Origin of the sequence: Micromonospora avicenniae (assembly GCF_900156065.1) — a bacterium.
GTDB classification, from domain to species: Bacteria; Actinomycetota; Actinomycetes; order Mycobacteriales; family Micromonosporaceae; genus Micromonospora; species Micromonospora avicenniae.
On sequence record NZ_FTNF01000012.1, the window covers coordinates 1 to 111,777 of the forward strand.

General features: G+C 71.7%; 114 protein-coding genes, 1 tRNA gene, 2 pseudogenes and 1 riboswitch (1 of these 118 only partly in view). Of the genes and pseudogenes, 74 read left to right on the forward strand and 43 right to left on the reverse strand.

All coding sequences use genetic code 11. The features are described 5' to 3' along the window. Positions 1-363: 363 nt before the first annotated feature. Positions 364-885, forward strand: coding sequence for a MazG-like family protein (locus tag BXA10_RS32730; protein ID WP_245828309.1), 522 nt, complete (start codon positions 364-366; stop codon positions 883-885). 84 nt (positions 886-969) lie between these two features. Here BXA10_RS32730 and BXA10_RS18670 read toward each other — a convergent pair whose 3' ends face one another. After that, positions 970-2,412 carry an MFS transporter gene (locus BXA10_RS18670; RefSeq protein ID WP_076471690.1) on the reverse strand — a complete coding sequence of 481 codons (1,443 nt, stop codon included), beginning with the start codon at positions 2,410-2,412 and terminating at the stop codon, positions 970-972. 83 nt (positions 2,413-2,495) lie between these two features. Beyond that, positions 2,496-2,732, reverse strand: a complete 237-nt coding sequence (locus BXA10_RS18675) for a hypothetical protein (RefSeq protein ID WP_076471691.1) — start codon at positions 2,730-2,732, stop codon at positions 2,496-2,498. A gap of 159 nt (positions 2,733-2,891) precedes the next feature. On the opposite strand from BXA10_RS18675, the gene BXA10_RS18680 reads away from it, so the two are divergent. Together BXA10_RS18680 and BXA10_RS18685 are read left to right on the forward strand one after the other, a co-directional pair. Continuing rightward, positions 2,892-4,043: a geranylgeranyl reductase family protein gene (locus BXA10_RS18680; RefSeq protein ID WP_076471692.1), complete on the forward strand. Its 1,152-nt coding sequence runs from the start codon at positions 2,892-2,894 to the stop codon at positions 4,041-4,043. Positions 4,044-4,280: 237 nt separating this feature from the next. After that, positions 4,281-4,466 (forward strand): hypothetical protein, encoded by a 186-nt coding sequence (locus BXA10_RS18685; RefSeq protein ID WP_076471693.1) that lies wholly within the window; start codon positions 4,281-4,283, stop codon positions 4,464-4,466. 76 nt (positions 4,467-4,542) lie between these two features. Here BXA10_RS18685 and BXA10_RS18690 read toward each other — a convergent pair whose 3' ends face one another. Beyond that, positions 4,543-6,333 carry a bifunctional metallophosphatase/5'-nucleotidase gene (locus tag BXA10_RS18690; protein WP_076471694.1) on the reverse strand — a complete coding sequence of 597 codons (1,791 nt, stop codon included), beginning with the start codon at positions 6,331-6,333 and terminating at the stop codon, positions 4,543-4,545. Positions 6,334-6,508: 175 nt separating this feature from the next. Here BXA10_RS18690 and BXA10_RS18695 point away from each other — a divergent pair, with 175 nt between their 5' ends. Continuing rightward, positions 6,509-7,411 carry a glucose 1-dehydrogenase gene (locus BXA10_RS18695; protein WP_076471695.1) on the forward strand — a complete coding sequence of 301 codons (903 nt, stop codon included), beginning with the start codon at positions 6,509-6,511 and terminating at the stop codon, positions 7,409-7,411. Positions 7,412-7,423: 12 nt separating this feature from the next. Here the strand turns inward: BXA10_RS18695 and BXA10_RS18700 are convergent, their stop codons facing one another. Continuing rightward, positions 7,424-8,083: a nucleotidyl transferase AbiEii/AbiGii toxin family protein gene (locus BXA10_RS18700; RefSeq protein WP_076471696.1), complete on the reverse strand. Its 660-nt coding sequence runs from the start codon at positions 8,081-8,083 to the stop codon at positions 7,424-7,426. Then, positions 8,080-8,421, reverse strand: coding sequence for a hypothetical protein (locus BXA10_RS18705; protein WP_076471697.1), 342 nt, complete (start codon positions 8,419-8,421; stop codon positions 8,080-8,082). Before BXA10_RS18705 ends, BXA10_RS18700 begins: the two co-directional genes overlap by 4 nt. A 189-nt stretch (positions 8,422-8,610) precedes the next feature. Between BXA10_RS18705 and fdh the strand changes: the two genes are divergently transcribed. The 8 genes from fdh to BXA10_RS18745 all read left to right on the forward strand — a co-directional run bounded on the left by fdh (position 8,611) and on the right by BXA10_RS18745 (position 17,812). Continuing rightward, on the forward strand, positions 8,611-11,880 hold the full coding sequence (gene fdh, locus BXA10_RS18715; protein ID WP_245828310.1) for a formate dehydrogenase: 3,270 nt from the start codon (positions 8,611-8,613) through the stop codon (positions 11,878-11,880). Further along, the gene (locus BXA10_RS18720) at positions 11,870-12,916 is read left to right on the forward strand and encodes a 4Fe-4S dicluster domain-containing protein (RefSeq protein WP_076471700.1); all 1,047 of its coding nucleotides are present in this window, start codon (positions 11,870-11,872) and stop codon (positions 12,914-12,916) included. Before fdh ends, BXA10_RS18720 begins: the two co-directional genes overlap by 11 nt. Then, positions 12,913-14,058: an NrfD/PsrC family molybdoenzyme membrane anchor subunit gene (gene nrfD / locus BXA10_RS18725; protein ID WP_076471701.1), complete on the forward strand. Its 1,146-nt coding sequence runs from the start codon at positions 12,913-12,915 to the stop codon at positions 14,056-14,058. The genes BXA10_RS18720 and nrfD overlap by 4 nt, the downstream gene beginning before the upstream one ends. Positions 14,059-14,114: 56 nt before the next feature. Further along, a tRNA-Sec gene (locus BXA10_RS31555) sits at positions 14,115-14,210 on the forward strand. 21 nt (positions 14,211-14,231) lie between these two features. Further along, positions 14,232-15,536, forward strand: a complete 1,305-nt coding sequence (gene selA, locus BXA10_RS18730) for an L-seryl-tRNA(Sec) selenium transferase (RefSeq protein WP_076471702.1) — start codon at positions 14,232-14,234, stop codon at positions 15,534-15,536. Position 15,537: 1 nt separating this feature from the next. Then, on the forward strand, positions 15,538-17,292 hold the full coding sequence (gene selB, locus BXA10_RS18735) for a selenocysteine-specific translation elongation factor (protein WP_076471703.1): 1,755 nt from the start codon (positions 15,538-15,540) through the stop codon (positions 17,290-17,292). Positions 17,293-17,341: 49 nt separating this feature from the next. Further along, the gene (locus BXA10_RS18740) at positions 17,342-17,539 is read left to right on the forward strand and encodes a hypothetical protein (protein WP_076471704.1); all 198 of its coding nucleotides are present in this window, start codon (positions 17,342-17,344) and stop codon (positions 17,537-17,539) included. Between the two features lie 90 nt (positions 17,540-17,629). Next, positions 17,630-17,812, forward strand: a complete 183-nt coding sequence (locus BXA10_RS18745; RefSeq protein ID WP_084753004.1) for a hypothetical protein — start codon at positions 17,630-17,632, stop codon at positions 17,810-17,812. Positions 17,813-17,818: 6 nt separating this feature from the next. On the opposite strand, the gene BXA10_RS18750 is transcribed toward BXA10_RS18745, so the two are convergent. Continuing rightward, positions 17,819-18,472 (reverse strand): hypothetical protein, encoded by a 654-nt coding sequence (locus BXA10_RS18750; RefSeq protein WP_139338047.1) that lies wholly within the window; start codon positions 18,470-18,472, stop codon positions 17,819-17,821. A 139-nt stretch (positions 18,473-18,611) separates the two neighbouring features. Between BXA10_RS18750 and BXA10_RS18755 the strand changes: the two genes are divergently transcribed. Beyond that, positions 18,612-18,815, forward strand: a complete 204-nt coding sequence (locus tag BXA10_RS18755) for a hypothetical protein (protein WP_076471707.1) — start codon at positions 18,612-18,614, stop codon at positions 18,813-18,815. A gap of 9 nt (positions 18,816-18,824) precedes the next feature. Here BXA10_RS18755 and BXA10_RS18760 read toward each other — a convergent pair whose 3' ends face one another. The 3 genes from BXA10_RS18760 to BXA10_RS18770 all read right to left on the reverse strand — a co-directional run bounded on the left by BXA10_RS18760 (position 18,825) and on the right by BXA10_RS18770 (position 20,445). After that, on the reverse strand, positions 18,825-19,289 hold the full coding sequence (locus tag BXA10_RS18760; RefSeq protein ID WP_076471708.1) for a hypothetical protein: 465 nt from the start codon (positions 19,287-19,289) through the stop codon (positions 18,825-18,827). Next, positions 19,286-19,498 carry a phosphatidylethanolamine-binding protein gene (locus BXA10_RS18765; RefSeq protein ID WP_076471709.1) on the reverse strand — a complete coding sequence of 71 codons (213 nt, stop codon included), beginning with the start codon at positions 19,496-19,498 and terminating at the stop codon, positions 19,286-19,288. The genes BXA10_RS18760 and BXA10_RS18765 overlap by 4 nt, the downstream gene beginning before the upstream one ends. A 71-nt stretch (positions 19,499-19,569) precedes the next feature. Continuing rightward, entirely contained in the window at positions 19,570-20,445 is an 876-nt protein-coding gene (locus tag BXA10_RS18770; RefSeq protein ID WP_076471874.1) for a universal stress protein, read from the reverse strand. A gap of 118 nt (positions 20,446-20,563) precedes the next feature. On the opposite strand from BXA10_RS18770, the gene BXA10_RS18775 reads away from it, so the two are divergent. The 15 genes from BXA10_RS18775 (at position 20,564) to BXA10_RS18845 (ending at position 32,518) form a co-directional block, all read left to right on the forward strand. Beyond that, the gene (locus tag BXA10_RS18775) at positions 20,564-21,310 is read left to right on the forward strand and encodes an SAM-dependent methyltransferase (protein WP_076471710.1); all 747 of its coding nucleotides are present in this window, start codon (positions 20,564-20,566) and stop codon (positions 21,308-21,310) included. 107 nt (positions 21,311-21,417) lie between these two features. Then, on the forward strand, positions 21,418-22,596 hold the full coding sequence (locus BXA10_RS18780; protein WP_076471711.1) for a PP2C family protein-serine/threonine phosphatase: 1,179 nt from the start codon (positions 21,418-21,420) through the stop codon (positions 22,594-22,596). Positions 22,597-22,641: 45 nt separating this feature from the next. Further along, entirely contained in the window at positions 22,642-23,112 is a 471-nt protein-coding gene (locus tag BXA10_RS18785; protein ID WP_076471712.1) for a MarR family winged helix-turn-helix transcriptional regulator, read from the forward strand. A gap of 333 nt (positions 23,113-23,445) precedes the next feature. After that, a complete protein-coding gene (gene clsA, locus BXA10_RS18790; protein ID WP_076471713.1) occupies positions 23,446-24,075 on the forward strand; it encodes a cardiolipin synthase ClsA in 630 nt (209 codons plus the stop codon). Then, positions 24,072-25,004, forward strand: a complete 933-nt coding sequence (locus tag BXA10_RS18795; RefSeq protein ID WP_076471714.1) for a DUF881 domain-containing protein — start codon at positions 24,072-24,074, stop codon at positions 25,002-25,004. Before clsA ends, BXA10_RS18795 begins: the two co-directional genes overlap by 4 nt. Then, positions 25,001-25,333 carry a small basic family protein gene (locus tag BXA10_RS18800; protein ID WP_076471715.1) on the forward strand — a complete coding sequence of 111 codons (333 nt, stop codon included), beginning with the start codon at positions 25,001-25,003 and terminating at the stop codon, positions 25,331-25,333. The genes BXA10_RS18795 and BXA10_RS18800 overlap by 4 nt, the downstream gene beginning before the upstream one ends. Before the next feature lie 10 nt (positions 25,334-25,343). Continuing rightward, positions 25,344-26,276, forward strand: a complete 933-nt coding sequence (locus BXA10_RS18805; RefSeq protein WP_076471716.1) for a DUF881 domain-containing protein — start codon at positions 25,344-25,346, stop codon at positions 26,274-26,276. A gap of 57 nt (positions 26,277-26,333) precedes the next feature. Then, positions 26,334-26,714, forward strand: coding sequence for a glycine cleavage system protein GcvH (gene gcvH, locus BXA10_RS18810; protein ID WP_076471717.1), 381 nt, complete (start codon positions 26,334-26,336; stop codon positions 26,712-26,714). Between the two features lie 214 nt (positions 26,715-26,928). Then, on the forward strand, positions 26,929-27,381 hold the full coding sequence (gene odhI / locus BXA10_RS18815; protein WP_007071101.1) for an oxoglutarate dehydrogenase inhibitor Odhl: 453 nt from the start codon (positions 26,929-26,931) through the stop codon (positions 27,379-27,381). A 50-nt stretch (positions 27,382-27,431) separates the two neighbouring features. Beyond that, positions 27,432-28,133 (forward strand): transcriptional regulator FtsR, encoded by a 702-nt coding sequence (gene ftsR / locus BXA10_RS18820; protein ID WP_175649247.1) that lies wholly within the window; start codon positions 27,432-27,434, stop codon positions 28,131-28,133. A gap of 182 nt (positions 28,134-28,315) precedes the next feature. Continuing rightward, positions 28,316-28,780, forward strand: a complete 465-nt coding sequence (locus BXA10_RS18825) for a bifunctional nuclease family protein (protein ID WP_076471719.1) — start codon at positions 28,316-28,318, stop codon at positions 28,778-28,780. A gap of 206 nt (positions 28,781-28,986) precedes the next feature. After that, on the forward strand, positions 28,987-29,580 hold the full coding sequence (locus tag BXA10_RS18830) for a MerR family transcriptional regulator (protein ID WP_076471720.1): 594 nt from the start codon (positions 28,987-28,989) through the stop codon (positions 29,578-29,580). Positions 29,581-30,205: 625 nt separating this feature from the next. Next, complete coding sequence (locus BXA10_RS18835; protein ID WP_076471721.1) at positions 30,206-30,604, forward strand: group I truncated hemoglobin; 399 nt, start codon at positions 30,206-30,208, stop codon at positions 30,602-30,604. A 2-nt stretch (positions 30,605-30,606) separates the two neighbouring features. Further along, positions 30,607-31,782 (forward strand): globin domain-containing protein, encoded by a 1,176-nt coding sequence (locus tag BXA10_RS18840; protein WP_076471722.1) that lies wholly within the window; start codon positions 30,607-30,609, stop codon positions 31,780-31,782. A 52-nt stretch (positions 31,783-31,834) separates the two neighbouring features. Next, a complete protein-coding gene (locus BXA10_RS18845; protein WP_076471723.1) occupies positions 31,835-32,518 on the forward strand; it encodes a DivIVA domain-containing protein in 684 nt (227 codons plus the stop codon). 115 nt (positions 32,519-32,633) lie between these two features. Here BXA10_RS18845 and BXA10_RS18850 read toward each other — a convergent pair whose 3' ends face one another. Then, positions 32,634-33,302, reverse strand: coding sequence for an NAD(P)H-binding protein (locus BXA10_RS18850; RefSeq protein ID WP_076471724.1), 669 nt, complete (start codon positions 33,300-33,302; stop codon positions 32,634-32,636). Between the two features lie 48 nt (positions 33,303-33,350). On the opposite strand from BXA10_RS18850, the gene BXA10_RS18855 reads away from it, so the two are divergent. Continuing rightward, positions 33,351-34,238, forward strand: coding sequence for an NAD-dependent protein deacetylase (locus BXA10_RS18855; RefSeq protein WP_076471725.1), 888 nt, complete (start codon positions 33,351-33,353; stop codon positions 34,236-34,238). A gap of 115 nt (positions 34,239-34,353) precedes the next feature. Then, positions 34,354-34,451, forward strand: a riboswitch (glycine riboswitch). A gap of 72 nt (positions 34,452-34,523) precedes the next feature. Next, complete coding sequence (gcvP, locus tag BXA10_RS18860; RefSeq protein ID WP_076471726.1) at positions 34,524-37,346, forward strand: aminomethyl-transferring glycine dehydrogenase; 2,823 nt, start codon at positions 34,524-34,526, stop codon at positions 37,344-37,346. Between the two features lie 115 nt (positions 37,347-37,461). Here the strand turns inward: gcvP and BXA10_RS18865 are convergent, their stop codons facing one another. Next, a complete protein-coding gene (locus BXA10_RS18865) occupies positions 37,462-37,662 on the reverse strand; it encodes a DUF5999 family protein (RefSeq protein ID WP_076471727.1) in 201 nt (66 codons plus the stop codon). A gap of 147 nt (positions 37,663-37,809) precedes the next feature. Between BXA10_RS18865 and BXA10_RS18870 the strand changes: the two genes are divergently transcribed. Continuing rightward, positions 37,810-38,976: a chorismate-binding protein gene (locus tag BXA10_RS18870; RefSeq protein WP_076471728.1), complete on the forward strand. Its 1,167-nt coding sequence runs from the start codon at positions 37,810-37,812 to the stop codon at positions 38,974-38,976. Positions 38,977-39,009: 33 nt separating this feature from the next. Here BXA10_RS18870 and BXA10_RS18875 read toward each other — a convergent pair whose 3' ends face one another. Further along, positions 39,010-39,855, reverse strand: a complete 846-nt coding sequence (locus tag BXA10_RS18875; RefSeq protein ID WP_076471729.1) for a helix-turn-helix transcriptional regulator — start codon at positions 39,853-39,855, stop codon at positions 39,010-39,012. A gap of 86 nt (positions 39,856-39,941) precedes the next feature. On the opposite strand from BXA10_RS18875, the gene BXA10_RS18880 reads away from it, so the two are divergent. Continuing rightward, positions 39,942-40,724, forward strand: a complete 783-nt coding sequence (locus BXA10_RS18880) for an SDR family NAD(P)-dependent oxidoreductase (RefSeq protein WP_076471730.1) — start codon at positions 39,942-39,944, stop codon at positions 40,722-40,724. Between the two features lie 77 nt (positions 40,725-40,801). On the opposite strand, the gene pip is transcribed toward BXA10_RS18880, so the two are convergent. Next, positions 40,802-41,749, reverse strand: coding sequence for a prolyl aminopeptidase (pip, locus tag BXA10_RS18885; RefSeq protein WP_076471731.1), 948 nt, complete (start codon positions 41,747-41,749; stop codon positions 40,802-40,804). Positions 41,750-41,790: 41 nt separating this feature from the next. On the opposite strand from pip, the gene BXA10_RS18890 reads away from it, so the two are divergent. Both BXA10_RS18890 and def read left to right on the forward strand, forming a co-directional pair. Further along, the gene (locus BXA10_RS18890) at positions 41,791-42,279 is read left to right on the forward strand and encodes a MarR family winged helix-turn-helix transcriptional regulator (protein ID WP_076471732.1); all 489 of its coding nucleotides are present in this window, start codon (positions 41,791-41,793) and stop codon (positions 42,277-42,279) included. 187 nt (positions 42,280-42,466) lie between these two features. Further along, entirely contained in the window at positions 42,467-42,976 is a 510-nt protein-coding gene (gene def / locus BXA10_RS18895) for a peptide deformylase (protein WP_076471733.1), read from the forward strand. A 128-nt stretch (positions 42,977-43,104) separates the two neighbouring features. Here the strand turns inward: def and BXA10_RS18900 are convergent, their stop codons facing one another. After that, on the reverse strand, positions 43,105-43,977 hold the full coding sequence (locus tag BXA10_RS18900) for a helix-turn-helix transcriptional regulator (RefSeq protein ID WP_076471734.1): 873 nt from the start codon (positions 43,975-43,977) through the stop codon (positions 43,105-43,107). Positions 43,978-44,153: 176 nt separating this feature from the next. Here BXA10_RS18900 and BXA10_RS18905 point away from each other — a divergent pair, with 176 nt between their 5' ends. The 3 genes from BXA10_RS18905 to BXA10_RS18915 all read left to right on the forward strand — a co-directional run bounded on the left by BXA10_RS18905 (position 44,154) and on the right by BXA10_RS18915 (position 46,963). After that, a complete protein-coding gene (locus BXA10_RS18905; protein WP_076471735.1) occupies positions 44,154-44,915 on the forward strand; it encodes an SDR family oxidoreductase in 762 nt (253 codons plus the stop codon). A 93-nt stretch (positions 44,916-45,008) separates the two neighbouring features. Next, positions 45,009-45,707, forward strand: coding sequence for a winged helix-turn-helix domain-containing protein (locus BXA10_RS18910; protein WP_076471736.1), 699 nt, complete (start codon positions 45,009-45,011; stop codon positions 45,705-45,707). Continuing rightward, on the forward strand, positions 45,704-46,963 hold the full coding sequence (locus tag BXA10_RS18915) for an MFS transporter (RefSeq protein WP_076471737.1): 1,260 nt from the start codon (positions 45,704-45,706) through the stop codon (positions 46,961-46,963). The genes BXA10_RS18910 and BXA10_RS18915 overlap by 4 nt, the downstream gene beginning before the upstream one ends. Before the next feature lie 175 nt (positions 46,964-47,138). On the opposite strand, the gene BXA10_RS18920 is transcribed toward BXA10_RS18915, so the two are convergent. After that, positions 47,139-47,936 carry a GNAT family N-acetyltransferase gene (locus tag BXA10_RS18920; protein WP_076471738.1) on the reverse strand — a complete coding sequence of 266 codons (798 nt, stop codon included), beginning with the start codon at positions 47,934-47,936 and terminating at the stop codon, positions 47,139-47,141. A 1-nt stretch (position 47,937) separates the two neighbouring features. Continuing rightward, entirely contained in the window at positions 47,938-48,711 is a 774-nt protein-coding gene (locus tag BXA10_RS18925; protein WP_076471739.1) for a sulfite exporter TauE/SafE family protein, read from the reverse strand. Positions 48,712-49,010: 299 nt separating this feature from the next. On the opposite strand from BXA10_RS18925, the gene BXA10_RS18930 reads away from it, so the two are divergent. The 3 genes from BXA10_RS18930 to BXA10_RS18940 all read left to right on the forward strand — a co-directional run bounded on the left by BXA10_RS18930 (position 49,011) and on the right by BXA10_RS18940 (position 52,738). Next, a complete protein-coding gene (locus BXA10_RS18930; RefSeq protein WP_076471740.1) occupies positions 49,011-49,790 on the forward strand; it encodes an endonuclease/exonuclease/phosphatase family protein in 780 nt (259 codons plus the stop codon). 141 nt (positions 49,791-49,931) lie between these two features. Then, positions 49,932-52,028, forward strand: a complete 2,097-nt coding sequence (locus tag BXA10_RS32455; RefSeq protein ID WP_076471741.1) for a M14 family zinc carboxypeptidase — start codon at positions 49,932-49,934, stop codon at positions 52,026-52,028. A 74-nt stretch (positions 52,029-52,102) separates the two neighbouring features. After that, positions 52,103-52,738 carry a fasciclin domain-containing protein gene (locus BXA10_RS18940; RefSeq protein WP_076471742.1) on the forward strand — a complete coding sequence of 212 codons (636 nt, stop codon included), beginning with the start codon at positions 52,103-52,105 and terminating at the stop codon, positions 52,736-52,738. 33 nt (positions 52,739-52,771) lie between these two features. Here the strand turns inward: BXA10_RS18940 and BXA10_RS18945 are convergent, their stop codons facing one another. Next, positions 52,772-53,815 (reverse strand): tyrosine-type recombinase/integrase, encoded by a 1,044-nt coding sequence (locus BXA10_RS18945; RefSeq protein WP_076471743.1) that lies wholly within the window; start codon positions 53,813-53,815, stop codon positions 52,772-52,774. Positions 53,816-53,869: 54 nt separating this feature from the next. Between BXA10_RS18945 and BXA10_RS18950 the strand changes: the two genes are divergently transcribed. After that, complete coding sequence (locus tag BXA10_RS18950; protein WP_076471744.1) at positions 53,870-54,406, forward strand: AAA family ATPase; 537 nt, start codon at positions 53,870-53,872, stop codon at positions 54,404-54,406. A gap of 38 nt (positions 54,407-54,444) precedes the next feature. Here the strand turns inward: BXA10_RS18950 and BXA10_RS18955 are convergent, their stop codons facing one another. Together BXA10_RS18955 and BXA10_RS18960 are read right to left on the reverse strand one after the other, a co-directional pair. Then, positions 54,445-54,717: a hypothetical protein gene (locus BXA10_RS18955; RefSeq protein ID WP_139338048.1), complete on the reverse strand. Its 273-nt coding sequence runs from the start codon at positions 54,715-54,717 to the stop codon at positions 54,445-54,447. A gap of 105 nt (positions 54,718-54,822) precedes the next feature. Continuing rightward, on the reverse strand, positions 54,823-55,032 hold the full coding sequence (locus BXA10_RS18960) for a COG4315 family predicted lipoprotein (RefSeq protein WP_076471746.1): 210 nt from the start codon (positions 55,030-55,032) through the stop codon (positions 54,823-54,825). A 322-nt stretch (positions 55,033-55,354) separates the two neighbouring features. On the opposite strand from BXA10_RS18960, the gene sigJ reads away from it, so the two are divergent. From sigJ to BXA10_RS18995, 6 genes and pseudogenes are all read left to right on the forward strand, one after another. Further along, on the forward strand, positions 55,355-56,245 hold the full coding sequence (gene sigJ, locus BXA10_RS18965) for an RNA polymerase sigma factor SigJ (RefSeq protein ID WP_076471875.1): 891 nt from the start codon (positions 55,355-55,357) through the stop codon (positions 56,243-56,245). 135 nt (positions 56,246-56,380) lie between these two features. Then, positions 56,381-56,872, forward strand: a complete 492-nt coding sequence (locus tag BXA10_RS18970) for a cupin domain-containing protein (protein ID WP_076471747.1) — start codon at positions 56,381-56,383, stop codon at positions 56,870-56,872. Positions 56,873-57,451: 579 nt separating this feature from the next. Continuing rightward, the gene (locus BXA10_RS18975) at positions 57,452-58,588 is read left to right on the forward strand and encodes an MFS transporter (RefSeq protein ID WP_175649242.1); all 1,137 of its coding nucleotides are present in this window, start codon (positions 57,452-57,454) and stop codon (positions 58,586-58,588) included. A 193-nt stretch (positions 58,589-58,781) separates the two neighbouring features. Further along, positions 58,782-59,261 (forward strand): annotated as a pseudogene (locus BXA10_RS18980) (transposase); the annotation flags it as partial. A gap of 1,332 nt (positions 59,262-60,593) precedes the next feature. Beyond that, positions 60,594-61,052, forward strand: coding sequence for a carboxymuconolactone decarboxylase family protein (locus BXA10_RS18990; protein ID WP_076471750.1), 459 nt, complete (start codon positions 60,594-60,596; stop codon positions 61,050-61,052). Between the two features lie 170 nt (positions 61,053-61,222). After that, positions 61,223-61,963, forward strand: coding sequence for an SDR family NAD(P)-dependent oxidoreductase (locus BXA10_RS18995; protein WP_076471751.1), 741 nt, complete (start codon positions 61,223-61,225; stop codon positions 61,961-61,963). A 118-nt stretch (positions 61,964-62,081) separates the two neighbouring features. Here BXA10_RS18995 and BXA10_RS19000 read toward each other — a convergent pair whose 3' ends face one another. Beyond that, the gene (locus tag BXA10_RS19000; RefSeq protein WP_084753010.1) at positions 62,082-62,741 is read right to left on the reverse strand and encodes a TetR/AcrR family transcriptional regulator; all 660 of its coding nucleotides are present in this window, start codon (positions 62,739-62,741) and stop codon (positions 62,082-62,084) included. Positions 62,742-62,799: 58 nt separating this feature from the next. Between BXA10_RS19000 and BXA10_RS19005 the strand changes: the two genes are divergently transcribed. After that, positions 62,800-63,672, forward strand: a complete 873-nt coding sequence (locus BXA10_RS19005; RefSeq protein WP_076471752.1) for an SDR family NAD(P)-dependent oxidoreductase — start codon at positions 62,800-62,802, stop codon at positions 63,670-63,672. Positions 63,673-63,820: 148 nt separating this feature from the next. Here BXA10_RS19005 and BXA10_RS19010 read toward each other — a convergent pair whose 3' ends face one another. After that, the gene (locus BXA10_RS19010; protein ID WP_076471753.1) at positions 63,821-64,843 is read right to left on the reverse strand and encodes an ArsR/SmtB family transcription factor; all 1,023 of its coding nucleotides are present in this window, start codon (positions 64,841-64,843) and stop codon (positions 63,821-63,823) included. A gap of 56 nt (positions 64,844-64,899) precedes the next feature. Between BXA10_RS19010 and BXA10_RS19015 the strand changes: the two genes are divergently transcribed. Beyond that, positions 64,900-65,676 (forward strand): SDR family NAD(P)-dependent oxidoreductase, encoded by a 777-nt coding sequence (locus BXA10_RS19015; protein ID WP_217696805.1) that lies wholly within the window; start codon positions 64,900-64,902, stop codon positions 65,674-65,676. Between the two features lie 33 nt (positions 65,677-65,709). Beyond that, a complete protein-coding gene (locus BXA10_RS19020) occupies positions 65,710-66,909 on the forward strand; it encodes an MFS transporter (protein WP_076471754.1) in 1,200 nt (399 codons plus the stop codon). 96 nt (positions 66,910-67,005) lie between these two features. Here the strand turns inward: BXA10_RS19020 and BXA10_RS19025 are convergent, their stop codons facing one another. The 5 genes from BXA10_RS19025 to BXA10_RS19045 form a co-directional block, all read right to left on the reverse strand. Further along, positions 67,006-68,604 (reverse strand): beta-N-acetylhexosaminidase, encoded by a 1,599-nt coding sequence (locus BXA10_RS19025; protein WP_084753025.1) that lies wholly within the window; start codon positions 68,602-68,604, stop codon positions 67,006-67,008. Between the two features lie 149 nt (positions 68,605-68,753). After that, on the reverse strand, positions 68,754-69,497 hold the full coding sequence (locus tag BXA10_RS19030; RefSeq protein WP_076471755.1) for a class I SAM-dependent methyltransferase: 744 nt from the start codon (positions 69,495-69,497) through the stop codon (positions 68,754-68,756). A gap of 149 nt (positions 69,498-69,646) precedes the next feature. Further along, on the reverse strand, positions 69,647-70,648 hold the full coding sequence (locus BXA10_RS19035; RefSeq protein ID WP_076471756.1) for an LLM class flavin-dependent oxidoreductase: 1,002 nt from the start codon (positions 70,646-70,648) through the stop codon (positions 69,647-69,649). Positions 70,649-70,666: 18 nt separating this feature from the next. Continuing rightward, positions 70,667-71,011: a TIGR04076 family protein gene (locus BXA10_RS19040; protein WP_076471757.1), complete on the reverse strand. Its 345-nt coding sequence runs from the start codon at positions 71,009-71,011 to the stop codon at positions 70,667-70,669. Between the two features lie 27 nt (positions 71,012-71,038). Next, positions 71,039-71,575: a helix-turn-helix domain-containing protein gene (locus BXA10_RS19045; protein WP_076471758.1), complete on the reverse strand. Its 537-nt coding sequence runs from the start codon at positions 71,573-71,575 to the stop codon at positions 71,039-71,041. 275 nt (positions 71,576-71,850) lie between these two features. Between BXA10_RS19045 and BXA10_RS19050 the strand changes: the two genes are divergently transcribed. The 4 genes from BXA10_RS19050 to BXA10_RS32460 all read left to right on the forward strand — a co-directional run bounded on the left by BXA10_RS19050 (position 71,851) and on the right by BXA10_RS32460 (position 75,323). After that, on the forward strand, positions 71,851-72,072 hold the full coding sequence (locus BXA10_RS19050) for a DUF3311 domain-containing protein (RefSeq protein ID WP_217696806.1): 222 nt from the start codon (positions 71,851-71,853) through the stop codon (positions 72,070-72,072). Beyond that, the gene (locus BXA10_RS19055) at positions 72,069-73,583 is read left to right on the forward strand and encodes a sodium:solute symporter family protein (protein WP_076471760.1); all 1,515 of its coding nucleotides are present in this window, start codon (positions 72,069-72,071) and stop codon (positions 73,581-73,583) included. Before BXA10_RS19050 ends, BXA10_RS19055 begins: the two co-directional genes overlap by 4 nt. Positions 73,584-73,785: 202 nt before the next feature. Then, complete coding sequence (locus BXA10_RS19060) at positions 73,786-75,201, forward strand: OFA family MFS transporter (RefSeq protein ID WP_076471761.1); 1,416 nt, start codon at positions 73,786-73,788, stop codon at positions 75,199-75,201. Further along, positions 75,198-75,323: an MFS transporter small subunit gene (locus tag BXA10_RS32460; RefSeq protein WP_281251438.1), complete on the forward strand. Its 126-nt coding sequence runs from the start codon at positions 75,198-75,200 to the stop codon at positions 75,321-75,323. Before BXA10_RS19060 ends, BXA10_RS32460 begins: the two co-directional genes overlap by 4 nt. 60 nt (positions 75,324-75,383) lie before the next feature. Here BXA10_RS32460 and BXA10_RS19065 read toward each other — a convergent pair whose 3' ends face one another. After that, the gene (locus BXA10_RS19065) at positions 75,384-76,112 is read right to left on the reverse strand and encodes an SDR family NAD(P)-dependent oxidoreductase (RefSeq protein WP_076471762.1); all 729 of its coding nucleotides are present in this window, start codon (positions 76,110-76,112) and stop codon (positions 75,384-75,386) included. A gap of 74 nt (positions 76,113-76,186) precedes the next feature. Between BXA10_RS19065 and BXA10_RS19070 the strand changes: the two genes are divergently transcribed. Then, on the forward strand, positions 76,187-77,020 hold the full coding sequence (locus BXA10_RS19070) for a patatin-like phospholipase family protein (protein WP_076471763.1): 834 nt from the start codon (positions 76,187-76,189) through the stop codon (positions 77,018-77,020). 196 nt (positions 77,021-77,216) lie between these two features. Continuing rightward, on the forward strand, positions 77,217-77,933 hold the full coding sequence (locus BXA10_RS19075; RefSeq protein ID WP_076471764.1) for a hypothetical protein: 717 nt from the start codon (positions 77,217-77,219) through the stop codon (positions 77,931-77,933). Between the two features lie 133 nt (positions 77,934-78,066). On the opposite strand, the gene BXA10_RS19080 is transcribed toward BXA10_RS19075, so the two are convergent. The 3 genes from BXA10_RS19080 to BXA10_RS19090 all read right to left on the reverse strand — a co-directional run bounded on the left by BXA10_RS19080 (position 78,067) and on the right by BXA10_RS19090 (position 81,595). Further along, complete coding sequence (locus BXA10_RS19080; RefSeq protein WP_245828311.1) at positions 78,067-79,104, reverse strand: NAD(P)H-dependent flavin oxidoreductase; 1,038 nt, start codon at positions 79,102-79,104, stop codon at positions 78,067-78,069. A gap of 61 nt (positions 79,105-79,165) precedes the next feature. Further along, positions 79,166-80,164, reverse strand: coding sequence for a cytochrome d ubiquinol oxidase subunit II (cydB, locus tag BXA10_RS19085; RefSeq protein WP_076471765.1), 999 nt, complete (start codon positions 80,162-80,164; stop codon positions 79,166-79,168). 15 nt (positions 80,165-80,179) lie between these two features. Continuing rightward, positions 80,180-81,595 carry a cytochrome ubiquinol oxidase subunit I gene (locus BXA10_RS19090; RefSeq protein ID WP_076471766.1) on the reverse strand — a complete coding sequence of 472 codons (1,416 nt, stop codon included), beginning with the start codon at positions 81,593-81,595 and terminating at the stop codon, positions 80,180-80,182. Between the two features lie 173 nt (positions 81,596-81,768). Here BXA10_RS19090 and BXA10_RS19095 point away from each other — a divergent pair, with 173 nt between their 5' ends. After that, entirely contained in the window at positions 81,769-82,545 is a 777-nt protein-coding gene (locus BXA10_RS19095) for a lysophospholipid acyltransferase family protein (RefSeq protein ID WP_076471767.1), read from the forward strand. 151 nt (positions 82,546-82,696) lie between these two features. Next, positions 82,697-83,350: pseudogene (locus tag BXA10_RS19100) on the forward strand (Tn3 family transposase); the annotation flags it as partial. A gap of 65 nt (positions 83,351-83,415) precedes the next feature. On the opposite strand, the gene BXA10_RS19105 reads toward BXA10_RS19100, so the two are convergent. Continuing rightward, positions 83,416-83,901 carry a carboxymuconolactone decarboxylase family protein gene (locus BXA10_RS19105; protein ID WP_076471769.1) on the reverse strand — a complete coding sequence of 162 codons (486 nt, stop codon included), beginning with the start codon at positions 83,899-83,901 and terminating at the stop codon, positions 83,416-83,418. Positions 83,902-84,082: 181 nt separating this feature from the next. Between BXA10_RS19105 and BXA10_RS19110 the strand changes: the two genes are divergently transcribed. Next, the gene (locus tag BXA10_RS19110; RefSeq protein WP_076471770.1) at positions 84,083-84,979 is read left to right on the forward strand and encodes an RNA polymerase sigma-70 factor; all 897 of its coding nucleotides are present in this window, start codon (positions 84,083-84,085) and stop codon (positions 84,977-84,979) included. Between the two features lie 473 nt (positions 84,980-85,452). On the opposite strand, the gene BXA10_RS19120 is transcribed toward BXA10_RS19110, so the two are convergent. Together BXA10_RS19120 and BXA10_RS19125 are read right to left on the reverse strand one after the other, a co-directional pair. Then, on the reverse strand, positions 85,453-85,824 hold the full coding sequence (locus tag BXA10_RS19120; RefSeq protein WP_076471771.1) for a DUF4180 domain-containing protein: 372 nt from the start codon (positions 85,822-85,824) through the stop codon (positions 85,453-85,455). Beyond that, entirely contained in the window at positions 85,817-86,272 is a 456-nt protein-coding gene (locus BXA10_RS19125; protein WP_245828312.1) for a helix-turn-helix domain-containing protein, read from the reverse strand. Before BXA10_RS19125 ends, BXA10_RS19120 begins: the two co-directional genes overlap by 8 nt. A 99-nt stretch (positions 86,273-86,371) precedes the next feature. On the opposite strand from BXA10_RS19125, the gene BXA10_RS19130 reads away from it, so the two are divergent. From BXA10_RS19130 to BXA10_RS19140, 3 genes are all read left to right on the forward strand, one after another. Further along, a complete protein-coding gene (locus BXA10_RS19130; RefSeq protein WP_076471773.1) occupies positions 86,372-87,142 on the forward strand; it encodes a glycerophosphodiester phosphodiesterase family protein in 771 nt (256 codons plus the stop codon). Positions 87,143-87,159: 17 nt separating this feature from the next. After that, complete coding sequence (locus tag BXA10_RS19135; protein ID WP_076471774.1) at positions 87,160-88,554, forward strand: MFS transporter; 1,395 nt, start codon at positions 87,160-87,162, stop codon at positions 88,552-88,554. A gap of 73 nt (positions 88,555-88,627) precedes the next feature. After that, entirely contained in the window at positions 88,628-89,347 is a 720-nt protein-coding gene (locus tag BXA10_RS19140) for a thymidine kinase (protein WP_076471775.1), read from the forward strand. Between the two features lie 33 nt (positions 89,348-89,380). On the opposite strand, the gene BXA10_RS19145 is transcribed toward BXA10_RS19140, so the two are convergent. Next, entirely contained in the window at positions 89,381-89,839 is a 459-nt protein-coding gene (locus BXA10_RS19145; RefSeq protein WP_076471776.1) for an Rv0361 family membrane protein, read from the reverse strand. 113 nt (positions 89,840-89,952) lie between these two features. On the opposite strand from BXA10_RS19145, the gene BXA10_RS19150 reads away from it, so the two are divergent. Beyond that, on the forward strand, positions 89,953-91,656 hold the full coding sequence (locus BXA10_RS19150) for an acyl-CoA dehydrogenase family protein (protein WP_076471777.1): 1,704 nt from the start codon (positions 89,953-89,955) through the stop codon (positions 91,654-91,656). A 96-nt stretch (positions 91,657-91,752) separates the two neighbouring features. On the opposite strand, the gene BXA10_RS19155 is transcribed toward BXA10_RS19150, so the two are convergent. Continuing rightward, positions 91,753-92,400, reverse strand: coding sequence for a response regulator (locus tag BXA10_RS19155; RefSeq protein ID WP_076471778.1), 648 nt, complete (start codon positions 92,398-92,400; stop codon positions 91,753-91,755). Continuing rightward, positions 92,397-93,353: a HAMP domain-containing sensor histidine kinase gene (locus BXA10_RS19160; protein WP_076471779.1), complete on the reverse strand. Its 957-nt coding sequence runs from the start codon at positions 93,351-93,353 to the stop codon at positions 92,397-92,399. The genes BXA10_RS19155 and BXA10_RS19160 overlap by 4 nt, the downstream gene beginning before the upstream one ends. 585 nt (positions 93,354-93,938) lie before the next feature. Here BXA10_RS19160 and BXA10_RS19165 point away from each other — a divergent pair. Genes BXA10_RS19165 through BXA10_RS19180 form a run of 4 tightly spaced genes read left to right on the forward strand, consistent with a single transcriptional unit; the run spans position 93,939 to position 97,698 of the window. Continuing rightward, entirely contained in the window at positions 93,939-95,231 is a 1,293-nt protein-coding gene (locus tag BXA10_RS19165; protein WP_076471780.1) for an ArsB/NhaD family transporter, read from the forward strand. 28 nt (positions 95,232-95,259) lie between these two features. Beyond that, positions 95,260-96,786, forward strand: a complete 1,527-nt coding sequence (locus BXA10_RS19170; protein WP_076471781.1) for a potassium/proton antiporter — start codon at positions 95,260-95,262, stop codon at positions 96,784-96,786. Next, on the forward strand, positions 96,786-97,271 hold the full coding sequence (locus BXA10_RS19175; RefSeq protein WP_076471782.1) for a cation:proton antiporter regulatory subunit: 486 nt from the start codon (positions 96,786-96,788) through the stop codon (positions 97,269-97,271). Before BXA10_RS19170 ends, BXA10_RS19175 begins: the two co-directional genes overlap by 1 nt. Positions 97,272-97,326: 55 nt before the next feature. Continuing rightward, entirely contained in the window at positions 97,327-97,698 is a 372-nt protein-coding gene (locus tag BXA10_RS19180) for a VOC family protein (protein ID WP_076471783.1), read from the forward strand. Between the two features lie 58 nt (positions 97,699-97,756). On the opposite strand, the gene BXA10_RS19185 is transcribed toward BXA10_RS19180, so the two are convergent. Then, entirely contained in the window at positions 97,757-98,755 is a 999-nt protein-coding gene (locus BXA10_RS19185) for a tyrosine-type recombinase/integrase (protein WP_076471784.1), read from the reverse strand. Between the two features lie 84 nt (positions 98,756-98,839). Between BXA10_RS19185 and BXA10_RS19190 the strand changes: the two genes are divergently transcribed. Then, the gene (locus BXA10_RS19190; RefSeq protein WP_076471785.1) at positions 98,840-99,823 is read left to right on the forward strand and encodes a helix-turn-helix transcriptional regulator; all 984 of its coding nucleotides are present in this window, start codon (positions 98,840-98,842) and stop codon (positions 99,821-99,823) included. Between the two features lie 78 nt (positions 99,824-99,901). Here BXA10_RS19190 and BXA10_RS19195 read toward each other — a convergent pair whose 3' ends face one another. Continuing rightward, entirely contained in the window at positions 99,902-100,792 is an 891-nt protein-coding gene (locus BXA10_RS19195) for a dihydrodipicolinate synthase family protein (protein ID WP_076471786.1), read from the reverse strand. Positions 100,793-100,862: 70 nt separating this feature from the next. On the opposite strand from BXA10_RS19195, the gene BXA10_RS19200 reads away from it, so the two are divergent. Next, positions 100,863-101,801: a LysR family transcriptional regulator gene (locus BXA10_RS19200; protein ID WP_076471787.1), complete on the forward strand. Its 939-nt coding sequence runs from the start codon at positions 100,863-100,865 to the stop codon at positions 101,799-101,801. Between the two features lie 124 nt (positions 101,802-101,925). Here the strand turns inward: BXA10_RS19200 and BXA10_RS19205 are convergent, their stop codons facing one another. Genes BXA10_RS19205 through BXA10_RS19220 form a run of 4 tightly spaced genes read right to left on the reverse strand, consistent with a single transcriptional unit; the run spans position 101,926 to position 104,074 of the window. Continuing rightward, complete coding sequence (locus BXA10_RS19205) at positions 101,926-102,351, reverse strand: Hsp20/alpha crystallin family protein (RefSeq protein ID WP_076471788.1); 426 nt, start codon at positions 102,349-102,351, stop codon at positions 101,926-101,928. Positions 102,352-102,401: 50 nt separating this feature from the next. Beyond that, on the reverse strand, positions 102,402-102,944 hold the full coding sequence (locus BXA10_RS19210) for a GNAT family N-acetyltransferase (protein WP_245828313.1): 543 nt from the start codon (positions 102,942-102,944) through the stop codon (positions 102,402-102,404). Between the two features lie 60 nt (positions 102,945-103,004). Continuing rightward, on the reverse strand, positions 103,005-103,520 hold the full coding sequence (locus BXA10_RS19215) for a DUF2087 domain-containing protein (protein WP_076471789.1): 516 nt from the start codon (positions 103,518-103,520) through the stop codon (positions 103,005-103,007). Between the two features lie 56 nt (positions 103,521-103,576). Continuing rightward, positions 103,577-104,074 carry a MarR family winged helix-turn-helix transcriptional regulator gene (locus BXA10_RS19220; RefSeq protein WP_076471790.1) on the reverse strand — a complete coding sequence of 166 codons (498 nt, stop codon included), beginning with the start codon at positions 104,072-104,074 and terminating at the stop codon, positions 103,577-103,579. 68 nt (positions 104,075-104,142) lie between these two features. On the opposite strand from BXA10_RS19220, the gene BXA10_RS19225 reads away from it, so the two are divergent. From BXA10_RS19225 to BXA10_RS19235, 3 genes are all read left to right on the forward strand, one after another. Continuing rightward, positions 104,143-105,375 (forward strand): MFS transporter, encoded by a 1,233-nt coding sequence (locus BXA10_RS19225; protein ID WP_076471881.1) that lies wholly within the window; start codon positions 104,143-104,145, stop codon positions 105,373-105,375. An 81-nt stretch (positions 105,376-105,456) separates the two neighbouring features. Then, positions 105,457-107,013, forward strand: a complete 1,557-nt coding sequence (locus tag BXA10_RS19230) for a glycosyltransferase family 39 protein (RefSeq protein WP_425436090.1) — start codon at positions 105,457-105,459, stop codon at positions 107,011-107,013. A 226-nt stretch (positions 107,014-107,239) separates the two neighbouring features. After that, a complete protein-coding gene (locus BXA10_RS19235) occupies positions 107,240-108,412 on the forward strand; it encodes a low temperature requirement protein A (protein WP_076471791.1) in 1,173 nt (390 codons plus the stop codon). Positions 108,413-108,442: 30 nt separating this feature from the next. On the opposite strand, the gene BXA10_RS19240 is transcribed toward BXA10_RS19235, so the two are convergent. Then, positions 108,443-109,471, reverse strand: coding sequence for an aldo/keto reductase (locus tag BXA10_RS19240; RefSeq protein WP_076471792.1), 1,029 nt, complete (start codon positions 109,469-109,471; stop codon positions 108,443-108,445). A gap of 249 nt (positions 109,472-109,720) precedes the next feature. On the opposite strand from BXA10_RS19240, the gene BXA10_RS19245 reads away from it, so the two are divergent. Then, complete coding sequence (locus tag BXA10_RS19245; RefSeq protein ID WP_139338049.1) at positions 109,721-111,184, forward strand: hypothetical protein; 1,464 nt, start codon at positions 109,721-109,723, stop codon at positions 111,182-111,184. Between the two features lie 346 nt (positions 111,185-111,530). Further along, positions 111,531-111,777: the 5' end (the start) of an LLM class F420-dependent oxidoreductase gene (locus BXA10_RS19250; RefSeq protein ID WP_245828314.1), read on the forward strand. The gene runs 752 nt beyond the window's last position; only the first 247 of its 999 coding nucleotides appear in the window; the start codon lies at positions 111,531-111,533; its stop codon lies beyond the right edge, outside the window.

The following is a 111,777-nucleotide window of genomic DNA, read 5'->3' on the forward strand; positions in this document are numbered from 1 at the left end:
CCGCAGTACGCCACCACCGCGTTCCTGAAGGGTTTGAAGCAGGTCGACGGCTGGCACGACATGCCGCTGACCCAGGCCGCCCAGACCGTGCAGGTGTCGGCCTACCCGGACGCCTACGCCCAGTGGGAACAGCAGGCCGCCGACCTCGTCGCCCACTACTGGAACAGCTGACAACCACACAAGCACACGAGCACGAGCGTGAACCGCTGGCCGGCACCCGAACCCGGGTGCCGGCCAACGGCATATCCGGGCCGGGCGCGCAACGCCGGGCGTAGCCGACCGCTCGACGTACCGGGCCGGTCCGCGCCCGGGGTTCGCCGCCCCCAGGCGTGACCGCCGCCGGCCGTCCGGTTCACTGAGCCCGTGAACGCATACCCGAACTCGCCCGCCGCCTCGGCCAGCGACCTTCCTCTGACGATGGGTGCCTCCGCGGCGGCGAGTAGCTCTTCGCCCGGCGTCCGCTCCGCGGCCGGCAAGCGCTCGGCGATGGTCGACGCGCCCCCGGCGGAGCACCTCGCCGCCTCCGAGTCGCCCGCACGGTCCGACCCGTTCGCGGGCGACGGTCAGGTCTGGGCCACGGCGCGTTCCTTCCGTGCCTGGTTGGACGCGGCCAACGGCACCGGGGACGCGGAGCTGACCTGCCGCGTCCTCAAACTCACCGAGGAGGCCGGGGAGGTGGCGGGGGCGTGGATCGGGCTGCTCGGGCAGAACCCCCGCAAGGGTGTCACGCACACCCGGGACGAGGTCGCCGCCGAACTCGCCGACGTCGCGTTCACCGCGCTGGTCGCCATCGAGAGTCTCGGCCTCGATGCCCGTACGGTGCTCGACCGCTGCGCGGCCAAGGTGCACGACCGGATCGCCTCCGCCGAGCGATCCGCGGGCTGACTCGGCCAGGCCACGCCTGCGGTCATCGAGCAGCACGATCTGCGGCCGCCCCGGCAGGAGAAAGCCGGATGGCGCCGGGACGGCTCATTGATCGTGGCGACGGCTGACGACGATGTCGATCAGCGCGGCGATCAGCGCCAGCGCGATGATCACGGTAGCGACCACGAGTGAGTGTTCGAACGCTGCGGTGAAGTCGCCGTTCGAGCTGGCCAGCGAGGCGAAGAAGGCCGAGCCGACAGCCGCGATACCGGCGGCCGATCCGATTCGCTGTCCGGTCTGGAGCATGCCCGCTCCGCTGCCGGCCTGGGGCACGGGCACCTGGGAGAGGGTGAGCGTCTGGTTGGGTGCGATCACCAGGCCGCTGCCGATCCCGGCGAGCAGCAGTGGGCCCGCGGTGACCCAGGGCGCCGGGGCGTGCGGGAACTCGCGCAGCGCCAGCCACGTCGCGGCGAGGCCGACCACGACGGCGAGCAGCCCGGCCGCGACCAGCGGGCGGCCGGTCCGGTTGACCAACCGGCCGCCGGCCGCCGAGGCCGCCGCCGAGCCGAGCGCGAACGGGGTGACGGCCAGGCCGGCGACGAGGGCGCTGTAGCCGTGCCCGTTCTGCAGGAAGAGCGTGAAGATGAAGAAGATCGCGGTGAACCCACCGAAGTAGATCAGGGCGATCAGCGATCCGAGGGTGTACGACCGGAGCTTGAACAGCCGCAGGTCGAACAGCGGCTGCCGGGTCCGGGCGTACCGGTGCTCCCAGACGGCGAAGGCGAGCAGGACCAGCAGGCCGGCGGGGATCAGCGCCCACTTCCACGGGGTACGCCACTGTTGTTCCTGTACGAGCGGCAGGAGCACCAGCAGTACGCCGACGCCGAGCAGGATCACCCCCACCGGGTCGAGGCGATGCCGGTCCGTGTGCCCCTTCTGCCGGCCGGGCAGGAGCCGCCAGCCGAGGATCACGGCGATGACGCCTACCGGCACGTTGACGAAGAAGACGTACCGCCAGCCGTGTTCCTGGCCGCCGAGCGCGATGAGCAGGCCGCCGAGCAGTGGCCCGACGGCGGTGGAAACACCGATGGTCGCGCCGAGCAGCCCGAACGGCCGGGCCCGTTCGGGACCGCGGAACAGTTCCTGGATCACGCCGGTGACCTGAGGGTTGACGATGCCCGCCGCGGCGCCCTGGAGAAGTCGGGCGATGACCAGCCAGGTGGGGGAAGGGGCCAGGCCGGCGAGGGCGCTGGTGATGGTGAACAACGCGATCCCGAAGACGAACGCGTTGCGCCGCCCGCGGGCGTCGCCGAACCGGCCCGCGGGCACGAGCGCCAGACCGAAGGTGAGCGCGTAGCCGGAGAGCACCCACTGCAAATCGCTGGGCGAGGCGTGCAGCGCCTGGTCCAGCGAGGGGATGGCCACGTTGACGATACTGACGTCGAGCAGTGTCATGAAGGCCGCTACGAGGCCGACGCCGAGAGCCTGCCAGCGTCGCCGGTTCTCCGCAGGGTCGACGTCGGCCGTTTGGCTGCCCGCCGTGCTCATCGTGCCCCCCGTTGGCGTCGATCACGCATTCATGACCGCTACCCCGGCCACCGTGGGACGAATCGTCGCGTGACGCCTCCCGGTCACGCCATCTGACGCGCGCAGAACCTGGGGCCGAAGTCCAGCCCGGCCATCGGCGAGTCCTCCCGGTGCAGCAGACCCTTCTCGGTCAACAGGTGCAGCGGCGCCTGCAACTGCTCCGCGGTCAGCCCGGACTCCTCGGCGATCATGTCGGGGTACGGTACCTGGCCACGGGCCTCCAGCGCGGTGACCGCCTGGTACACCCGTTCCTCGACGTCCGACAGTTGCACCCGCTGCATCGCTTCCTCCTCGTGCTCGCGTCCGCCTCCGTGCAGGCGGTTGCGCTGCGCGGTTACCCCTTGAGTGGGCGAAGATGCCCACCCGATCGAGGGGCGATCGCGGCTCGCCGCGGCCCTGCCTCCGGCTCCGACGGCCGGTCCGTGCCCTAGGCTGCTCCCGTGATCGTTTGGGATCTCGCCGTCGTCGGCGCCGGCCCCGCCGGGCTCTCCGCCGCGTACGCCGCGGCTCGCGCCGGCGTACGAACCCTGGTTCTCGAGCGGGCCGAACACCCGCGTTACAAGACTTGCGGTGGCGGCCTCATCGGCACGTCGCTGGCGGCGGTGCGGGATCGGATCGAGGTGCCCGCGCACGACCGGGTGGATCGGGTGACGTTCACCTGGGACGGGCGACGCGGTTTCACCCGCCGGCACCGCTCACCCCTGGTGACGATGGTGCGCCGGGAGGAGTTCGACGACCGGCTCCGCGCGGCCGCGGTGGCGGCCGGGGCGGAGGTGCGCGAACGCGCCGCGGTCCGTGCCGTCGAACAGGACCCGGATGGCGTACGCCTGCGGCTGGCCGACGGGACGACCGTGCGGGCCCGGACGGTGATCGGGGCGGACGGCTCCTCCGGTGTGACCGCCCGGCACGTCGGCGTGCGGTACCGGCAGGTGGACCTGGGGCTGGAGCTGGAGTTGGAGGTGTCGCCGGAGCAGCAGGAACGCTGGCGGGGGCGGGTCCTGCTCGACTGGGGCCCGTTGCCCGGGTCGTACGCCTGGGTGTTCCCGAAGGATGACCGGCTGACGGTCGGGGTGATCGCGGGGCGGGGCGAGGGGGAGCGGACCCGGGAGTACCTGCGGAGCTTCGTGGAGCGGCTCGGCCTGGCCGACGCGCCGGCGGCGCACGACTCCGGGCACCTGACCCGCTGCCGAGCGGACGATTCCCCGCTGCGCCAGGGCCGGGTACTGGTCGTCGGGGACGCCGCGGGCCTGCTCGAACCGTGGAGCCGGGAGGGGATCAGCTTCGCGCTGCGCTCGGGCGCGCTGGCCGGGACGGCGGTCGCCGAGGGGGACCTGGCCGGCTACGAACGAGCGGTCGGCGAGCAGTTGGTGCCGTCGATGCGGGCTGGTTACCGGCTGCTCGACCTCTTCGCGCGCCGGCCGGAGATCTTCCACGCGCTGGTGGCCACGCCTCCGGGCTGGCGGATGTTCGTGCGGTTCTGTCAGGGCCGGGCGAGCTTCGACAAGACGCTGGCCCGGCCCGAGGTGCGTGCGGTGCTGGCCGTGCTGGACCGGATTCCCGCGTCCCGGCGTCGCGCCGTCTCGACGTCCTGACCGCTCGCCCGGAGCGGGTGGCAGTGCCGCTCGCCGGGCAGCTCGCCGATGTAGATGATCCGTAACGCGGTAGGGCCCAACTGTCCGTCCATACCACCCAGGATCCTAGGAAGCCATACGCGGTGTGACGTGTCCGGCGGATATCGACCAGGCCATCGCCGACAGGCCTCGGACGAACGGCCGAAGCGCGCCGGCGCGAAACCGGGGTGAGAATGGATTCGCCGAAGGGGGTGGCCGATGAGCGACGCTCGAGAGGAACCACGGTTCACCGACGACGACTACGCCTTCCTGCGACACGTCCGGTTCGGCGAGCTGCCACCCGCGGTACGTCCGGAGGACCGGGTGGAGCTGACCGAGACCGATCCGGGCCGTGGCGCGCCAGGCACACCCTCGCAGAGCTGGGACCTGCGGCACGGCGCCTGAGCCGCCCGGACCGGAGCACCAGGAACGCGAACGGGCCGCGGGCAACTGCGCCCGCGGCCCGTCACTACGTGTGCGGTCAGAACACCGGCACGCCCTCGCGTACGAGGCGCCAGTTCGGCTGGAAGAAGTCAGCCGGGTCGATCGTGCCCTTCGCCTGTGCCCAGTCGATGAGCAGCTGGCGGATCTCCTGCTGCTCGTTGTAGACCTGCGTCTTGACGATGCCGGGGAAGTTGCCGCCGCCGCTGCGCCGGTAGTTGTTCACCGCCACGACGAACTGGGCGTCGTCCGCCACCGGGGTGTCCGTGCCGGCCAGCACGAGACGGGTGATCCGCTGGCCCACCGGCTTGGCGATGTCGATGTCGTACTCGACGCCGGAGAGGGCGTCGTAGTTGTAGTCCGGCACCGACGGGTCGCTGATCTGCTCGGGGTCGACCGGGGCGCCCGGCGCGAGGGTGTTGAAGTACTTCGCCGAGTACTCCAGGTACGCGCGCACCTCGGCGCCGCTGAGCACGACCGCCTCGAGGGTGTTGTCGAACACGTAGAGACCCGCCACGTCACGGATCTTCACGTCACCGGCCGGGAAGATCGCGGTGCGGCTGAACGGCGAGGCCTGGGACAGCACCGGCAGGTCGGCGTACTGGGTGCCGGCCAGCGCCTTGGTGACCGTCTCGGCCTGGACGTGGTTGATGAAGTCGAGGATCGGGGTGTCCTTGTACCGCGACTCGACGGCGGACATCTCCACGGTGGCCTGCGCCACGACCTGGTTGACGTACGCCACGGTCTTCTGGTGCTGGGCCCGCACCGCGGCGAGGATCTTCGGGTCCTCCACCACGGTGTTGGTGTTCAACATCGTGGCGGACTTGGTGGTGATGGTCCACCGCCCGCGCTCACGGGTCAGGGTGAAGTCCATGCGGGTCAGGCGCTGACCCCACTTGGAGGGCTCGGAGAGCAGGACCTGCTGGCCGGTCTGCTTGTTGGTCACGAACCGCTCGACGATCTCGTTGTGGGCGTGCCCGAACAGGATCGCGTCGATGCCCGGCACCTGCTCGGCGATCAGGGCTACCGGGTTCTCGTTCGGCAGTTCCGGGCCGTAGCTGGAGGTGCCGCTGTCACCGCCGTGCGCCGAGACCAGGATGATGTCGGCGCCGCGCTGGCGCATGATCGGGACGTACTTCGCCGCCGTGGCGATCATGTCGTCGAAGCGCAGCCTGCCCTCGACGTTGCCCCGGTCCCAGATGGCCACGCCGGGGTTGGTGAGGCCGAGGATGCCGACCCGCAGCGCCGGCGCGGCGAAGCCCAGGGAGACCTTCTTGATCACGTACGGCGTGAAGGCGGGCTTACCGGTCTTCGCGTTGACGGCGTTGGCGGCCAGGGCCGGGAAGCCGAGCTGGCGGATCCACAGATCCAGCAGGGGCAGGCCGTAGTTGAACTCGTGGTTGCCCAGCGTCACGGCGTCGTAGTCGATGATGTTCATCGCACGCGCCATCGGGTGCTTCTCGCCCGTGCTGGTGATCGGCTCCTGCTTGGCGTAGAACGTGGCGAGCGGGGTGCCCTGGATGGTGTCGCCGGCGTCGAGCACCAGGGTGGCCTTGCCGCGCCGCTCGGCCCGGATCTGGTTGATCAGGGTGGCGAGCTTCGCGACGCCGACGTCGTTCTGCTTGCTGTCGTCGTACTCCGCGTCGCGGTAGTAGTCCCAGTTGTAGACGTTTCCGTGGGTGTCCGAGGTGCCCAGCAGCGTGAGGTCCCAGGTGCGCGGGTGAGACGCCCCAGCGGCCCGGGCGGGCGTGGCGGCGATCAGCGGAGCGGCAGCCGCCGCGGCCGCGGCGGCGAGCACCTGCCGGCGCGAGGGGCCGGAGGGAGAGGTCATGACGTGCCTTTCCATCGGAGGGGGCGCGCATGATCGGCGCCGAGCGCACCATAACCAGAGCTCTTCACTCCTGTCACAACGACCCCTGACGGCAACGGCGAGCGTCGTTTCCGTATCGGCGCCGGGGGTAGGGACTTCGCGGACCGGTTCCGACCAGGTACGCGAGGAGACGTCCATGAGTGAGGACCAGTACACCCGGCAGGACCCGGCCAGCCAGTACGGGCAGCGGTCGGGGCAGCCGAAGCAGCAGCAGACGCCACCGGGGGCAACCGCCGGCATGGTCCCGCGCCCGGATCACGGTGAGCAGTCGTACCGGGGCAGCGACCGGCTCGCCGGCAAACGGGCCCTGATCACCGGCGGCGACTCGGGCATCGGCAAGGCGGTCGCGATCGCGTTCGCCCGGGAGGGCGCCGACGTGCTGATCTCGTACCTCGGCGCGGAGGAGGACGCCGACGCCCGGGACACCGTCCGCCTGGTCGAGGAGGCGGGGCGTCGCGGGGTGGCCGTACGGGGTGACATCACCGACGAGCGGCACTGCCGGGCGCTGGTGGAGCGGGCGGTGGCCGACCTCGGCGGCCTGGACCTCCTGGTGAACGTAGCGGGCTACCAGATGTCGCAGGACAAGGGGATTCTCGGCGTCAGCAGCGAACAGTTCGACCGGGTGATGAAGACCAACCTGTACGCGCTGTTCTGGCTCTGCAAGGCCGCGGTCCCGCACCTGTCCGAGGGCTCGGTGATCATAAACACCTCCTCGATCCAGGCGTACGAGCCGTCGCCGCAGCTGCTCGACTACGCGACGACCAAGGCGGGGATCGCGAACTTCACCAAGGCGCTCGCCGCTGACCTGGCCGATCGGGGCATCCGGGTGAACGCGGTCGCGCCGGGCGCGGTCTGGACGCCGCTGATCCCGGCGACCATGCCCGAGGGCGCGGTGGAGTCGTTCGGCCAGAACTCTCCGATCGGGCGGCCGGGGCAGCCGGCCGAGCTGGCACCCGCGTACGTCTTCTTCGCCGCCCAGGAGTCGAGTTTCGTGACGGGGGAGGTCCTCGGCGTGACCGGGGGGCGCCCGATCACGTGACGGGTGTCCCGTTCAGCGGGGCCACGCGGCGAGCCGGTCGCGGACCCGGGCGACCGCCGTGGCGTCGAGTCCGTAGCGGGCGAACCGCTGTTCGGGGATGCGGTCGAGGTAGCGGCCGGCGGCGCGGACGTCGTCCGGGTCCAGCGCCGGGTCGACCTGCCGGGCGAGTTCGAGCAGCTCCGGTACGTCGTAGTGCTTGAGGGCGGCCGAGACGTCGATGTAGTCGCGGACCTCCCGCCGGTTTACCAGCGCGGCGATCTTGTTGGCCATCAGGTCGCGTACGTCCATCACCGGGCCGAGATCCATGACCACCGGGCTGCGATGGCGGTCGAGGCGCGCCAGGCTCAGCCGGATCTGCCGGCCGTCGCGGCTCACCACGAAGTCCTTCATGTCCCGGCCGTAGCCCTCGAACAGGTCGCCGAGGTCGCTGTCGGGGTCGGCGTCGTCGACGGCGAAGCCGGCCTGCTCCAGGGCGGTACGCACGCCGGTGGCGGCCGCGGCGGCGGCGCCTTCGACGTCGGCGAAGAGGTCCACGTCCTCGGTGGGGCGGGCGACCAGCCCGTGGGCGGCCCAGGCCACCCCGCCACCGAGGACGAACCGGTGCGGGCCCGCGGCGGTGAGCGCCACCCGGGCCACCTCGCGGTAGAAGTCGTGCAGGTGTGGGGTGCTCACGCGGTGCGTAGGGCGTGGTGGCGGCTCTCCCACGCCTGCCGTACGGCGCGGGGGAGGTTGAGCAGGCGCCACACCCGGCGCAGGGTGCGGCCGTCGACGAGTCGACGGAGATCCTCGGTGCGGGTGGTCTCGCGCAGCACGTTCTCGTAGAGCCAGAGCAGTTGGTCGGGGTCGCCGAGGTCGAAGGTGCGCTCGGCGTTCCACATCAGGCGTACCGGTAGCTCGACGACGCCGCGGGTGGGGCCGGTCAGCTCGGTGAGGGTGCGTGCGACGACGGCAGGGCGGCCGGGGCGGGCCAGGTGGGCCACGCCGGTCGCGGTGGGGGAGGCGCCCTGCATGTTGTCAGGGTAACCCGACCGGCGGGCGTTGCCGCCCCGCTGTCGCGGATCTTGGTAGTAGCGTCCGCCTCCGCGGGCGTTTCGTGCCTCGACTCCGGATGAGGGTGAAACGCGGACTCGGGTCGCACCGAGGCGTCGGCTGGCTTATGTTCATGGGGTCGGCGTCGGCTTTCGGAAGGGGGTGTCGCAGTGGGTATCCGGACCTTCATCGAGGGTTGGCCGGTCTACCGGCAGCTCACCGGCACTGATCCGTTGGGCCGCGGCGCGGCGGCGCAGTCGGCCCGTTCGGCGGAGCTGACGGCCCGCACGGAGACGGCCGACAGTATGGCGCGTTCGGTCTGCCCCTACTGCGCCGTCGGCTGCGGTCAGCGGGTGTACGTCAAGGATGGGCAGGTCACCCAGATCGAGGGCGACTGGGACAGCCCGATCTCCCGGGGCCGGCTCTGCCCGAAGGGCGCTGCCAGCAAGAGCCTCGTGAACAGCCCGTTGCGGCAGACGAAGGTCCGTTACCGCCGGCCGTACGCGACGGAGTGGGAGGACCTGGATCTCGACGTCGCGCTCGACATGATCGCCGACCGGGTGCTCGCCGCACGTGACGAGACCTGGGAGGACGTGGACGCCGAGGGCCGGCCGCTCAACCGCACGCTGGGCATCTCCAGTCTCGGCGGGGCGACGCTGGACAATGAGGAGAACTACCTCATCAAGAAGCTGTTCACGGCGATGGGGGCGCTCCAGATCGAGAACCAGGCGCGCATTTGACACTCCGCCACCGTCCCCGGTCTGGGGACCAGCTTCGGTCGCGGCGGCGCGACGGACTTCCAGCAGAACCTCGCCAACGCTGACGTCATCGTCATCCAGGGCTCGAACATGGCCGAGGCGCACCCGGTGGGCTTCCAGTGGGTGATGGAGGCCAAGCTTCGCGGCACCAAGGTCTTCCACGTCGACCCGCGGTTCACCCGGACCAGCGCGCTCGCCGACACGTACCTGCCGATCCGGGCGGGGACGGACATCGCGCTGCTCGGTGGTGTGGTGCGCTACATCCTGGAGAACGAGCTCGACTTCCGGGAGTACGTGCTCGCGTACACCAACGCGGCGACGATCGTCAGCGAGGAGTTCGTCGACGCCGAGGACGGCGACGGCATCTTCTCCGGCTTCGATCCGGAGACCGGCGCGTACGACCAGACCAGCTGGCAGTACGCGGGGCAGGAGGGCCACTCCGGCTCCATGGACACCACCAGCGAGCGGGACACCGCGGCGGGGCTGCGGCACGAGTCGCACGGCGCGCCGATTCCGGGGCAGGTCCTGCGGGACGCGTCGTTGCAACATCCGCGCTGCGTCTACCAGATCCTGAAGCGGCACTACGCCCGCTACACGCCCGAGATGGTGGAGCGGGTCTGCGGTATTCCGCAGGAGAAGTTCCTCGAACTGGCCCGCGCCTGGACGGAGAACTCGGGACGGGAACGCACCGGGGCACTGGTGTACTCGGTGGGTTGGACGCAGCACAGTGTCGGCGTGCAGTACATCCGTACGGGCGCGATCATCCAGACGCTGCTGGGCAACATGGGTCGCCCCGGCGGTGGGATCATGGCGTTGCGGGGGCATGCCAGCATCCAGGGCTCCACCGACATCCCGACGTTGTTCAACCTGTTGCCGGGCTACCTGCCGATGCCGCAGCACGACAAGCACCGGACGTTCGACGAGTGGACGGCGAGCATCCACCACCCGGGGCAGAAGGGCTTCTGGGCCAACGCGCGGGCGTACTGCGCCAGCCTGTTGAAGGCGTACTGGGGGGACGCGGCGACCCCGGAGAACGACTTCTGCTACGGCTACATGCCGCGGATGACCGGCGATCACGGCACCTATCAGCAGGTGCTGAACATGATCGACGGCAAGGTGAAGGGGTACTTCCTGCTCGGGCAGAACCCGGCTGTCGGGTCGGCGCACGGACGGGCGCAGCGGCTGGGCATGGCCAACCTGGACTGGCTCGTGGTCCGTGACCTGTTCATGATCGAGAGCGCCACGTTCTGGCGTAACGGACCTGAGGTGGAGTCCGGCGAGATCGTGCCGGAGCAGTGCCGCACCGAGGTGTTCTTCCTGCCCGCCGCGTCGCACGTGGAGAAGGAGGGCACGTTCACCCAGACGCAGCGGCTGCTGCAGTGGCGCGAGAAGGCCCTGGATCCGCCGGGCGACGCCCGTTCCGAGCTGTGGTTCTTCTACCACCTGGGGCGCAAGCTGCGGGAGAAGCTGGCCGGTTCGGACAAGCCCCGCGACCGTGCGCTGCTCGACCTGGCCTGGGACTATCCGACGCACGGCCCGCTCGCCGAACCGAGCGGCGAGGCGGTGCTGCGTGAGATCAACGGGTTCGAGGTGGCCACCGGCCGCCCCCTGGGCGGGTTCACCGAGGCGAAGGACGACGGCTCCACCGCGATGGGCTGCTGGATCTACAGCGGCGTGTACGCCGACGGGGTGAACCAGGCCAACCGGCGTAAGCCGAGGCACGAGCAGAACTGGGTGGCCGGCGAGTGGGGCTGGGCGTGGCCGGCGAACCGGCGCACCCTCTACAACCGCGCCTCCGCCGACCCTGACGGGCGGCCGTGGAGCGAGCGGAAGAAGTACATCTGGTGGGACGAGCAGAAGGGCGAGTGGACCGGTTACGACGTGCCGGACTTCGAGAAGACGAAGCCGCCGTCGTACCGGCCGGAGCCCGGCACGTCCGGTCCCGCGGGGATAGCCGGTGACGACCCGTTCGTCATGCAGGCCGACGGCAAGGCCTGGCTGTACGCGCCCAGCGGGGTGGTCGACGGGCCGCTGCCGACGCACTACGAGCCGGTCGAGTCACCGATGCGTAACCCGCTCTACCAGCAGCAGGCCAACCCGGCCCGCAAGATGTACCCGCATCCGATCAACTCGGTGAACCCGAGTCCGCCGGAGGGGCAGTGGCGCGTCTTCCCGTACGTGTTCACGGTCAGCCGGCTCACCGAGCACCACACCGCGGGCGGGATGAGCCGGATGGTGCGCCCGTTGGCGGAGCTGCAGCCGGAGATGTTCGTGGAGGTGTCGCCGGAGCTGGCCGCCGAGGTGGGGCTGACGCACCTGGGTTGGGCGCACCTGGTCAGCGGCCGGGCGGTGATCGAGGCGAAGGTGCTGGTCACCGACCGGCTCACTCCGCTGCGCGTGGAGGGTCGGATCATCCATCAGGTGTGGCTGCCGTACCACTTCGGCTTCGAGGGGATGGTCACCGGCGACTCGGCCAACGACCTGTTCGGGATCGTCCTCGACCCGAACGTACTGATTCAGGAGAGCAAGGTGGGCACCTGCGACATCCGGCCCGGCCGTCGGCCCACCGGTGTGGCCCTGCGCGAGATGGTCGAGGACTACCGGCGGCGGGCCGGCATCGGTCCGGAGCGGCACGATCCGGTGGTCACCCCGCCTGACTCGGGGGCGCCCGATGCTTCCTGACCCGAACAGCCTCGCCGGTCCACTCGACCCGGCACCGGAGGCCGGCTGGTCCGCCGCGCCGCCACGGATGGGCTTCTTCACCGACACCAGCGTCTGCATCGGCTGCAAGGCGTGCGAGGTGGCGTGCAAGGAGTGGAACGACGTGCCCACCTCGGGCCTGGACCTGCTCGGCATGTCGTACGACAACACGGGCGCGCTGACCGCCAACTCGTGGCGGCATGTCGCCTTCGTCGAGCAACCCCGGCCGGCCGGGCACCGTACGCCGCCGTTCGCCGGCAACCCGACCGGCGGCACCACCAGCCCGTCGTCGGCGGCGGTGGGGGCGACCACCGCCGACCCGGTAGGCACCGAACCGGGTGTGCCGACCGGGTCGCCGGAGGCGGCGGCCCGGATGTCCGCCGGGCCCGAGTTCCTCGGCATGCCCGGGGCGCAACCGCCGGGGCGGGCCACCGGCGCGGAGAGCAGGTCCGACTTCCGCTGGCTGATGATGTCCGACGTGTGCAAGCACTGCACGCACGCCGCCTGCCTGGACGTCTGCCCGACCGGTTCGCTGTTCCGCACCGAGTTCGGCACCGTGGTGGTGCAGGAGGACATCTGCAACGGCTGCGGTTACTGCATTTCCGCCTGCCCGTACGGGGTGATCGACCAGCGTAAGGACGACGGGCGGGCGTGGAAGTGCACGCTCTGCTACGACCGGATCGGCGCGGGGAAGACTCCGGCGTGCGCGCAGGCCTGCCCGACCGAGTCGATCCAGTACGGGCCGCTGGAGGAGCTGCGGGAGCGGGCCGCCGCGCGGGTCGCCACCCTGCACGAGCGGGGCGTGCCGGAGGCGCGGCTGTACGGTCACGACTCGAACGACGGAGTGGGCGGCGACGGCGCGTTCTTCCTGCTGCTCGACGAGCCGGAGGTGTACGGGCTGCCGCCGGATCCGGTGGTCACCACCCGGGACCTGCCGAAGATGTGGAAGCGGGCCGGTGTGGCGGCCCTGGTCATGGCGGCGGCCGCCGTGGCCGCGTTCGTCGGAGGTTCGTCGTGAGTTCGGAGCACCCGCCGGTCGGTGACCGGTTCCGCCGGTTCCGCGACGGTGTCGCCGCAGGTCGGGACGGCGGCGCCGTGGAGTCGGCGCCCGGTGGCGGAGCGGCGACCCCGGCAGGTCGGGCCGGCCCGGACGACCGGGGCTGGTCGCCCGGATCGCGGCGCGGGGGTCGCGGTGGCGAGGAGCTGCGCGTCCCCGAGGCCGAGTTCGTCTCGTACTACGGTCGTCCGGTCCTCAAGCCGCCGGTGTGGCACTGGGACATCGCCGCGTACCTGTTCACGGGCGGCCTCGCGGCCGGGTCGGCGCTGCTCGCGGCGGGCGGCCAGCTCACCGGCCGCCCGGCGCTGCGGCAGGCGGGCCGGGTCACCGCGCTCGCCGCGGTCAGCGCGAGTACCTACTTCCTCATCCACGATCTGGGCCGGCCGGCGCGCTTCCACCGCATGCTCCGCGTGGCGAAGCTGACCTCGCCGATGTCGATGGGCACCTGGATCCTCGCCGCGTTCGGTCCGGCCGCCGGCGTGGCCGCGGTCGCCGAGGCGGCGCCCCTGCTGCCCGAGCGGGGTGTGCTCGGGCTGGCCCGCCGGGTGCTGCCTCCGGTCGGTCACGTCGCCGGGTTGGCGGCGGCGGCCACCGCGCCGGCGTTGGCCACGTACACCGGAGTGCTGCTCGCCGACACGGCGGTGCCGTCGTGGCACGAGGCGTACCCCGATCTGCCCGTCCTGTTCGCGGGCAGCGCGTTGGCCAGTGGCGCCGGCGTGGGGCTCCTCGCGGCCCCGGCCGCGCAGGCCGGGCCGGCCCGGCGGATGGCGGTCGCCGGCGCGGCCTTGGAACTCACCGCGGCGCACCGCGTGGAGACCCGGCTCGGGCTGGTCTCCGAGCCGTACCACATCGGCCGGCCGGGGCTGCTCATGCGCGCTGCCCGGGTGCTCACCGCGGCGGGAGCCGTGGGCGCGGTGGTCGGACGTCGCAGCCGAGCCGTGTCGGCGCTCGCCGGTGCCGCGCTGCTCGCCGGCTCGGTGGCCGCACGCTTCGGCGTGTTCTACGCCGGGGTGGCCTCGGCCCGCGATCCGAAGTACACGGTGGTGCCGCAGCGGGAACGGGTGGAACGCCAGCGAGAGGCCGCCACCCGTTCGGGTGACTGAGAGAACTTTTCGACCTCCGCGCACGGCGGTGCGGCCCTTGTGGTCAAATGCTCCGTGGAGGCGTTCAGGCGGCTGGTGCCCCTCCCGGTCTTCAAAACCGGTGTGGTCCGGGACCCGGGCCAGGCGGGTTCGATTCCCGTCCGTCTCCGCCAACCACTGTGGGGGATGACGTGATGCGCGGAGGGCAGACCGACCCGCGTCGACGTGTGCCCCGCACCGACGTTCTGCTCGCCGATCCGGGGCTGGCCGCCGCCACGGCCGTGCTCGGGCGCGACCGGGTGAAGGCCGCGGTGACCGCGGCGCAGGACCGGGCCCGGCGCGGTGAGATCCGTCCCGACGAGGTGCGTGACGTGGCCGTCGCGGCGTTGCCGGCGCCGGCGCCCCGGGCGGTGCTCAACGCCACCGGCGTCGTCCTGCACACCAACCTGGGTCGGGCGGCGCTGTCCCGCTCCGCCGTCGACGCACTTGTCGCGGCGGCCGGGCACACCGACGTGGAGCTGGACCTCGCCACCGGCCGGCGGGCGCGGCGGGGTCGTGACGCGCTGGCCGGGCTGGCCGCCGCGGTGCCGGGCGCGGCCGCGGTGCATGTGGTGAACAACGGCGCCGCCGCGCTGGTGCTCGCGGCGACCGCGCTCGCCGGCGACCGGGAGATCGTGGTCAGCCGCGGCGAGCTGGTCGAGATCGGCGATGGTTTCCGGCTGCCGGACCTCCTGGTCAGCACGGGTGCGCGGCTTCGTGAGGTGGGCACCACGAACCGCACCACCGTCGCCGACTACGCCGCCGCGGTCGGTCCGCGCACCGGCTTTGTGCTCAAGGTGCACCCGTCGAACTTCCGGGTCACCGGATTCACCTCCGCCGTCGGGGTACGCGACCTGGTGCGCCTCGGTGTGCCGGTGGTCGCCGACATCGGTTCGGGGCTGCTGGTCCCGGACCCGCTGCTGCCGGACGAGCCGGACGCGGCCAGCACCCTGCGCGCGGGCGCGCACCTGGTGACCGCGAGCGGTGACAAGCTGCTCGGCGGGCCGCAGGCCGGTCTGCTGCTCGGCGACGCCGAACTGGTCGAGCGGCTACGCCGGCATCCGCTGGCCCGGGCGTTGCGGGTGGACAAGCTCACCCTGGCGGCGCTGGCGGCCACCCTGCACCGGCCCGACACACCGACCCGGGCTGCCCTGCACGCCGACCCTGGTGCCCTGCGGGAGCGGGTCGAGCGGCTGCGTGAGCGGCTCGGCGCGGACGGCCGGAAGGCCGAGGTGGTGCCGGCGGTGGCGGTGGTCGGCGGCGGTGGCGCCCCCGGTGTGGAGCTGGAGTCGTGGGCGTTGAGCCTGCCCGAGCGGTACGCGGCGCCGCTGCGTACGGGCGAGCCGCCGGTGCTCGGCCGGGTCGTCCGGGGGCGGCTGCTGCTGGACCTGCGCTGCGTGCCTCCGGAGGCCGACGAGGCGGTACGCGCGGCGGTGCTGGCCGTGCCGGGAGACGACTGACGTGTGGGTGGTGGCCACCGCCGGGCACGTCGACCACGGCAAGTCGACGCTGGTCCGGGCGCTGACGGGAATGGAGCCCGACCGGTGGGCGGAGGAGCGCCGCCGGGGTATGACCATCGACCTGGGGTTCGCCTGGGCGACGATGCCCTCCGGTGGCACCGTCGCGTTCGTCGACGTGCCCGGGCACGAGCGGTTCGTGCCGAACATGCTCGCGGGGGTCGGCCCGGCGCCGGCGGCGTTGATCGTGGTGGCCGCCGACGAGGGGTGGATGCCGCAGTCCGCGGAGCACCTGGCGGCGTTGCACGCGCTGGGTGTGTCGTACGGCCTGCTGGCGGTGACCCGCGCGGACCTGGCTGACCCGCATCCGGCGATGGCCCAGGCCCGCACGCAGATCGCCGGGACCACGCTGGGGGCGGTGGAGGCGGTGGCGGTCAGCGCTCTGACCGGCGCCGGCCTGCCGGAGCTGCGCGCGGCGCTGGACCGGCTCGCCGCACGGCTGCCGGCCCCGGCCCGTGACGGCCCGGTGCGGCTGTGGGTGGACCGCAGTTTCACCATCCGGGGCAGCGGCACGGTGGTCACCGGCACGCTGGGCGCGGGGCGCCTGCGGGTCGGTGACGAGTTGGAGTTGGCCGGCACCGGCGAGTCGGTGCGGGTACGCGGCCTGCAGACGCTCGGATCGGCCACGTCCGAGGTCACCGCGGTGGCCCGGGTGGCGGTAAACCTGCGTGGCACCCCGCGGGACCGGTTGACGCGCGGTGACGCCCTGCTCAGTCCGGGTCGGTTCCACCGCACGGAGGTGGTGGACGTCCGCGTCGCCGGCGATCCGGCGGTGGAGCTGCCGGCCACCCTCACCCTGCACGTCGGCTCGGCCGCGGTGCCGGTCCGGGTCCGTCCGCTCGGTGCGGACACGGCCCGGTTGCGGCTGGCCCGGCCGTTGCCGCTGCTCGTCGGCGACCGGGCGTTGCTGCGCGACCCGGGCCGTCACCACGTGGCCGGCGGCGTGATAGTGCTCGACGTGGCGCCCCCTGCGCTGACCCGCCGGGGTGCGGCCGGCGCCCGCGCGGACGTCCTGGCCGGGTTGGACGGCCGAGCTGACCTGGCCGGGGAATTGGGCCGGCGCCGGCTGGTCCGGGCCGCCGACCTGATCCGCATGGGGGTTCCGGTCGACGTCGCCCCGGTGGCCGGCGACTGGCTGGCCGACCCGGGGCACTGGCGGCAGCTCGGCGCCCGGTTGGCCGAGGAGGTGGCCCGGCACGGCCGGGAGCATCCGCTGGAGCCCGGTGCGCCGGTGGAGATGCTGCGGCAGCGGCTCATGCTGCCGGACCGGGTGTTGGTGGAGGCGCTGGTCCGGCCGCCGCTGCGGCTGCTCGGCGGCCGGGTCACCGCGGCGGCCGTCGACGCGCTTCCGGACCCGGTGGCCCGGGCGGTGCGGCGTATCCGTGACGAGTACGGGCACCGCCCGTTCCAGGCGCCGGAGGCCGACCGCCTTGCCGACCTGGGGCTGGGGCCCCGGGAGATCGGAGCGGCGGTGCGCGCGGGCGCCCTGCTGCGCCTGGCGGAGAACGTGGTGCTGCTGCCCGAGGTGCTTGACGACGCGGTGCGCGTGCTGGCCGGGCTGCCCCAGCCGTTCACCCTCTCCGCGGCGCGGCGGGCGCTGGACACCACTCGCCGGGTCGCGGTGCCGCTGTTGGAGTTGCTGGACCGCCGGGGCGCGACCCGGCGCCTGCCCGACGACGCCCGGATCGTCGTGGGTTGAGCGGGTCAACCCGCCGTGCGGGTGCCAGGCCGTCACCTACGGTGACGCCATGGACCCTTCCGCGGTCTGGCGCGACAGACAGCACAAGTGGCGGATCGAGGCGTACCGGGCGCCGGATCTGCGGTTCGCCATCTTCGCGACCAACGGCACCACGGAGTCGGCGCCGCTGTGGCTGTTCGGGATGTCGGCGTTGGCGCGGTGGCTGATGACGCACGCGATCTCCCTCGACGACCTGGAGAGCGACTGAGCGGCCGGTCTGTCGCTTGCGTGACCCGGACGGGGGAATGGTGTGTTGTTCCGCCGACCCGCACCGCATGTCGTCCGTATCGTCCGAGTTGTGAAGGACCGAGGGTTGCGGACGTTCCTGACCGTGCTCGCGGGGCTCGCGGTGATCTATTTCGGCACCGCGGGCCGGGACCCGGAGGAGGGTCGCGGGCTCACCGGCGGGCTGGTGCTGCTTGCGCTGCTGGCCTCGCTGCTGGTGTGGCACCTCACCAAGCCGAAACCGGCGGCGAAGTAGGACGCCTCACCGGGCGCGCACCGCCCGGTTGACGTCGTCGGCGGAGTCCTTGTCCAACGCCACCCGCACCAGGGCCGAGGCGAGCCGACCGAAGTCGGGGCCGCGGACCAGCCCGGCCAGCTTCTCCGCCGATTTGGGCAGTCCGAGCCGCTCCGCTCCGGCGAGTGCCCGCCGGTCGGCGAACGGCCGCAGCTCCGCCCAGACCGCCTGCGCCTCGCGCAGGAAGATGTCCGCGCCGGTCGGGCCGATGCCGGGGAACTCGGTGAGCAGGCGGCGCAGCGCCGCCTGCTGGCCGTTCGCCTCGCGGTGCAGCCGGCGCAGGTCCCCGCGCCAGCGGTCCAGGCAGAGTTTCGCGGCATTGCCGAGCATCGTGGCGGTCCGCTCGTCGTACCGGCGGTAGTGGCCCCGGCCGAGCGCGTCGACCCGCTGCTGCCAGCTCGCCCGCTCCATCGCCTGCGGGGTGCGGTAGCCGGCCGCGAAGAGTTCCCGCGCGGCCGCCACCGCCACCGACGCGCGGATCCGGGTGCTCAGCAGGGTGGCCAGCACGAGCAGCTGGTACAGCGGCGCCGGCCGGTCCGCGAGTTGGATGCCGGCCTCCTCGGCGTACGTGTGCCCGCTGCGGTCGAGCAGAACCCGGGTCGTCGTCCGTTCGTCGCCCACGGCCTGGGTGTACCCGTTGCGGCGGCCGCCTAGCACCCGTCGCCGCCTGCCGTTGGTGGGCGAATGGCGCCGACGGCGGTGGGTAACCCCACCCGGAGGCGGTCGATGCCGTGAGCCGTCCACCCGGAAGGAGACACCGGTGGTCAATCCGCAGCAGCAGGAGTTCCGGCGTAACGCCAAGGGCGCGACGAGCCAGGACAGCAAGGGCCCGAAGCCGACCGGCCATCCGCTCAACCGGGGCTCGTCCCGTGGTGACGAGGGGCGACCGATGCCCAAGGGGCAGGCGTCGCCCTACGGCCCGACCGGTGAACTGGCCGAGGACGAGAGCGACACCAAGGGTTGAGCGCCGGGTTTACGAGGGCGGTCGCAGCCGGTTCCAGGTGGCTGTGGCCGCCAACCCGTAGAGCAGGTGCGGAATGATGTCGGCGATCCAGTCGGAGCGCCGCCAGGTGCGGGGGTCGGTCACCTTCAGCACCGTCATCGGCCCGTTCGACATCACCATCACGCCCGCGCCGAGCAGGGGACCGGCCGTGGCGATCGGCCGGCGGCGGCCGCGGGCCAGGAGCGCGAAGCCCACACCGGCGGCGATGCCGGTGGCGTAGCCGGTCAGCGGTCCGAGTCCGGATCGGCGGTTCTCCGCCGCCTGCGCGGATCCGAGGCTGATGTGGGCGATGTCCGTGAGCCGGCCCACCACCTGCTCCGGGGTGCTGCTCGCCGGCCGGCCGCGCAGCGCCATGTCGAGGTAGGTCACCACATTCAGGACGGTGCTGCCGACGGCGCCGGCGATGGCGCCGTCGGCCAGCTCGACGGTCCTCACTTCGGGTCGCCCGGTTCGCGCTCGCCCTTGGGTCCGTACACCCGCTCGCCACGGATCACACCGCGCTGACCCCGATCCTCCTGGAGGATCCGGTTCGCGACCTCGTCCGCCCGGCCGTCCGGTGTCCGCCGTCCGGCATTGTCGATCGCGTTGCGGATCCGCGCGCGCTGCTTGTCGTACGCGTTACTGCCCGGCCGTGGTCCTGGCATCGCTGCCTCCTCCGGTCGCTGTCGCCGATGGCTCCGCGACGCTTACCCGTTGCCGCCTGCGGCAACCGTGCTCAGCGTGGTCCGCGTACCACGGCGACCGGGCAGTCCGCGTGGTGCAGCACCGACTGGCTCACCGATCCCAGCAGCAACCCGGTGAATTCACCTCGCCCCTGCCCCCCGACCACCACCAGCTGCGCGGTCCGGGACGCCTCGGTGAGGGCCTTGCCGGGGCGCGCGCGTACCGCCTGCCGGGTGACGTGCAGTTCCGGGTACCGGTCGGCGAGCCCGGCGAGGGACTCGGCGAGCACCCGCTCCTCCTCGCCGTGCAGCTGCGCCTCGTCGTACACGAGGGGCTGCATGTCGCCGGGACCGGTCGAGGTGGGGTGCCGGTAGGCGTGCACCGCCAGCAGTTCGGCGCCCCGCGCGGCGGCGGTGTCGGCGGCGAACCCGAGCGCGAGGATGGACGACTGGGAACCGTCCACTCCGACCACCACCGGCCCTTCGGTGCGTGGGGCGCCGCGGGCGACCAGCACCGGACAGTCGGCGTACGAGGCGACCTGGATCGCCACGGATCCCACCACCAGGGCGGAGAATCCGCCCAGGCCGCGGTCTCCGAGCACGATCATCGCGGCGGCGGCTGTCTCGCCGAGCAGCACGGCGGTGGCCTCCCCGTCGATGGTCTCGCCGGTGACCCGTACGCCCGGTGCGGTGGTCTCGGCCTCGGCGACCGCCGCCGCGACGATCTGCTCCGCCTGCTCGCGTAGCCCGGCGGGCGGGCCCGACGGGATGGTGAGCGGTACGTGCAGCAGCGGCCAGATGAATCCGTGGATCACCCGTAGCGGCCGCTGCCGGCGGGTCGCCTCGGTGGCGGCGAGGCGCACGGCCCGTAGCGCCGGCTCCGAGCCGTCCACCCCGACGACGACGGCCTGGCCGTCCGACGAGTTCACCATTCACCTCCTGCCTCCGCCGGTCAGTATTCCCGCTGGTGTGGTGGTGTCGGAGCGATACCGCGCAGGACGCCCGGTCGGTACGCTGGCGACGACCACCGGGGAGGGAGCGTCATCGATGGTTGAACCCGATCAGCCGAGTACTGCACGCATGATCGACTTCTGGCTCGGCGGGGAACACCACTTCCCGGTCGACGTGGCCGCGGCGCGCGCCTTCGAGCAGGCGTACGGGCCGTGCGCGCCGATCTTCCGGGAACTGCGCGCCTTCCTCGGCCGGGCCGTGCGGGCGATCGCCGCGCGCGGGGTGGACGGGTTCCTGGTGTTCGGAGCCGGGGTGCCCACCATGGGCAACGTGCACGAGATGGCCCCGGAGGCGACCGTCCTCTACACCGATGTCGACCCCGTCACGATCCGGCTCGGCCAGCGCCTCCTCGCTGGCAGCGACCGGGCCGGCTACGGGTACGGCGACGCCACCGACATCGGCACGATCGATCCGGCTCAGCTGCACCGGTTCGTGCCGGGGTGGGGGAGGAGACCGGTGGGGGTGGTGTTCCTCGGTCTCGCCGCGTTCCTCGACGACGACACGTTGACCCGCACCCTCGACGAGCTCTACACGGCGGCGGCGCCGGGCAGTTGCCTGGCCATCGACTTCGACACCGAGGAGTTGGCCGGCAACCCCGAGGCACTGGCCATGATGGGCCCGGCGTTCCGGATGCGCGCGCCTGCCGCGTTCCGCCCGTTGCTCGGTCGCTGGACGCCCACCGAGGACGGCATCCTCGCGGTGACCCACTGGCGGCCCGATGTGACACCTACGCCGCTTCCCGACGCCTTTCACGGCGGGGTCGCGGTCCGCGGCGACGACTGACGAGGCCCTCCACCGCAGGGAACGGCCGGGCGGGCCACCGGCCGCCCGGCCGCTGTGGGCTCTCCGTATGATGCTTGCCCCACAGCAAATTTCCCGGAGGAACAACCATGGTGGACGGTCCCGAGCCGGTGTCACGCGCCCTGCGGGCGGCCCCGCCGGACCAGTTGGTGGAGGCCGCCGACCGTGCGATCCGGTCCGTGCTGGGTGCCACCCGCACCGAGGTGTTCATCGCCGACTACCGGATCAACGGGCTCTGGCCGATGCTCGAGCCGGAGCTGTCACCGGCCGCTCTGCGCGCCCACGAAGCGGCGGCGCGGCGCTGCTTCAGCAGCCAGCGGCCGGTTCAAATCGCCGCCGACGACGGCCGGTGCCGGGTGTTCCTGCCGCTGTCGGTGTGGGGGGAACGGTTGGGCGTGCTCATGATCGAGTTGCTTGGTGCGCCCGGTCCGGGAGACGAGGAACAGGCCGTCGACATCGCCGGTGCCCTGGCGATGGCGATCCGGGCCGCCGACCGGGAGACCGACCGCTACCGCCGGGCACGCCGACGGGAACGCCTGAGCATGGCGGCCGAGCTGCAGTGGGAACTGCTTCCCGGACGCAGTGTCGAGCACCCCGCGTTCCACCTCGCCGGCCAACTCGAGCCCGCCTACACGGTGGCCGGTGACCACTTCGACTGGTCTCTGGACGGTGAGCGGCTGACCGTGACGGTGCTCAACGGTGACGGCACGGGGCTGGCCGCGTCGTTGCTGACAGTGGTCGCGGTCAACTCGATGCGCAACGCCCGTCGTTCCGGCGGCGGCCTCACCGAACAGGCCGAACTCGCCTCCGACACCTTGCACTATCAGCACCGGGGGCGGCGGTACGTGTCCACCCTCCTTCTCGAACTGGACCTGCGCACCGGCCAGGTGCGGGCGGTGGACGCCGGATCGCCGCACGTACTGCGGTTGCGGGGCGGCACGGTGGAGCCGATCACGCTGGACCAGCAACTGCCGCTGGGCATGTTCGCCGAGGCCCGCTACGACCTGCAGGAGTTCGCACTGCTTCCGGGCGACCGCCTGTTCGTGGTCAGCGACGGCGTGTGGGCGGCCAGCCCGAGCGGCGGGGAACCGTACGGCGATCGGGCGATGGCGCGCGCGATGCGCTCCACGCGGTTGCAGCCGGCGGCCGAGGCAGTTGGTACGGTGATGCGCGAACTGCACGCCTACCACGTGGACACCGATCTGCGCGACGACGCCGTCGTGGTCTGCCTGGACTGGCACGGTGTCCGCGGCCGGGACGCCGAATGAGGCACCGCGGCCGGGCCGCGAGCGGACGATGGCAGGGGACATCGGGTGGAGCGACCTCCGAATCTCGCCGCGGCGATCGACGCGGCCGCCGAAGCGCTCGTCAACGTGCTGGACTCGACCGCGTCCCGGCACCAGGTCTCGGTTCCTCCGACGCAGTTGCGGGTGCTTTCGCTGATCTGCGCCCGGTCGGAGACGAACGTCAACCGGCTGGCCGAACTGCTGGACGTCGTGCCGTCCTCGGCGAGCCGGCTCTGTGACCGGCTCGAGGCGACCGGGCTGCTCCGTCGGGCGGCGGACCCGCGAGACCGTCGTGAGGTCCGCCTGCTGCCCACCGCCGCTGGTCGGCAACTCCTGCGTGAGCTGACCGAGCGGCGGCAGCGGGCGGTGCAGGCCGTGCTCGACCGGATGCCGGCCCGGGCGCAGAACGATCTGCTGATCGGTCTGATGGCCTTCGAGCAGGCCGCCGCGCTCGCGTCCGGCGAGCAGCAGAAGGACCCGACCGTACGGACGGCGTGAGCAGGGCCGCGTCGCTTCCGAAGCTCCAGAGGTCCAGCTCTCCTGTCACCTCCACTGGTGTCCTAGGATGCCCTACGGGTGGTGACGCGTCGCACATCGAAACAGCACGGACGCCGCAGCTGTCTGGACGGCCGGGCCGGGCGAGCAGCCCGATATAGTGGCAGCGCAACTCACCCGGCCCGCGATCGTCGATCGCGGGCCGACTTCAGGCGAAGGTCCCGTTCGGCGGGACCGCACAGGGGGGCGCCGGCGATGGCCGGCCCGACAACGCGTACGTGCCTGCGCAGCGCCCGACCTCGGCCGGGCGCCGGGGCGCGTCGCAAAGGAGGTTCGGTGTCGCGTCGGCCGGCTGAGGCAGAGCAACCACGAGCCTCCGGCGGCACGGCACCCGGTCGGGTGCTCACCGTGCCCAACCTGATCAGCTTCCTGCGTCTGCTGGGCGTGCCGATCTTCCTTTACCTGTTGCTGGGTGCGCACGCCGACGTCGCCGCGCTCGTCGTCCTCGCCGTCGGTGGCACCACCGACTGGGTCGACGGCTGGGTCGCCCGCCGGCTGCACCAGGTGAGCCGGCTGGGGGAGTTGCTCGATCCGCTCGCCGACCGGCTCTACATCCTCGCCACCCTGGTCGGGTTCACCGCCCGTGAGGTGGTGCCGTGGCAGTTCACCGCAGCGCTGCTGGCGCGGGAGCTGCTGCTGCTCGCTTCGCTGGGCGTACTTCGCCGTTTCGGGTACGGCCCGCCGCCGGTGCACTACGTCGGCAAGACGGCGACGTTCCTGCTCCTGGCCGCCTTCCCGACCCTGCTGCTCGCGTCCGCCGTGCCCGGCGCCACCGACGTGGCCGGTGCGCTCGGATGGGGGCTGGCATGGTGGGGCCTGGTCCTCTACTGGGTGGCCGGAATCATGTACGTGATCCAGGCGTCCCGGCTGGTCCGCGCGGCGCGCGGCGCGGGGGCGGTGGCGTGAGCACGGACCCGGCCGGACGTGAACGTCCAACCCGCACGTACGCGCCGGACTTTTTGACCGAGCTCTTCCGCAATCCGCTGGAGCCGGGTTACGCGGCGGCGGCGCAGCGCCGTCGGGTCGATCCGCCGTCGAGGGTGCGCGCCCGCTCGGCCCAGACGGTGACCGTCGTGGTGCTGGTGGTGCTCGGGTTCCTGCTGGCCGTGGCGTACCGGCAGACGATGGAGGACGAGCCGGGGCGCAGCCAGGCACGCTCGGGCCTGGTGACGCAGATCAAGGAGCGGGAGCGGGAGACCGACGAGTTGTCCGCGCGTGCCGACCGGTTGCGGGAGGAGGTCGGCCGGCAGCGGGATGCGGCGCTGAGCGGTTCGGCCGCGGCGCGCCTGCGTGACCTCGAGGCGGGCACCGGCATGGGCCGGGTTCGCGGTGACGGGGTGGTGGTCCGGTTGGCGGACGCGTCTGGTGACGCGGATGCGGTGACCGGTGCGGGCGCCGGTCCGCCTCGGGTGCTGTACAGCGATCTGCAGGGAGTGGCGAACGCCTTGTGGAGCGCGGGCGCGGAGGCGATCTCGATCAACGGGCAGCGGTTGACGGCGACGTCGACGATCCGTTCGGCCGGGGAGGCGATTTTGGTCGACTTCCGGCCGGTGACCGGGCCGTACGAGGTGTCGGCGATCGGGCCGGGGTCGATGAAGCGTCGTTTCGAGAAGAGCCGCAACGCCGATTTGATGCGGGAGGTGGCCGAGAAGACGGGCCTGTCGTTCGGGGTTCGCGAGGCTGACGACCTCACTCTGCCGGCCGCTCCGGAGCCGCAGCTACGCTACGCGGAACCACCGGGTAGCCCGAGCGCCTCGCCGTCGGGTGACCGGTCCGCCAGTCCCGGGTCGACCGGCTCAGGGACGTCTCCCAGCCCCTCCGGAGGTGGTCGATGATCGCGGTCCTGGCGTTGCTCGCCGGTGTGGTTCTCGGGGTGTGGCTCGACCCCAGTGTGCCCGCGGCGTTGCAGCCCTACTTGCCGATCGCCGTGGTGGCGGCGTTGGACGCGGTGTTCGGTGGGGTGCGGGCGAAGCTCGACCGGATTTTCGACGACAAGCAGTTCGTGGTGTCGTTCATCTCGAACGTGCTGGTGGCGGCTTTGATCGTGTATCTGGGTGACCAGTTGGGCGTGGGTGGTCAGTTGTCCACGGGTGTGGTCGTCGTGCTCGGGGTGCGGATCTTCGGAAACGTGGCGGCGATCCGTCGGCACCTGTTCCGGGCGTAGGTTCTAAGCGATGAGCAGCGAGGAGCAGAGCGAGACCGGCACGGGTTGGCCGCAGCCCGCGCCTCCGGGGCGTCCGGAGGGGCCGGGCGGGCAGCCGGATCCGCGGCCGGACGCGCCGGATCCGGACGAGTTGAGTCCGCTGGCGCCGCGTGAGGAGCCGGATCGGGACGGGGCTGGGGCGGAGCCGGCTGAGGATGTGACGGTGGGGTTGCCCGGTGACCGTCCGGCGTGGGTTGGTTCGGTGCGTTCGCGGTTGTCGACGGCGAGTGTGATGATCGCCGCGTTGTTGGCGTTGCTGGGGTTCACCCTGGTGGTGCAGTTGAAGACGACGTCGACCGATCCGACTGCGGGTGCGACCCGGCAGGAGGACCTGGTGCGGATCCTGTCGGACCTGGACGCGCGGGAGAACCGGTTGCGGCAGGACATCTCCGGGCTGGAGGACAGCCAGCGTCAGTTGCGTTCCGGTGAGCAGGGCCGGCAGGCGGCGTTGGACGAGGCGACGCGGCGGGCGGACGAGTTGGGCATCCTGGCGGGCACGTTGCCGGCGACGGGGCCGGGTCTGACGGTGCGCTTCGAGGCGGGTGCCAAGACGATTTCGGCGTCGCGGGTGTTGGACGCGGTGCAGGAGTTGCGGGGTGCCGGCGCGGAGGCGATGCAGATCTCCGGTGGAGATCGGGCGACGGCACGGATCATCGCGTCGACGTACTTCCTGGATGGGGAGAACGGTTCGCTGGTCGTGGACGGGCGGCGGTTGACGGCTCCGTACACGATCACGGTGATCGGTGATCCGGCGACGATGCGTACGGCGTTGAACATTCCTGGTGGGGTGGTCGCGTCGGTCCAGGGTGACGGCGGTAACGTGATCGTTGAGGATCGTGAGGCTGCCGAGGTTTCGGCGCTGCACGCGCCGATCAAGCTGGAACACGCCCGCCCGGTTTCCTGACCGGGCGTGGCTGCTGCGGGTGGGTGCCCGTAGCACGATGGATGAAGGACGCGTCTGTTGATTCCTGAGGATCTGCGATACACCGCCGAGCACGAGTGGGTGGCGGGTGACGGCACCGGAGCGGTCCGGGTCGGCATCACGCACTTCGCGCAGGACGCACTGGGTGACATCGTGTATGTGCAGCTGCCTGATCCGGGTTCGGTGGTGGCGGCTGGTGATTCGTTGGGTGAGATCGAGTCGACGAAGAGTGTGTCGGAGATCTACGCCCCGGTGAGCGGCACGGTGGCCGCGCGCAACGAGGCGCTCGGCGACACCCCGGAGGTGATCAACACTGACCCGTACGGTGCGGGTTGGTTGGTGGAGATCACTCCGGATGATCCGACGGCGGTGGACGGGCTGCTGACTGCGGGCGCGTACCGCGAACTCGCCGAGAGCTGAGTGAGCTTGATCCGGTGCGCCTGTTGAGTCCGCGCGTCCGGTTGCCCTGCTTTTCGGCGCTGGCTAGGCTCGCCCAGTCGACCGAGAACCCAATAGTTGAGCGTTGCGGAATTGCCTTCCCGGGCACGGGGAGCCAGCCGCCGGGTGTGCGACTGCCCGGCGGCCAGACCCGCCATTACCCGACGCCGACCGAACAGATCCGTGAGGTGGTCCCATGACGCGCCCAGACGACGAGTTCCCCCCGCTCGACGTCACTTCGACGCTCAATCTCGGTTCGCTCGACGAAGTGCTGGAGGGGCCGGACACCGATGTGGTGCCGAGCCGGATGTCCGGCTCGTTGCCGCCGGGAATGGCGCTGCTGGTGGTTCGTCGCGGCCCGAACGCTGGAGCCCGGTTCCTGTTGGATCACGATGTGACGACCAGCGGCCGGCACCCTGACAGTGACATCTTCCTCGACGATGTGACGGTGTCCCGGCGGCACGCGGAGTTCCACCGGGATGGTGGGACGTTCACGGTGCGCGACGTGGGGAGCCTGAACGGCACCTACGTGAACCGGGAGCGGGTCGAGGCTGCCACGTTGAGCAATGGTGACGAGGTGCAGATCGGGAAGTTCCGGGTGGTGTTCATCGCCGGTCCGCGTCCGGAGGAGGAGGCCGGCCGGGGGTGAACGAGCCTGCGGCCTCCACGTCACCGGGGGCGGCCCGGTCCCAGCCGCTGATGAGCATCGGTGAGGTGCTGGGTCAGCTGCGGGCGGATTTCCCCGACGTCACGATCTCGAAGTTGCGGTTCCTTGAGGCTGAGGGGCTGGTCGAGCCGCAGCGTACGGCGGCTGGTTACCGGAAGTACAGCTGGGACGATGTGGCGCGGCTGCGGTTTGTGCTGACCGCGCAGCGGGATCAGTATCTGCCGTTGCGGGTGATCCGGGAGCAGTTGGTCGAGTGGGATGCGACTGGTGCTGCCCCGGGTCGTTCCCGGCCGACGCTGGTGGCGGTCGGCCCGGGTGGTGAGGTGCCGGGTCGGGCGGCGGACGAACCGGTCGAGTCGTCGGAGGTACGGCTCGGCCGCTCGGATCTGCTGGCTCGTAGCGGTCTGGACGAGTCGACGCTGGCGGAGTTGGAGCGGCTCGGTGTGGTGGTGTGTGATCCGCCGGGTTGGTACGACGGGGACGCGTTGATCATCGCTGGGGCGGTGGCGGGTCTGGCGGCGTACGGCTTGGAGCCGCGGCATCTGCGGGGTTATCGGACGGCGGCGGACCGGGAGGTTGGTTTGTTCGCGCAGTTGGTGGCGCCGTTGGTGCGGCAGAGTGATCCGGCGGCGCGGGCGCGGGCGGCGGAGACGGCGCGGGAGTTGGTGGCGTTGTCGCAGCAGTTGCACGCGGCGTTGGTGCGGGTGGGGTTGCGTTCGACGTTGGGCCGGTGAGGCGTCGTCGGGGGCGGTGTGCGGAAAGATCTGTCCCGGGAAGCGTGTCGTAGGCTTGCTGGGGTAACCCCTTTCTGGCGCGGGCGTGGTGCGGGTAGCGCGTGGGACGGCCGTGTCGCGGTCCGTGTACCGTGCAGGGAAGGGTGCGGTGCGGCGTAGGTGACAACGACACGGAGGCGGCGGTGCGCGAGCTGAGCGTGGTCGGGGTTCGGGTGGAGCTGCCCAGCAACCAGCCGATCGTCCTGCTCAGGGAGGTCGAGGGGGACCGCTATCTGCCGATTTGGATCGGCGCGGTCGAGGCGACGGCGATCGCTTACGAGCAACAGGGGGTCAAGCCGGCCCGGCCGTTGACGCACGATCTTCTGCGGGATGTTCTGGCGGCGCTGGATGCGCCGTTGCGGGCGGTGGAGATCACTGAGCTCAAGGACAACGTGTTCTATGCCGACCTGTTGATCGGGGACGGGGTGCGGGTGTCGGCCCGGCCGAGCGATTCGATCGCGTTGGCGTTGCGGGTGGGGGCTCCCATTCGTTGTGCTGAGCAGGTCCTCAGTGAGGCGGGGATCGTGATCCCTGACGAGCAGGAGGACGAGGTGGAGAAGTTCCGCGAGTTCCTGGAGCAGGTGCGTCCGGAGGACTTCGCGGGCTGAGCGGGTGGTGGCCTGTCGGCGGGCTGTCCGCAGCGTGACGTCACAGTGGGTGACGTCACGCTTCGTGTGGTGATCTTCTGTGTGGCTGCGCGGCGTGTCGCGGCGGTTTCTGCTCGGTAACTCCTCAAGGTCGCTATAGGGTTGCCGTGTCGAGGGGTCGCGTCCCGGAAACGACGCGGCACCGCACGGGCGGGGAGGTTGTCCGGATGCACGAGCCGCGGAATTCCGATCCGGGTACGGAACCTGACGAGCCGGGTGTGGCGGCGTCGTGGTCGGCGACGGACAGTGACGGTTCGGTGGGTTATCGGGGTGTGACGGCCTGCCATGCGGTGGGTATCAGTTACCGCCAGTTGGACTACTGGGCTCGCACGGGTCTGGTGGTGCCGAGTGTCCGGGACGCGTCGGGTTCGGGCACGCAGCGGTTGTATTCGTTCCGCGACCTGGTGGTGTTGAAGGTCGTGAAGCGGCTGTTGGACGCCGGGGTGTCGTTGCAGAACATCCGGAAGGCGATCGAGGCGCTGCGTTCGCGTGGGGTGGAGGACCTGGCGGGGATCACGTTGATCTCGGACGGTACGACGGTGTACGAGTGCCGTTCCCCGGAGGAGGTGGTCGACCTGTTGCAGGGCGGCCAGGGGGTGTTCGGCATCGCCATCGGTGGGGCGTTCAAGGAGATCCAGGGGTCGTTGTCGCACCTGCCGGCGGAGCCGGCGGCGGATGCCCATGCCGGTGAGCCGGCGGCGGCGCCGGAGTCGGTGGGCGACGAGTTGGCGGCCCGGCGGGCGCGTCGGCGGGTGGGCTGAGCCCCTGTTTCGACGGTAGGCGTGGCGGGTGTGTCGGTGACGACGCGCCCGCTTCTTCGTGTGGCCGGGGCCTGGTCGGGTTGTGTTCGCTCGGGTCTCCAGGTGCTGTCGGGCGGCTCTGTCGTGGGGTTCTGTGACGTACGGTGCGCGCGACGCGCCGAGGGTTGTTGCAATTTTCGTGGTGACTGTCCGTATAGGTAGCTGCGGGTTGAGCCGGGTGGTCGACCGTTCGGCGGGGTTGGTCATACTCCTGGCTGAGATGGCCCTGGCGGTACGGATGATCCTGGTCAGGCGATCGGTCATCGGCCGTCTGCGGTGGTCAGCGGGGTTGAAGCGGCTGTGGAGGGCCGTTTTCGGTAGTGGTTCCGGTGTGGACGGCCGACCGCGGACGGTGACTGATCGTGGTTTTCTGATCGCGAAAGGTTGATCATCTTGCCGGGTTTTCGTCACTACGTGTAGTGGACAGTGTCAGGAATCTGATAGGGGGGCGATGACCGGGGCCGTACGACGCGCTATGGTCCCTGACGCGGTCGGCCCGGGAAAGGCTGTCGCCCTCGGGGCGTCGCCTGCCGCGCCGGCGGACCGTTGCCCCTCCGCGCACCCCTCCATTTCGGAAGGAAAGACCGTGACGGTTACGGAAGAGACCACCCCCGTCTCGCACTACGAGCGGATCGGCGGCGCCAGCTCGGTGAAGGCCGCCGTCGAGCTGTTCTACGACAAGGTGCTCGCCGACCCGGCGCTCGCCGGCTACTTCACCAACGTGGACATGGTCGGCCAGCGCCGGCACCTGGCGCTGATGCTGACCGTGGTGCTCGGTGGCCCGAACGAGTACAGCGGCCGGGGGTTGGCCGAGGCGCACCAGCCGATGAACATCCCGGTCGAGCACTACGCGAAGGTCGGTGAGCACCTGATCGGGACGCTGACCGAGCTGGGCGTGCCGGCTGACGTGCTGGCGCACGTGCAGGTGGTGCTGGGTCAGGTGCAGGACCAGGTGGTGTCCGCCGGGAACCAGCCGGGCGCCTGAACGTGGACGTCGCACGGCTCAAGCAGAGTTGGTCCCTGGTCGCCGCGCACGGCGACCAGGTGCCGCTCTACTTCTACTCGACGTTGTTCCTGTCCCACCCCGAGACCCGGCAGATGTTCCCGACGAACATGGCCGGGCAGCGGGACCGGCTGGTCACCGCGTTGGCGCACATCGTGACCAACGTGGATCAGGTGGACCGGCTCGTCGGGTTCCTCAAGGATCTCGGCGCCGATCACCGCAAGTTCGCGGTACGGCCCGAGCACTACCCGGCCGTGGGTGAGGCGCTTGTCGCCACGTTGCAGCACTTCCTCGGCGAGCAGTGGACCGAGGAGCTGGCCCAGGACTGGACGGCCGCGTACGGGCTGGTGTCGCAGGTGATGATCGAGGCTGCGCAGGCGGCGGAGGCGGTGGCCCCGCCTTGGTGGGTGGCCGAGGTCGTGGCGCACGAACGGCGGGCGTTCGACGTTGCGGTGCTGACCCTGCGACCGCAGTACCTGTTGCCGTTCGCGCCGGGGCAGTCAGTCGGGGTGTCGCACCCGGCGGTGCGGACGTGGCGTTACTACTCGCCGGCGAACGCGCCGCGGCAGGACGGCACGTTGGAGCTGCACGTGCGGGCCGCGCCCGGTGGTGTGGTGTCGTCGCGGCTGGTGTACGGCACGGCGGTGGGGGATCAGATCCACCTGGCCTCGCCGGTGGGCGACCGGTTGACGTTGTGGTCGGCCGGATCCAGTGACCTGCTGCTGTTGGCCGGCGGCACCGGCTGGGCGCCGGTGAAGGCGCTGGTCGAGCAGGTCGCCGCGGAGGGGGCCGGTCGCCGGGTCGACCTGTACGTGGGGGCGCGTTCGCGCCTCGAGTTCTACGACACCGAGACGATCGAGAAGTTGGCCGCCTCGTTCCCCTGGTTGACGGTGACGTACGTGGTCGGTGCGGATCCGCAGCGGCCGGGCGAGTTCGTGCACGTGGCGGATCGGGCGCTGGCCGACGGCGACTGGCGTTCCCGGCACGTGTACGTGTGCGGCTCGGACGAGATGGTCACCCATTCGGTGCGGGCGCTGACCCAGGCCGGTTACCACCCGGGGCAGCTGCACCATGAGGGGCTCGGCAAGCACTGGTACGGGCCGGCGTGGCGGACGGCGTTGGACGCGTCCGCCCCTGACAACTCCGGAGGTGCCCGGTGAACGCGAGTTGTGCACTCGTGGGTTCTGTGGCCACGAACGAAAGGTCAGTGCGGTGAGCGCGACGCCGATCAGCAGGTACGACGGGATGCAGCAGGTGTCCGGCGGCGTCCAGGTGCGGATGACGGCCGACCGGGTACGCCGGTGGGAGTTCTCGTCGGCGTCGTTCGCCCGCCGCGGCTACGACAACACCGACGTGGACCGGTTCCGGATGCAGGTCGCCGACGAGCTCGACCTGCTGTCGGCGCAGATCGCGACCCTGCGGGCGGAGAACGAGCGGCTCAACGACCGGGTGGAGCTGCACCGGCACGGTGTGATCCCGAGCAAGAACACCTCGGTACCGGTGCCGGCGGCGAAGGAGGTGAACCTGCTCTCGGCGGCGCAGCGGGAGGCGGAGCAGATCATCGCCCAGGCGCACGACTACGCGCGGCGGGTCGCCGAGTACGCCCGCACCCAGTACGAGAGCTACATGCAGGCCGCGGTGGAGGAGGCGAGGCAGGAGGCGGAGCGGGCGGTCAAGGAGTACCGCAGCAACGCCGGGCCGAGCTTCGACGACTCGGTCGCCACCCGGGAGGCCCTGCGGATCTTCGGCGAGATGATGATCTCGCACATGCAGGCCGCCGCGCGGCATCTGGACGACGGCAGTGAGCAGTTGGCGCGCACGATGGATCGGCTGGTCGGGCAGGCTGTCGGTGCCGCGGCGCAGCAGACCGCGTTGCCGCGCCACAATCAGCGCTGACACCGGTCGGCCGGCGCCGGGAGCACCGATGCACCGGCCGGCCGGTGCCCGGCCCACGCGCCCGGCCCACGCGCCTGGGGCGCGGGCCGGTCGGGCCGCCGCCGCCGCGTCGGTGTCAGTTCGGTGGGCGGTCGGTGACGGACCTGACCGCCTCGGCGATCGGGGTGTTGCCGCCGACGAGTTCCAGGATCATCCCGGTGGTGGCCGGGGCGTAGAGCAGCGCCACCAGGACTCGGGCGACGTCGGTGCGGGTGACCGGGCCGCTGGGCACGTGCCGGGCCAGGGAGATCCGCCCGGTGGGCGGCTCGTCGACGAGTCGGCCGGGTCGCAGCACCGTCCAGTCCAGGTCGCGGGCGATGAGGTCGTCCTCGGCGGCTTTCTTGGCCCGCAGGTAGGCGGCGAACACCTCGTCGGTGCCGGGCCGCGGCTCGTCTTCCACGCCCATGGAGGAGACCAGCAGGTAGCGGCGGACGCCGGCTTGTTGCGCGGCGTCGGCGAGCAGGGCCGCGGCGGCCCGGTCGACGGTGTCTTTGCGGGCGGCACCGCTGCCCGGTCCGGCACCGGCTGCGAACACCACCGCGTCGGCGCCGGCGAGGTGCCCGGCGACCTCGGTGAGGTCCGCGCGTTCCAGGTCGCAGACGATCGGCTGGGCGCCGGCGGCGGCCAGCGCGGCTGACTGGTCGGGGTTGCGGATCAGGCCGACGGCCTGGTCGCCGCGTCCGGCGAGTTCCCGCTCCAGCAGCCGGGCGATCTTTCCGTGGCCTCCTGCGATGACGACGCGCATGCCACCAACCTAGCCGCCGGTGGGCGGGCCGGGGGACGCTGAGGCAGCATGGACGGCGTGACGGAGATGATCGACGGGCTGGTCGACCGGGTGAGCGCCGGTGGTGTCGTGGTGTTGAGCGGCGCGGGGCTGTCGACCGAGTCGGGGATCCCGGACTACCGGGGGCCCAGCGGCGTGGCCCGCCGGCACACTCCGATGACGTACCAGACGTTCACGGGGGATCGGCTGGCGCGGCGCCGCTACTGGGCGCGCAGCCACGTCGGGTGGCGGCTGATGGCCCGGGCGTGGCCGAACGACGGGCACCGGGCGGTGGCCCGGCTGCAGCACGCCGGCCTGGTCGACGCGGTGATCACGCAGAACGTCGACGGGTTGCACACGGCGGCGGGTAGTTCGGGTGTGGTGGAGCTGCACGGGCGCCTCGATGTGGTGGTCTGCCTCGACTGCGGCAACCGGATCTCCCGGGAGGAGTTGGACCAGCGGCTGCGGGAGGCGAATCCGGACTTCGCCGCGCGGGCCGGCGCGGTGAACCCCGATGGTGACGTGGAGCTCGACGACGCGCAGGTGGCGGGGTTCCACGTGGTGGACTGCACAGTCTGCGGCACGGGGACGTTGAAACCGGACGTGGTGTTCTTCGGTGAGACGGTGCCGGCGGAGCGGGTGGCGCGCTGCTTCGCGCTGGTGGAGCAGGCTCGGCTGCTGCTGGTGCTCGGGTCGTCGCTGACGGTGATGTCGGGGCGGCGGTTCGTGCTGCGGGCGGCGAAGCTCGGCATCCCCGTGGTGATCGTCAACCAGGGAGCCACCCGCGGTGACGCGTACGCGGCGTTGACCGTGGACGCGCCGCTGGGTCGGGTACTGCCCGCGCTGGCCGACCGGATCTCCGGTGCGGCGCAGGGGGCGTCGGGGGTGTCCGCCGTCACGCCGGTGGCCGCCGGCTGAACCTGGCCACGTGCGGCGCCGGGCCGGGGCGGGCCGGACCAACCGGGCAAGATCACGAAACCGGGGTACGAAACCTGGGGGAAATCCGTGCGCTGGTAGCGTTGACCATGCCGGTAACACCCACGGGGGAGAGACCGCCCAGCTGTACCCGGGCGGCGCCGAAGGGGCAAATCCTCCCCGGAACCTCTCAGGCAAAAGGACCTCGTGGGCAGGCACTGTGGAGCGCTGCACGGGCGCGACAGAGGGGGAGGCCGACCTGTCGACCTCGCCCCCGGAGCGAAGCCCATGACCGCAGAGCAGTTCGCCACCCGTCACATCGGCCCCGGGCCGGACGACGAGCGCCAGATGTTGGAGACCGTCGGCTACAGCTCGATCGACGAGCTGATGGACGCGGCGATCCCCGAGGTGATCCGCTGGCACGGCACCCTGGACCTGCCCGACCCGGCGACCGAGGCGGAGGCGCTCGCCGAGCTGCGTGCCCTCGCCGCCCGCAACACCGTCGCCGTGTCCATGATCGGTTTGGGTTACCACGGCACGCACACGCCGGGCGTGATCCGCCGTAACGTGCTGGAGGACCCGGCCTGGTACACCGCGTACACGCCGTACCAGCCGGAGATCAGTCAGGGCCGGCTGGAGGCGTTGCTGAACTTCCAGACCATGGTCACCGACCTGACCGGGCTGGCCACCGCGAACGCGTCGATGCTGGACGAGGGCACCGCCGCGGCCGAGGCGATGACGCTGGCGCGCCGCGGGTCGAAGAGCAAGAGCAACGTGTACGTCGTCGACGCCGACGCGCTGCCGCAGACCATCGCGGTGATCACCAGCCGGGCGGAGCCGCTCGGCATCGAGGTGCGGGTGCTCGACCTGGACACCGAGCAGCTGCCGGGCGAGTTGTTCGGCCTGCACCTGCAGTACCCGGGCGCGTCCGGTGCAGTCCGTGACCACGCCGGTCTGGTCGAGGCCGCGCACGCCGCCGGGGCGCTGGTCACCGTCGCCGCGGATTTGCTCGCGTTGACGCTGCTGCGCCCGCCGGGGGAGATCGGCGCGGACATCGCCGCCGGCACCACCCAGCGTTTCGGTGTGCCGATGGGCTTCGGTGGGCCGCACGCCGGCTACCTGGCGGTGCGGTCGGGGCTGGAGCGGGTGCTGCCGGGCCGGCTGGTCGGTGTGTCGAAGGACGCGGACGGCAACCGGGCGTACCGGCTGGCGTTGCAGACGCGTGAGCAGCACATCCGGCGGGAGAAGGCGACCAGCAACATCTGCACCGCGCAGGTGCTGCTCGCCGTGATGGCCGGCATGTACGCCGTCTACCACGGCCCGGACGGGCTGCGGAAGATCGCCGAACGTGCTCACGAGATGGCGGTGCGGCTGGCTTCGGGGCTGCGTGGCGGCGGGGTCGAGGTCGTCGACGTGCCGTTCTTCGACACGGTCACGGCTGTCGTGCCGGGCCGCGCGGCCGAGGTGGTGGCCGCCGCGGCGGAGCGTGGGGTGAACCTGCGGCTGGTCGACGCCGACCGCGTCGGTGTCTCCTGCGACGAGACGACCACCCACGAGCACCTGGCGACGGTGTACGCCGCGTTCGGGGTGCCGGCCCCACAGGGTGAGGTCGAGGCGGCTCTGCCGGTGGCGCTGGCCCGCACCTCGCAGTTCCTCACCCACCCGGTGTTCAACAGCCACCACTCGGAGACGGCGATGCTGCGCTACCTGCGCCGGCTGGCCGACTTCGACTACGCCCTGGACCGGGGCATGATTCCGCTGGGTTCGTGCACGATGAAGCTCAACGCGACCACCGAGATGGAACCGGTCAGCTGGGCGGAGTTCGCGCACATCCACCCGTTCGCTCCGGCGGAGCAGACCGCCGGCTACCGGGACATGATCAGCCAGCTGGAGGGGTGGCTGGCGGAGGTGACCGGCTACGACGCGGTCAGCGTGCAGCCCAACGCCGGTTCGCAGGGGGAACTGGCGGGGTTGCTGGCGATCCGCGCGTACCACCGGGGCCGCGGCGAGGGGCACCGGGACGTGTGCCTGATCCCGTCGTCGGCGCACGGCACCAACGCCGCGAGCGCGGTGATGGCCGGCATGCGGGTGGTCGTGGTGGCGTGTGACGACGACGGCAACGTCGACCTGGTCGACCTCGACGCGAAAATCGACAAGCACCGGGACGCGCTCGCCGCGATCATGGTGACGTACCCGTCGACGCACGGGGTGTACGAGACGGGCATCGCCCAGCTGTGCGCGAAGGTGCACGACGCGGGCGGTCAGGTGTACGTCGACGGTGCGAACCTCAACGCGCTGGTCGGGTTCGCCAAGCCGGGCAAGTTCGGGGCGGACGTGTCGCACCTGAACCTGCACAAGACGTTCTGCATCCCGCACGGCGGTGGCGGGCCGGGGGTCGGTCCGGTGGCGGTGCGCTCGCACCTGGCGCCGTACCTGCCGGGTGACCCGGCCGGTGAGCGGGCCGACGGCACGCCGGCGATCTCCGCGGCCCGGTACGGTTCGGCGGGGATCCTGCCGATTCCGTGGGCGTACCTGCGGATGATGGGCGCGGCGGGGCTGTCCCGGGCCACCGGGGTGGCGGTGCTGGCCGCGAACTACGTGGCGGCTCGGCTGCGCAACCACTACCCGGTGCTGTACTCCGGCAACAAGGGGCTGGTGGCCCACGAGTGCATCCTGGATCTGCGGCCGCTGACGAAGGCGACCGGGGTGAGCGTCGACGACGTGGCGAAGCGGCTGATCGACTACGGCTTCCACGCGCCGACGATGTCGTTCCCGGTGGCGGGCACGCTCATGGTGGAGCCCACCGAGAGTGAGGATCTGGGTGAGCTGGACCGGTTCTGCGACGCGATGATCGCCATCCGGGCGGAGATCGACAAGGTGGGTGCCGGGGAGTGGCCGGCGGGGGACAACCCGCTGTCCAACGCGCCGCACACCGCGGCGATGGTCACCGGTGACGAGTGGCCGCACCCGTACCCGCGGTCGGTGGGCGCGTACCCGGCCGGGGTGGACCGGGCCGCTAAGTACTGGCCGCCGGTGCGGCGGATCGACGGCGCGTACGGCGACCGGAACCTGGTCTGCTCGTGCCCGTCGCCGGAGGCGTTCGAGGACTGACCTGGGGCGCGCCGGGGCGGTCGCAGTGGCCGCCCCGGCGTCGTCGACACGGCTGCGGCGGCCCCGGATCGGGGGTTAGCGTGGTCGACGACCTGTCGTGACGCTGTGTGGTCGCTCAGGCGACGAGGGCGTGCCGGGCGGGGCCTCGGTGCGGGGCGATGCAACTGCCGTCGGGAAGCAGCTCACCGGTGTCCTCGAAGATGATGACGCCGTTGCAGAGCAGGCTCCAGCCCTGCTCAGGGAAGCAGGCGATGACCCGGGCGGCTTCCCGATCGATGGCGTCGGCGGAGGGGCAGGTGGGTTGGTGCTGGCACATCGGGTTCTCCGGACTGTGGGGGCACTGTGTCATGGTTCACATGACCAGTGACGCACAGTACCAAGCGAAAGTGGCCCGCATCGAGCAGGTCCACGCGCGCGAGTCGGGAAATCCGCTGAACGGACGACGAAGGATGGGCCAGACGGCGTGGATACCGTTCCGCTGACCGCGATCGATGTTCCGGCGGCGCCTGCCGAATGCCGCCGCACGCTGGTGGAGCGCGCCCGCTGGGAGTGGCGCCCGGGCGACGGCGGTGACCCCGCCACCGGTGTGCAGGAGTTCCTCGCCGCCCACGGCCTGCCACTGGACGACCTTGCCCGCCCCGCGCCCGGCCACGACCCGGACGGTCCCTGCGGCGCCGCCCTGTACGTGTCGGCGGCCGCGGGCGCGCTGCTCATCGGGGCGCCGGCCGGCGCGCCGAACCCGGCGCCGGCGCTGCCGGAGGTCGCTGTGGTGGTGTACGGCCACGCCGACGTGCCGCCACCGCCGCCAGGCGTCGGCTCCTGGCGGCTCGGCGAATGGCAGGAGAGCTGGACCCCCGCGCAGCACGCCGCGGCCGTCGAAGCGGTCCGCGAGGCCATCGGCCGCGGCGACGTCTACCAGGTCAACGTCGTCGGACATGCCGCCGCCGGCTACTCCGGTAACCCGCTGCCGGCCCTCGCGCGCCTCGGCGCGCTGCCGGGCGCCCGCTACGGCGGCATTCTCACCGGCGCCGGCTGGGCGATCGGCTGCGCCTCCCCGGAGACGCTGATCGAACTCACCGACGGCCGGTTCGTCACCCGCCCCATCAAGGGCACCCGCCCGGCCACCACGGCCGGCGCGCGGGAACTGCGGGCCAGCGCGAAGGAACGCGCCGAGCACGTGATGATCGTCGACCTGGAACGCAACGACCTGGCCCGCGTCGCCCGCACCGGCACCGTGCGAGTCGACCAGCTCTTCGCGGTACGCCGCTGGTGTGACCTGTGGCAGGCCGAGTCGACGATCTCCGCGGCCGTCGCCGACGGGCTGGGCCTGGCCGACCTGCTGCGCGCGGTCTGCCCCGGCGGCTCGGTCACCGGCGCGCCGAAACGTGCCGCCCTGGAACAGATCGCCGCTGTGGAACCCGTCGGGCGCGGCGCCGGCATGGGCGCGCTCGGCTGGGTCGCGCCCGGCCGTATCGACCTGGGTCTGACCATCCGCACCGCCGCCGCCGATGGTGAGCGGCTGCACGTGTGGGCCGGCGGCGGCATCACCTGGGGCAGTGACCCGCAGGCGGAGGTCGCCGAGGCTGCCGCCAAGAGCCGCCCGGTGCGCGCCACCCTCGCCGGCCGCTGACCCGTGCCTTTCCCCCCGCCGATGCGGCTGGGGTCAGAGCGAGCGGTACCCGGCTGGAAGTGCGCCCAGGAAGGCCAGGGCCTCGGCGTCGCGGGATCCCGGCGGCGCGCTGTAGAGCACGAGGTGCTGGTCGCGGTCGGTGAGCGTGAGCGCGTCGCAGTTGACGGTGATCTCCCCGACGACCGGGTGACGGAAGGTCTTCGTGAGCATCGCCGTGGCCTGCACGTCGCGCCGCTGCCAGAGCTGAGTGAACTCGGGGCTGGCATCGCACAGCTCGGCGACCAGTTCGGCCACCGCGGGGTCGGACGGGTACCGGGCGAGAGTGGATCGGAGCCTCATGACGACGTGGTGCCGGAACTCGGCGGCGTCCGAGACCCCGTACAGGGCCGCGTCCGCAGTCGGCGGCCCGAGGAACGCCCGGCGCGCCAGATTGCGGTCCTGCGGGGCCAGCTCGGCGAAGTCCTCCATGAGCGCGGCCGCCAGGGCGTTCCACGCGAGCACGTCGAAGGCGGCGGACGTCACGAAAGCAGCCGTCTGCGGCAGCCGATCGAGCAGCGCGAGGATGCTCGGACGCACGTCGCGCCGGTACCGTCCGGTACGGCTCGGCGCGGTGCCCGCGAGCACGTGCAGGTGCTCGGACTCGGCGTCGGTGAGCCGCAGGGCGTCCCCGATCCCGGCGAGGACCTCGCCCGAGGGGCGCGGCGCCCTGCCCTGCTCGAGCCGGACGTAGTACTCCGTGGAGATGTGCGCGAGGACCGCCACCTCCTCACGGCGAAGACCCGGAGTCCGGCGTCGCGGACCCGAGGGCAGGCCGACGTCCTGCGGCCGGAGCCGCTCGCGACGGCTACGAAGGAACGCCCCGAGTTCCAGCTTGTCCATGCCGCAAGTCTGCACCCCGCGCGGCGACGGATCCTGGTACCACCTGTGCCTGCATCCGGCCGGACGATCGACCGACCATCGTCGGCATGACGAACGACAGCGACATCGCACCCATCGGCCTGCTCGCCGGCAAGGTCGTGTTCATCACCGGCGCCAGCCGCGGCATCGGGGCGGCCGCCGCCCGGCTCTTCGCACGCGAGGGCGCGGCGGTCGTGCTCGCCGCCCGCGGCGCCGACGCCCTCCACCGGATCGTCACCGAGGTCCGCGCCGCCGGCGGCGTCGCGGATGCCGTGGCGGTGGACCTCGCCGACCGGGCCAGCATCCGTGCGGCGCTCGACCACGTCGAGGCGCTGCACGGACGGCTCGACGGCGCGTTCAACAACGGCGCGGCGATCCAGCAGCCCGGCCCGCTCGACACGACGAGCGACGAGGACATCGAGGAGCAGTTCGCGGTGAACTTCCGGGCGCACTGGACCGCGATGACGCTTGAGGCCGCGCTCATGCGCCGGGGCGGTGGCGGGGCGATCGTCAACACCTCGAGCATCGGCAGCCGCCGCGCGAACCCGGAGCTGCCCGCGTACGGCGCGATGAAGCGCGCGCTCAACAGCATCACCGAGACCGCGGCCGTGACCTGGGGCCGGCAGGGCGTCCGCGTGAACGGCATCACGCCCGGCGGCACCGCGACGAAGATGATCGACGCGTGGGAGGCGGCGTCCCCGGGGGTGGTCGAGCGCATCAATGCGCGCATCCCGCTGGGCCGGATGGCCGAGCCGCGTGAGGTCGCCGAGGTGGCCGCGTGGCTGCTCAGCGACCGGGCCTCGATGGTGACCGGCGCGATCGTGCCGGTCGACGGCGGCGCCGGCGCGTGAGCGGGAGCGCCCCGGTCAGTCCATGGCCCACGACATGGGCGCAGCAGTCGGCCCGGGGTGCGCGGCGACGGCGCGTGTCAGCGGGCGGCGAAGTCGTCCAGCGCCGCGACGACGCGCTCGCCGATGCCGAGGCGGGCGCCGTGGCCGGCCGCCTCGACCAGCTCCAGGCGGGCGTCCGGCCAGGCCTGGGCCAGCTGCCAGGCGATGTCCGGCGGGCTGCTGATGTCGAGCCGGCCGTGCAGCAGCACACCAGGGACGCCGGCCAACCGGTGGGCGTCGCGCAGCAGCTGCCCGTCGGGCAGGAACGCGGCGTTGCTCCAGTAGTGGGTGACCAGCCGGGCCGAGCGCATCCGGAACTCGGGGTCTTCGAAGCGGGGATCGGGCCGCCACCCGGGGACGGTACGCACGTGGGTGTCGTCCCAGGCGCACCAGTCGCGGGCCGCGCGTTCGCGCACGTCCGGGTCGGGGTCGGCCAGCAGCCGGGCGTACGCGCCGGCCAGGTCGCCGTCGTGGTCGGCCGGTGGCACACCGTCGCGGAACCGGGCCCACTCGGCGGGGAAGATCCTGCCCATCTCCCGGGTGATCCATTCGACCTCGTGGCGGCTCGTGGTGACCACGCTGAACAGCACCAGTTCGCTGACCCGCTCGGGGTGGCGCTGGGCGTACGCCAGGCCGAGGGTGGAGCCCCACGAGGCGCCGAGGACCAGCCACCGGTGCACGTCGAGGTGTTCGCGCAGCCGTTCGATGTCGGCGATCAGGTGGCCGGTGGTGTTGACCGACAGGTCGACCTCCGGGTCGGCGGCGTTCGGGCGGCTGCGGCCGCAGCCGCGCTGGTCGAACAAGACCACCCGGTAGCGGGCCGGATCGAAGTAGCGCCGCCAGCCGGGGGTGGCGCCGGAGCCGGGTCCGCCGTGCAGCACGACCGCCGGTTTGCCGTCGGGGTTGCCGCAGGTCTCCCAGTAGACGTGCTGGCCGTCGCCGACGTCGAGCAGGCCGTGGGCGTACGGCTCCACCGGTGGGTACATCCTGACCTCCCCAGAAACAACAGCGCTGTTACATTAGCGGTGTGAGGGACGACGTGCCGGACCGGGAGGCCGTGGGGACGCTGCTGCGGCACGTGCTCGACACACTCGACGGCGAGGTCGCCGGCGTGTACGCCGAGCGAGGACTGGACGACTACCGGCCCCGGTTCTCCCCGCCGCTGCGGGTGCTGGTCGCCGGCGGGCCACTGCCGATCCGGGACCTCGCCCACCGGATCGGGGTCACCCACTCCGCAGCCAGCCAGACCGTGGCCCAGATGGCCCGGGCCGGCCTGGTCGAGTTGACCCCCGGCGCCGACGCCCGGCAACGCGTCGTGCACCTGAGCGCTCGCGCCCGCGAACTCCTGCCGATCATCGAGGCGGAGTGGGCGGCCACCACCGCGGCGATGCGCGAGCTGGACGGCGAACTGCCCGCACCCCTGGCCGACGTGCTGCACGCGGTGCTCGCCGCCGTCCACCGCCGGCCACTGCGCCAGCGCATCGCCGACGCCGGCCTGCCCCCACCACCCTCCTGAGCGAGCCCGACGACGCCGCTGTGCCGTACGCCCGGTCGTGCGAGCCCGTCGCGCCCGGCTGACGGCCGCCAGGAGCGCCGGGCCAACGGCGACCCGGCGCGGGCTCTCGAGTCCCGCGTGGCCCGCATCTCCGACGGCCTCTAGGTGCTCCTTCGCGACGGCCGCGCCGCCGGATAATCTTGCCGGCATGACAATGCGGCCCATCCGGATCATCGGCGACCCCGTGCTGCGCACCTCGTGCGCGCCGGTGACCAGCTTCGACGCCGAACTGCGCGCCCTGGTCGGCGATCTGATGGACACCCTGCTCGGCGCGCCCGGACGAGCCGGCGTGGCCGCCCCGCAGATCGGCGTCGACGCCCAGGTGTTCGTCTACGACGCCGACGGGCACCGCGGTCACCTGGTCAACCCGACGATCGAGCTGTCCGAGGAGACCGAGGTCGACGACGAGGGCTGCCTGTCCATCCCCGGGCTGTACTTCCCGACCCGGCGGGCCCTGCACGCCACGGCCCACGGTTTCGACCAGCACGGCGAGCCGCTGACCATCTCCGGCAGCGGATTCCTCGCCCGCGCGTTGCAGCACGAGACCGACCACCTCGCCGGCCGGCTCTACGTGGACACCCTGACCGGGGAGACCCGGCGGCGGGCGCTGCGGGAGATCCGCGCCGGCCGCTTCGACTCGCCCAGCCGCCGCGGCTGAAACCGGCTCGGCTTCGCCGCGCGGCCCGTCCGCCAGGCAGGACGTGGACGGCTCGTGATCAAGGCCCGGGGAGGTGGTGATCCTCCGTGGGGGCGTTCGGGTCGCGGTGCCGGGACGGCCGGGCGTGGTCAGGTTGTCTTCGGGTCCGGGATGTCCGCCGGCCTGTCGTGCGCCGCGCCGGCGGGCTCGGTGTGTGCGAGTGCGGCGAGCAGGCGCAGCTTCTCGTCGCTGTCGCTGTCCTTGTCGGGGTAGTAGACGACGAGGATGACATCGCCGACGGGAAGTTTGTCCCGGTGCAGGCGTAGTTCACCGACGACGGGGTGGTGCACCGTGGTCGTGCCTCCGTCGAGACTGCGCACGTCGTGGCGGGCCCACAGGGCACGGAACCGCTGGCTGGACAGCGCGAGTTCCCCGACGAGCTCGACGAACCTGGGGTTGTCGGTGTCGTCGCCGATGGTGCTGCGGAGGGCGGCGACGAAATCAGCGGCGGCTTTCGTCCAGTCCTGGTGGAAGGCTTGTTCCTCGGGATCGAGCAGAAGGTCACGCAGCCGGTTCCGGCCGGGCCGCAGGCGGGGGGAGAGCGCCACGGCCATGGGGTTGGACGCGAGGACATCGAACGCGCGTCCTTCGACGAACGCGGGGATCTGAAGGTGGGCGAGCAGCTCGTGCACCCGCGCCGGCACGTGCTCGGGCCGCTTGCGGCGCGGCGTCCTGGGGCGTGTCGCCACGAGCCCGAGCAGGTACGTCCGCTCCACGTCGTCGAGCCGCAGCACGCGGGCGAGCGCTTCGAGGACCTGCGGTGAGGGGTTCTTGTCGCGGCCCCGTTCCAGGCGCAGGTAGTAGTCGGGACTGATTCCGGCGAGCAGGGCGACCTCCTCCCGGCGCAGGCCGGGCACGCGGCGGTTACGGCCCGGCGGCAGTCCCGCCTGCGCCGGGGATACCAGCTCGCGGCGGGCGCGAAGGTAGCTGCCGAGCCGGTTGCCGGACTCCTCATCTTTCATGTCGACACCGTAATGCGGTGTGCGTGTCTCAACGGGGGCCCTGGCAGGACCAGGGAAAACGGGGGACCAGTCACACCCGGCGGATTCCGTCAAGACTCTGGTGACACCGTTCTTGAGCAGGACGTGTGGCGGGGGAACTGATCACCGCCCGCGTCCTAGATCGAAGGGAAGATCTCGTGGATCTCTCCAATCGCACAGTTCTGATCGTCGGCGGGACCTCGGGTATCGGGCGGGAGCTGGCGCGGCGCTTCGCCGCGGCGGGTAGCACCGTGGCCGTCGGCGGACGCAGCCCGCAGGCGCTCTCGGAGCTCGCCGGGGAAGGTTTCGGCACGTTCAGCATCGACGTCACCGATGGCGCCTCTGTCGCGTCTGCTCGTGACGCCGTGCTCGCCCGGTATCCCGAGCTGGACACGGTGGTGACGATGTCGGGTGTCATGCTGCTGGAGGACCTGCGCGACCCGGCGCATTTCGCGGCGGCGGAGACGACGATCGACACCAACCTGGTCGGCACCATCCGGGTCGTCAACGCCTTCACCCCGCACCTGCTCCGGCGCGGCGCCGGCACCTTCATCACCGTCACCTCCGGCATCGCCTTCCTGCCGTTCCCGCCCATGCCCAGCTACGCCGCCTCGAAGGCCGCGGTGCACGCCTACTCCGAGGCACTGCGCGCGCAACTCGACGGCACCGGTGTCGGCGTCGTCGAACTCGTTCCCCCGGCCGTCGCCACCGCGGGCCAGGAGAAGGTGAACCCGCACGCGCTGCCGCTCGACGACTTCGCCACCGAGGTCATGCAGCTGCTCGCAGCGGATCCCACCCCTCGCGAGATCCTCGTGAAGGGCGTCCAGATGCACCGCTGGGCCGAGCGTGACGGCACCTACGACGACCTCGTGGCGCAACGCTCCCGAGCCCTGGCCATGCTTCCCGGCCGCGAAGCCTGACAGCCCTCCCGTCCTTCGGATACCGGTTCAGGACGGCGACAGCGATGCAAAGAAGCCTTTGCAAAGGCTTCTTTGCATCGCTATCTTGGCATCATGACCGAGGATCCACACAAGCCCGGGTACGACCCCAAGCAGGACGTCGTACTCGACGCACGAGCGCTACGCGGGGTAGCCCATCCACTGCGCCTGCGGTTGCTCGGCTCGCTGCGCCACGAGGGACCGCAGACCGCCACCCAACTGGCCGCCCGACTCGGCGAGTCCAGCGCCGCGACCAGCTACCACCTCCGCACACTGGCCACCCACGGCTTCGTCACCGACGCGCCCGAACTGGGCCGCGGCCGGGAACGCTTCTGGCGCGCCGTGCACCGCTCGACCTGGTTCGACGCTCCCGACCGGGACGCGCCGGAGCGGGAACTCGGCGAGGCGTACCTGCGCGCCGTCGCCCGGATGTACGCGGAGAACGTCGAGCAGTCCATCACCGAACTGGCCGACTGGCCGCAGGAGTGGGTACGGGCAGCCAGCCTGAGCGACCTCACCATCAGACTCAGCGCCGCCGAGGCACAGCAACTCGCCGACGACATGATGGCCCTGCTGGTGCGCTACCGGGACCAGGCCGCGCAACGGGCCGGCGACGGATCGGAACGCGTCTCGATGAGCACCCAGTTCCAGATCTTCCCCCGGCGCGGCCAGCTGGATGCGCTGCTCGCGACGCGAACCGCGTCCACCGGCGAGCCGGACGAACGCTCCGACGCCGCGGCCGACGGACGTTCCGGTGACGGCGGCCAACCATGAGGCGCCGGTACGCGTACGGGCTGCTCATCGCCCAGACGGTCTCGGTCACCGGCACCCGGATGTCGGTCGTGGCGGTGCCCTGGTTCGTGCTGCAGAGCACCGGCGACGCCCTGCTCACCGGCGTCACCGCGTTCGTGGAGATGGCCGCCCTGGTCGCGGCGCGCATACTCGGCGGACCGCTGATCGACCGGATCGGCCCGCGGATCGCCAGCGTCGGCGGTGACCTGATCGCCGGGCTCGTGCTCGGCGTGCTGCCCCTGCTGTACGCCGCCGACCTGCTCAGCTTCCCGGTTCTGCTCGTCCTGGTCGGCCTGGTCGGGCTGTTCCGCGGGCCGTCGGACAACGCGAAGTACGCGATGGTCCCCGACGTCGCCGCCACCGCCGGCTGGAGCAACGAGCGTGCCGCCGGGCTGGCCGACAGCGGTCAACGCCTCGGGTCACTGATCGGGGCGCCGCTGGGCGCGGTGCTGATCGCGCTGCTCGGCGCTCCCGCGGTCATCGCGCTGGACGCGGCCAGCTTCCTGCTCGCCGCCGCGCTCGTGGCCACCCTGGTCCGGTTCCGCCGAGCCGAACCCGACCCGGCCGAGGCGGGCCACCCCAGCGGTGTCCGCGGCTACCTGGCCGACCTCGGCGCCGGGCTGCGCTTCGTCCGGCGTGATCCACTGCTACGGGCGATCGTCGCGATGGTGCTGCTGACGAACCTGCTCGACCAGGCGATGACGGCGGTGCTGATCCCGGTGTGGGCGGCCGAACGGTTCGACGACGCCGCACCCATCGGGCTGGTGTTCGGCGCGCTGAGCGCCGGCGCCTTCGTCGGGTCGCTGCTCGTGTCGATACACGGCGCGCGACTGCCCCGCTGGCGCACGTACGCCGTGGCCTTCCTGTTCGGCGCCGTCCCACGGATCTTCGTGCTGGCGCTGCCGGTCGGACTGCCCGTCATCGCGGGCGTCGCGCTCGTCGGCGGGGTGCTGATCGGGGCGATCAACCCGTTGCTGTCCGCCGCGGAGTTCGAACGCATCCCGGCCGGCCTGCGGGCGCGTGTCCTCGGCGCGGTCGGCGGCCTGGCCTGGGCCGGTATCCCGCTCGGCGGGCTCGTCGGCGGCGCGCTCGCGACAACGCTCGGCGCCACCGGCGGCATCCTCGTCGTGGGCGCCGCGTACCTGTTGGTCACCCTGGACCCGCTGGTCCGCCGGCGCACCTGGCGGCTGATGGACCGGGCCGCTCCGGCCACCGCCCCGGTCTCCGTGCCGGCGTGATTTGCCTGCTTGATCGGGCTCGCCGGAGCGAGCCGAGGCCCGGGCTGCGGTCCGTCCGGACGGACCGCAGCCCGGGGCTGGCGCAGCCAGGCAGAGTTTCACGAACCGGCGACAACTCCCGCGGCAGGGACGCGGACCCCCGCAGGCGAACGGCAACGACCCCACGACCGGCCCCTCACCGTCCGGGAGCGCGCTGGTTCTGCGGGCGGCCCGTCAGGGTGTACTCGCCGTAGTCGGCGACCCGGGTGAACCCGAGCCGCTCGTACAGCCGCACCGCCGCGACGTTGTCGGCCCGGACGTTCAACGTGACGTGCTCGACGGTGTCGCGCAGCCGGTGACAGAGCGCGGCCACCACCGCCGTGCCCAGGCCACGCCCCCGCACCCGCGGATGGGTGGTGACGTTGCCCAGGGCCGCCACCCGGTACGTCGGCGACCAGACGTGCACACCGGCGACGGCCACCAGCACCCCGCCGTCGTGGATCCCCAGGTACTGCCCGGTGTGCAGCATCCGCGGGTCGAACCAGTTACCCGGGTACGCCTCGGCGTAGAGGGCCTGCAGCTGCGGCAGGTCCGCCGCGCTCAGCGGCCGCCCAGCCGGAGTGACCCGGTCCAGGCGCGCGGGATCGGTCAACGCCATCTTCAGATGGGCGGCCGGGCCGTCGACGTCGAACGCGGGCGCCAGCGCGGCCGCCAGACCGGGGGAGAGGTGCGCGTACAGCCGGGCGGGCAGCACCGAGGCGAGGTCGCCGAGCAGCACCGCCAGCTCGTCGACGTGCGCCGGCGCGGCGAACGCCAGCAGCGTCGGCGGGTTCACGCCGTGATACAGCAGCGCCACCTGCTCGCCGTGGCGGAACCACGAGGTGTACGGCCAGAAGAAGTCATCCAGGTCGCCGAGCTGGTACGCGTGCAGCACCGGGTCCCGGCCGAGCAGGGCGGCCAGCTCGGCGCGATCGTGCTCGGCGCGTACCGGCATTTCAGCCGGCCAGCCACTGGTCGTAGCTGAGCTTGCCCACCAGGGCCAGCACCACCACCAGCAGCACGACGCGCACGAACCCGGCGCCGCGGCGCAGCGCCATCCGCGCGCCCAACGCCGCGCCGGCGATGTTGCACACCGCCATCCCCGCGCCGAGCAGCCACCACACGTGCCCGGTCGCCGCGAACACCACCAGCGCGCCCAGGTTCGTGCCGGCGTTGACCACCTTCGCCATGGCCGACCCGTGCACGAAGTCCGCGCCGACCAGCGCGGTGAACGCCAGCACCAGGAACGTGCCGGTGCCGGGACCGATGAGCCCGTCGTACAGGGCGATGCCGATACCGGCGAGCGCCACCGCCGCGGCCACCCGGGCCGGGGTGCGCCGGTGGGGGAGGGACACCACACCCAGCCGGGGGCGCAGCAGCACGAACAGCGCCACCGACAGCAGCACCACGAGCACCACCGGCCGGTACGCCGCCGCGGGCACGGCACCGGCCAGCACCGCACCTACCCCGGAACTGAGCACCGCCAGCGCGGCGGCAGGCCCCGTCACCGCCCAGTCGATCTTGGTGCGTCGCGCGTACGTCGTCGCCGCCGTCGCGGTGCCGAAGATCGCGGCCAGCTTGTTCGTACCCAGCGCCGTGGCCACCGGCAGCCCGGGCGCGGCCACCAGCAGCGCCGGCAGCAGAAGCAGCCCACCGCCGCCCACCACGGCGTCGACCCAGCCGGCCATACCGGCTGCGGCGAGGAGGGTGATCAGCGATGCGGGGTCCATGGCGCCCAATTCTTCCGACCCGACCCGCCCCACCGCGGACACCTGTGTCCAGCCTCACCCACGCACCCACACCGCGTGATCATGAGGTTGTTGCGCCGACACGCCGGAGTCAGCTCGACAACGCCATGATCACCGCCGGCGGCGCCGGCGCCCGGAGCGCCGGGGGCGTTGGACAGGTCAGCGACCGCGGCGGCGACGCAACCACAACCCGACCGCCGCCACCGCCACGAACACCAGCATCGAGCACAGCAACGCCTTGACCACCCGGCAAGACTGCCACTTCGTCGTAGGGTGCAGGAGTGCGCCTGGCCACCTTCAACCTGCTGCACGGTCGATCACTCACCGACGGACTCGTCGACCCCGACCGGCTCACCGCGGCGGTCACCGCACTCGACGCCGACGTACTCGCCCTCCAGGAGGTCGACCGGGACCAGAGCCGCAGCGGCAACCTCGACCTCACCGCCATCGCCGCCCGCGCACTCGACGCCCCCCACCACCGCTTCGCCGGCGCCCTCGTCGGCACCCCCGGCGAAGGATTCCGCCCCCTCACCGGCGACGACGACGGACACGGCGAACCCTGCTACGGCATCGGACTGATCAGCCGCTACCCCGTCAGCAAATGGCGCGTCACCCGCCTGACCCCCGCGCCCGTCCGCTCACCCGTCCACGTCCCCGGCCCCGGCCCCAATCTCGTCCTGCTCCGCGACGAACCCCGCGTCGTGCTCGCCGCCGTCCTGCACACCCCGTACGGAACACTCACCGCCGCCGCCACCCACCTGTCCTTCGTGCCCGGGTGGAACCTGCGCCAACTCCGCCAGGTCGTCCGCGCGCTACGCGCCCTACCCGCACCCCGCGTCCTGCTCGGCGACCTCAACCTGCCCGCCGGCGTGGTCCGGGTCGTCTCCGGCTGGCGACCCCTGGGCCGCCGCCCCACCTACCCGGCCGGTGAACCCCGCGTACAACTCGACCACATCCTCGGCGACCGGCACGCCCTGCGCCGGCTCCCACCGATCACCGCCGTCAGCACACCGCTGTCCGCCATCTCCGACCACCGCCCGCTCCTGGTCGACATCGGCTGACCAACGGTCAGCGGCACCGCGGAAGACCCCTTACCGTATCGAGACGCAAGATTCCCTCAAGATCGTTGATTCGATGATCCATGACGATCATGCTGGTCCAAACCGCGACACGGTCAACCAGCACAACGCCATGGAGGTCATGTGAGACGCCACCGCGCTGTTCTCATCGCACTGTCCACACTCCTCACCGCAAGCCTCACCACCATCGCCGCCCCGGCCAGCGCCGCCGAACCCGGCCAGGTCACCGGCCTCACCGTCCGCCAGGCCGACGGATTCGCCACCCTCGCCTGGCAGCCCGTCGACGGCGCCACCGACTACCAGATCGAACGCACCCCCGTCGACGCCGCCGGCACCCCCACCGGCACCGCCACCATCGTCGGCATCTGGCGCCCCAACCGGCAGATCAACCAGGAGTCACCCACCTTCGCCGACGCCGGCTTCAACCCCGGCGACCGGTTCCAGTGGCGGGTACGCGCCCGCTTCGACACCACCGAACAGCCCTACTCCGAACCGGTAGCCGGCACCACCACCGCCCCCTGGGGCAACCCCGACGTCCCCGGCGAGCAGCTGCGCACCCAGTGGGAGACCACCCACGCCGCGCAGTACACCAGCGACACCGAGGAGTACGCCTACACCGCCGCCATCGACGAACTCAGCGACCGTGTCCGCGTCGTCGAGATCGGCCGCACGGTCAAGAACCGGCCGATCAACATGTTCGTCATCGGCTACCCCACCCCGCCGGCCACCCCGGAAGCCGTCGCCGCCACCTCACCCGCGGCCGTCAACTGCAACGTCCACGGCAACGAGCCCGGCGACCGCGAAGCCTGCCTCATCATGGCCCGGCAACTCGCCTTCAGCACCGACCCCCGGGTCATCGACCTGCTCAGCCACACCACGGTCCTGATCGTCCCCACGATCAACGGTGACGGCCGAGCCGCCAACACCCGCGGCAACTCCACCGGCCAGGACCTCAACCGCGACTACTCGCTCATCCGCCAGCCGGAGACCGCCGCGTACGTCAACATGGTCCGCCAGTACCGGCCCGTCGCCGGCTACGACGGCCACGAGTACGGCAACTCCCGCGCCGGCGACCTGCCCATGCTGCCGCCGCGCCACCAGAACGTCGCCCAGCCGATCTTCGACGAGTCCATGGACATGATCGAAGGCCACATGTACACCAAGGGCGCCGAGGACGGCTGGTGGCCCTGCCCCTACGGCTGCGACGGCGGCGGCAACGTCGGCCTCGGCGAGGAGACCATCCTCCGCAACACCCTCGGCCTGAAGAACGTCGTCAACTCCCTGCTCGAACTGCGCAGCTCCGGCGGACAGACCCGCCCCGACGAGGGCAACGCGGCCAACAACCGCCGCCGCAAGACCTTCTCCGCCCTCTGGACCTTCCAGCAGTTCCTCGACTACCACCGCGCGAGCCTGCCCGACATCAAGCAGGCCCGCGCCGAGTCCATCACCTTCCAGGCCGCCAACACCGGCCGCCTCGTCTTCCGCGGCTCCCGACCCATCACCGCCCACCCGGCGCCGCACCCCGGCAGCAGCCCGCCGCCGATCGACGCCCCGCCGGCCGACCTGATCCTCGACAACGCCCCCTGCGCCTACCGGCTCACCGAGGAGCAGTACCACGGCGCCCGCACCGACGGCCCCACCGGCGCCGTCACCACCGCGGCCGAGCGCATCGCCGATCACGGCTGGAAGGTCATCAAGGTCGGCGACAGCTACTACGTCCCGCTCAACCAGCCCGAGCGAGGCCTCATCCCGCTGCTCCTCGACGGGCAGGGCGTGGAGAACCTCGTCGACGGCGAGCGCATCTACCCGACCAGCACCGGCCGCCACACCGGCCCGCTGACCGTCACCGGCTTCGCCTGCCTCGACGACGCCACCGTCACCGGCCCGGTCACCGTCCGTTCCGGCGCGGCGCTGGTCACCACCGGCACCACCATCACCGGCCCGGTCAACGCCACCGGCGCCGCCGGTGTCCTGCTCGCCGACACCAAGATCACCGGCCCGCTCCGCGTCACCGGCACCACCGACGCGGTCTCCCTGATCGACCTCACCGTCACCGGCCCGGTCGACGTGTCCGCCAACCGCACCGACAACCAGCCGCTGCTCGTCGGCAACACGGTCAACGGCCCGCTGGCCTGCGCCGGCAACACCACCGCACCCACCAACCTCAACATCAGCAACACCGTGACCGGCCCCCGCGCCGGACAGTGCGCCACCCTGTAACACCCGATGACCGTGCCGGCAGGGCGGACGCGCCTCCGCCCTGCCGGCACACCCCCCACACAGGAGGAGACGCCGTGTCGTACCCCCGCACCAGCAGGCCGCGACGCGCCGGCGCCATCCTCGCGGCGGCCCTGCTGCTCGCCACCACCGCCTGCACCGACCAATCCGCACCGGCCCCGGCCGGCGGCACCGTCAGCGTCACCGGGCCGCTCTGCGCCGCCCTGCCCACCGGCACCGAACCCGGCAATCCCACCGCGCTGGCCGACCTCCCCGTCGACCAGGCCCTGACGTGGATGCCCACCCTCACCACGTTCGAAGCCGCCCTGCGCACCAGCGGCCTGCTCACCGACCTCCACCAGGACGGCATCACCCTGCTCGCCCCCACCGACGACGCCTTCGCCAAGAAGTTCTCCGACGACACCTGGGACACCCTCATGACCCGGGACCACGACAAACTGCGGACCCTGCTGAAGGCACACCTCATCGCCGGCACCCGCCCCCTGGACGAACTCGCCGCCGCCGGCACCGCCACCACCCTCGACGGCGTCACCCTCACCGTGACCCGCACCGGCGACACCACCCGCTTCGGCGACACCGCCGACGCCGTCTGCGCCGACTACCTCGCCACCGGCGCCCGCATCCACCTGGTCAACGCCGTCCTCGGCCCGCTGCCCACCACCGCCGACGGCAGCGGACACCGCGCCCACTGACCCACCCGGCGACCAGAGACCCGCCGCGAGTGATCAGCGAAGATCCACCTCGCCGCCGTCGTGCGGCCCGCCGGAGCTTCGGAGGTCCTGTGCGAACAGGCCGGCCAACGCCCGGTTGGTACGGTTGGAACGCACCGCCGCACGCTGCTGACCCGCGGTCACCTCGATGTACGTCTGCGACGCCGTCAACGACGCGTGCCCCAGCAACCGCATGATCTCCGAAGCGCCCGCCCCGTCCTCCGCCAACCGGGTAGCGAAGGTGTGCCGCAACGCGTGCAGCCGCGCCCCCCGCGGAACCCGTTCGGTGATACCCGCCCGCCGGTAGCACGACTCCACCAGATACTGCAGCCCACCCCGGCGCAACGGCTCACCTCGCCGATCCACCAGCAGCGGCGAGTCCGGCCGCACACTGCGTGCCCCGAACCGGCGCCGACGGCTGTCCACATACTCGGCGAGCACCCGGTCCACGGCATCCTCGATCGGCACCGTACGCGGCCGCCCGCCCTTGCCGGCCACCTCGACCCGCCGCTCACCCTGGCGCCCGGTCACCGAGGCCACGCGCAGCGCCAGCAGCTCCGACAGGCGCAGCCCCGCGCAGAGCGCCAAGGCCAGCACCGCCAGGTCCCGCTCCGGCCACGGGTCACGCTGCCGACCGGCCTGGCCGGCGACGGCGGCCAGCAGCTCCTCCGGGGTGTCCTCGCCCCGCAACGGCTTGGGCTGGGGGAGCGGGGCGCGGGGCCGCCCCACCGCCGGCATCGGGTTTCCCGGTACGACACCCTCGGCGACCAGGAAGGTGAAGAAGCTGTTCCAGGTGGACCAGGCACGGTGGACGGACGCGGCGGCGCGGGGGGCGGCGAACCCGGCGAACGCCGCCCGCATGAGCCGGGGGGAGAGGGCGTCGATCGGCAGGGCGTCGATCGGCAGGGGAGGGGTGAGCGTCTCACCGGCCAGGAGCGCGACGCTGGACAGATCACGCCGGTAGGCCTCCAGCGTGTGTGGTGAGGGCTTGCGGGTCGCGCGCGCCGTCAGGAACTCCTCGATCCAGAACTGTACCGATTCATCCCGGTTGTCATGCATAAGGCATATTATGCATGATTTTCGCATTATCGAGCAAATCAGGGGAGGGCGCTCATGCGGCGGTACGTGCTGACCGGCGCGCCGGGGGCGGGCAAAACCAGCATCGCGCGAGCCCTGCGGCAGCGCGGTTTTCCGGTCGTCGACGAGGCGGCGACCGACGTGATCGCCGCGGAGCAGGCCCGGGGGGTCGCGCAGCCGTGGGCGGAGCCGGGATTCGTCGAGGCGGTCGCCCGGCTGCAGCGCCGGCGCAGGATCGCCGAGTCCCGGGGCCCGGTGCAGGTGCACGATCGTTCGCCGCTGTGCACCCTGGCCCTGGCCGAATATCTGGGACACCCGATCGGTCCGGAACTGGCGACCGAACTCGCGCAGGCCCGGCGTGAGGCGATCTACGAACGTCCGGTGTTCCTGGTCGGGTCGCTCGGCTTCGTCACGCGTACGGCGGCACGGCGGATCAACCTGGCCGATGCGCTGGCGTTCGGTCGCCTGCACGCCCGCGTCTACGCCGAGCACGGGCACGAACTCGTCGACGTGCCACCGGGACCGGTGGCACAGCGGGCCGCGTTCGTCGCGGCGCACCTGAACCCCCGCTGAGGGAGGGCCCCGATTCGGTCAACTTGACATAATGTACATTATCGAACAACGGCAGGGGCGACTTTTAGGGCTGCAGCGCGGCTTGCTTTCAAGCGCGCTCGAAGCTTTAGCGTCGCGGCAATGATCACGACGAACGAGACGAAGACATGGATCATCACGGCCGCGAGTGCCGCCTCGGCCTGGCGCTCGCTGAGGCGGCACTCGCGGCCGGCGAGCATGTGATCGGGACCGCGCGACGGGCAGACCGGTTCGACGGGCTCAAGGCGCGGTACCGGTTGCGGCCGCTGGCCCGGATCGTCGAGACGCTTCACGTCGCCGTCACACGCAAGCCGGCTCGTTCAGGCCGTCGACCTGTCGGCCACTCCCCCTCGCGGCGGTCGCCCCGAAGTGGACGAAATCGGGTTGTGGGGCGTTACTCAGGGCATCGTCTTCACGAGCTTGCCGTCGGCGCCGACGGCGAACCACACGTTGTCGACGACCTGCCCGTCCACGTCCCCCGGGCCGACGTCACCCATGTAGTAGTAGAGAGGCCAGTCGCCGTACGTGGCCTTGCTGGTTCCCTCGGCCAGATCGGTCTGCGAAAGAAGTTCTCGGCGGAGTACGGGTCGGGACCAGCAACCGCTCACAGGTGCACCAGACTGGCGGAACCGGGACGCGGTTTCCGACTACCTCGACCCGGTTCGCTAACGTGCGCTCGGCAGCGTCGTGGGGCTGGTCCTGCGACGTCGGCTATGCATGCCTGTAGTGCCTGATGTCCGCCTTCGCGGAGAGGTCGACGCGCGTAGCGGGCGCGGGTGATCGGTTCCCGCCGATCCCCCACCGCAGCGGCGCACGCGCTGCCGGTGGCATGTGTCCGGGTGGGCCGGCTCGCCTGAGGGCTGCCATCGCGGATTCCCGAGTTCGGATGGCTACGCTGGTATCCGCATGCCGGAGGAGGTTGCGATCTGCATGGGTGACTGGCGCGGGCCCGGACGGCCGGAGCGGGAGGACCCGCTCGGTGCCGGGTGGGAGAGGCACCGGCCCACGGTCTTCGGTGTGGCCTACCGGCTGCTGGGAAGTGTGGCCGATGCCGAGGACGTGGCCCAGGACGTGTGGCTGCGGGCGGCCGGTGCGGATCTGCGGGAGGTCGATGATCTGCAGGCCTGGCTGGTGACGGTGGCCGCGCGACGGTCGTACGACATTCTCAAGAGTGCCCGTGTCCGCCGGGAGACCTATGTCGGGCCGTGGCTGCCGGAGCCGCTGCTGACGGGGCCGGACGCGTCGCAGCCGGTACTCGTCGACGAGTCCGTCAGCTCGGCGATGCTGCTGATCATGGAAGAGTTGAGCCCGCCGGAACGGGTGGCCTTCGTCCTCCACGATGTCTTCGGTCTTGAGTTCGGCCGGATCGCCGAAGTGCTGGACGTCTCGGTGCCGGGTGCCCGGCAGCTCGCCTCGCGGGCGCGACGGCGGGTGGCCAACGCGAAGCAGTCCACGCCGCATGCGTCGAAGGCCGAGCGCGAACGCGTCCTCACGGCCTTCCGCGCGGCCTACGAGGCCGGGGACCTGGCCGGCCTGGTCAGGCTGCTGCACCCGGGCGCCGTCTACGTCACCGACGGCGGCGGCAAGGTCTCCGCGGCACGCAAGCCCATACACGGCGGCGAGCGTGTCGCCGAGGTCATGGTGCGTACGGGACTCCAGTGGCACCCGGACCGCATCGACTTCGCCGAGGTCGGCGGCGAGCTCGGCCTCGTGTTCCATCGGGATGGCCGGGTCTACTCCGTCGACACGGTGCAAATCACGGACGGTTTGATCAGCGCGTACCGCAGGGTCATCAATCCCGACAAACTCGCGCGCCTCTGAGCTGTCACACCCGGAGGGGCTGCCTCGTCTCCCTGATGAGAACGAAGGCAAACGGACGACGAAGGAACAAGCCGCTATGAGCCTTGCGCGCGAGCAGGCTATGGGCTCGAGTCGCCCCTCCCGGTAAGGACCTGTATGCGAGTCAACACTGCGTCGGGCCGGAAGGTCGGTATCGCCGCCGGCCTCCTGGCTGTCGCCACACTGACTACGGTGACGGCCTGCTCGACCTCCAACCAGCCCGCCCACGCCGAAGGGCCGACCACGGCCGCGGCATCAGCATCGGAGCGCCCCGCCGAAACTCTCAAACCGCTGATCCAGCAGGCCCTCCCTGATGTGGAGGGCAAGACGTTCACCTCGGCGGTCGTCGAACTCCCGCCCAATGCGAGCGCGGCGCCGCACCGGCACGGCCAGGCGTTCGTCTACGCCTACGTCCTCGAAGGCACGGTGCGCAGCAAGCTCGACGACAAGCCTGTGACCACCTTCCACCAGGGCGAGAACTGGGTCGAGCAGCCGGGCACCGATCACGTCCTCACCGAGAACGCCAGCCAGACCGAGCCCGCCAAGCTGCTGGTCGTCTTCGTCTCCAACACCGGAGACAAGCTCAAGGTCGACGACCCGAAGTCATAGCCCGGGGCATGCGGCGGGCGGCATGTCGGCGCGGCAGCCGCCATTTGAGATGCCGCAGGTGGACGTGAGGCGGCCACCGCGTGGTGGCCTCTACGTTGCGGACACAACTTCAGGTCTGGCAGCGTGAGCCCTGCCGGGTGGCGGCAGGTCCTGGCCTGGGGCGGCCTGGGGCCGCTCCAGCGCGTAGCCGGCTTTGCGCTGGGCTCGCCCCTGCCAGTAAAGACCTGTGTGCCTGCCATCACTGTACGAAGACCGTAATGCCGGTCTTGCCAGGATGTCTCGGACATGCCTTACCTCCCCGGCCGAACTACGCCTGGGCGGGCCGTGGGACCGGGAGCCCGCAGTGCCCACCGTGGTGACCGGCGGCGGTGCCGCAACCTATCCCCTGCTGGGGGCCACTCGTCAGCCGTCTACACGCATTCCTCGCTGACCGCTTTGCAATTCATCCATCACTCCTCATCAGGGCGGACGCAATGCCCTGGGGGGCCGGCTAGATAATGGGAAAGGCAAATGACCGCCACGGCCAATGCTCCGATCGGCAAGTCAGCGATCGGGAAGAAGCAAGATCAACTACCAACCATGGCCTTGATCGGCCTGTTCTTCGCCGGATTCGTCGGCGTCCTGACCGAAGTTCTTCCGGCCGGGTTGCTACCCGAGATGTCCCATACGCTGCACAGCAGCATCGCGGCGACCGGTCAGACGGTCACGCTCTACGCCGTGGCCACCGCGATCGCGGCGGTTCCGCTCAACCGGCTGACCTCGAACTGGACGCGCAAGAGCGTGGTCCAGGTGGCGCTGCTCTCTGTCACGCTCGCCAACCTGCTCACCGGACTGTCCAGCAACTACTGGCTGACCCTCGCCACCCGGGTCCTCGCCGGACTGAGCACTGCGCTGATCTGGCCGTCGCTCGCCGGTTACGCCGCCCGGCTCTCCCCTGAGCGCAAGCAGGGCCGCGCCATCACCATCGCGATGGCCGGTATTCCAGTGTCGCTGGCCTTCGGTATTCCGCTGGCCACCGCGGTCACGTCCTTCACCGGCTGGCAGGTCGCCTTCTACGGATCTGCGGTACTGACCGTGCTCGTCATGCTGTGGATGTACTTCACGCTGCCGAACCTGCCCGGTCTGCCGATGGACCAGCGTCACAAGTTCTCGCAGGTGCTGGTCATGCCCGGCGTCCGCGTGATCTTGCTGACCCTCGCCGGATTCATGGTCGCCCACTACATGATGTACACGTACATCACTGACTTCCTGAACCTCGCGGGGATGGAGGGCCAGGCAGGGTGGGTGCTGTTCGTCTTCGGTGTCACGTCGGTGCTGAGCGTCTTCGTCGTCGGCATGTTCATCGACCGCCACCTCCGCAAGCTCGTCGTGGCCAGCACCGTGCTGCTGGCGGTCTGCGCGCTTGTCATGGCCGTGGTCACCGGCCTCCCGGTGGTCATCTACCTCGCCGCCGCGACCTGGGGTCTCGTCTACGGCAGCTCGGCCACCCTGTTCATGGCCGCCATCATCAAGGCCTCCGGACCGGCGGCCCAGGTCGGCCAGTCGATGGTCACCCTGGTGTTCTCCATCTCCATCGCCCTCGGTGGCCTCTTCGGTGGCGTCGTCGTCGATGTGCTGAACACCGAATCGATCATGTGGGTTGCGCTGGGTCTCCTGGCCGCCGCCTCCCTTCTCGCGATCGGTGGCAAGAAGCACGCCTTCCCGGCGACAAAGTAGGTACCTTCACCACAAGGCATCTCTTGCCCCGCCTCGACGGTGGTCAGCCGCCGACCTCGCCGCCAGCGCGCGAGGTCGGCGGCCCACCGCCACCGGGCAAACTTTGAGCCGGACGGTACGGATCAGAGCAGGAGTGTCCGCCACCGGTGATCCCAGCGGTCTACTCGTCCGCTGCGGCTGCCCTGATCGCTTCGGCGTCAGCGCCGACGGAGGGCGCGAAGTCCTCGGCCTCGATGTGGCCTCGGATGAGGACGGCGCTGGCTGGCGTTCCTACGGTCGTTGACCGCCCGCGGCTCGGCCGGTGTCCGTCTGGTCATCTCCGACGCCCACGCTGGTCCAGTTCAGGTCATCGGCGCGGCGCTGCCCAGCGCGGCATGGCAACGCTGCCGAACGCACTACCTGCGGAACCTGCTGACGGAAGTGCCCAAGTCGGCGCAGCCGTGGATCGCCACTCTCGTCCGCGCGATCTTCGACCAGCCCGACGCCGACGCCGTCCGGGCCCAGCTCCGCCGGGTGGTGGCGACCATCGAAGCCAAGTACCCGCCGCAGCTGAGCACTTCGATGCCGATTGGCAAGACCTCCTCGCGTTTACAGGCTTCCCGTGCGAGATCTGGCGCCAGATCTGTTCGAACAACCCGCAGGAACGGTTGACAACGAGATCCGCCGCCGCTCGGCTACGTTTTCGCCACGCCGATCGGCGCCCCGCTGGATCTGCGTAGCTGCCCCCGGCTCTCAGGTCCCGTCGCAAGCGCCCGGCCCGTTTTTCCTGTTCAGGGTGGCGCGTGCGAAGGGACTCGAACCCCTAGCCTGCTGATCCGTGGATTCTTAAGCCCGTGTCTAGTACGGCAGCGGTTCCGGATGATGGCTGAGTTCGGCGTTGAGGCGTCGTTCGTGTGGGCTCGGCGGGCTCGGACTTGATGGCGGCGTCGCCACTGTGACCAGCGCAGACGGTGGGCGGGTTCGTGAATCGGTCGGATGATGGAGGCGTTGATCAGACGACGGACCTCGTTGACGGTCAGCTTGATCAATCCGGTCTCCGGGGGTTCGTCGGCGACGCAGATCGCCAGGGCGGCCAGGGGCCGGCGCTGCCGTACTGACGCCGGCAGATCGGCCGCGATGGGATCGGTGCGGAGACGGGCCTTGCCGCCGTCGAGTGACACCAGGTGGCTGCGGGACACCGCCAGGGACATGGCCCAACCGCAGTTGGCGCAGGTGAGCACGGAAGACTGCTGTTGCCGTAGGCCTCGTCCGTGGCAGCCACCCCACGGGCACGCCAGCGTCGACGGCTGCGGGGATCATGTCGGCTGCCAGCTCGGATTTCGTGGCGAACTCGACCTCGTCCGGAACACCGGCGACCTGGCAGCGGTCCCGGTCCTCGGTCCACGAAACCGGCAGGTAGCCCGTCGGTCGATCAACGTGTGCCCGTCCCGGCCGGCATAGTCGGAAACACCCCGACCGGTGCGTTTCTGATCCTGCCGGCGGTGCCTGGCGTTGCGCCCCGACCGAACGCGTGCCTTTCTTCAGTCCCCCATATCGTCGACGACCAGTACCGCGTCCGGGTCACCGAACCGGGGACGATCACGGTCCACAGGTCGTCACGGACGGCGTCGGCGTCCCACACCGCCCGACACAACAGCCACTGCGTCCCATCAGGGCGGGCATGCCCAGTCTGCTCTGCCAACTGGCAACACGTCTTGACCTCGATATCAGCCGACGGGCCGGCTACGAACGCCGACGTGGCTCGACCCGCCCGAACCGACCCGCAGGAGGCGAGCCCCCGCCGGACCTGCCGCCACCCGGCAGGGTTTACGCTGCCGGGTCTGAAGGTATGTCCACAAGGTACAGACGACCACGCGGGGGCCGCCTCGCGTCCACCGCGCTCCATCAGCGGCATCCCGAATGGCGGCTGCCGTACCAGCTCTGCCCCTGCCAGCACGGGCACCGCCCGCCACCAGGACGCGCCCGAAGGCCGCGGCGCAGACCACACGAAGGGATCAAGGGGACCATGACCGAACCACAGCGCGTCAACATCGGCGAGCAGCACCAGGCCGCCTACAAGGCACTCATCGCCCTGTCGTCTGAGGCGGAGGCGGCCGCTGTCGCGGCGGGCCTCGACCCGCTCCTGGTCGAGCTGCTGCGGATCCGCACCTCCCAGATCAACGGCTGCGCGTTCTGCCTGCGCATGCACACCCACGATGCCCTCAAGAAGGGCGAGAACCCGGACCGGATCGCGGTGCTGCCCGCCTGGGCGGAGACCGGTTACTTCTCCGAGACCGACCGCGCGGCGCTGCGCCTGGCCGAGGCGATCACCCTCGTTGCGGACGGGCACGTCAGCGACGAGGACTTCAACGCCGCCGCGGCCGTACTGACCGCGGACCAGATCTCGGCGGTCGCCTGGCTGGTGACCGTGATGAACGCCTTCAACCGGGTCGCGATCACGAGCCGGTACCGGGTCGGTAACTGACCTCGACGGTGACAGCGGTGGTGGTACGGACTGCCGAGCCGCCGCCGTCGTGAGGGTAGTGGTGGGAATCAGTCGGGCAGCTGGTGCGAGCTGCCCGACTGGCACCAGAGGATTCGACCGAGTACGAGCGGGAAGAATTGAGGGATGCCACTTACCCGCCCATCACGCGCATGAGCAGCGCACGCTCGTTCGTCGTCACGGGTGCGAGCGGAGGCGTCGGCAGCGCGATCGCGGAACACCTCTCCTCGATCGGTCACGTCGTCAACCTCGACCCGGCTCCCGCTCGCAGCGCGAACCCTCGAATGCATCAAGTCGAGGGTGACGCGGGCGATTGCGCCGCCGCCGCGGCCGCGGCGGAGCTCGCGGAGAAGCACGGTTCGTTGAGTGGCTGGGTCAACAATGCTGCGATCTTCCGTGACGCCAGCCTTGCCACGGCGACAGCGGAGCAGATCAGCGCGCTCATCGCGCTCAACCTGAACCTTGCCGTCGTCGGCTGCCACGCCGCGGTGCAGCACTTCCTCTCGCACTCACGGCCCGGTTCGATCGTGAATGTTTCCTCACATCAGGCGCAGCGTCCCGTGCGTGGCGCTCTGCCCTACGCCACAGCGAAGGCCGCTGTCGAAGGACTCACGCGAGCAGCAGCCATCGACCACGGACCACAAGGCATTCGCGTCAACGCCGTTGCCCTGGGTTCGATCACGACGGACCGGTACGAAGAGTACCGGCGCGCGCACCCCGACACCGATCAGCAGATGGCCGCTCTGCATCCCCTCGGGCGCGTCGGCCGGCCCCTCGAGGTCGCACACGCCGTCGCGTTCCTGCTCTCTGCGGAATCAGGGTTCATCACCGGCGCCGTTCTTCCCGTCGATGGCGGCAGGGCGGCACTCGGCGCCGACCCGGAAAGTACCTAGCGGCACCCGCGCACCCTCAAGACCAGGGAACCTCGATACACCCGCTCCCCTGCCGTCGGGCACCGGGGTCGGCCACCTTGCAGGTGCCCGGCCGGACGTGGTATCCGGTCGTTCACGCTTACAGGGTTGTTCGCATTCCGGTCAGCAGCGCGGTCAGGATGCGGGTGAGCTGCGGTCCGACGTCGACCGCGGCGTGTGCGAGCTCGGGGTGCGTTTCGTAGAGATCCCTGAGTGCCGTGCCGGGTGCGGCCATCTGCCAGAGGGCTCCGGCCATGCTCGTCGCGGTGGTCACCACGTCGAGTGCCTGGAGTGCGGTGATCCCGAGAAGCCGGCGCAGTGCCTCGGCGATCGTGTCGACCTGGGCCAGCGCGACCGTCTTGAACTGGTAGGCAGCCTCGATCGACACGTTGCGTTCCAGGTTCAAGGGGGCCTGTGCGAGCAGGTCGCAGAAGAACGGCCGGGAGGCCAGTGAGTCGGCGATGGTGGCGGCGACCGTTTCGGTGTCGACGGGGGCGAGGTGTTCGAGGCTTGCGTGAACCGTGGTGGTCCAATCCCGCCACTGTTCGGCGGTCAGGGTCAGGTAGATCTGCTCGCGGGTCTCGAAGTAGCGCAGCATCGCGGACTTGTGCATGCCGACTGCCGTCGCGACGTCGGTCAGGGTGACCTCCCGGACACTGCGTTCGGTGGCGAGTGCGCGCGCGGCGTCGAGGATGTCGCGCTCACGCAACCGCTTGGCCTCGGCGCTGCGCGCTCGTTGCCGGGGGGTGATGGATGCCACCTCCCCAATCTAACACAACCGCGTTGCCTAATTAGTGAAACTGTGTTTTGCTAAGGGTATGACAAAGACATGGTTCATCACCGGCTCGTCTCGCGGCTTCGGCCGCGCACTGACCACCGCCGCCCTGGAGGCCGGCGACCAGGTCGTCGCGACCGCCCGTACGCCCGAGCAGCTCTCCGACGTGGCTGAGCAGCACGGCGATCGTGTGCTACCGGTGGCTCTCGACGTCACCGATCAGACCGCTGTCGCGGCGGCCTTCGACGCTGCGCTCAAGCGGTTCGGGCGGATCGACGTCGTGGTCAACAACGCCGGCTATGCGAACATCGCGCCGGTCGAAACCGGTTCCGAGGAGGATTTCCGCCGGCAGTTCGACACGAACTTCTGGGGTGTGTACCACGTGTCGAAGGCGGCGATTCCAGTGCTCAAGAGGCAGGGCGCCGGCACGATCGTGCAGTTCTCGTCATTGGGCGGACGGGTCGGAGGAAACCCAGGCCTGGGTTCCTACCAGGCGGCCAAGTTCGCCGTCGACGGCCTCACCCGGGTGCTCGCGGCCGAGACGGCGCCGCTGGGCATCAAGACCCTCGTCGTCGAGCCTAGCGGGTTCGCCACCGACTGGGCGGGTTCGTCGATGCAGGTACAAGAGGTTCCCCCGGAGTACGCGAGCACGGTGGGCCTGTTCGCCGACCGCAGCAACCCGGCGTTGACCGCCGGGGACCCGAAGCGCGCCGCGGAGATCCTGGTCCGCGTGCTCAATCGCCACGATCTGCCGTCGCACCTGCTCGTCGGCACGTACGCGGCGTCGGCGGCGCTGGACTACTCGCGGCGGCAGATCGCCGAGGCGAGCGCGTGGGAGCAGGTCAGCCGGTCCGCCGACTTCGACCAGCCGTACCCGGTGGACTTCCCGCCGGAGGAGCCGGGGGCGGCCCATTGACGCTCCGTGACCGCAACGGTCCAGACGGCGGGGCCGCGGATCCCCGCTGGCGCCTGCGAGAGTGACCGCTCCCCCCGGCCGGGGGCGGACCGTCTCTCGCCACCGGCGGCGCCGTCGGCCGGTCGGACGGAGTACTGCTCGACGCCGGTCAGTGGTAGCCCTGGCGGCTCGTCACCGGCGTGTCGGCCCGGGACGGCACGGCGGCCAGTTGATCGCCGAGATGGCTGCGGCGATAGAGCACATGTCGGCCGTGGCGGGCGCGGGTGACGAGGCCGGTCGCGTGCAGGACCCGCAGGTGCTGGGACACGGCGCTGGGCGTCACCGTGAGCCGGCGAGCGATCTCCACGGTGGGCAGCGGCTCGTCGAGCAGGCCGAGCAGTCGCGCCCGGGGCGCGCCGAGCAGCGACGTGAGGGCCGTCGGGTCCGGGGTCGGCGTGGGAGCCCACAGCGTCGCCACGCCCCGGCACGGGTACGACAGCACCGGTGGTTCGTCCGGGCTGACGGGCGGGGCGGGCTTGTGGGCGAACACGGACGGCACCAGCAGCAGGCCTCGGCCGGAGACGACGACGCGGTGCCTGCCGATCATCTTGTCGATGTGCAGCACTCCGTCGCGCCACCGCAGGTTCTGGTGCATGTCGGCGAAGAGCAGACGCGCGCCGCCCACGGCCAGTTGCCGGGCGCGGTAGGTCATGTCGGCCTCCAGCACGAGTCGCATCTGCTGCCAGCTCGGCTCGATGGCCGTGTCCCAGAGACGTTGCAGGTGGTCGCAGATGGTGTTGCGCAGCGCGAGCACGGGGGTGTCGTCCGCCGCGGTGAGCGGCCGGAGATTGTCCGGAAGGGGGCCGCGTGGGTACACGGCCAGCACGTCGCGGCGGACGACGTCCGGGGCCGTGCGGCGGACGACAGCCAGCTCGTCCTCGAAGGTGGCGGCGAAGACGGTCGGCCGTGGTGTCAGGAAGTCGGGTAGGCCGCGGTCCGGACCGACGAGGCAGCGCAGCAGCTCGGTGGCGGCGGTGTCGAGCTGGCCGAGTACGGCTCTGCGCCAGGGCAGGTGCAGTGCGTGCAGGCCGGGCTCGCGTAGCACCCGCAAGCTGAGCACGGTCTCGTGGATCGGGGAGATGGCGAATCGGGTGTCCGCGAGGTCCTCGACTTCGAGCACAAAGCTGATCATTAAGCGTGATGCTAAACCGTTTGGCGGTCGTCGTGCCGTGCCGTGGACTTCGAGACATGGCAGACGAGATCGACATGACGCGTCCGTGGGGCACGGCGATCGTCACGGGCGGGGCGCGAGGCATCGGCGCCGCGGTGGCCAAACGCCTGGCGCGGGACGGCCTGGCCGTCGGGGTGATCGACCTGAGCGAGGACGACTGCGCGGAAACGGTGGAGGCGATCCGAGCCGGCGGTGGGTCGGCGGTGGCGGTCGGCGCCGACGTCGCGGACGAAACCGCGGTGTCAGCCGCCGTGGGGCGGGTGGCGGCGCATCTCGGCCCTCCGACCGTGCTGGTCAACAACGCCGGGGTCGGTCCCCGCGCCGAGCTGGTGGAGATGACCACCGAGCAGTGGGACCTGGTCCTTGGGGTCAACCTGCGTGGACCGTTCCTCGTCACTCGGGCCGTCTGCCCGTACCTGATCGACGCCGGTTGGGGACGCATCGTCACCATGTCGAGCATCTCGGCGGTCGGTGACGCGGCCCGCGTCGACTACGGCAGCGCGAAGGCCGGGTTGATCGGGTTCACCAAGTCTCTCGCCCTGCAGCTCGGGCGGCACGGGATCACCGCCAACGCGATCGCTCCCGGTTTCGTGGTGAGCGACATGACCAGAACCTCGGCGCGGCGCCTCGGACTCGATTTCGCCGAGTTCCAGCGTCGCGCGGCGGAGTCGATCCCGGTCGGTCGGGTGGGTCAGCCCGAGGACGTCGCGCACACCGCCTCCTACCTGGTGAGTCGCGAGGCGGGGTTCGTCTCCGGTCAGGTCGTGTACGTGGCCGGCGGGCCGGTGGACTGACGTGACCGAGGGTCCGGCAGAGGTGTCCGTCTCATGAACCGCCGGCTGTTGATGCTGCTCACCCTCACCTGCGGGGTGGCGGTGGGAAACGTCTACTTCCCGCAGACGATCAGCCCGCTGGTCGCCGCGGCTCTGCATCTCGACCCCGACGCGGCGGCCGTGGTGGTTACCGCGGTGCAGTTCGGCTACGCCGCGGGGATCTTCCTGCTGGTGCCGCTCGGTGACCGGATCCCGCACCGCCGGCTGATCGTGGCCCTGCTCGGTGTCACCGGAGTGGCGCTGCTCGCCGCGGCCGCCGCGCCCGCGCTGCCGCCACTCGTCGCCGCGAGTGCGGTCGTCGGGGTGGCGACCGTCGTCGCGCCGATCATCGGCCCGTTGGCGGCCGACCTGACCGCCGACGACCAGCGTGGCGTGGTGAGCGGGACGCTGCTGAGCGGCTCGATCGGCGGCATGCTGTTGTCCCGCACGGCAGCGGGCGCCCTCGGCGACTGGTGGGGATGGCGTGGCCCCTATCTGACGGCAGCGACGGCGATCCTGCTGATCGCGGTGGTCATGGCCCGCGTTCTGCCGACGACTCGGCCGAGGTCGCCGTCCCGGTATCCGGCGCTGCTGGCCGAGCCGCTCCGGCTGCTGCGCACCGAGCGGGAGCTGCGCCGCTCCTGCTTCTACCAGGCGCTGGTGTTCGCCGGTTTCTCGGCGGTCTGGACCACTGTCGCGTTGCTGCTGACCGGCCCGGCGTACGGCCTGGGTGCGCCGGCGGTCGGAATGCTGGCCCTGGTCAACGCGGCGACGATGCTGTGCACGCCGGTCGCGGGACACCTGGTGGACCGTCGGGGCGCGGACGTGGTCAATCTGGTCTGCCTGCTCGGCGTCATCGTCGCGGCCGTCGTTCTCGCGTTCGCCGGGCTGGGCGGGATCGGTGGTGTGACGGCGCTGGTGCTGGGCACGTTGCTGCTCGACGTCGGCATGCAGTCGGGCATGGTCGCCAACCAGGTGCGCATCTACGCCCTGCGGGACGGGGCCCGCAGCAGACTGAACACCGCCTACATGACCTGCGCCTACCTCGGCGGCGGGGTGGGTTCCTGGCTCGGTGCCCGCGCCTACGCCCGGCTGGGGTGGTCGGGTGTGTGCGGGCTGCTGGCGCTGTTCGCCGCGGTGGCGTTGGCCCGTCACCTGACGTCGGCGACGGGCGTCCGGGGTCGCCGAGCTGTCGTCCTCACCCGGAGCACCTGAGCCCGGGGGCGGACGTCGGTCACCGTGCCAACCGTCGGGTGGGAATCGGGCGGCCCCCGGCCGGTGAGCCGGGGGCCGCCGGGCAGCGGGTGCGGGTCAGAGCCAGGGCACCTGCGGCGACGGGTAGTAGTCGACGTCCTGCAGGCGCCAGCGCGGTGCCTGCGCACCGAGCCGGGTGCGGAACGACTCCCAGTCGTGGCTGGCTGCCGTGGACCAGCCGAGTTCGGCGATCGCGGGCAGCCGCGGGAAGGCCATGTACTCGATGTCGTCGAGGCTGCGCAGGGTTTCCGACCACAGTGGCGCCTCGACGCCGAGGACCGCGTCCTCACCGACGCCGGTGACGCGTTGGGCGGGGTTCCAGTCGTAGGCGTCGCGTACCTCGATGTAGCCGGCCCAGGAGAGGCCGAGTGGGGTGTTTCGGTCGTACTTCATGTCGAGGTAGGCCTTGTTGGCCGGTGACATGACGACCTTGTTACCGCGGGCGACGGCCTCGGCGAGGTCGGTGTTGGTGGTGCCGGTGCCCCAGAACTGGGCGACGACGTCGGTGGCCGGGTCGACTTGCATGACCTCGTTCCAGCCGAAGGCTCGCTTGCCGTACTTGCTGACCAGCGGCAGCACCCGTCGCATGAAGGTGGTGTAGTCCTCGTCGGTGGTGGCGTGGGCTTCGTCGCCGCCGATGTGCAGGTACGGGCCGGGGGTGATCTCGGCGAGTTCGCGGATGACGTCTTCGATGAACTGGTAGGTCAGTTCGTCGTCGATGCACAGGGAGCTGTAGCCGACGGCGGTGTCGGTACGGGGCGGCGGTGCGACGCCGTCGCAGTTGAGTTCGGCGTAGGTGGACTGGGCGGCGTTGGTGTGGCCGGGCATGTCGATCTCGGGGACGATCGTGATGTGCCGCTCGGCGGCGTAGGCGGTCACCGCCTTGTAGTCGGCTTTGGTGAGGTATCCGGGGCCGGCGCCGTCAACGCCGGTGCCGGGGCCGCCGCCGACGGTGGTGAGTCGCGGCCAGGAGTCGATCTGGATGCGCCAGCCCTGGTCGTCGGTCAGGTGCAGGTGCAGGAAGTTGATTTTGTACTGGCTGAGCAGGTCGATGTACGCCTTGATCTCACCGACGGTGTGGAAGTGCCGGGCGAGGTCGAGCATGGCCCCGCGGTAGGCGAAGCGTGGGTGGTCGGTGATGCTTCCGCCGGGTATGGCCCAGGTGGTGCGTTGCCGCTCGGAGGCCTCGATCTGGGCGGGCAGCAACTGCCGCAGCGTCTGGGTCCCGGCGAAGAGGCCGGCGGAGGTGTTGGCCCGGATGGTCACGCCGCGGCGGGTGACGTCGAGTTGGTAGCCCTCCTGCCCGAGGCGCGCGTCGGCGCCGCCGATGAGCAGGGCGATCTCGGGCAGCGGTGTGGCGTGGACGGGCAGGACCGGCAGTGGGTAGCCGGTGGCGGGGCGCAGGATTTCGGCGAGTTGTCTGCCCACCTGGCGGGCCGGGGTCGAGTGCGGTGAGGTGCGGATGACGGTCAGCGGGCCGAGGGTGAAGGTGTCCCTGGGGTCGGGACGGGTTTCGGCGGGGGCGGGGATCACGTCGGTGAGCTGGCGGGCGGGTGTCCCGGCCGGTGCGGCGGCTGCGGGGGTCGCGGGAAGGGTGAGTGGTAGGGCGAGTGCGGTCGCGGCGAGGAGCCGGGTGATGGTGTGGCGGTGGCGCACGGACACCTCCTGGTGTTCTTCCTGATCGGTTGCTGTCGATCAGTTCCGCACGCTACCCGGGCCGCCGCCGCACTGTAAACGTTCCTTATCGGCGGGTGGGCTCGTCCCGGTGCGCGGGGCGGGACGAGCCCGGGGCCGGCGGGTGGCGGTCACCCGAGTGGGCCGGGCCGGCGGGCCAGCACCAGGCTGGTGCGTAGCCGCAGGACGATTCCGCCGCCGAAGCCGTCCACGAGGGAGCGGACGGCGGCGAGGGCCCGCTCCTGCTGGTCGGCCTGGTGCTGACGGAACAGCCCGAAGGTGCGCACCAGGTCCAGGTAGCGGTCGGTGGACAGGGTGAGATCCCGGTCGACGGTCTCGGCGCGCACGTCGGTGAACCGGCCGCTGGCGGTGACGTCGAGGTGGAACCAGCCGGCCGGGCGGTCCCGCACGTCGGGGTCGATGGCGCGCAGCGCCGTGTCGATGGCCCGCGACTGCACCGGGTCGGCGTAGCCGTACTTGTGGGCGAAGATCGCGAGCGTGCCGCCTGGGGTGAGGGCGTCGTGGGCGCGCTGGTTGCGGGTGGCGGGGTCGAGCCAGTGCCAGGCCAGGGCCGCGACGATCATCGGTACGCCGCCGGGAGGTGGCGTCCACTGTTCGAACGTCCCGGTGTGGACGGTGACGTCGGGCAGGTTGGCGGTGAGCCGGGCGGCCATCCGGGGGTCCGGTTCGAGGCAGGTGATCGGCGCGCCGAGGCGGCGTAGCAGGCGGGTGGCCGTGCCGGTGCCGGCGCCGATCTCGACGATGTGCTCCGGGGTGGTGCCGTGGTAGTCGCCGATGGCGTCGGCGATGCGGCCGGGGTAGCCGGGGCGTACGTCGTCGTAGGTGTCGGCGGCCTCACCGAAGAGCGTCCTCACGCCGTCATCGTGGCACGGCTTCGGCCGGGATGAAACGGACGCGGAGTGAGGGTTGCGCTGCGATCACGGCCGCCGGCTGCGACCGTTCGGCCCGCCGCAGCGACCGTCCGGCGATGATCGGCTCTTCGCCGGACGGTCGAGGCAGCCGGTCATCGGCGCAGCTGCGGCAGCACGGCTGTGCCGAGCAGGTCGACCCCGCGCTCGTCGTCGAGCCCGTGCGGGGTGCCGAACTCGACCCGGCGTACCCCGGTGTCGACGAGTGCCTGAGCCTGCGCCGCCACCTGGTCGGGCGTGCCGGAGAACGCGAACAGGTCCAGCACGTCGTCGGGCACGAGGCGGCCGGCGGCGTCGTGGTCGCCGGCGTCGACGAGGGTCCGCACCCGCTTCAGCAGGTCGGACGGGAGTTCCACGGTGGCGTCGAGTTCGGCGACGACAGCGAGGTACATCGCGACCTCGGTGCGCGCCCGCGCGCGGGCGGCGGCGCCGTCGGTGTCCACGACGGTGACCGCGCCGAACACGATGCCCACCTCGTCGACGTCCCGGCCGGCCTGCTCGGCGCCGACGCGGAGCCGGTCACGGATCACCGGGACCATGGCGGGATTCGCGCTGCCGCCGACCTTGATCTCGTCGGCGATCCGGCCGGCGAGCGCGGCGCCTCTGGGGCCCCACGCGCCGATGAGCAGTGGCGGGTCGGGGCGGTGCACGTGGTAGCGCAGGGCGGTGTCCGGCGCCAGTCGGAACATCTTTCCCGCGAAGCCCCCGGTGTCGCCGCTCAGCAGCCGATAGACGATCTGGGCGGTTTCGTGCAGGGCGGTCAGCGGCCGGGGCTGGTCGATGCCGACCGCGCCGAGCCAGGTGCCACGGGCCAGCCCGAGGTAGGCGCGGCCGCGTGAGGCCAGGTCGAGCGCGGCCACCTGCCCGGCGATCTCGTACGGGGCCATGGAGTACGGGTTCAGGCAGGCGGCGCCGAGGCGGGCGCGTTCGGTGGCGGCGGCCATCTCCAGCAGCGGGAAGATCGGTGGCTGATACATCAGGTCGCTGAAGACGGTCAGCACGTCGAAGCCGGCGTGTTCCGCGCGGCGGGCGAGTCGTGCGTACTGGCCGGCCTGCTTGTCGCTCTGCAGGCCGAGGCCGAACTCTACCGGGCTCATGGGTCTCCTCGGCCGTTCTCAGGTCAGGTCGGCGGAGTTCATACGACGCCGGCAGGTGCGTTCCACCCGCATGATCAGCCGCTCCTCCGGGTCGGGGCAGGCGAACAGCGAGTCCCGGGCGAGCCAGTCTCCGGTGGCCAGGTCCCGCTGTTTGGCGGCGAGGAACGGCAGGACGGACGCCAGGGCGTACACGCAGAAGTGCCGGCCTTCGGGCAGCCGCAGGTGGGCGCTGTCGGTGAGCTCGAAGTAGTCGCCCACGCGCATGCCGCACACGGAGCGGCCGTCGATCCGGTCCACCTGGACGCGCAGGTCGTAGAGCTCCATGTCGCCGTCGGGCGCGCTGTCGCGCTCGACCTGTGCCATGTCAGTTCCCTTCTGTGGTGCCGGCGGTCAGGGGGTGGGCGGGTTGATGGCGAGCACGATCTCGGTGGGCGTGTCGGAGGTGTTGCGGTAGCGGTGCGGTTGGTGGGAGTCCAGCGTGATGCTCTCCCCCGCGACGACGGTGTGGCTGGTGCGGCCGACGTCGACGGTGAGGGTGCCGGTGACGACGTACGCGCATTCGAGCGACGGGTGGCTCCACAGATCCGTGCTGGAGACCTCGCCGGGTCGGAGGGTCGCGTGCAGCACCTCGAGCTGCCCGTTCCCGGGGGTGAGCCGCTCGTAGCGGATCTGCCCGTTCGGCGCGCCGAGGGTGGTGCGTGCGCCGGGCCGGCTGATCCAGACGGAGGGGGCGGCGGGGTCGGCGAAGAGCGACGCGACGGACTCGCCGAAGACGGTGGCCAGCCGGCGGAGGGTCGTCAGGCTCGGCTCGGTGACGCCCCGCTCGATCTGGCTGAGCAGGGTGGGTGAGACGCCGGCCTGCTCAGCCAGCGCGCGCAGGCTCAGGTTGCGGGCGGTCCGCAGTTCGTGCAGGCGCTCGCCGATCACCGACGCATCTCTCCCCTGTTTTCGCAGTGGCATGCAGTGAGACTGCATGGGTGTCCTGGACGGTAGGGGGTGATGTGCCGCCGCGTCAACGGCGGAATAAGGGTCTTGACGTGGTGGTGTGGTCGGCCTAGCGTCGCGCCTCATCGTGTAGCCGTACTGCACGAGCGGGTGGCGGCGGCCGTTCCGCCGCTCCGACTGGCAGGAGAGTCATGGCATCGCTCGATCCCCCCGAGCAAGCCCCGGCGCGCCGATCGACGGCTCACCGATGGTTGCTCGTGATCCCGTTCCTGTGGCAGGTGGCGCTGGTGCCCGTGGTGAACGACGTGGACGTCGCGCCGCTGCACATTCCGTTCCTGATGTTGTGGCAGATGCTCGGCATCGTGGCGACTACGGTCGTCATCGCGGTGGTCTTCCGGCTGGACCGGGCGGCCGGTGTCGACGATGAGGAGCGGCGGTTCGCGGCGGCGACCGAGCCGGGGGCGGGTGAGCGGGCATGACGCTCGTGATCGCGCTGGTGATCGTGCTGGGTACGGCGCTGGGCGCCGTCGGGTACGGGCGGCGGGCGACCCGGCGGGCGACCGTCACGGAGTGGGCGGTCGGCGGGCGGCGTCTCGGCACGCTGCTGTTCTGGTTCATCAACGCCGGTGAGGTGTACACGACGTTCGCGGTGCTGGGGATCTCCGGTTACGCGTGGGCGCTCGGCGCGCCGGCGTACCTGGCGTTCTGTTCGGTGTCGTTGAGCTACGCGATCGGCTACTGGTTGATGCCGAAGGTGTGGCGTGCGGGGCGGAAGAAGGGGCTGATCACGCAGGCGGACTTCTTCGCGGCCCGGTTCGGCGCGCCGTGGCTGGGTGTGGTCGCCGGCCTGGTCGGCATCGCCGCGTTGATCGTGTACGTGCAGATCCAGCTGGTGAGTCTGAGCCTGATCGTGCAGCTGGCGCTGGGCGGGTCGCTGTCGACGACGGCCGCGGTGATCATCGCGGCGGTGGTGATGCTCGCCTTCGTCTACCTGGCCGGCCTGCGGTCGGCCGCGTTCGCCGCCGCGGTGAAGGACGTGCTCATGGTCGTCGTGGTGGTGCTGCTGGCGGCGACGGTGGCCGGGAAGGTGGGTGCGGCGTCGGTGTTCGACGTGTTCCGGCTCGCCGAGGAGGCACACCCGGGCATCGGGAAGCTGCCCGGGGTGGACCCGGCGTCGCCGACGGGGCCGATCTGGTTGATGACCTCGGCGTTGAACGTGGCGCTGGGGAACTGGGTGTTCCCGCATCTGTTCCAGATGTCGTACGCGGCGAAGAGCGGGCAGGCGATCCGGCGCAACGCCGTGTGGCAGCCGCTGTACTCGCTGGCGTACTTCTTCATCATCCTGCTGGGCTTCGCCGCGCTGCTGGCGGGGACGCAGCCGGCGGACGGCAATATGAACGCGGCCCTGCTGCAGTTCGTCACAGACCGGTATCCGGGGTGGGTGATCGGCCTGGTCGCCGGGACGGGTTTCCTGCTGGCGCTGGCTCCCGGTTCGGTGCTGCTGCTGACCTCGGGGTCGCTGTTCACCCGTAACGTGGTCGGGCCGTTGCGGAAGTCGCTCAGCGAGCGGTCGGCGTTGTTGGTCTCCCGGGTGTCGATGGTCGGGTTCGGGGCGGTCGCGGTGTGGTTGACGGTCGGGCAGAGCGGTTCGTTGGTGGACATCCTGTTGTACGCGTACTCGGCGATCGGGATGCTCGCACCGGCGGTCTTCCTCGGGTTCCTGTGGCGGCGGACGACGGCGGTGGGCGTGCTGGCCGGGATCGTGGTCGGGTTCGTGGCGTTGCTCGCACCGTTTGCCAAGGACGTGTGGGCGACGCACCTGCCGGCCTGGGAGCCGGGGCTGATCGCCATGGCCGTCAACTTCGTGGTGACGGTGCTGGTCAGTCTGGTGACGCCGCGGCCGCCGGAGCGGGCGGTGGCGGTGGGGCATGCCTTGGGCGCGGCGGACGTGGCGCCCGCCGGCTCCAGCCGGGCGACGGTCGACGCCTAGGCATCGTGGCGGGGGCACCCCGTGGTGCCCCCGCCACGATGGCATCGGGGTCCGTGGCCGTCCAGTCCGTGCACGGTGGACGGTCGGCGGTGACCGTTCGGCTCAGGGTTTCGACCATCCGGCGCGGGACGGGTTTGGTCGCGACGGCCGCCGGGTGGATGAAGGACGGAACATCTTTCGTCATGTTCCGGGAAGGAAGCGCATGCTTTCCGCACTTGATCGTCGGCACACCGTCGCGCCGCCGGGTTACAGCCGTTGGCTGATACCACCGGCGGCGCTCGCGATCCATCTCTGTATCGGGCAGGTCTACGCGACAAGCGTGTACAAGAACTCGCTCATTGCGCACTTCGACACCAGCCAGACGGCGATCGGCGTCATCTTCAGCATCGCCATCGTGATGCTGGGCCTGTCGGCCGCGGTGGCGGGTACGTGGGTGGAGGCGACCGGGCCACGCAAGGCGATGTTCGTGTCGGCGTGTTTCTGGGCGGCCGGCTTCCTGGTCGGTGCGCTGGGTATCGGGACGCGGCAGTTGTGGCTGCTGTACCTGGGGTACGGGCTGCTGGGCGGCATCGGGCTGGGCATCGGTTACATCTCCCCCGTGTCCACGTTGATCAAGTGGTTCCCGGACCGGCCCGGACTGGCGACCGGCCTGGCGATCATGGGGTTCGGTGGCGGGGCGATGGTGGCCTCTCCTCTGTCCCGCCAGTTGCTGTCGTTCTACGACGGCGGGTACGACCCGTCGAACGCGGGCTCGACGGCGTCCGGGAGCGCGCTGGTGTGGTTGTTCGTCACGCTGGGCGTCGGCTATTTCCTGATCATGATGTTCGGGGTGTTCAACGTGCGGGTGCCGGCGACGGACTGGCGCCCGGCCGGGTTCGACCCGGCCCGGGTGGCGGCGAAGCCGCTGGTGACCACGGCGAACGTGTCCGCGGCGAACGCGGTGAGGACCCGGTCGTTCTGGCTGCTGTGGGTGGTGTTGTTCTGCAACGTGACCGCCGGTATCGGGATCCTCGAACAGGCGAGCCCGATGATCCAGGACTTCTTCCGCGACGGCGGGGTCTCGTCGGTGTCGGTGGCCGCCGCGGGCGGCTTCGTGGGCCTGCTGTCGCTGTTCAACATGGCGGGCCGGTTCGTGTGGTCGTCCACGTCGGACGTGATCGGCCGGCGGCCGATCTACCTGTTGTACCTGGGTGTGGGCATGGTGCTGTACGCGCTGCTGGCGGTGGTGGGGCACGCGTCGACGGCGTTGTTCGTGCTGCTGGCGTGCGTGATCCTGTCCTTCTACGGCGGTGGGTTCGCCACCGTGCCGGCGTACCTGCGGGACCTGTTCGGCACGTTCCAGGTGGGCGCGATCCACGGCCGGCTGCTCACCGCGTGGTCGGCGGCGGGGATCGCCGGTCCGCTGATCGTCAACGGGTTCCTCGACGCGCAGGGTGAGCCGGGCACGTTGACGGCCGCGGCGTACCGGCCGGCGCTGTTCACGATGGTGGGGGTGCTGGCCGTGGGGTTCATCGCCAACCTGCTGGTCCGACCGGTGCCGCAGCGGTTCCACGAACCCCCGACGGCCGGCCCGGATTCGGACACCGAGACGATGGCGGAGAGGAGCGGCGCGCGATGAACGAGGTCGGCCCGCGCGGGCAGCAGGCCCGGTTGTGGATCTCCTGGCTGGTGGTGTCGGTGCTGCTCGGCTACGGAGTGGCCCAGACGGTGATCACGGCAGCGAAGTTGTTCACGAGTTGACCGTGCTGCGGGCGGTCCGGGGCTTCACGTCCCGGGCCGCCCGCGTACTGGTGGGCGGGGTCAGAGGCCGCCGGCGACGCGCAGCACCGTGCCGGTGGTGTACGAGGCTTCGGGGCCGAGCAGCCAGGCGATGGCGGTGGCGACCTCGTCGGGTTCACCGGCACGGCCCAGTGGGATGCGGCCGGCGGCGCTGTCGGGGCGGTCGGGCACACCGGACACGGCGTGGATGTCGGTGCGGATGATCCCGGGGGCGACACCGTTGACGCGGATCCCGCGGGCGGCGAGTTCCTTGGCCAACCCGAGGGTGAGGGTGTCGGTGGCGGCCTTGACCGCCGCGTAGTGGATGTATTCGCCGGGGCTGCCGAGGGTGGCCGCGGCGGAGGAGACGTTGACGATGGCGGCGCCGGCGCTCATCCGGCGGGCCGCCTGCTGGGCGCAGAGCACGTAGCCGATGAGGTTGACGTCGACGACGCGCCGCAGGTCGGCGGGGTCGAGGTCGACGAAGGGGCCGATCGGGCTGGTCACGCCGGCGTTGTTGACCAGACCGGTGATCTCGCCGAGCTCGGCCGCGGCGTCGAACAGGGCGGTGACCTGGTCGGGGTCGGTGGTGTCGGCGGGCACGGCGACGCCTCGACGGCCGGCCGCCTGGATGTCGGCGACGACGGACGCCGCGGCGTCGTGGTCGCGCAGGTAGGCGAAGGCGACGTCGTGGCCGGTGTTGGCGAGTCGCCGGGCGGTGGCGGCACCGATACCGCGGCTGCCGCCGGTGATGACAGTGACCTGGTTCAACGTTCTCCCCTGCTGGAGCTGGTGCGCTCGACGCTACCGTGACGGGCACGGGGCGGCACGGAGGGGAAGATCACATGACGCGGGCGTTGGTGCTGGGCGGTGGCGGCGTGACCGGGGTGGCCTGGGAGTGGGGGCTGCTGGCCGGGTTGACGCAGCACGGTGTGCCGTTGGCCGAGGCGGATCTCGTGGTGGGCACCTCGGCGGGTTCGGTGGTGGGCGCGCAGTTGCGCTCAGGCCGGCCGGTGCAGGAGTCGTACGCGGCGCAGCTTCGGCCGTCGCGGAGTGAAGTGGCGGCGCGGTTCGGACCGGTGGCGGTGCTGCGGCTGGCGTGGGCCGGTGCTCGCACCCGCGACGCGGTGCGGGCGCGGGCGCGGATCGGGGCGATGGCGTTGGCTGCGCGTACCCCCTCGGAGGAGTCGAGGCGGGCGGTGATCGAGGCACGCCTGCCGGTGCGGGAGTGGCCGCGGCGCCGGCTGCTGGTGACGGCGGTGGACGCCCACTCGGGTGAGTTCGTGGTCTTCGACGCCGACTCCGGGGTGTCGCTGGTGGACGCGGTGGGCGCGAGTTGTGCGGTGCCCGGGGTGTGGCCGCCCGTGACGATCGGCGACCGGCGGTACGTCGATGGTGGGATGCGTTCACCGGTGAACGCGGACCTGGCGGGCGGAGCGCAGCAGGTGGTGGTGCTGGCGCCGACGACGGCGGCGTTCGGGCCGATGCCGCGCCTGGCGGCGCAGGTGACGGCGCTGCGGGCGCAGGGGGCGCGGGTGGTCGTGGTGTCGCCGGACGCGGCGTCGCGGGCCGCGATCGGGCGTAACGTGCTGGATCCGGGGCGCAGGGCCGGAGCGGCGCGAGCCGGTCGGGCGCAGGCGGACGTGGTCGCTGGCGAGGTGGCCGCCGTCTGGGGCTGATCAGCCAGACTTCGCCCGCGCCGCGTGCCACAGGGGGTACCGGTCGCCGACCCGGCCCCTCGATGGTCCACAGTGGAGAATGCTGAGGGCGGGAGGGTGGACCGCGGCGGACGCCGGCGGGTGGTCCGCCGTCAGCGCTGTCACAGCCGGCTGGTATCAAGACAGGAATCAAACAGGTGTACGGGAGAGGTTGCTGATGGGTGCCGCTGGCCAGGGGTTGTCCGAAGACGACGTGCGCACCTTCCGGGAGGCGTTGGCCGCAGGCCGCAAGCCGAAGGTGGTGTTCACCGCCGCGGCGGGACAGATCGCCGGACAGATCGGTCAGGTGGTGGAGCTGACCGATCCGGCCGAGTCCGACGAGTTCGTCGTCGTCCGGTTCGGGCGTGACGAGCTGCCCTTCTCCCCCACCGACGTGGCGGTGGCGCCGAGAGGCGCGGGGCGTAAGGCGGCCGAGCCGGAGCCGCAGCCGGAGCCGGTCGTGGCGCCGGCGGAGCCGGAGTTCGTTCTGGACCAGGTGCCGGCGCCGCGACCGGCGCCGCGTGAGGAGTCGAAGGTGGAGACGGTCGAGGCGGCCAAGCCGGCACGCCGGGCGGCGAAGGCGACGAAGCCGAAGGCTCCGGCCGGGTTGACCGTGACGCTGGCCTACGCCGACGGCGAGTGGACGGTCGCGGCGCAGCAGGGCAGCAAGGCGCTGGCGAAGCCGTACGTGGTGAAGCCGGCGGAGGCGTTGCGAATGGTGGCGCTGGTCGACGTGCCGGGGGTGCACGAGGCGGTGGAGCAGATCCTCTCGGCCGAGCGGGCCGAGGCGGAGCAGCAGGCGGAGAAGCTGCGCGCCGAGCTGGCGGAGATCGAGTCCCGGCTGGCGGAGCTGCGCGAGGCGGGCACGGAGCAGAGCGCGGACGAGACGCGCTGACGAGCGTCCCGCGAGGCGCGGACGCACCTGCGCGCGCACGGCATCATCGGCTCGGCTTGCCTGAGACGCGGGATCACCCCGCCCTCGGGCAAGCCGAGCCGGTCATATGGGTGGCCGGTGCGGTCGGAGGCGTTCAGAGGGCGGCGGTCAACCCCTCGACCACGGCCGCGGCGGAGCCGGTACGCGCGTGCCGGTAGCCGGTGCCGGCCCACAGATGCACCCGGTCCGGGTGACCGGCCGCGGCGGCTGCGGCGCGCATGTCACGGGTCAGATGGTGCAGCTCGGGATAGCCGAGCGGCGCGGCCGGTTCGTGCCGGTCGATGAACGTGTTGCGTAGTCCCCGGGCGGGCCGGCCGGTGAAGGCGCGGGTGATGACGGTGGTGGTGCGTGCCGGGTCGGCCAGGGCATCGCGGTGGGTCCGGTTCGCGCCGCTCTCGTCGGTGCGTAGCAGCAGGGTGCCCACCACCACCCCGGTGGCGCCGGCCGCGATCAGGTCCCGCACGTCGCCGGGACCGGCCACTCCACCCGCGGCGAGGACCGGCAGGCCGGCGGCAGCCACCACGTCGCGTACCAGCGGACGGGTGGACGCCGGCGACGCCGGCTGGTGGGGGTCGTGGACACCGCTGTGCCCGCCGGCCTCGGTGCCCTGCGCGATGAGCCCGTCGACGCCGAGGTCGCGGGCGGCGAGCGCCTCGGCCACCGAGGTGACGGTGACCAGCGTCCGCGTGCCGGCGCGGCGCAGCGCGGCGAGCGCCGCCGCGTCGGGCAGCCCGAACGTGAAGCTGACCACCGGCACCGGATGCCGCACCAGCAGGTCGATCTTGTCGGACCAGTGGTCGTCGTCGTGCGTCAGCGGCGCGCCGGCCAGGTCGAGGCCGTACGGCTCACCCTCGGCGGCGATCCGCCGGGCGTACGCGCGGAAGGTGGTCTCGTCGATGCCGGGTGGCCCGGGCACGAACAGGTTCACGCCGAACGGCGTGCCGGTGGCCTCCAGGCCGGCCAGGTCGGCGGCGACCGCCTCGGCGCTGCGGTAGCCGGCGGGCAGGAAGCCGAAGCCACCGGCCGCGGTGACGGCCCGTACGAGGGCCGGTGTGCTGGCTCCCCCGGCCATCGGGGCGCCGATGACCGGCGTCGCGCTGCCGAGCAGACGCGTCCATGGTTCACCGGTCACCGGCTCACCTTAGCCGGATGAACCGCCGGCCCGCCCCGGGGAACGGGCGGGCCGGCGGTGGTCAGTGCTGCGGGATGTGCGCCACGCCGATGCGCTTGCGGAACACCCAGTACGTCCAGCCCTGGTAGGCGAGCACGATCGGGGTGAACACCACCGCGATCCAGCTCATGATCTTCAGGGTGTACGGGGTGGAGGCGGCGTTGGTGGCGGTCAGCGTGCCGGCCGCGTCCAGCGTCGAGGGCAGCACGTTGGGGAACAGCGCCGCGAACAGGGTCGCCACGGCCAGGCCGATCGCCGCCGCGGTGCCGGTGAACGCCCAGCCCTCCCGCCGTGCCCGGGCAGCGGCGAGACCGGCGATCAGCGCGACCGCCGCGGCGGCGGCGAGCGCGACGGCGAGCGTGCTGGAGCGGATGCCCAGGGTCCAGGCCAGGAACGCCACCGCGAGCAGGGCGGTCACGGCGCCCACGCGCACCGCGAGCTTCCCGGCGCGCTCACGGACCTCGCCCACCGTCTTCAGCGCGATGAACACCGCTCCGTGGGTGAGGAAGAGCGCGGCGGTGGTCACGCCGCCCAGCAGGGCGTACGGGTTGAGCAGGTCGAGCAGGCCACCCACGTACTCGTGCTGGGCGTCGAGCGGTACGCCGCGCAGGATGTTGGCGAACGCCACGCCCCACAGCACGGCCGGCACCAGTGAGCCGAAGAAGATGGCCGCGTCCCAGCGGCGCTTCCAGGACGGCTCGGGGCGCTTGTGCCGGTACTCGAAGGCGACGCCGCGAGCGATCAGGGCCAGCAGGATCAGCAGCAGCGGCAGGTAGAGGCCGGAGAACATCGTGGCGTACCACTCGGGGAAGGCGGCGAACATGGCGCCGCCGGCGGTGATCAGCCAGACCTCGTTGCCGTCCCAGACCGGGCCGATGGTGTTGATCAGGACGCGGCGTTCCCGGTCGTCGCGGCCGAGAACGGGCAGCAGCATGCCGACGCCGAAGTCGAAGCCCTCCAGGATGAAGTAGCCGGTGAAGAGCACGGCGATGAGCAGGAACCAGATGGTCGTGAGTTCCACGGTGCGCTCCGCAGGTCAGTAGGCGAACGCGAGCGGTCGCTCGGCGTCGTCGTGGCTGTCGTCGTTCTCGGGCTGTTCGGTGAGGTCGGGCACGCCGCCCTTGGCGTAGCGGACCAGCAGCTTGAACTCGACCACGGCGAGGGTGGCGTAGATCAGGGTGAACGCGGTGAACGAGGTGAGCACCTCGGTCAGCGACACGCTTCGGGACACCCCGTTGCGGGTGAGCATCTCGCCGAAGACGATCCACGGCTGGCGGCCCATCTCGGTGAAGATCCAGCCGAAGGAGCTCGCGAGCAGCGGCAGCAGCGGCATGACCAGGCCGGCGCGCAGCAGCCACTTGCTGCTCGGGGTGCGGCCCTTGCGGTGCGTCCAGAGCACCAGCAGGGCGATCGCGGCGGCCGCCATCCCGAAGGCGATCATGAAGCGGAAGCTCCAGTAGGTGACGGGGATGATCGGGGCGTAGTTGCCGGCGCCGTACTGGCTGGCGTACTGGGCCTGCAGGTCGTCGATGCCGCGCACGGTGCCGTCGAGGTGGCCGGTGCCGAGGTACGACAGCAGGTACGGGATCTTGATGGCGAACACTTCCCGGCTGCCGTCGAGGCTGCCGACGGTGAGCACGGAGAACGAGGCGGGGCTCTCGGTGTTGTAGAGACCCTCGGCGGCGGCCATCTTCATCGGCTGCACCTGCGTCATGATCTTGCCTTGGATGTCGCCGCTGATCACGACGGCGCCGGCGGCGATCAGGGTGACCCAGGAGCCGAACTTGGCGGCGAACCGGTAGGTGGGGGTGTCGGCCGAGTCCCGGTTGCGGATCAGGTGCCACAGGGCGACGGCGACCAGCAGCGAACCGGCGACCAGGAACGCGCTGGCGATGGTGTGCGGGAAGGTGACCAGGGCGACCTTGTTGGTGAGCAGCGCGACGAAGTCGGTGAGTTCGGCGCGGCCGGTGTCGGGGTTGATCCGGTAGCCGACCGGATTCTGCATGAACGAGTTCGCGGCGAGGATGAAGTACGCGGACAGGGTGCTGCCGATCGCCGCGGCCCAGATGCTGGCTAGGTGCAGCCGCTTGGGCAGCCGGTCCCAGCCGAAGATCCACAGTCCGAGGAAGGTGGATTCGAGGAAGAAGGCGACCAGCGCCTCGATGGCGAGGGGCGCGCCGAAGACGTCGCCGACGAACCGCGAGTAGTCGCTCCAGTTCATGCCGAACTGGAACTCCTGGACGATGCCGGTGACCACACCCATCGCGAAGTTGATCAGGAAGAGCTTTCCGTAGAACTTCGTGAGCTTGAGGTAGCGCTCGTTGCCGGTGCGGTGCCACATCGTCTGCAGGATGGCGACCAGCACGGACAGACCGATGGTCAACGGCACGAAGAGGAAGTGGTAGACGGTGGTGACACCGAACTGCCAGCGGGCGACGTCCAACGCGTCCACCTGGAACCCCCAGCTGTTGATACTACGAGACGTAGTAAATACTACTTCGCGTCGTAGCGAAATCTGCAGGGGCGGCGGTCCCGAATCGCCCCGGGACCGATGACCCTGATCACCCCGGCCGTTCGGCCCCGGGCCCGCCGGGTCACCCGGGCGCGTGGGAGCATTCACCGCTGATGGACACCGCCCGCGCCGCCTGGCAGCCACCCGCGATCTGGCGTACCGCCCAGCTGATCGCCCGTGGCGTCGTCGCTTCCGTGGCCCGCCTCGAGGTCAGCGGGGAGGTCCCCGAGGCGCTGCGCGGCGGCCCGCTGATCCTCGCCGCCAACCACATCAGCCCGTTCGACCCGATCGTGCTCACCGCCGTCTGCCAGGTCAGGAGAGTCGCCCCCCGGATCATGGCCACCGGTGGGCTGTTCCGCGCACCGGTGATCGGCGCCCTGATGCGCCGCGCCGGACACATCCGCGTCGACCGGGGCACGGCCGCTGTCGGCCGGGCGCTCGAGGACGCCGCCGCGGCGGTCGCCGCCGGTTCCGTGGTGCTGGTCTATCCGGAGGGGCGTATCGGCCTGGACCCCGGCATGTGGCCCGAGCGGGGCAAGACCGGCGCGGCCCGGCTCGCGTTCGCCTGCGGGGCCCCGGTGATACCGGTGGCCCAGTGGGGCTCGCACGAGGTGCTGCCGTACCGGACGCCGAAAGGCCTGCTGCGCGCCCTGGCCCGAGCGTTCGTACGTCGTCCGGTCATCCGGGTGCACTTCGGCGACCCGATCGACCTCGCCGGGCTGGGCTCGGGTACGCCCGGCGCGGCCCGGCGTGCCACCGACCGGATCATCGACGGGATCACCGACGCGCTGGTCCCGCTACGCCCCGACGAACCCGACCGTCCCCGGCACGTCGACCCCGGCCGGCCCGCCGACACCAGTCGCTCGCACCGCCGCCGCCCACCAGCCTGACCGGATCCGGCCGCCCCGCCACCCGCGCGTTCCACGGCCTCGGGGAACATCGGTACAGCGGTTGGCGCTGAGCATGCTTGGCTAGCACACCGTCTGAGGGCTCCGCTGGGGTTCGCGGGAAGTTCGCCGAGGAGCCGACCCGCCCCGAGCTGGAGCGGTTCTTCTTTCTGGACGACGTCGAACGCGATCTGACTCTCTGCACATCCTGGACGCGCTGCTGAACCTGGACGGCGGGGTGAAGCCGGAGATGGTGACGACCGACAACGCCTCGTACTCCGACATGGTGTTCGGCCTGTTCAAGATCCTGTTCGGCCGCGACGGGCGCCCGACGCCGCTCGGGGCGGCGTTCGCGGAGTACGGGCGGATCGCGAAGACCGAGCACCTGCTGCGGGTCATCGACCCGGTGGACGACACCTACCGCCGGCAGATGAACCGGCAGCTCACCGTGCAGGAGTCCCGCCACAAGCTGGCGAGGGACGTGTGCCACGGTAAGCGCGGCACCATCCACCAGGCGTACCGCGACGGGATGGAGGACCAGCTCGGCGCGCTCGGCCTGGTCCTCAACGCCATCGTGCTGTGGACGACGAAGTACGTCGACGCCGCCGTCGCCCAGCTTCGTGCCGAAAGCCACGATCTTCAGGAGGAGAAGATCGCCCGCCTGTCCCCGCTCAAGCACCGCAACCTGAACCTGCTCGGCCGATACAGCTTCACCGCCTCCACCCCGGCCGCAGGCGCCCTACGCCCGTTGCGCAACCCGGATACGCAGGAGCTGGACGAGGACGACGACGGGGGCGGGCTGGACTAATTCCCCACCGCTCCCGCACGACCGAGACCGGCCCCGATCCTTCGATCGGGGCCGGTCTCGGTGCGTCAACCGGCGACGGTGGTCAGGTTGCCGGGCACGTAGAATCCACCCTGGTTGTTGAGGATCACGCCGAGCCGGTTGGTCGCGTTGATCATGGCGACGAGGGAGACGAGAGCGATAGCCTGCTCCTCGTCGTAGTGCTTGCGCACCCGGGCCCAGGTCTCGTCAGTGACCCCTGCATATCCGTCGATGATGCGGGTGCCTTCCTCGGTGAGGGCCAGCGCGGCTCGCTCGGCGTCGGTGAACACGGTGGAATGCCGCCAGGCGGCGACGAGGCTGAGCCGGGCCGCGTCCTCGCCGGCCGCGGCGGCGTCCTTGCTGTGGATGTCGACGCAGAAGCCGCAGCCGTTGATCTGGCTGGCTCGCAGCTGCACCAACTCCTGGGTGGATTTGGGCAGCGGAGACTCCTGGATGACCTGGCTGACGGCGTAGATCCGCTTGCCGACCTTCGTGCCGAGCTCGGTGTCGAACAGGTTCATACGGGTTTCCATCGGGGCTTCCTCACTCATGGAATCGTGTGGCTGATGCCCATGAGTCGCCGGTCGCCGCGCTCCTGTGACACGGGGCAGATGTGACGTGGGTCATGGGGCTCGGCTGTCACAGAACCGAGGCCAGCGGCGTCCGGTGTACGACACGCACCACACGTAGCGAGACAGAAATCGGGAACTGACGATGGTGGACAGGGATGCCGGTATCGATACGGGGGCGACCACGGCCACGGATAGCTTCATTTCCCACCGTAATCTGCTGTTCACGGTGGCCTACGAGATGCTGGGCTCGGCGGCCGACGCGGAGGACGTCCTCCAGGAGACGTGGCTGCGCTGGTCGGGCGTCGAGCACGCCACAGTCCGCGACCCGCGCGCCTTCCTGGTCCGCATCACCACCCGCCAGTCCCTGACCCGCCTTCGCACACTCCGCCGCCGCAAGGAGTCCTACGTCGGCCCGTGGCTGCCCGAGCCGCTGCTCATCGCGCCCGACGTGGCCGAGGACGTCGAGCTCGCGGACAGCGTCTCCATGGCGATGCTCCTCGTACTGGAGACCCTCGCGCCGACCGAGCGTGCCGTGTTCGTGCTGCGGGACGTCTTCGACCTGGACTACGACGAGATCGCGCAGGCCGTCGACAAGACCCCGACCGCCGTCCGTCAGATCGCGCACCGCGCCCGCGCCCACGTCGCCGCGCGCCGCCCTCGCGAGACGGTCTCCCCGTCCCAGACCCGCGACGCGCTCGCTGCCTTCCAACAAGCGGTTGAAACAGGAGACTTGACGGGACTCCTCAACATGATCGCCCCGGACGTCGTCCTCCTGACGGATGGCGGCGGAGTCGTCCGGGCCGCCGTGGAACCGGTGGTGGGCGTGGCCGACGTGACCGAGGTCCTGGCCAGGCTCAGCGGCGCCCTGCTGCACCCGACCCTGGTCAACGGCCACCCGGCCCTGATCATCCGCCGCGACGGCCGGATCGACACGGTCGTGGCCCTCCGTCTGGACGCTGGCCTCATCACCGGCCTCTACGCCGTCCGCAATCCCGAGAAGCTGTCACGCATGAACCGCGAGACGGCGATGGGCCGCTGACGCCGGGACCGCCGCCTGGGCAGCGCCGCAACGGGCGTGTCACCGCGGGAACCGGAGGTCCGCACCGCATCCCGTCGACGAGGTCCGACGTAACTACCAGCCGCCCAGGAAGTGATGGCTCCGGGTCAGCCCTTACCTGTCGTCAAACGAACGTTCGCCGACAGGCGGCTGACACGTCCAATGAACCCGTGCAATCCGGGGGTTCACGGCGGCGCGAATCCAATCAGATCCGATGGTGATTGCTGACAGGGTTTGACGACAGACAGGGTCCGATCCTCCGCACGGAAGGGGCCCCACGGTGGCGAACCTGGTCTAACAGCGGGTCTCGACCGACCAGCAGTCCACCGCCCGGCAGGACCTCGCCCTGGCCGAGGCCGGGACCGAGGACCCGGTCGTCTTCGAGGAGGACCCGGGCACCTCCAGCCGCCTCCACCCGCTCCAGCGCCCGCTGCCAGCCTGCGGGCGATCCGGGATCAGGCCGTGCCGGCCAGCCGGGCGTCGAGCGCGGTCAGATCCGGCAGGAACCAGACGTGGTCGTGCCGGTTGGACTCGGCCACCAGGGCGCGCAGCGCCCCGCTGGCCGCGAGATGGGCGGAGATGTCACCGACGACCACCAGCCGCAACCGGTAGTTGACGAACTTCTGCATGATCTCCCCCGCGAAGCGGGTGCCCAGGGAGAAGAAGCTCGGGTCGAGCCGGCCGGCGGGCAGCGCGACCACCTCGGCCCCGCCGAAGGACGCGTTCCCGATCAGGTCGAGAGCCGCCTCGGTGGTGGCCAGCGGCGGCCCGGCCGGGTCGCAGACCAGTACCGGCACGCCGGCCCGCTCCTGCAGGACGTCAGACATCGCCGGCCACCTTCCCCGCGAGCAGGCCGTTGTCGCGCAGCACGCTGTCGATCAGGTGCAGCAGGTCGGCGGTGGCGGCGGCGTCGCCCAGGATCACGATCTTCATGCGGTGGCGCTCCTCGTCGTGAACGGTCTGCACGCGCAGCGGGCGCGTCTGGTCGTGATTGGTGTTGGCGCTGGCCAGCACGAGCGTGGCGAGCCGGTCGGCCGCGGCCCGGTCGACGCCGTCGACCTGCAGGATGCTCGACACCTCCAGCGCCGGCGCCGCGGAGAGTGGACCCGGCGCGGGTCGCCCGGTCAGCGCGTCGAGGTCGGCGCGGGCGATGCGGTACTGCTTGCCGATCCGCACCGCGCGCAACCGGCCGGCGCGGATGTAGCCGCGCACGGTGCGCACGTGCAGCCCCAACAGCTCCGCCACCTGCTCAACCGAGTACATGTCGTTACTCATCGCACCCTATCCTAGGCAGATTAGGGAGCGATAGGGAAGTTCGTGGCCAGTACGTCAGCTGGTCACCCGGACGCCACCCGCGCCCGGCATACTTCCGGCGTGCAACCGCGTCGTCACCCCTACCTGGACGCCCCCGCCCCCCTGGCGTTCGCCCACCGCGGCGGCGCGGCCGACGGCGACGAGAACACCGCGGAAGCGTTCGCCCGCGCCATCGCGCTGGGCTACCGGTACGTGGAGACCGACGTGCACGCCACCGCCGACGGGGTGAGCGTCGTCTTCCACGACCCCACGCTTCGCCGCGTCACCGGCGAGCCGGGGCGCATCGCCGACCTGCGCTGGGCCGACCTCGCCTCGGTACGCGTCGGCGGCGCCGCAGTCGTGCCCCGCCTGGACGAGGTGCTCGGCGCCTGGCCACAGGTCCGGTTCAACATCGACGTCAAGGCCGACGGCGGCGTCGTGCCGGCCGTCGACACGGTCACCCGGACCGGGGCCGGCGACCGGGTACTGCTCGCCTCGTTCAGTGACGCCCGACTGACCCGGCTGCGCGCCCTGGCCGGCCCGAAGGTCGCCACCAGCCTCGGCATGCGCGGGGTGGCCCGACTGCGGATGGCCTCGCTGCACGGACGGCCGCTGCGGCTGCCCCCGTCCGTGGTGGCGGCCCAGGTCCCCGTCCGGTACGGCCGCATCCCCGTGACCGACCGGCGGTTCCTCGCGTACTGCCACCGGCTCGGGCTGCAGATGCACGTCTGGACCATCGATGAACCCACCGAGATGCACGGCTTACTTGATCTTGGTGTTGATGGCATCATGACCGATCACGTCGGCGTGCTGCGCGACGTCTACCGCAGCCGCGGCCACTGGGCCGCCTGACCAGGCGAGAGGACCCGATGGCCGAGACCGTGACCCCCACGGCGCGCGACGTCCCACCTCCGGCGAGCACCCGGCGTGAGCGCACCGGCTGGTACGTCTACGACTGGGCGAACTCGGCCTTCCAGACCACTGTCATCACGGTCTTCCTCGGGCCGTTCCTGACCACCGTCACCGAACTGGCCGCCGGCTGCGAGCTCGGCGCGGACACCTGCGACGGCTACGTCCACCCGTTCGGCATCCGCGTCGCCGCCGGCTCGTACTACCCGTACCTCATCTCCCTGTCGGTGCTCCTCACCGTGTTCGTGCTGCCGGTGATGGGTGCCATCGCCGACCGGTCGATGCACAAGAAGCGCCTGCTCGCCGGCGCGGCCTTCACCGGCGCCGGCGCGACGGTCGCGATGGCCTTCGTCACCGGCGACCGGTACCTGCTCGGCGGAGCGCTCTTCCTGATCGCGAACATCAGTTTCGGCGCCGCGCTCGTGGTCTACAACTCCTTCCTGCCGCAGCTCGGCGGCCCCGACGAACGCGACGGCATCTCCAGCCGCGGCTGGGCGCTGGGCTACCTCGGTGGCGGTCTGCTCCTGGCGCTCAACCTGGTCGCGGTCACGATGTTCAGCGAGGACGGCAATCCGCAACGCAGCCTGGACCTGGCCCGCTGGTCGATCGTCTCGGCCGGCGTGTGGTGGGCCGTGTTCACGCTGGTGCCGCTGCGCTGGCTGCGTGAACACCCCACCGCCGCGGCTCTGGCGGCCCAGCGCGGCAACGTGCTCACCGACGGTTTCCGGCAGCTCGGCCGCACCCTGCGGGAGATCAAGGCGTACCCGCTGACACTGTTCTTCCTGCTCGCGTTCCTGGTCTACAACGACGGCATCCAGACCGTCATCACCCTGGCCAGCCAGTACGGCACCGAGGAGCTGCGGCTGGAGCAGGACACCCTGATCGTCACCATCCTGCTGGTGCAGTTCCTCGCCTTCGGCGGGGCGCTGCTGCTCGGCATGCTCGCCCGGCGCATCGGCGCGTGGGAGACCATCCTGCTCAGCCTGGTGCTCTGGACCGGTGTGATAGTCGCCGCGTTCCGGCTGCCCGCCGAGGCGCCGCTGCCGTTCATGATCCTCGGCGGCGCGATCGGTCTGGTCCTCGGCGGCAGCCAGGCGCTGAGCCGGTCACTGTTCAGCCAGCTCATCCCCGCCGGCAGGGAAGGCGAGTACTACGGCTTCTACGAGATCAGCGACAAGGGCACCAGCTGGCTCGGGCCACTCGCGTTCGGCCTGGTCTTCCAGCTCACCTCCTCGTACCGGGTGGGGCTGGTCTCACTGCTGATCTTCTTCGTGGTCGGGTTCCTGCTGCTGCTCGCCGTACCGATCCGCCGGGCCATCGTGGCCGCCGGGAACCCGCCGCCGCGGGTCCTGTAGCGCACGGCGGACCGGGACGCACCATGATCGCCCGCCCGGATGGGCTCCGGTCGATGGGTTAGGCTGCCCGACCGTGACTGACGACGCCGCCGCCGCCGCACCCACCTGCCTGGCCCGCCCCCTCGGTGCGCCGGACGACTTCCCCGCCGGGTGCGCGGCGGCGCGCGGCATGAACGGCCGCCCGCTGCACGCGGCCGCGCTCAAGTTCTTCTGGGGACCTATGGACTGCGGCAAATCCACCATGGCCCTGCAGATGAACTACAACCACGCCCGGCAGGGCCGTCGCGGCCTGGTCACCACCCGCATCGACCGGTCCATGGGAGCGCAGGTCACCACCCGTATCGGTCTGGCGCACTCCGCCATCGAGGTCACCGACGATCTCGACCTGCGCGCCCTGGTGCGCGGCCGGTGGGACGAAGGCGTCCGCGTCGACTACCTCATCTGCGACGAGGCCAGCTTCTACACCGTCGAGCACGTCGAGCAGATGGCCGAACTGGTCGACAGCTACGACGTCGACGTGTACGCGTTCGGCCTCGCCACCGACTTCCGCTCCAGCATGTTCCCCGCCGCCCAGCGGCTGTTCGAACTCGCCGACGAGGTGGCCCGCATCCAGGTCGAGGTGCTCTGCTGGTGCGGCCGCGAAGGACTGCTCAACGCCCGGGTGGTCGACGGGCGGGTGGCCCGCGAAGGCGCCCAGGTCGTCATCGGTGACACCGTGGAGAGCGCCGAGGTGCGGTACCAGGTGCTGTGCCGGCGGCACTACCGCAGCGGAGACCTCGGCCCGCGAGGCTGACCGGCTCCGGCACCCCGGTCGGCGAGCGCGCCGCTAGAGCGGGTCACCGCAGACCCGCCAGCCACCGTCCTCCTGCACCACGGGCAGCTCCCGTTGCTCGGTCACACCGCTGGCACGGGTCAGCTGGACGACCACCGTGCCCAGCGGGCGACCGCCGCGGGTGGTGACCGACACGTCGACGATCTCGTAGTCACGGACCTCCGGCGGGGTACGCACCCAGCTCTCGAAGCCACCCTCGCTCCACTTCTTACGTGCCTCGGCGCAGAGCCGGTCGTACGCGCGGCCGGTGTCGCCGAGCACCACCTGCCGCAGGAACTCGTCGGCGGTCTCCCGCACCGGAGTCGCGGCCTGGGTGACCACCTGGAGGTTGCGCACGCCGAGGCCGGTAACGCCGATGCAGCACAGGGCGACGCCGACACCGGCGAACACCAACCCCACACGCATCGGGCGGTGCCGCCGGGCCGGCCTGTTCCACGGCTGCCCAGCGCCCACGCCACGACGGTAAAGAACCAGGACGGGTCCGCGTGCGGCATTCGGCTCTGTCGCCGGTGACGCTGCATCGTCTACCGTCGGGCCCACACCCCCCGCCAGTGCCAGGAGCGCGCATGACCCGCTACGTGCAGCCGGTACCCGCCCCCGACGACCCGTACGCCGGCGACGCGCTGCTGCGTTCCTGGCTGGAGCGGCAGCTCGGCGCCGAGGGGCACGCCACTGCAAAAGACCGCCTCGCCGACCTGGCCGCCGACGTCGCCGGGCCGCTGCGGGCGGCGTACGCCGACGCCGAGGCGCATCCGCCCACGCTGGTCCGCTACGACCCGTGGGGGGCACGGATCGACCGGATCGACACCTCGCCCGGCTGGCAGGCGCAACGCGCGGCGGCCGCCCGGCACGCCGTGGTGGCCCTGCCGTACCTGGAGTCGGCGCGCAGCACCTGGGGCGCCGCCGCCCGGGTCGTCCAGCATGCCCTGCTGCACCTGTACGGGCCGGAGTCGGCCACCTTCTCCTGCCCGGTCGCCATGGCCGACGGCGCGGCGGCGCTGCTCAGCCTCCCGGAGGTCGACCCGGCGATCCGGGACGCCTGGCTGCCCCGGCTGCTCTGCACCGACCCGGACACGGCGATCACCAGCGGCCAGTGGATGACCGAGTCGCAGGGCGGCTCCGACCTGGGACGCTCCAGCACCATCGGCCGGCCCGCTGCCGACGGCTCGTGGCGGCTGACCGGGGAGAAGTGGTTCTGCTCGGCCGCCGACTCGGCGATGGCGGTGGCGTTGGCCCGGCCGGAGGGGGCCGGGCGGGGCAGCCGGGTGCTCGCCCCGTTCCTGGTGCCCCGCTACGCCGTCGACTCGCCGCTGGCCGGTGGTGCCGCACCGCTAGCGCCGGCGCCGGGTGTCATCGTGCACCGGCTCAAGGACAAGCTGGGTACGCGGGCGCTGCCGACCGCCGAGATCGGGCTGCGGGACGCGTACGCGCTGCCGTTGGGTGATCCGGCCCAGCCCGGCCTCGTCCGGGCGATGACCCTGGTCGTGGTGACCCGGGTACACAACGCGGCAGCCGCGGCCGGCGGGATGCGCCGTGGGCTGGCCTACGCGCGGGCGTACGCCTCGGCGCGGCACGTGGCCGGCGGAGCGCTGTCGGCGTCCCCGCTGCACCGGGCCACCCTCGGCGCGCTCGCGGTCGACGCGGCCGGCGCGTTCGCCCTCGCCGGGCACGCCTTCGCGCTGCTGGGGCGGGTCGAGGTGGGCGCCGACCCGGCCGCCGCTGCCGAGCTGCGCATCGTGGCGCCGCTGGCGAAGCTGGCCACCGGGCGGCTCGCGGTCAGCTCCGCGAGCGAGTACGTGGAGAGCTTCGGCGGATCCGGCTACGTGGAGGACACCGGCGTGCCCCGGCTGCTGCGCGACGCGCAGGTGCTGCCCATCTGGGAGGGCACCACGAACGTGCTCGCCCTGGACGTGCTGCGCGCGGTCACCCGCGAGGACGCCGGGCCGCCGCTGCTGCGCCGCCTCGACGCCGCCGCCGACCTGGCCCGGCCGCTCTCGCCGGCACTGGCCGACACGCTCGCCGCCGTCACCGCCGAACTGCGCGAGCGTCTCGCCGAGGTCGCCGTCGACCCGCAGGGTGTCGCGGTCGTCGCCGGGGCCCGCGGTCTGGCGCTGCGCCTGGCGCACGCGCTCACCACCGCGCTGCTCGTGGAGCACGCGGCCTGGGGTGACGAACAGGCGGAGCTGGCCGCACGGCTGTGGGCCCGCCGATGGCTGCGGCACGAGGAGATCGCCGCCGACGCGCACCACCACCTGGAACTGCTCTGCTGACCCGGGCCGTCGGGCGGCCCACGCGGCAGCGCCCGTGGCATCCGAGCGTCCGGGACCGACGGACCGTGATCGGCCCGGGCGCGGCGTCTGAACCGGTCACGGCTCGATCAGACCGGCCCGGATGGCGTAGCGGGTCAGTTCGAGCCGGTCGCGCAGGCCGAGCTTCTGCAACAGGTTCGCCCGGTGCCGCTCCACCGTCTTGACGCTGATGAACAGCAGCCGGGCGATCTCCTTGGACGAGTGGCCCTCGGCGACCAGCTTGAGGATCTCCTCCTCGCGTTCGGTGATCGCGCGGGCCGGCGGATCCGTGCCCTGGGCGCTGCGCTCCAGGTAGTTGCGGATCAACGCGTTGACCGCGCCGGGGTAGAGGAACGGCTCGTCGCGCATGGCTGCCCGGCAGGCCTCCACGAGGTCCCGGTCGGCGACGGACTTGAGCACGTACCCGTTCGCGCCGGCCTTGAGCGCCTCGAAGAAGTACTGCTCGTTGTCGTACATGGTCAGGATCAGGATGCGCAGGTCAGGCTGTCGCCGGGCCAGTTCCCGGGCGGCCTGCAGACCCGTCATCCGGGGCATGGCGATGTCGAGGATGACCAGGTCGGGGCGCTCGGAGGCGGCCATGCCGAGCGCCTCCGCACCATCGCCTGCCTCGGCCACCACGGTCAGGTCGGGTTCGCTGTCGAGGATGAGCCGTACGCCGCGGCGGACCAGGGCGTGGTCGTCGGCGAGCAGGATGCGGGTGGTCACGGCCGGCCGCCCGCCTCGCCGACCGGTACGGTCAGCCGCACCTCGGTGCCTCCGCCGAGTGCCGGGCCGACACCGAGGTGCGCGCCGATCAGCAGGGCGCGTTCCCGCATCCCGCGGATACCGGACCCCTCGGGCGCGCCGCCGATGCCCCGCCCGTCGTCGCGTACGTGCAGCCGGACGAACCCGCCACGGTGCTCGAGGTTCACTCCGACGGCGGTGGCCTTGCCGTGCCGGACGGTGTTGGTGAGCGCCTCCTGGGCGACCCGGTAGATCACCAGTTCCGCCTCGCGGCCGAGGACGGGCAGGTCCGCCGCCAGGTGCTGCTCCACGGTCAGGTCGGTGTGCCCGGTGACCTCGCTGGTGAGCGCCTTGAGGGCGCTGACCAGGCCTAGCTCCTCCAGCACCCCGGGGCGCAGCCGGCGGGCGATGCGGCGGATCTCGTCGAGGCTGTCGCGGGTGGTCTCCTGCACCCCGGCGAGCTGTGCACGGATCGGCTCCGGAGCGTGCCGGGCGACCTGCTTGAGTTCGAGCAGCATCGCGGTCAGCGTCTGACCGACCTCGTCGTGCAGCTCCTGGGAGACGCGGCGGCGCTCGGCCTCCTGAGCGGAGAGCGCGGCGGCGGCGCTGGCGGCACGCTCCGCCTCCAACCGGTCGATCATGGCGTTGAACGCGCGGATCAGTTCGGCCGTGCCGCCGGACCCGACGGCGACCAGGCGTGGTTCGGGCTGCAGCAGGTCGATGGTGGTCATGGCTCGGGCCAGCCTCCGGAGCGGCGCCAGACCGATCCGGAGCAGCGCCGCGTTGGCGATCAGCATCGCGGCGAGTCCGACGGTGAGGACGATCGCCTCGGTGAGCAGCACCGGGGTGGAGACGGTGACCGGGCCGAGCAACAGCAGTGTCGCGGTGATCAGCACGGCGGCGTTGAGCAGGAAGATCCGCCAGAACAGCGACACCGGTGAGCCTCCTTCCCGGTCCGGCCGTCGGCTGCCGGCCGGGCCACGCTCGCGGTCCGTGACCATTCTGGCCAGCCTGGCCGGTGCCGGGTGCCGGTGTAAATGCGTGCTCGCACCCATTCGCCGGTCGTGACGCCGCGGATCTCCCCGTCACGCAGCGCGCCACCGGGCGGCGGACCCGACGCGGCAGCCGCCGGGGGGCGGTGCCGGGCGCGCGACGGGCACGGCCAGCATGCCACGGCCCGCCGGGGCGGGCGACGCCCGTCCTCGGGCCCGGTGTGCCGGCGGCTCCCGCGGATCTGCGGGTCACCACTGGCGGCAAATGGGTGTCGGACCCGATGTCGGGCGGCGGCCCGGCCGGATGAACTTCTACCAGGAGGCCGGGTGTGACATCCGGTCTGTCATTCCGCCGCCACCCTGACGCCCTCCCCGGTGGTCCCGAGCCTGCCGGGGAGGGCCCTGGCGGTCGACTCCACCGGAGGTCCCCGTGATCGCAGCACCGAAACGACAGGTACCGGCGGCACGACCGCCCGCGGCCGCCCGGACGCGCCCGGGCGCCGAGCATGCCCCGCCGGGCGGGCGCCCGTGAGTGCCTGGCCCGCCATCGCCGCCACCGTGATCTTCGCGGTGGCGTTCATGTTCATCGCCACCGAGAAGTTCAACCGGGTCGCGGTGGTGCTGGGAGCCGCTGGCCTGATGGCGCTGCTCGGTCTGGTGCCGGGCTCCGAGGTGTTCTACGCCCACCACGCCGGCATCGACTGGGACGTCATCTCCCTGCTCCTCGGCATGATGATCATCGTCGGGGTGATCAAGCAGACCGGCGTGTTCGAGTTCCTCGCGATCTGGGCGGCCCAGCGCTCGCAGGGCCGGCCCTACCGCCTGATGGTCCTGCTCGTGGTGATCACCGGGCTCGCCTCGCCCTTCCTCGACAACGTCACCACGGTCATGCTGGTCGCGCCGATCACCATCTCGGTGTGTCGTCGGCTCGGCATCGCGGCCGCCCCGTACCTGATCGCCGAGGTGCTGGCGTCGAACATCGCGGGCGCCGCCACCCTCATCGGCGATCCGCCGAACATCATCATCGGCAGCCGCGCCGGGCTGAGCTTCAACGACTTCCTGGTGCACATGGCCCCGGTCGCCGCGCTCATGTTCCTGGCGTTCGTCCTGCTGGCGCGGGTGATGTTCCGCCGGTCGTTTCAGTACCACCCGGAGCGGTTCGCGGCCGTACGGGAGATGGACGCCCGCGCCGCGATCACCGACCCGGCGATGCTCACCCGCAGCCTGTTCGTGCTCACGCTGGTGATGGTCGGCTTCGGCCTGCACACCGTGACCGGGGTCGACGTGGCGATCGTCGCTCTGGTCGGCGCGGGCGCGATGGTGCTGGTGACTCGCGCCGACACCGCGAAGTACCTGGCCGAGGTCGAGTGGCCGACCCTGGTCTTCTTCCTCGGCCTCTTCGTGATGGTCGCCGGCCTCACCGAGACCGGGGTCATCGGGCAGGTCGGGCAGTGGGCGACCAGCGCCGTCGGCGACAGCTGGTTCGCCGGCGCGACCAGCCTCATCTTCGGCTCGGCGGTGCTCGGCGCGTTCTTCGACAACATTCCGTACACGGCGACGATGGCGCCGATCGTGGAGAACATCGCGGCCCAGGCGGACCCGCAGACCGGGCAGGCACTCTGGTGGTCCTTCGCCCTCGGCGCCGACCTGAGCGGCAACGGCACCGCGGTCGCGGCCAGCGCGAACATCGTCGTGCTGGGCCTCGCCGCCCGCGCCGGCCAACCGATCAGCTTCTGGCAGTTCACCCGGTACGGCATCGTCACCACGGTGCTGACCACGCTGATCGCCTGGGGATACGTGTGGCTGCGCTACTTCACCTGACCCCGCGCACGGCGGAAGGGGGGCCGAGGTGACGCTTACCGAGCTGTACCTGATGCTGGCCGTCGGCACCGGCGTCGTCCTGATCAGCGTCACCGCGGCCCGCCTCGCCACCCGGCTGGGCATGCCGGTGCTGCTGGCCTACCTCGGGGTGGGTCTGCTGCTCGGGCAGGACGGGCTCGGCCTGCCCTTCGACGATGCCGCCCTGGCCCAGGCGCTGGGCCTCGCCGCGCTCGCGGTGATCCTGGTGGAGGGTGGCCTGACCACCGCAGTGAAGGATGTGCGGCCGGTGTTGGCTCCGGCGACCGTGCTGGCCACGCTCGGCGTGCTGGTCAGTGTGGCGGTCACCGCGGCCGCGGCGTATCTGCTGCTGGACGTGGGTTGGCAGACCGCGCTGCTGCTCGGCGCGATCGTCTCCTCCACCGACGCCGCGGCGGTCTTCGCGGTGCTGCGGGCGGTGCCGCTGCCCAAGCGGCTGACCAGCCTCGTCGAGGCCGAGTCCGGTCTCAACGACGCGCCGACGTTCATCCTGGTGCTCACGTTCAGTGCGGTCGGTCTGGACGCGATCGAGCCGCTGCCGTTGCTCGTCGCGATGCTCTTCCAACTCGCCGCCGGTGGGGTGATCGGCCTGGCCATCGGCGCGGCCGCGGTGTGGCTGCTGCGTCGCCTCACCCTGCCCACCTCCGGGTTGTACCCCATCGCGATCGTGGGCTGCGGGGTGCTCGCCTACGCCGTCGCCGGGTTGACCCAGACCAGCGGTTTCCTCGCTGCCTACCTGGCCGGTCTCGTGCTCGGCAACGCGGGCCTGCCGCACCGGCGGGCCACCCGGTCGGTCGCCGAAGGGCTCGGCTGGATCGCGCAGATCGGCCTGTTCGTCATGCTCGGGCTGCTGGTCACCCCGAGCGACCTGCCCTCGAGCGTGGTGCCGGCGCTGGTGGTCGGCACAGCCCTGCTGCTCGTCGCCCGGCCGGCCTCGGTGCTGGTGTCGCTGCTGCCGTTCCGGTTGCCGCTGCGCGAGCAGGTCTTCCTGTCCTGGGCGGGGTTGCGCGGCGCCGTGCCGATCGTGCTGGCCACCATTCCGGTCGTCGCCGGCGCGCCCGGCAGCGAACAGGTGTTCAACATCGTGTTCCTGCTCGTCGTCGTGTTCACCGTCATCCAGGCGCCGGCGCTGCCCTGGCTGGCACGGCGGATGCGGCTCACCCCACCCGCCGTCGGCCCCGACCTGCAGGTCGAACTGGCGCCGCTGGACGCGATGGACGCCGACCTGATCCACGTCACCGTCGAGCCCGACTCCCGTTTGCAGGGCGTGTACCTGCCGGAGCTGCGGCTGCCCCCGCCGGCCGCGACGACCCTCGTGGTACGCGGCCCGGACACGTTCGTGCCCGACGAGCACACGCGGTTGCGTGTCGGCGACCAGCTCGTCGTCCTCACCACCCCGCGAGTGCGGGAGGCCACCGAGCGGCGGTTGCGCGCCGTCGCTCGTGGCGGCCGGCTGGCCGGCTGGTTCGGCGAAACGGGTGATCCCGAGCGGTCCGCCCCGACAGTCAGGAGGCGATAGTGCAGATCGAGCGCGTGATGCTGCCCGGTATCGGCGTCGGTTACACCCTGCGCACGGTGCAGGGGCGGTGCGTCGGTGTCGTGTGTCACCGCGGCGGTCGCCGCGATCTCGTCCTCTACGCGTCCGGCGACCCGGACACCGTGGAGCGGTCGCTCGCGCTCACCGCCGCCGAGTCGCGGGAGCTCGGAGAGCTGCTGCATCCCGTGGCCACCATCGAGCACGTGCCCGACCTGGAACGCGGCGCCGGTTCGCTGACGGTGGCCGCCGTCCCGGTCACCGCCGCGTCGCCGCACGTCGGCCACTCCCTCGGCGAGGTCGTCGCGGGCGTACGCGCCGTCACCGTGGTCGCGGTGCTCTCCGGCGGAAGTACGACCACCGCGCCTGGGCCGGATCACCGCATCACCCACGGTGACGCCCTGGTCGTGGCGGGCACCTCGGAGGGCGTCGCCGCGCTGAGCCGCCGGCTGACTCCGGAAGAGCCGTGATCCCTGCCGTAGGTACCTGACACGAGATGTCAGGTACCTACGGCAGGCTGCCGGCATGACAGTGAAAGCCGACCTCGCCATGGTCAACCTCGACAGTTCCGACCCCGTCGCGCACGCCGCCTTCTACCACCAGGTTCTCGGTTGGGAGGTCACCCACAGCCAAGCCGAGTACGCCATGATCAGTGGCGGCGGCACGGCGATCGGCTTCGGGCTGGTCGAGAACTACCAGGCTCCGGCCTGGCCGGACACCACCGGCGGCAAGCGCTACCACCTCGACGTCTACGTCGACGACCTGGCGCAGGCCGAGAAGGAGTTCGTGGCCGCGGGCGCCACCAGGCCGCAGTTCCAGCCCGGCGACGGGCGGTGGGTGGTGCTCATCGACCCCATCGGACAGCCGTTCTGTATCTGCCCCCGACCGCAGAGCTGACCGTCCGGAGGCCCTTCCGCTGCGGCGCGGTGAGGGCCGCCCGATCCCGCCCGACGGCTCAGCCGCGCCGGCGGGACCGGGCGGCCCAGATGACGTACGCGGGGTCGCGGTCGAGGTTGTGCCGGTCCCGGTCGTAGCGGCGGGTGGTGCGGGGATCCGCATGCCCCATCGCGTCCTGTACGTCCTCGAGCGGCACCCCCTCGGCGCGGGCGGTGGTGGCGAACGCGTGCCGCAGCGAATGCGGGGAGAGTTTCGCCCACGCCGGGATGCCGGCCGCCCGGGCCAGCCGGCGTACCAACCGGAACACCGCGTGCCGGTCCAGCCGGCTGCCGGTCGCGGTGACCAGCAGCGGCCCGGTCAGCTCGCTCACCGGCACGCCGGCCGCGGCGGCGCGCTGCGCCAGATAGTCGTCCACCGCGTACGCGGTGCCGGGGGTCAACGCCCGGCGGCGCTGCCGGCCGCCCTTGCCGGTGAACCGCACGCTCCGGTGTCCCCGCTCCGCGCCGAGGTCTGTGACGTCGAGCGAGACCAGCTCCCCCACCCGCAGTCCGAGGTCGGCCAGCAGGGCGAGGGCGGCACGGTTACGGGCCGCCGTCGGGCCGGTCTCCGTCTCCGCCGCTGTCAGCAGCGCGTCGACCTCTTCCGGGGTCAGCCCGACCGTCGCCGAGTGGTCCCGGTCGATGCGGGGACGGTCCGCGCCGGCCACCGGGTTGGCATCGACCGCGCGCAGCCTGGCCAGGAAGTCGTACCAGCTGGACAGGGCGGAGAGCTTGCGCGCCACACTGGCCGGGGTCAGCGGCCGACCGGTACGCGCGTTGCGAGTGCTCTCCAGGTCGCGGGCGTACTCGTTGACCTGAAGAAAGCTCGCGCGCAGCGGGTTCACGTCGCGCTGGGCGCACCAGGCGAGCCAGCCGGCGATGTCCCGCCGGTAGGCGTCGCGGGTGTGTGCCGACAGTCGACGGTTGTGCAGCCAGGCCTCGGTGAACTCCGTGGGGCCGGCGGGTAGGGCGGGGCCGGCCGACGGTCGGGCCAGTGCCGGGGCCTCGGGGAGAACCATGTGAAAAAGGTTCTCAGATTCGGGTGGGTGAGCCGGTGAGGCGCGCCCGACGAGATCAATCGGCTCGCCGGATATCGTCGGGCGGTGCGTGCGAGTCGCCTGGTGTCCCTGCTGCTGTTCCTGCAGACCCGGGGTCGGATGACGGCGCAGGAACTCGCCGCCGCGCTCGAGGTGTCGGTGCGGACCGTCTACCGGGACGTGGAGGCGCTCGGCGCGTCCGGAGTGCCGGTCTACGCCGAGCGCGGACCGGCCGGCGGCTACCGGCTGCTGGACGGCTACCGCACCCGGCTCACCGGGATGACCCCGGCCGAGGTGGAAGCCCTCTTCCTGGCGGGCGTACCCGGTCCCGCGGCCGAGTTGGGCCTCGGCTCGGAACTGGCCGCCGCGGAGCTCAAGGTGCGGGCCGCGTTGCCGGCCGAACTGGCCGACCGGGGCGGGCGGATCCGCCAACGCTTCCACCTGGACGCGCCGAGCTGGTTCCGCGATCCGGAGCCCACCCCGCACCTGCCCGCGCTCGCCGAGGCGGTCTGGTCGGACCGTCGGGTCCGGGTGCGCTACCGCCGGTGGCGGGCACCGCGAGAGGTGACCCGTGTCCTCGACCCGCTCGGGCTGGTACTCAAGGCCGGCCGGTGGTATCTGGTCGCCGCCGTCGACGGTGAGGTGCGCACCTACCGGGTCGGGGCGATCCTGGACCTGGTCGCGCTCGACGACCCGGCCGACCGGCCGGACGGCTTCGACCTGGCTCGCTGCTGGCGGGAGCACGCCGACCGCTACGAGCAGGGCGTCTACCGGGCGCAGGCGCGGATCCGGATGACGGTGGCGGCGCTGGAGCAGATGCCGTTCGTCTTCCCACCGGCGATGAGCCGGGCGGCCCGGGCGGCGGCCGGCGAGCCGGACGCCGACGGCTGGCTGCTCACCACGGTCCCGATCGAGTCGGTCAAGCACGGCCACATCGAGCTGCTCAAGCTCGGCGCCGAGGTGGAGGTGCTCGACCCGCCGGAGCTGCGGGAACGGTTCACCGACACCGCACACCGACTCGCCGCGCTCTATCCGGTGCGCCAGGACTGACGGCCGCCGCACCGGATGCGGTAGCCCGCCGACGCGGATCGGTCGAGCGCTGGCCGGCGGGTACGGAGCGTGCGGGGGTCAGCGCATCGCGACGGCGGACGCGCCGGACACCGCGGCCAGCCGCTCCACTGCCGCGTGGACGATCTCGTCGTCGGGTGGCACCAGGGGTAGCCGTACCGTGGGGGCCGGGATCCGACCCTGAGCGTGCAGGACGGCCTTGACGACGGTGGGGTTCGGCGCGGCGAAGAGGGCGGCCGACAGCTCGGCCAGCCGGTGGCCAAGCTCGCGAGCCTGGTTCGTGTCCCCCCGGCGCCAGGCGTCTGCCAGTTCGACGAAGCCGGCCGTGGCCAGGTGCGCGGAGGCCAGGACTGCGCCGTGCGCGCCGAGCGCCAGCAGCGGGGATATCACGGTGTCGTCGCCGCCGAGCACCGCGAAACCGGCGGGCGGGTCGGCCAGCAGCCCTACGGTGTCGGCCTCGATCGCGCCGACGGCCAGCTTGACGCCGATGACTCCGGGCAGCGCGGCGAGTCGACGGAGCGTCTCCGGGGAGAGTTGCTGCCCGGTGCGGTACGGGACGTGGTAGACGACCAGCGGAACCGGACTGGCTGCCGCCAGCGCCGCGAAGTGGGCGACGACGCCGGGCTCGCCGGGACGGACGAACGGCGGCACCAGACTGAGCGCGGCGGTCACCTCGCGTCGTGCGCCAAGCGCGGTCACCGCCGTCGGTGTGCTGGCACCCACCAGTAGCGGGGCGTCCCGCTCCCGGCAGACGCGAGCGAGCAGGTCGACCACCGCCTCCTGCTCCTCCTGGTCGAGGGAGCCCGGCTCGGCGGTGGTGCCGAGTGCGACCAGGCCGGCCGCGCCGGCATCCAGCACCTCGTGCGCCAACCCCTCCAGCGCGGGACGGGCCACCGCCCCGGCGGCGTCGAACGGGGTGATCAGCGGTACGTACACACCGGAAAGCATCACGGAATCAGCGTCCGACACTGCGACCGTAAGGTCCAGTTCGCTTTTCTTAGCCGAACCGTAAGCTGAACTGATGCTCGACGTCCGCCGGCTTCGCCTGCTCTACGACCTGTCCCGCCTGGGCACCATCGCGGCCGTCGCGCAGGCGCACACCTACACTCCGTCGGCGGTCTCCCAGCAACTGTCCGCGTTGGAACGGGAAGCCGGTGTGGCACTGCTGGAGCGCAACGGCCGGCGGGTCACCCTCACTCCCGCCGGTCGGGTGCTGGTCGTGCACGCCGAAACGGTTCTCGCGGCACTGGAACAGGCCACGGCCGCGCTCGTCGCGGTGGCCACGGGCCTGACCGGGCCACTGCGCATCGGCGCCTTTCCCACCGCCGTCCGGACGCTGCTACCCGCGACCCTGGTCGCGCTGGGGCGGCATCCGGGGCTGGAGCTGACCGTCACCGAACTGGACCCGGTGGCGGTGCCCGACGCGCTGCGGGAGCGGCGCCTCGACGTCGGGCTGCTGCACGACTACGACGTCGTGCCGGTCGAGCCCGATCCGGCGCTGGACACGATGCCGTTGCTGGACGAGACGGTTTTCCTCGCCATTCCGGAAGCAGGTCCGCCCACCGCGCTCGCCGCCGACGAACTATCGGCCGACGCCGGATCGCCGGCCGACGGCAGCGCACTGGGCGCGGTGCGGGACGCGGCGTGGATCGTGGCGACGCCTGGCACGCTCTGCCACACGGTCACGTTGCAGGTCTGCCGCGCGGCCGGCTTCACACCTCGAGTCCGGCACCGGGCCGACGATTTCACCGCCGTGCTCGCCCTGGTCGCGGCCGGTCAGGGCGTCTCCCTCGTACCACAGCTCGCCGCCGCGCAGCCGCCCGACGGGGTCCGGCTGGTTCCGTTGCCGACGCGCCGCCGGACCCGGATCGCGTACCGGCGGGGCGCGGCGGCCCACCCGGCGGTGGCCGCGTTCGTCAACGCGATCCGTGCCGCCACCGACGAGTTCCTGACCCGCTGACCTGCGCGGTACGTCCCGGCACGTTCGCAAGGCTGGCCGGGCTCGCCCCTGCTCCAAGCGGAGCCTCGCCGGCACTTGCAGCGGCGGGACGGCCACACCGGCCGTCCCGCCGAACGCGTCGTGGTCAGGCGTTGATCTGCTTGCGGCCGTTGCCGTTCGAGACCACGGGTACCCGCCGCGGCTTCGCGCGCTCCGCCACCGGAATCCGGAGCGTGAGCACGCCATTCTCGTAGCCCGCCTCCAGGTTGTCGGCGTCGAGGGTGTCGCTGAGGAAGAGCTGCCGGGTGAAGACGCCCATGGGCCGCTCGGCGGCCACGAGTTCGACCTTGTCGTCGGTGGGCCGGCGCCGCTCGGCGCGTACGGTCAGCACGTTGCGCTCGACCGTGCAGTCGATGCTCTCCGGCTCGACGCCGGGCAGGTCGAACGCCGCGTAGAAGAAGTCGCCGTCGCGGTAGGCGTCCATGTGCATCACGGCCGGGCGGGCGGTGGTGCCGAGGAACTGCTCGGCGAGTCGGTCGATCTCACGAAACGGGTCGGTCCGCATCAACATGGTCGCTCCTCGGTTCTCCGGTCCAAGGGTTCAGGTTGAGTCCGGGTGACTCAACTTCCTGTTCTTTGATAGCGCGGTCCGTCCACATCGTCAACCGCTGTGGGCAGCAACTTCTCGAACCAGTGCTCGGCGTACCTGTCCTGCGAGTACGCCGGGATCTCCACGTACCCGTGCCGGGCGTAGAGGGCTCGCGCCTCGACCAGGTCGCTGCGGGTGTCCAGGCGGATCCGGTCCGCGCCGGCGTCACGGGCGTACGCCTCGGCCGCCGCGAGCAGCGCCGCGCCGCCGCCGCGCCCGCGCTGTTCGGGGCGTACGTAGACGCGGGTCAGCTCGGCCCAGTCCGGACGGAACCGCAGCCCGGCGCAGCCGGCCGGTCGCCCGTCACAGGCGGCCAGCAGCAGCGCTCCGGTCGGCGCCACCAGGTCACCGCTGGGCGACTCGTCCATCGCGGCCTCGACCTCGCCGGGCCGGAGGGGCCGCCGGTAGTAGCGCTCCACTATCTCCGCGAAGTACTCGCGCAGCAGGGCCGCCGCGTCGGGTTCGTCGGGGTGCAGCGGACGCACCGTCCAGGATGCGTGAATCTCGGTCGTCACGCGCCGATGGTCCCCACCCCGTCAACGGGATTTCTGGCGCGGATCCGTCCGGCCGCCTGCTCAGGACCGACGATAGACGCCCTGCTCCCGGGTGAGCAGCAGCTCGTCCACCAGGTACCGGCGCAGCGTGACATGGTCGGACCCGCCGTCGGCGCACCACGGGCGCAGAGCCTCGTTCACCGCGCTCTCCGGGTACGGGGTGCCCGGCGCGAACGATCGCTGTGCGATGTGTTCCAGGACGATGCGTCGTCGGCTGCGCTGCGCCGGCAGGCCCACCAGCACCCCGTCGCGTACGAACGTCCGCAGCACCGTCTCCTCGGGGCTGGACGCGGGGCGGGTCGGCTGCGGGGTGCGGGCCAGTTCACGCAGTCGCGCCTCGTCGACCGTGAACGCGCCACCGGCCTCGACGACCAGGCCCGCGGCGGTGAGCCGGCGAAGCGCGGTCACCACCTGCCGGGCGGGCAGGCTGGCGCGGTCGGCGATCTGGACCGTGCCGGTCGCGCCCAGCGTGATCGCCGCGAACACGCGTCGGCGTACGTCATCGGCGAGGGCTCCGGCGAGAGCGTGTGCCGTCATGCCGTCACCCTGCCAGTGGCGGTACGCGCCCCGCCACGCGATTTCCGGCGCCCTGGTCAGCCGGCCGGCTGCTCGGCGACGAGCAGGACGCGGCGCAGCAGGTCGGACAGCATCCGCCGCTCGTCGGGGTCGAGCGCGGCGAGCAGCCGTCGTTCCTCGGCGCCCCGGACGTCCAACGCCCCCCGCCAGGCCGCACGCCCGGCGTCGGTGAGCGCCACGTCCACCCGCCGCCGGTCCGTGCGGGACGGGATCCGCTCGACGAAGCCGCGCCGTTCCAGCGAGTCCACCCGCGCGGTGATCGAGGCCGGCGCGACACCGAGGTCCTCCGCGAGCGCGGAGGGAGCGGCCCGTCCCTGGCGACCGGCGAGCGCGTGCAGGGTCTCGTACTCGTGCGCCGGCAGGTCCACATCGGCGAGCGCGCGCTCCTTCACGGTGCGCAGGTGCCGCGTCAGCAGCTGCATCCGCGTGACCGCGCCCTCGATGTCCGGGTCGAGGTCGGGCAGTACGGGTTGCCAGCGCTCCACGTGCCGGTCGGCGCGGTCGGGCATCGTCATGCCACGACGATACTACGGCGACAAAATATTCATTGCCGAAAGGTTCGATGCCGAAGTATCTTGCGTCGGTGACCCACCCTCTGCGCCTGCGCGCCTTCCGGCTGCTGTTCGTCGGCCGCACCATCTCCGCCGTCGGCGACGCCGTGGTCCCCGCCGCGCTCGCCCTCGCCGTGCTCCGCGCCACCGGCTCGACCAGCGCCCTGGCCCTGGTCCTCGCGGCGGCGATGGTCCCCCGGCTGCTCCTGCTCCCCGTCGGCGGCGTCGCGGCCGACCGGTTCGACGCCCGGCGGGTCGCCATCCTCGCCGACCTCGCCCGGTGCGCCTCCCAACTCGTGGTCGGCGTCGAGCTGCTCGGCGGTGATCCGTCGCTGGCCCACATCACCATCGCGTCGGCCGTCGGCGGCACCGCTGCGGCGTTCGCCCTGCCCACCGGGTCGCCGCTGGTCGCCGGCACCGTCGACGCGGCACACCGGCAACGGGCCAACGCCCTGCTCGGCGCGACCGCCAACGCCAGCCGGCTCGCCGGCCCGGCACTCGCCGGTGCCCTCATCTGGGCCGCCGGCCCAGGCTGGGCGTTCGTCCTCGACGCCGCCTCCTTCGCGGTCAGCGCCACCCTGCTCTCGGTCATCGCGGTACGGCACGTGCCGCAGCCCGAGCGGCGGTCGCTGACCGCCGATCTGCTGCACGGCTGGCGCGAAGTCCGCTCCCGGACCTGGTTCTGGACCAGCCTGCTCGGGCACGGGACCTGGAACGGCGCGGCAGCGGTGCTGACCACCCTCGGTCCGGCCGTCGCCATCGACCGCCTCGGTGGCGAAGGTGTCTGGCTGCTGATGCTCCAGGCCGGCGCGGTCGGCATGCTCACCGGATCCCTGGTCGCCGGCCGGCTCCGCCCTCGCCGTCCCGTGCTGATGGCCAACCTCGCCCTGGCCAGCTACGCCGCGCCGCTGATCCTGCTCGCCGTCGCCGCGCCGGCACCCGCCGTCATCGTCGCGTACGGGATCGCGCTGGCCGCCCTCGGCTACCTCAACCCGGTGTGGGAGACCGTGGTCCAGAGCGCCTTCCCCCCGCACGTGCTGGCCCGCGTCACCTCGTACGACTGGCTGGTGTCACTCGGCGCGATGCCGCTCGGCTACGCCCTCGCACCGCTGGCCGCCCGCGCCTGGGGTGAACCGGTGCCGCTGGCTGTCGCCGGTGTGCTGGTCCTCGCCGCCTGCGCCGGCACCGCGCTGGTACCCGGCGTGCGCCGGCTGAGCTGGCCCGCGCCGACCCCACCGGCACCGGCTCCCGTCCCCGCATCATGATCCACGACGCCGGCCCGTGGCCGATCCGTTACCACACACGCCGAAGTCGGGACCCCGCTCGGCGGCGCGGACCGCCATGATATGGACGTGGCCGAATCCGTCACCGAGCTGGGCCGCTCACGCGGCGACGACCCAGCCACGGCCGGCGGCCCACCCGCCCCCGGTCCCCGCGCCCGCGGGCCGTGGCTGATCGCCGCAGCGGTGACCGCCCTGTTGCTGCTGCTCGCCAACCGCTATGGCTACCACCGCGACGAGCTCTACTTCCTGCTGTGCGGACGGCACCTCGACTGGGGATACGTCGACCAGGGCCCGCTGGTGCCCGCCCTCGCCCGGCTGGTCGACACGCTCGCGCCGGGCAACCTGGTGGCGCTACGCACTCCGTCCGCGCTGATCGGGGGCGGCTGCGTCCTGATCGTCGCCGCGATCACCCGCGAACTCGGCGCCGGGCGGGGCGCCCAGACGTTCGCGGCGTTCCTCGCCGGCACCTCCGGCCTGGTCTTCGCCAGCGGGCACCTGCTCAGCACCACCACCGTCGACATGCTCGTCTGGCTGGTCGTGGCGTTGTTCGCCGCCCGGATGCTGCGCGCCGGCGACTCTCGCTGGGCAATCGCCATCGGGCTGGCCCTCGGCGTCGGCATGCTCAACAAGCTGCTGCCCGCGCTGCTCGCCGTCGGGCTCGTCGCCGCAGTGGCCATCGCCGGCCCACGTCGGCTGCTGCGCGACCGCTGGGTGCTCGCCGCCGCCGGCGTCGCCGTGCTGCTCGCCGCGCCCACGCTGATCTGGCAGGCCGCGCACGGCTTCCCGCAGCTCTCCGTGGCCGCCGCCATCTCCGACGGCGACAGCTCCTACAGCGGGCGGGTCGACGCCTTCACACTCCAGTTCGTCATCATCAGCCCGTACGCCGTGCCGATCTGGATCGCCGGGCTCGTCGCCCTGCTGCGTCGACCGGCGTGGCGGGCGTACCGGGCGCTGGCCTGGGCCTGGCTGGTGGTGGTCGCCGTCGTGCTGCTCGCCGGCGGCAAGGGCTACTACGACGCGCCGTTGCTGCTGGTGCTCGCCGCCGCCGGGGCCGTGCTCACCGTCGCCTGGGCCGGCCGCGGCGCGACCACGCTGAAGCGCGGGCTACTGATCGTCGGCGCGCTGCTGTTCGTCGCCCCCAACGGGGTGCTGCTGCTGCCCACCCTGCCCGCCGACCGGCTGCCCGGCTTCGTGACGGCCGTGAACTACGACGCCGGCGAGACGATCGGCTGGCCGGAGTTCGCCGACTCCGTCGCCGCCGTGCACGGGGCACTGCCCGATTCGCAGCGACAGCGGGCCGTCATCCTCACCGCGAACTACGGCGAGGCCGGCGCGGTCGCCCGCTACGGCCCGTCCCGCGGACTGCCGGCGGCCTACTCCGGCCACAACAGCCTGGCCGACTTCGGCCAGCCGCCCGCCGATGCCGACGTGGTGATCGCCGTCGGCTGGGAACGCCCCGACCAACTGCGCGCCTGGCTCGCCGACGTCACGCTCGCCGGCCGGGTCGACCAGCGCGTCGAGGTCGACAACGACGAGAACGGCGGCCCCATCTGGCTCTGCACCGGGCTGCGGCGACCGTGGGCGGAGATCTGGCGGACCGACGTACGCCACGCCGGCTGACCGCGCGCCGTCGCGCACCCGGCGGCCCCACGGCACGCCGCCAGGCCTGCGGCGGCAAGCCCGGACACGCCGTGCTCGTCGGGGAATCGTCGAACCGGGGACGGCCCCGTCCAACTGCGTCGATAATTCGTGTCGAGGTGCGGCCGTACGGCGGCGGGTCGCCCGGTGGCCGAGCACGGCACCCGCTGGGCTCCGCGATCCGGGCGCGACGGGGCAGGAGGCCGGGATGACGACCGGAGACGGCGCCAGCCTGGTGCGCCGCCCGGACGCGTCGAACCGCGCCACCCTGCTGGAGCTGCTCTTCGACGTGGTCTTCGTGGCCGCCATCGCGCTCGTCTCGATGATCACCGCCCAGAACGGATCCTGGACCGACACCGGACACACGCTGCTGCTGTTCATGGCGATCTGGTGGACGTGGTCGATCACCTCGGTCACCACCGACTTCTACGACCCGGAGCAGCGCCCCATCCAAGTCGTGATCATGGTGACCGCGCTCGGGGCCGTGGGGACGGCCGCCACACTGCCGAGAGCCGCCGAAGCGCACTCGCTGATCTTCGCCGTCGCGTACGTGGCGCCACACGTGCTCCGCGGCGTCATCCTGGTCAGCGCCTTGCACCGGCACCGGCACAAGGCCCAGGAGCGCGCCGCCCGGTTCCTCTTCTGGTTCGCGGTCTCCGCGATCCTCTGGCTCCTCGGGGCGATGCTGCCCGGCAAGCCGCACTGGTGGTTGTGGACCGCCGCCGTGGCCATCGAGTACGTGTCGACCGCAGTGCGCTTCCCGACGCCATGGCTGGGCCGGGTGCCGGTCGACCAGTACGAGAAGGTGACCGAGCACCTGGGCGAGCGGTACCAGCAGTTCGTCATCCTGGCCCTCGGCGACATCATCCTCGTGCCCACGCTGAAGATCAGCGCCTCGGACTTCGCCGCGCCGCGGTTGGCCGGATTCGTGACGGCCTTCATCACGATGCTGCTGCTCTGGCAGCTCTACGTGTACCGGTCCGGTTCGATCCTCACGCTGACCAAACGCCAACGCGGCCGGGCCGCCCGGCTGGCCCCGTACACCCATCTGGTGATGCTGATCGGCGTGGTCTGCGTCGCCGCCGGCGCCGACCGGGTCATCCACCAGCCGACCGGGGAGACGCCGCTGCGCGAGGTGGTACTCATGCTGGGTGGCCCCGCGTTGTTCCTTCTCGGGCGGGCCATCTTCACCTACCGGCTCGATGCGGGCGTGCCGTGGCACCGGCTCGCCTGGCTGCCGGTGCTGGGCGTCATGGTGCCGTGGGCGCCCAGCTGGCCGTCGGTGCTGGTCACCGCCGCGGCGGCGCTGGTGCTGGCCGCCGCGGTGGCCAGCGACATCCTTCGTGATCGGTGGCGGCAGAAGGCTCAGTCCGGAGAATGAGCCTGCTGCCGCCACGGCGATGCCGGTGGCTCAGCCCGTGGGCAGTTCGCGGCCGCGCTGCTGCACGCCCGGCCGGCCGTACGGGTAGTCGCCGACCGGCGGGTCGCTGGCCTCGTCCAACAGGCGGATCTGCTCGGCGTCGAGGGTCAGATCGGCGGCGGTGAGGTTGTCGTCCAACTGTTCGGTGGTCCGCGCTCCGAGGATCACCGACGTGACCGCCGGCCGCGCCGCCAACCAGGCCAGCGCCACGGCCGACATGGAGGCGCCCAGGTCGTCGGCGACCTGCCGCACCGCGTCGAGCACCCGCCAGGTCCGTTCCTGGGCGTTACGGCCCGCGTACGCCTCGACGCCGCGCTCAGGGTTCTCACCGAGACGGGTGGCGCCGGTCGGCGGGGTGTCCCGGCGGTACTTGCCGGACAGCCAGCCGCCACCGAGCGGGGACCACGGCAGGATGCCGATGCCCTCGTTCTCGCAGACCGGCACCAGCTCGAACTCGATCTCCCGAGCCAGCAGGTTGTACTGCGGCTGCAGCGTCACGATCGGCGCGAGGCCGAGATGCTGGGTGAGCAGTGCGGCCTTCTGCAGCTGCCAACCGGTGAAGTTGCTGACCCCGGCGTAACGGATCTTGCCTGCGCTGATCGCATCGTCGAAGAACCGCAGCGTCTCCGGCAGCGGAGTCAGCGGATCCCAGGCGTGGGCCTGGTAGAGGTCGATGGCCTCGATGCCGAGCCGTCGCAGGCTCGCGTCCAGGGCGCGGGTCAGGTGCACCCGGGACAGGCCGGCGTCGTTCGCTCCCGGACCCATCGGGAAGCGCCCCTTGGTGGCGATCACCATCCGGTCGCGCATGCCGGGCCGGGCCTGCAGCCATCGTCCGACGATCTCCTCGGAGACGCCGCGGGAGTACACGTCGGCGGTGTCGATGAAGGTGCCGCCGGCCTCGGCGAACCGGTCGAGCTGGGCGAAGCTGCCCTCCTCGTCGGTCTCCGCGCCGAACGTCATCGTGCCGAGGCAGAGGGTCGACACCACCGTGCCGGTGGCGCCCAGGGTCCGGTAGCGCATGGCCATCCTTCCGGTCGGGGAACAAAGCTGATCTTCGCACCGGCCCTCGCGCGCCCGGGCTGCGGGGGGATCCGGAGCTCGGGCGACACCTGTCGTACGTGCGCGTGCAGCTCCTGCCGGCCCTGGCCGGCAGCTCGGCCCGGCCGCCGGGCCCGAGCAGCCGCGTCGATGCGACCGTGCGGTCCGACGCGGGATACGGCAGAGTGTCGCGCGAGGCGGGGGACACGGCCGAGGCGGGGAGGAGCGACCGTGCAGGGTCCGACCGGGGTGGTCTTTCCCGCTGTCGAGGGCAGGCGCAGCACGACCGCGCTCGGCCGGGCGGTCGTGGTCGACGCGCTGCGCGCCGTCGATCCGGTCGGCGCCCGGTCGGCCGAGCACGAGACGGACTGGCGGCACGGGTACCTCGGCCACTTCCGCCGGCTGCTGGAGGCGAGCCTGCTCTCCCCCGACGCCGCGGTCACCATCGCCCGCGCCGGGCTCGCCTCCCTGCACGCCCGGATGGCGGTGATCGGCGACGACGGCCATGAGATCGGGCTCGACGAGGTCTTCTCGACACCGGGCGGGCACCCGCCGTTGGACACGGCCACCGTCACCGGTGACGGCCCGGTCGAGCGGGAACTCTCGCTGCCGTACCGGGGCCGACGCCTGCGCGGCGACGACCTGCGACGCCGTCTCGACGCGTGGGTAGCCGCCGGCGTCGTCGAACCCTCGTGCGCCGACGCCGTGGGCACGGTGATCGACAACCCCGACTGGCTGGACCTGCGTGACAAGCGGATCGTCGTGCTCGGCGCGGGCGCCGAGATGGGCCCCCTGACCTCCGTGCTGCGGTGGGGCGGCGAGGTGATGGCGGTCGACCTGCCCCGGCCGGAGATCTGGCGACGCCTGCTGAACACCGCCCGCCGCTACGGCGGCCGCCTGCACCTGCCACTGCCCGCCGGCAGCCCCACGGACGACGACCGGACACTTGCCGCGCACGCGGGCGCCGACCTGCTGCACCGCCTGTCGCAGGTGGCCGAGTGGCTGCACCGCGTCGACGGCCCGCTCGTGCTGGGCAACTACGTGTATGCCGACGGGGCCACGAACGTGCGGGTCGCGGTGGCGGTCGACGCGCTCAGCCGACACCTTCGGCAGCGCCGACCCGACACGGCTCTCGCGTTCCTCGCCACCCCCACCGACGTCTTCGCCGTCCCGGCCGACGCGGTGCGCCACGCGGACGAGGCGTACGCCGGCCGTGGCACCGCCCATCGCGCGGTGCGGCTGCTCTCCGCCGGTCGGCTCCTGCGCCGCAACTACGCGCCCGACGCCGACCCGGGCATCAACGACAGCCTGGTGCCGCAGCAGGGACCCAACTACGCGCTGGCCAAGCGGTTGCAGCGGTGGCGGGCCACTGTCGCGCGGGAGGCGGGCGCAACGGTGTCGTTCAACGTCGCGCCGCCCACCCGGACCCGCTCGGTGCTGCGTAACCGGGCGCTCGCGGCCGCGTACGCCGGGGCGCACCGGTTCGGCATCGAGGTGTTCGAACCGGCGACCAGCAACACCCTGATGGCCGCGTTGCTCGTGCACAACCTCCGCAACGGCGTCCCGGCGTCCGCGCATCCGTGGCAGGACGAGGCGTACGCCGCGGCGCATGGCGGGTTGTGGCGAGTGCCGTACGCCCCGCGCAGCGCGCTCGGGCTCGCCGTACTGCTCGGCCTCGGCGGGGCCCGCTCCTGAGTCTGGTGGTACGCGCTGGCCCCAGGTCATATGGTGGCGCCGCTACGGCTACGCCGGGCGGTGATCACGAAGGTGACTCGATTGTGATCAGCACCATCGTGAGGCCGCAGCCGCAGGAGCTGCCGCAGCCGCAGGAGCTACGGTCCCGGACCAAGGTCCGGCAGATACAGGTTTTCGGGGAGAGGGTCTCGTGCCGCACTGACCCGTGCGGGCAGCGGCGTCCTGCGGGTGCCGGTGCGGGCGCTGCCGCTGAGCCGAACCGCCGCCCCGCATCGCATCGTGGTGCCGGCCTCTCCGCAGCTCACGGTGTCGACGTCACCGGAAGCCGGCTCTCGCTGCCCAGCGGATGCGTCCCGTCGGCGCGCTCACCGCGTTCCATTTCCGGCACTTGAGAAAAGGAGTCAGTCACATGCCACTGAAACTTGGCGTCAGCCTTCCGCAAGATTCCCGGTACGACTTGACGACGGACGTCGTGAAGTTCGCGCGGGCCGCCGAAGAGATCGGGTACGACAGCCTCTGGGTGTACGAGCGTGTGCTCATGCCCGTCGACCAGAGAGGTCCCCATGGTCTGTACAACGTTCCTGATCTGCCCT

What these genes read in the sequence shown, in the direction of transcription:
- BXA10_RS19215 (WP_076471789.1), bottom strand. Translation starts at nt 103,520, where the DNA reads ATGACGGCACACGCTCTCGCCGGAGCCCTCGCCGATGACGTACGCCGA.
- selA (WP_076471702.1), top strand. Translation starts at nt 14,232, where the DNA reads ATGCGCGGAGGGCAGACCGACCCGCGTCGACGTGTGCCCCGCACCGAC.
- BXA10_RS19095 (WP_076471767.1), top strand. Translation starts at nt 81,769, where the DNA reads ATGGACACCGCCCGCGCCGCCTGGCAGCCACCCGCGATCTGGCGTACC.
- gcvP (WP_076471726.1), top strand. Translation starts at nt 34,524, where the DNA reads ATGACCGCAGAGCAGTTCGCCACCCGTCACATCGGCCCCGGGCCGGAC.
- BXA10_RS19010 (WP_076471753.1), bottom strand. Translation starts at nt 64,843, where the DNA reads ATGATCAGCTTTGTGCTCGAAGTCGAGGACCTCGCGGACACCCGATTC.
- BXA10_RS18670 (WP_076471690.1), bottom strand. Translation starts at nt 2,412, where the DNA reads ATGAGCACGGCGGGCAGCCAAACGGCCGACGTCGACCCTGCGGAGAAC.
- BXA10_RS18800 (WP_076471715.1), top strand. Translation starts at nt 25,001, where the DNA reads ATGATCGCGGTCCTGGCGTTGCTCGCCGGTGTGGTTCTCGGGGTGTGG.
- BXA10_RS18900 (WP_076471734.1), bottom strand. Translation starts at nt 43,977, where the DNA reads ATGAAAGATGAGGAGTCCGGCAACCGGCTCGGCAGCTACCTTCGCGCC.
- BXA10_RS18685 (WP_076471693.1), top strand. Translation starts at nt 4,281, where the DNA reads ATGAGCGACGCTCGAGAGGAACCACGGTTCACCGACGACGACTACGCC.
- BXA10_RS19200 (WP_076471787.1), top strand. Translation starts at nt 100,863, where the DNA reads ATGCTCGACGTCCGCCGGCTTCGCCTGCTCTACGACCTGTCCCGCCTG.
- BXA10_RS18695 (WP_076471695.1), top strand. Translation starts at nt 6,509, where the DNA reads ATGAGTGAGGACCAGTACACCCGGCAGGACCCGGCCAGCCAGTACGGG.
- BXA10_RS18705 (WP_076471697.1), bottom strand. Translation starts at nt 8,421, where the DNA reads ATGCAGGGCGCCTCCCCCACCGCGACCGGCGTGGCCCACCTGGCCCGC.
- BXA10_RS18880 (WP_076471730.1), top strand. Translation starts at nt 39,942, where the DNA reads ATGACGAACGACAGCGACATCGCACCCATCGGCCTGCTCGCCGGCAAG.
- BXA10_RS18720 (WP_076471700.1), top strand. Translation starts at nt 11,870, where the DNA reads ATGCTTCCTGACCCGAACAGCCTCGCCGGTCCACTCGACCCGGCACCG.
- BXA10_RS19015 (WP_217696805.1), top strand. Translation starts at nt 64,900, where the DNA reads ATGGCAGACGAGATCGACATGACGCGTCCGTGGGGCACGGCGATCGTC.
- BXA10_RS19235 (WP_076471791.1), top strand. Translation starts at nt 107,240, where the DNA reads ATGACGACCGGAGACGGCGCCAGCCTGGTGCGCCGCCCGGACGCGTCG.
- BXA10_RS19205 (WP_076471788.1), bottom strand. Translation starts at nt 102,351, where the DNA reads ATGTTGATGCGGACCGACCCGTTTCGTGAGATCGACCGACTCGCCGAG.
- def (WP_076471733.1), top strand. Translation starts at nt 42,467, where the DNA reads ATGACAATGCGGCCCATCCGGATCATCGGCGACCCCGTGCTGCGCACC.
- odhI (WP_007071101.1), top strand. Translation starts at nt 26,929, where the DNA reads ATGACGCGCCCAGACGACGAGTTCCCCCCGCTCGACGTCACTTCGACG.
- BXA10_RS18855 (WP_076471725.1), top strand. Translation starts at nt 33,351, where the DNA reads ATGGACGGCGTGACGGAGATGATCGACGGGCTGGTCGACCGGGTGAGC.
- BXA10_RS18805 (WP_076471716.1), top strand. Translation starts at nt 25,344, where the DNA reads ATGAGCAGCGAGGAGCAGAGCGAGACCGGCACGGGTTGGCCGCAGCCC.
- BXA10_RS18765 (WP_076471709.1), bottom strand. Translation starts at nt 19,498, where the DNA reads ATGCCAGGACCACGGCCGGGCAGTAACGCGTACGACAAGCAGCGCGCG.
- BXA10_RS19020 (WP_076471754.1), top strand. Translation starts at nt 65,710, where the DNA reads ATGAACCGCCGGCTGTTGATGCTGCTCACCCTCACCTGCGGGGTGGCG.
- BXA10_RS18925 (WP_076471739.1), bottom strand. Translation starts at nt 48,711, where the DNA reads ATGGACCCCGCATCGCTGATCACCCTCCTCGCCGCAGCCGGTATGGCC.
- BXA10_RS18915 (WP_076471737.1), top strand. Translation starts at nt 45,704, where the DNA reads ATGAGGCGCCGGTACGCGTACGGGCTGCTCATCGCCCAGACGGTCTCG.
- BXA10_RS18920 (WP_076471738.1), bottom strand. Translation starts at nt 47,936, where the DNA reads ATGCCGGTACGCGCCGAGCACGATCGCGCCGAGCTGGCCGCCCTGCTC.
- BXA10_RS18950 (WP_076471744.1), top strand. Translation starts at nt 53,870, where the DNA reads ATGCGGCGGTACGTGCTGACCGGCGCGCCGGGGGCGGGCAAAACCAGC.
- BXA10_RS19150 (WP_076471777.1), top strand. Translation starts at nt 89,953, where the DNA reads ATGACCCGCTACGTGCAGCCGGTACCCGCCCCCGACGACCCGTACGCC.
- BXA10_RS19070 (WP_076471763.1), top strand. Translation starts at nt 76,187, where the DNA reads ATGACGCGGGCGTTGGTGCTGGGCGGTGGCGGCGTGACCGGGGTGGCC.
- ftsR (WP_175649247.1), top strand. Translation starts at nt 27,432, where the DNA reads ATGAGCATCGGTGAGGTGCTGGGTCAGCTGCGGGCGGATTTCCCCGAC.
- BXA10_RS19035 (WP_076471756.1), bottom strand. Translation starts at nt 70,648, where the DNA reads ATGAGCCCGGTAGAGTTCGGCCTCGGCCTGCAGAGCGACAAGCAGGCC.
- BXA10_RS18780 (WP_076471711.1), top strand. Translation starts at nt 21,418, where the DNA reads ATGGTGGACGGTCCCGAGCCGGTGTCACGCGCCCTGCGGGCGGCCCCG.
- BXA10_RS18995 (WP_076471751.1), top strand. Translation starts at nt 61,223, where the DNA reads ATGAGCAGCGCACGCTCGTTCGTCGTCACGGGTGCGAGCGGAGGCGTC.
- BXA10_RS19240 (WP_076471792.1), bottom strand. Translation starts at nt 109,471, where the DNA reads ATGCGCTACCGGACCCTGGGCGCCACCGGCACGGTGGTGTCGACCCTC.
- BXA10_RS19180 (WP_076471783.1), top strand. Translation starts at nt 97,327, where the DNA reads ATGACAGTGAAAGCCGACCTCGCCATGGTCAACCTCGACAGTTCCGAC.
- BXA10_RS19120 (WP_076471771.1), bottom strand. Translation starts at nt 85,824, where the DNA reads ATGTCTGACGTCCTGCAGGAGCGGGCCGGCGTGCCGGTACTGGTCTGC.
- BXA10_RS19005 (WP_076471752.1), top strand. Translation starts at nt 62,800, where the DNA reads ATGACAAAGACATGGTTCATCACCGGCTCGTCTCGCGGCTTCGGCCGC.
- BXA10_RS19110 (WP_076471770.1), top strand. Translation starts at nt 84,083, where the DNA reads ATGGTGGACAGGGATGCCGGTATCGATACGGGGGCGACCACGGCCACG.
- sigJ (WP_076471875.1), top strand. Translation starts at nt 55,355, where the DNA reads ATGGGTGACTGGCGCGGGCCCGGACGGCCGGAGCGGGAGGACCCGCTC.
- BXA10_RS19230 (WP_425436090.1), top strand. Translation starts at nt 105,457, where the DNA reads ATGGACGTGGCCGAATCCGTCACCGAGCTGGGCCGCTCACGCGGCGAC.
- BXA10_RS18865 (WP_076471727.1), bottom strand. Translation starts at nt 37,662, where the DNA reads ATGTGCCAGCACCAACCCACCTGCCCCTCCGCCGACGCCATCGATCGG.
- BXA10_RS18975 (WP_175649242.1), top strand. Translation starts at nt 57,452, where the DNA reads ATGGCCTTGATCGGCCTGTTCTTCGCCGGATTCGTCGGCGTCCTGACC.
- BXA10_RS19125 (WP_245828312.1), bottom strand. Translation starts at nt 86,272, where the DNA reads ATGAGTAACGACATGTACTCGGTTGAGCAGGTGGCGGAGCTGTTGGGG.
- BXA10_RS18740 (WP_076471704.1), top strand. Translation starts at nt 17,342, where the DNA reads ATGGACCCTTCCGCGGTCTGGCGCGACAGACAGCACAAGTGGCGGATC.
- BXA10_RS18970 (WP_076471747.1), top strand. Translation starts at nt 56,381, where the DNA reads ATGCGAGTCAACACTGCGTCGGGCCGGAAGGTCGGTATCGCCGCCGGC.
- BXA10_RS19055 (WP_076471760.1), top strand. Translation starts at nt 72,069, where the DNA reads ATGACGCTCGTGATCGCGCTGGTGATCGTGCTGGGTACGGCGCTGGGC.
- pip (WP_076471731.1), bottom strand. Translation starts at nt 41,749, where the DNA reads ATGTACCCACCGGTGGAGCCGTACGCCCACGGCCTGCTCGACGTCGGC.
- BXA10_RS19185 (WP_076471784.1), bottom strand. Translation starts at nt 98,755, where the DNA reads ATGGTTCTCCCCGAGGCCCCGGCACTGGCCCGACCGTCGGCCGGCCCC.
- BXA10_RS18875 (WP_076471729.1), bottom strand. Translation starts at nt 39,855, where the DNA reads ATGGACAAGCTGGAACTCGGGGCGTTCCTTCGTAGCCGTCGCGAGCGG.
- BXA10_RS19075 (WP_076471764.1), top strand. Translation starts at nt 77,217, where the DNA reads ATGGGTGCCGCTGGCCAGGGGTTGTCCGAAGACGACGTGCGCACCTTC.
- BXA10_RS19220 (WP_076471790.1), bottom strand. Translation starts at nt 104,074, where the DNA reads ATGACGATGCCCGACCGCGCCGACCGGCACGTGGAGCGCTGGCAACCC.
- BXA10_RS18690 (WP_076471694.1), bottom strand. Translation starts at nt 6,333, where the DNA reads ATGACCTCTCCCTCCGGCCCCTCGCGCCGGCAGGTGCTCGCCGCCGCG.
- BXA10_RS32460 (WP_281251438.1), top strand. Translation starts at nt 75,198, where the DNA reads ATGAACGAGGTCGGCCCGCGCGGGCAGCAGGCCCGGTTGTGGATCTCC.
- BXA10_RS19060 (WP_076471761.1), top strand. Translation starts at nt 73,786, where the DNA reads ATGCTTTCCGCACTTGATCGTCGGCACACCGTCGCGCCGCCGGGTTAC.
- BXA10_RS19135 (WP_076471774.1), top strand. Translation starts at nt 87,160, where the DNA reads ATGGCCGAGACCGTGACCCCCACGGCGCGCGACGTCCCACCTCCGGCG.
- BXA10_RS19040 (WP_076471757.1), bottom strand. Translation starts at nt 71,011, where the DNA reads ATGGCACAGGTCGAGCGCGACAGCGCGCCCGACGGCGACATGGAGCTC.
- BXA10_RS18850 (WP_076471724.1), bottom strand. Translation starts at nt 33,302, where the DNA reads ATGCGCGTCGTCATCGCAGGAGGCCACGGAAAGATCGCCCGGCTGCTG.
- BXA10_RS18830 (WP_076471720.1), top strand. Translation starts at nt 28,987, where the DNA reads ATGCACGAGCCGCGGAATTCCGATCCGGGTACGGAACCTGACGAGCCG.
- BXA10_RS18990 (WP_076471750.1), top strand. Translation starts at nt 60,594, where the DNA reads ATGACCGAACCACAGCGCGTCAACATCGGCGAGCAGCACCAGGCCGCC.
- BXA10_RS18910 (WP_076471736.1), top strand. Translation starts at nt 45,009, where the DNA reads ATGACCGAGGATCCACACAAGCCCGGGTACGACCCCAAGCAGGACGTC.
- BXA10_RS18945 (WP_076471743.1), bottom strand. Translation starts at nt 53,815, where the DNA reads ATGCATGACAACCGGGATGAATCGGTACAGTTCTGGATCGAGGAGTTC.
- BXA10_RS19105 (WP_076471769.1), bottom strand. Translation starts at nt 83,901, where the DNA reads ATGGAAACCCGTATGAACCTGTTCGACACCGAGCTCGGCACGAAGGTC.
- BXA10_RS18675 (WP_076471691.1), bottom strand. Translation starts at nt 2,732, where the DNA reads ATGCAGCGGGTGCAACTGTCGGACGTCGAGGAACGGGTGTACCAGGCG.
- BXA10_RS18775 (WP_076471710.1), top strand. Translation starts at nt 20,564, where the DNA reads ATGGTTGAACCCGATCAGCCGAGTACTGCACGCATGATCGACTTCTGG.